The organism is Agrobacterium sp. MA01 (assembly GCF_009650195.1).
In the GTDB taxonomy this organism is placed as follows: Bacteria; Pseudomonadota; Alphaproteobacteria; order Rhizobiales; family Rhizobiaceae; genus Allorhizobium.
In genome coordinates this window covers 1,410,987-1,522,866 of sequence record NZ_CP045854.1, presented here as the reverse complement: position 1 = coordinate 1,522,866, position 111,880 = coordinate 1,410,987, and the positions used below count along the sequence as shown (strand labels likewise).

The window sequence follows — 111,880 nt, the reverse complement described above, 5'->3', positions numbered from 1 at the left end:
CTTGCCACAGCCGGACGGGCCGACCACGGCGGAGAATTCGCCCTTGTCGACGCGCATGGTGAGGCCGGATACGGCAAGCGTTCCGTCGGCGCCGCCATAGCGCATGTCGACATTGTCGATGGAAACGAGGTGGGACATCGGGGCTCCGGTCTAAATGGGATTACCCAACCTCCCCTTGAGGGGGAGGTCGCTGCGAAGCGGCGGGTGGGGTGATCTCGCAAAAGGTCACCCGACCCCGAACCTGAGGCTCGACCCTCCCCCTCAAGGGGAGGGTGAGGTCATCAAGGCAACATCCGCTCTTCCTTGGCCGGCAGGAAGCTTGCGTCGAAGACCTGCTCGGCCGTGACATTGCCCTTCAGGCCCATGGAGACCTTGAGCGTCTCGATCGAGGCGGAAAGGCGCGCCATGTCGACGCTGCCCATGCCGTTTTCGACAACATAGGGCGTCTTGATGTTCATGGCGTTGGCCATTTCGAGACGTTCCTTCTCGATGTCGACATTCAGCGTCTCGTTGCGCTTCAGGACAGCGGCGGCCCCCTCTTCCGGATTGGCAACGGCATCGGCAAAGCCCTTGGCCAGCGCCCTCAGGAAGCCCTTCACAGCCTCAGGGTTTTCGGCGGCGAAGTCGGAGTTCACCAGAACGCTGTTGCCATAGAGGTTCAGGCCGTTATCGGCCATCAGGATGGTCGCGATGTCGTCTGCCGGGATGCCTTGCGCCTTGAGGTTCAGGATGACCGAGAAGGCAAAGCCGAAGACGGCATCGACGTCGCCCTTGGCGAGCATCGGCTCGCGCACGGGAAAGCCGATCGATTCGATGGTGATCTTGCTGTCGTCGATACCGGCGACCTGCTTGAAGGCCGGCCACTGGGCAAACGCGCCATCCGGCGGCGGCGCGCCAAGCTTCTTGCCCTCCAGCGACTTCGGATCTTCCGTCACGCCGAGCGACTTGCGGCCGACGACCGAGAAGACCGGCTTGTCATAGACCATCATCACGGCCTTGACCTTCTGGGACGGATCCTCATCGAGGAACTTGATCACCGAGTTGATGTCGCCGAAGCCCATCTGGTAGGCGCCCGTCGCCACACGCGGGATCGCCTCGACCGAGCCATTGCCCGAATCGATCGTCACATCCAGGCCTTCCGCTGCGAAATATCCCTTGTCCTGCGCCAGCAGGAAGCCGGCGGCCGGGCCCTCGAACTTCCAGTCGAGCGTGAACTTGATGGCCGTCTCGGCATGCGCCTGACCGACCGGCAGCGTCACGCCGGCAAGCAGACCCGCCGCCACAACGGCGGCCGAAAAGAGACGTCTTGATATCATGGATTTGAGCTCCCCTTGTTTTTGGTGGGAGCATCAAAGCAGGAAATAGCGAGGCCGCAAAGCGGAAAATGCTCAAACTTTCGTCAAAAATAGATCTGCACAAATTTGGCGCATTGAGTGCAAAGAGATGTACGACACCAAGAACCTGTCCCGAAGAGAACGGGCCAGCGCTAACAGTCAAAACACAGGAAGTTTGGTGCGGACGGCGGGGATCGAACCCGCATGACCTAAGGCCGAGAGATTTTAAGTCTCTTGCGTCTACCAGTTTCGCCACGTCCGCGTGCGGGCCCTGTTTCGATCAGATCGGCGGACGCGTCAAGGGTAGTGGGCCAATGCTGTGGCCCGCCCCGTGTCATCGATCACTCAGCTTGCGAGCGCATCCAGGAATTCGACGCCGATCTCGCGGGGGCTGCGCCATTTGACGGCGCAGTCATGGGTCGTGCCGTCCTCCAGGCGCAGGCGGAACTGAGGGGGAATGTCGGCGGTCGATTCGAAGCTCATCTTGGCGCCGAGAGGCGACAGATTGCGAATCATGCAGTCGAAGGTGGAATGGCCGCCGGGGAGGATGGCGCGGCCGGCTTTGAGCGCCCGCAGGCGGGGCTGGCGACGACGATCTGGCTGTTCCATGACATGCGTCCTTTCAGGTCTTACAACCCGAAGCATGCGCCAAAGCGCTCAAGAGACCCTTGAAACGATCGATCGCCTTTTACCGATCGGGTGGCCCAGTTGCCCCAAAGACGAAAAAAGGCGGAGCTTGCGCCCCACCTTTTGACGATAGTCAATTCTATGCTCAGGCCAGCTTGGCAGCTAGCTTCGCCACATGGGCACCCTGATAGCGAGCACCTTCGAGTTCGATCTCGGAGGGCTGGCGCGAACCGTCGCCGGCCGTGATCGTGGAGGCGCCGTAGGGCGAGTTACCCATGACTTCGCTCACACCCATCTGGCCCTGGAAGGCGTAAGGCAGGCCTGCATAGAGCATGCCGTGATGCAGGAAGGTCGGGATGAAGCCCATGATGGTGGTTTCCTGGCCGCCATGCTGGGTCGCGGTCGAGGTGAACATCGAGCCGAGCTTGCCGGTCAGCTTGCCCTGCGCCCAGAGGCCGCCGGTCTGATCCCAGAAATTGCGCATCTGCGAGGCGACCGTGCCGTAACGGGTGCCGGCGCCGACGATGATGGCGTCATACTGATCGAGCTCGGTCGGGTCGGCGATCGGCGCCTGCTGGTCCATCTTGTAATAGGAAGCCTTGGCGACATCGTCCGGCACCAGTTCCGGAACGCGCTTGACAGTGACGTCGGCACCGGCCGACTTTGCGCCTTCGGCAACGGCATAGGCCATGGTTTCGATGTGACCGTAAGCGGAATAATAGAGAACCAGTATCTTGGCCATGTCGTATCTCCCTTTGAACATGCGGCCCTGCCGCGCTGTGGATGTGCGAGATGTAGCGCATTCCGCATCGGGAACCAGTCGCGGCTGCGGGAACGCAGTGTTCAATCAATGAGTGCCTTTACTTCTCTTCACGGACATAAAACGGTAACCTCTCGGTCCCCGCCTGCCCCATTCCCATAGGACTTAATCCATGACCTCGACGATCAAGACCGCCGCCATGCTCGCCATCGGCGACGAACTCCTGTCCGGCCGCACCAAGGACAAGAATATCGGCCATCTCGCCGACCTGCTGACGGTTGCCGGCATCGATCTGAAAGAGGTCCGCATCGTCTCGGACGAGGAGGATGCGATCGTCGAGGCGCTGAATGCGCTCAGGTCGAAATACACCTATGTCTTCACCTCGGGCGGCATCGGCCCGACGCATGACGACATCACGGCCGATGCCGTGTCGAAGGCCTTCGGCGTGCCCTGCCTGCACGACCCTGACGCCATGAAGCTGCTCGGCGACATGTATGCCGGCCGAGGACTGGAATTCACCGAGGCCCGCCAGCGCATGGCGCGCATGCCGCAAGGCAGCCGCCATATCCCGAACCCGGTCTCGACCGCCCCCGGCTTCATCATCGGCAATGTGCATGTCATGGCCGGTGTGCCGCAGGTCTTCCAGGCGATGATGGCGCATGTGATCGAAACACTGCCGGCCGGCCAGCGCGTGCTGTCGCGCTCGATCGCCTGCCCGTTCGGTGAAGGGGATATCGGCACGGCGCTTGGCGCGATCCAGAAAGCCCATCCGGAAACCTCGATCGGCTCCTACCCGCATTTCGACGGTCGGCGCTTCTCGACGGAACTCATCGTCCGGGCGCGCAACCAGGCGATCGTCGATGCGGCAGCCGCCGATGTGGAGGCGATGATCGATGCGATCCGGAACGAGAAGGATGCGGCCGCCACGCGCGATCTCGGCACCGGCGAGGTGGCCTGAGCCCGCGCCCCTTCGCGCCTCAAGCCCCTCCTGACTTGACCTCGGTCAAGGCGGAACAACGTAACGGAACCCATAGTTATCTCATGCGGACAATAAATAAGGGCCGCAAGAGGAGACGACCATGGGTTACCGCACACTTCTTGCCATATTGGACACACCGAAAACCACGCAACAGGTGACAGATTTTGCCGTCGCAATTGCCAACCAGTTTCAATCGCATGTGATCGGCGCCCATGCGGAGGCCGTGGCCATGGTGCCGCTGGTCGCGCCGATGGAAATCCCGGACCCCGCCACCGTGCAGGCGCTGCAGGACATGGCGCATCAGGAGACGGAAAGCGTGGAGCGGATCTTCCGTGAGATCGGCAACCGCGAAGGCTTCTCCCATGAATGGCGCAGCTTCGTCACATCCTCGGGCTTCAATTCCGCCGCCCTGATCGACAGCGCCCGCAGCGTCGATCTCGTCATCGCCGCCCAGGGTGAAGCGGGCATGCTGTCGGAGACCCGTTCCGAACTCGAGAGCTTCCTGTTCGAAAGCGGGCGGCCGGTGCTGCTCATCCCGCATATCCTGAAGGCACCGAAGCCGATCCGCCGGGTGCTCGTTGCCTGGAACGGCTCGCGCGAGGCGGCCCGCGCCACCTTCGATGCCCTTCCCTTCCTGATGGCAGCCGAAGAGGTCGAGATCTTCACCGTCGACGCCTCCGACACCTCCACCCAGACCGGCGCAATCGCCGGCGCCGAGATCGCCGCTGCGCTTGCCCGTCACGGGATCAAGGTCACGGTCACGGCGTCGGAAAAGACCGGCCTCGACCCGGCGATCGCCATCGAGAACCGGCTGTCGGACAGCTCCATCGATCTCCTGGTCATGGGCGCCTATGGCAACAAACGCTGGTGGGAAATGCTGTTCGGCGGCGTCACCCGCACGCTGCTCGATTCGATGACGGCACTGACGCTCCTGTCGCGCTGATTGATCGGCTGATCGGGCGGGAACGCGAGGCCTTGCCAGAGGCTTCGGATTCCCGCTAATAGCAACGGCCAAAGACTGGAACCCTTTAAGGGGACGAAGTTCGCGCGGTATCTGCCGCGCGAAACGCGTTTCGGGGCCGCGCAAGGCGGTCCGCCTGAAAGGATCCGGTCGACGGCGCCGCAATCCGGCGCGGACGATATCATCCAGCCAGCGGAGCCCCGTGCATGTCTCTCCCCGATAAAGCCTTTCCCGTTTCCTGGGATCAGTTCCACCGCGATGCGCGGGCGCTCGCCTGGCGCCTCGCCGGCCTCGGCCAGGACTTCCGCGCCATCGTCTGCATCACCCGCGGCGGCCTGGTACCCGCGGCGATCATCTCGCGCGAACTCAACATCCGCCTGATCGAGACGGTCTGCATCGCCTCCTACCATGACTACGTCAACCAGGGCGAAATGAACCTCCTGAAGGGCATTACCGCCGAGCTGATGGTCAATGGCGGCGAAGGCGTGCTCGTGGTCGACGATCTGACAGACACCGGCAAGACCGCACTTGAAGTGCGCGAAATGATGCCGAAGGCGCATTTCGCCTGCGTCTATGCCAAGCCGAAGGGCGTGCCGACCATCGACACCTTCGTTACCGAAGTGTCCCAGGATACCTGGATCTATTTCCCCTGGGACATGGGCTTCACCTATCAGGAGCCGATCGCCAAGGGCTCGAAGGGCTGATCCAAGCCCCGCCGCCAGCATCAAACCCGCCTGTCACCCGCAGGCGGGTTTTTTCTTGGCCGGCAAAAGCCCTCCTACCCTCCAATATCTCGGCCAGACGCCTCGCTTGTTGCGCACGCCTGGTGATGGGACGGAACAATTCGGCCGCTCGGCCGTATGGCTCTCATGTTCCACTCCCAACGGTAGAGAGCAACTGATGGCCACCCTCCACTCGCCGCCGACAGCCTCGAACGCCTATCCGGCTTCGGCGCTATTCGTCCCCTTCCCCTTCGTCTGCTTCACGCTGACGCTGATCACCGACATCCTCTACTGGCGGACGTCACATCTGATGTGGAGCAACTTCTCCGACTGGCTCTTGTTCTTCGGCCTGATCTTCGGCGGCTTGTCCATCCTGGCCGGCCTCGTCGATCTCGCCCGCCCGGCAACTCGTGCCCTGCGCCCGAGCTGGCCTGCAGTGCTGGCCTATCTCGCGGTTCTGGTGCTCGCCTTCATCAACAGCTTCATCCACGCCGGCGACGGCTGGACGGCGATCGTACCTTACGGTCTTGCCGCATCCCTGATCACCGTGATCGCGATGATCGCCTGCGTCTACCTCACCGCCGAACAGCGCAGCGCCGACGCCTGGAGAACACCATGACCCGCACCACCTTCACGCTCCGTCACGCCGCCCTCGCCTCCACCGCCGTCCTGGCGCTGGCGCTTGCCGGCTGCAGCGACGACAACGGCAATTTTGACGTCACCAGCCAGATCGGCCCCGACCCCGTCCTGCCCGAACCGAGCCAGTCGCTTGTGCCCGACCTCAAGGTCGCGGAGGTCATTGGCTGGGGTGCGGACGAGACACCCGACGTCATCGACGGCTTCACGGTCACGGCCTATGCGAAGGATCTCGTCAATCCGCGCACGGTGCACACGCTGCCGAATGGCGATGTGCTTGTCGTGCAGAGCAAGGCACCTCCCGGCAAGCCGGTCGAGCGACCGAAGGACATCATTCGCGGCTTCATCATGTCGATCGCATCGGGTGGCGGTGGCGGCGACAAGCCGACCAACCTCATCACCCTGCTGCGCGACACGGACCGCGACGGCACAGTCGATGAACGGCACGATCTGCTCACCGATCTCAATTCGCCCTTCGGCCTCGCCTTCGCCGACGACACGCTTTATGTCGCGGCCGCCGACGCGGTGCTCGCTTACGACTACCAACTCGGGCAGAACGCGATCACCACGCCACCGCGCGTGCTCAGCCCCTTGCCGGGCGGCCCGATCAATCACCACTGGACCAAGGATCTGGCGCTCAGCCCCGACGGTCGTTTCCTCTACGCCTCGGTCGGCTCGAACTCGAATGCCGGCGAACGCGGTCTGGAGGCCGAGAAAGGCCGCGCCGCGATCTGGCAGATCGACCGGGAAACCGGTGCCTCGCGCGTCTATGCATCAGGCCTGCGCAACCCGAACGGCCTGACGATCAACCCGGAGAGCGGCGCGCTCTGGACCGTCGTCAACGAGCGCGACGAACTCGGCCCCAATCTCGTGCCCGACTACATGACCTCGGTGCAGGACCGCGGCTTTTACGGCTGGCCGTGGAGCTATTATGGTCAGCATGTCGATCCGCGCCTGCATCCGCCACGGCCTGACATGGTCGAGCAGGCGATCAAGCCGGACTATGCGCTCTCGAGCCATGTCGCCGCGCTCGGTCTCGCCTTCTCCATGGGCATGGCCATGCCTGAGGATTTTGCCAACGGCGCCTTTGTCGGCAATCGCGGCAGCTGGAACCGCGACCAGTTCAACGGCTACAAGGTGCTTTACGTGCCCTTCGAGAACGGCGCACCCGCAGGCGAGGCGCGTGATGTCGTGACCGGCTTCCTCAATGGCGAGGAACAGGCACGCGGCCGCCCCGTCGGCCTCGGCTTCGACGGCACCGGCGCTCTGCTTGTCGCCGACGATGCCGGCAATACGGTCTGGCGCGTCGCGGCGCAGAATGCGACGGCGATTTCCGAACCGCTCGGCACGGACGAAATGCCGCCGGGCTCTCCGGTTGCCGCGGAACAGGCTGCCGCGGCTGAAGCCGTCGAAGGCACACCGCCGGCGAACGCACCGGCCGAGGGCACACCAGCCAGCGACACCCCTGCGCCGGACGCCACAACGCCGTCCTCCACGCCGCCGACCTTAGAAGATCCGGCGGTAGCACCAACCCCGGATGCGCCGGCCAATACTGGCGATGGCACGCTCGCACCTCCGACACCGCCCCAGACGGATGTGCCAGCAACGGGACCGGAAGGTGCTGTCCAGGATGCAACGCCAGCGCCTGCTCAGCCCTGACCTTTCGCGGCTTCGAAAGACCAGAAAGCCCTCTGCCGATAAGGCGGAGGGCTTTCGATTTGATTGAGCTCACTTCTGTGGTCAGGCGGGCAAACGCCGATCGTATTCGTCCTTGAGCTTGAGCCAGCCATCCCAGAACGGCTCCGCCCGCGTGCCGTCGAGCTTGGCCTTGAGAATGTCGAGATGCATGTGCCAGCCGGCACCGACCATGAGCAGATTGGCACGATCAGAAATGCGGCGATGGGTGATCGTCAGGAGCACCTCATCTCCGTCCGCCTTCAGATCGAAGGCGACCTCACCACTCTCGCCCCAGGTGAACACGAGCCGTTTCTCCTTCTGCACCTCGAGCACGCGGCTCGTCATCCGCATCTCCTCACCGAACCCTTCCGGCCTATGCCCGGGCGGGTCCGTCAGTTCCTCGTTGCGCCATACAAGTTCAAAGGTCGAGCCCGCCTTTGCTTCCATCGCGCCTGCCGCCAGCCATTTGCGCCGCATCTCGCCATCGGTCAGGTATGACCAGATTCGCGAAGCGGGTCCGGGCAACAGCCGTTCGATCACCAGCGTTGCGGGCTCGGTCAGTCGACCATAGGGATTTACGTCCAGTCTTTCCGTCATCGTCATTCTCCATCAGGTTTCTGTCGGGGAAATGCGGCATCCTCCGCGTGGAGGAGCCGTTCGAGGACATCCAGCCGGCCGGTCCAGAAGTGCTCGTAGGCGCTCAGCCACTGGTGGGCACCGGCGAGCGGTCCCGGATCCAATCGGCAGAGATGGGTGCGGCCCCGGATCTCGCGGCGGATGAGGCCGGCGGCTTCCAGGACCTTGATGTGTTTGGAGGCGGCGGCCAGCGACATGGAAAAAGGCTCGGCCAGTTCGCCGACGCTCCTTTCTCCTTGCGACAGGGCCGCCAGCATGCGCCGACGCGTTTCGTCGCCCAGCGCGTGAAAGATCATGTCCAAGGGGTTTTGCGCAATATCAACCATGTGGTTGAATATCTGCGGACATCACTCGATTGTCAACCTCTTGGTTTAATGACGGATGATCTAGGAGCCCTAGAAGAGTAGCAGCCCAGCGACAAACAGCAGAATGAAGCCGCCGCCAATGACGAGTGACCATGCCGAGAGCGCAAAGCCGGGTTTTGCGCCACTGTCTGACTGCGCGGAGTAATCGGTGGTCCGTCGCACCTCCGTGCCTTTGCCGTTTTCGCTTGGCTCCGTCGCCATCAGTGTCTCCCTTGTCGTTACCTCAGCAGGTAACCCGTCGACTATCCCTTGGTTCCGACGACTGTCCGACGGGCTGACGCAAGAAGGCAAGGAACCCTGCCTGCCCTCCTCCGTTTCTTCCTCACAGCAGGAGAGGATTTCCATGAACACGCGGTCGAAATTTCAACTGATGGCACGGGCCGGGTATGGCGCGCGCGGCATCGTTTTTCTGATGATTGCCGCCATTGCTCTGTTTTCGAGCTTTGCCGGATCGAAGCCGGACACCAATTCGGCGCTGGAGACAATCTTGCAACAGCCGTTCGGACGGATCTGGATCGGCCTCATCGGCGTCGGCCTTGCGGGCTTCGTCGTCTGGCGTCTCGCCCAGTCGCTCGCCAATGCCGACGGGCAGGACAATGACATGAAGGGCTATGCGATCCGCGCCGCCCTTTTCGGCAGCGCGATCACCTATGCGGGTCTTGCGATGACAAGCCTGTTGATGGCACTCCAAATGTCCGGTGGCGGTGGCTCGGGCGGCGAGAAAGGTCTGGCCGCCTGGGTGATGGCCCAGCCTTTCGGTCGCTATCTCGCCGGTATCATCGGCATCGGCTTTGTCATCGGCGGTATCGTCACGGCCTTGAAAGGTATCAGGCGCAAGTTCGGCCGCTATCTCGACCTCGACGCAGAGAAGAACTCGCCGGCCGTGCTGATTTCGATCTACGGGCTCGTCGCGCGCGGCCTGGTCTTCGGCATCATCGGGGTCTTCTTCCTCTATGCCGCTTTCACTGTTGATCCTGACCAGGCCGGCGGCATGGCCGACGCTCTGGCCTGGGTGCAGAGCCTGCCCTTCGGCGGCATCATCTATGCCGTGGTCGCAGTCGGCCTCGCCGCCTTCGGTGTCTACAACTTCGTGGAGGCCCGCTACCGGCACATCAATGCGCCGGAGGCCGGCGACCTGCGCCGTCATCTACCGATCGGTGGCACGAACTGACCTTTGAGAAGGTGTCTTGCGTGCCGTCACAGCAGAGCCTGCGATGGCACGATGGTCACCCCCGATGTCGTCGACACGGCGGCATCGAGCATGGCGCGGGCGATCGCGTGCGGCGGGTTCGGCTTGATGGAGGGCGGCAGGATCGGATCCAGGATCGACAGTACCCTGCCCGCCCACTGCTCCATCGGCCGTGGCTCTTGGCGCGGACCATCGATGAGCCCGGGACGAACCAGCACGGTCCATTCGAAGCCGAGCTGAAGGATATCACGCTCCGTCTCTCCCTTGACCCGACTGTAGAAAAAGAGCGACGTCACATCCGCTCCCTTTGCCGAATTGAGAACGAAGGTTCGCGCGCCATGGGCCTTGGCCAGCCTTGCAATCTCCAGAGGATAGTCGTGGTCGACCTGACGGAAGCGCTCGCGTGATCCGGCCGTCTTCAGCGTTGTGCCGAGAGCACAGATCACCGCATCGACGGCCCAGATCGACGGATCCTGCGGAAGATTGTCGAAATCCACCACCGGCGCCGAAAAGCCAGCTCGTTCCGGCAGCGGCCGGCGGGTCGGGGCGGTTACCGCCGATACGCGTGGGTCGGCGAGCGCCAGGTTGAGGACATGACTGCCGACAAGTCCGGTGGCGCCCAACAGCAACAGATGCATGATCCCGTCTCCTTCATTCCGATGTCTCGCCTCAAGGCCAGTGCCAAGGCGCATTGCAGGCCTCAATGCATGCCAAGACTGCCCGTTCCATCACACAAACGAAAGAAGCGCCGCATTGCTGCGGCGCTTCTGCATTTAACTAGTTAGCGATTTCCCGAAATTTCTCAGGCGGCCGTGCGATAGCCGGCCGAGCCGGCCGATGCGCCACCTTCCAGCTTGAAGCGGGCGAGCTGCGCCTGCAGCTGGCGGGCTTCGCTGGCGAGAACCTGGCTGGCGGCCGTTGTCTCTTCGACCATGGCGGCGTTCTGCTGGGTCATCTGGTCCATGTGGTTGACCGAGGTGTTGATCTCGCCGAGCGCTGCCGACTGCTCTTCGGCAGCACGGGCAATCGTCACGACGTGATCGTTGACGCGGTTGACCAGCGATTCGATTTCCTTCAGCGCCTCGCCGGTGGACAGAACGAGCGACACGCCGCCCTTCACTTCCTCGGCCGAGGTGTTGATCAGGGTCTTGATCTCCTTCGCAGCATTCGCCGAGCGCTGGGCCAGTTCACGCACTTCTTGGGCGACGACGGCGAAACCACGACCGGCTTCACCGGCGCGCGCAGCTTCGACGCCTGCGTTCAGCGCCAAGAGGTTGGTCTGGAAGGCGATCTCGTCGATCACGGAGATGATCTGGCTGATCTTCTGCGAGGACTGCTCGATGCGGCCCATGGCGTCGATCGCGTTGCGAACGATATCGCCCGACTTGCCAGCGCTCGACTTGGTCTCGTCGACCATGTGAGAGGCTTCCTTGGCGCGCTGGGTCGAGGTCTTGACCGTTGTGGTGATTTCCTCAAGCGCTGCGGCGGTCTCTTCCAGCGAAGCAGCCTGCTGCTCGGTGCGGCGGGCGAGCTGGTTGGCGGCCGACGACAGCTCGCCGGAATTGCCGGTGATGGTGCCAGCAGCGCTCAGGATGTTCTGCATGGTCTGGCGCAGAACGGCCATGGTCTGGTTGACGTTGCCCTGCAGTTCGGCAAAGGCGCCCTGGAACTGGCCCTGCATGTCATGCGTGAGGTCAGCATCGGCAAGCGCTGCAATGACGCGGCGCACTTCGGTCACGCCGCGATCGACGCTTTCGACCAGCTCGTTGACCGAGGCTGCAAAGCGCTGCAGGTCCGCATCCTCATAGGTCTTGGAGATGCGCTTTGAGAAGTCGCCGGCAGCGGCAGCGGCGACGATATCGCTGATCGAGGTTTGCAGGTCACGGCTCTGGGCGTGGAGGGCCGCTTCCTGCGCTTCCATGGCACGCATCTGCGCTTCATTGGTTCGGAAGACTTCGAGCGCACGCGCCATCTCGCCGATCTCATCCTTGCGCTCGGTACCGGCAATCGCGTTGCCGAGCTTGCCGGAGGCCATTTCCGTCATGACGGCGGTCAGGCTGCGGATCGGGTTGACGATGCCGCGGCGGGCAAGCAGGAAGCTGATCGCGACGCCTGCGAGAATGCAGACGGCGGCGGTGACGATCTGGACCAGCATGGTGAAGCCAGAGGCGGCCAGCGCGTTTTCACGCGAACCTGTCAGGCTCTCGGCCGACGAGGTCGAATATTCCTTGACGACTGATGTCACTGTCTTCTGCGCCTCGAGCGCCTTGGCGAGCTCGGCCTTCATGACGGCGAGATCCTGACCAGCCGGCGTGGCGGCGACGGCCACCATGGCGCGGATCTGGTTGAAATAGGCATCCAGCGCCTGCTTGGTGCGATCAAGGATCTGGGCTTCGGCCGGGCTTGCGGTGGTCGCGATCTTCGGCAGGCGTGCGAGCATCTCGGCGGCACGCTTGTCGGTTTCGGCCGCGAAATCTGCCGCCTTATCAGGCGCCAGCGCCAGCTGGTAGGTCATGCGCGAAATGGCGATGATGTCGACGCGCAGGTCCATGGCCTCGCGGGCCACCTCCTCACGGGCACCGGTATCCTTGAGGGCCGCGCCCAGCGAGGAGAGACCGCTTGCGCCGACGGCTGCAATAGCGGCAGCCGCCACGCCCATCAGGACGACGACAAGGCTGACCTTCTTCAGAATGGAAAGATTGGCAATACTCATGGAAAATCTCACTCCGTGCGAACCCGCCATCCTGGCAGGCGGCCCTGACCGGCCGGGCATGGAGCTCATTCCATACGTCTGCACCTCTTCTAAGCGTCACATGTTGCAATTTCGTTGCTGCGCAATACAGGAAAGACGCAGATGATTTTTAGGCCCCTCCCCGCGGGGCGCGGACGGGGCGGGCGATGCAGCGTGTCAATGAGCAAATTCTTGGCACGCCTAATCCCCAGGTTTTTGAGCAACAGGTGCAGCCTTTCGCGAAAGCCCCCAAATGCGGGGCGCCGTTTGCCCCGGCGGCTCATTTCGGCACGAATTTTATCCCGTGACATCTGGTTGACGGAGCGACATGCGGGGCCGCTCGCATCACATCGTCCGAGAAAGCCCTTTCATTCCCGTGACTTCGCTCTTTTGCCCGTTATCCACAATCCAACACCACAAGATATAGCGTTAACATTTCCTTCACAGACCACCCCTTGACGGAATCAGTCGGGACGATGTTAATGGACCCTGTTGCGGCGGCGACTGGACCGGGCATTAACGAGGCCGGGTTTCATCAAACATTGTGGCGGCTTTCTTTGAGGTGGAACGGCGTTCTGACGACGCCCTCCGCGGCAGGAAATTTGTGCGATTTTTGACCGCCGGACAGGGGGTCTGGGTCTGGCGGCAATTGTGTGGTAAAACTATATTTAGTATTTGCAGCCACCATCACCACAAGATAGAGGGTGCACTCATCTCCGGATGAATCACCTGACGGACGAACCAGTGAACGGCTGCGCGGCCCACCGTGCGACCGAACGAAATTTCTCGCGCCGATTTCCGGCGCCCTAGATCGAGGGACACAGGCAGATGCGCATTGAACGTCGCTTCACCAAACCGGGACAGTCCGCTTACGCGGAGATCGAGTTCCGCAAGGCCATCAGCGAAATCAAGAACCCCGACGGCTCAATCGTATTTCGTCTTGCCGACATCGACGTCCCCGCCCAGTTCAGCCAGGTGGCGGCGGACATTCTCGCCCAGAAGTATTTCCGCAAGGCCGGCGTGCCGAAGGTGCTGAAGAAGGTTGAGGAGAACGATGTTCCTTCCTTCCTCTGGCGCTCGGTTGCCGATGAAAAGGCACTCGCTGCCCTCCCCGAGAACGAGCGTTATGGCTCGGAAACCGATGCTCGCCAGGTCTTCGATCGCCTGGCCGGCACCTGGGCCTATTGGGGCTGGAAGGGCAAGTATTTCTCCTCCGAAGAAGACGCTGCCGCCTTCAAGGACGAGCTTGCCTATATGCTCGCCACCCAGCGCGTCGCACCGAATTCGCCGCAGTGGTTCAACACCGGCCTGCACTGGGCCTATGGCATCGACGGCCCCGGCCAGGGCCATTTCTATGTCGACCCCTTCACCGGCAAGCTCGTCAAGTCCAAGTCGGCCTATGAGCACCCGCAGCCGCATGCCTGCTTCATCCAGTCCGTCGAGGACGATCTCGTCAACGAAGGCGGCATCATGGACCTCTGGGTCCGCGAAGCCCGCCTCTTCAAGTACGGCTCCGGCACCGGCTCCAACTTCTCCTATCTGCGCGGCGAAGGCGAAAAGCTGTCCGGCGGCGGTCGCTCGTCCGGCCTCATGTCCTTCCTGAAGATCGGCGACCGTGCAGCGGGCGCCATCAAGTCCGGTGGCACCACGCGTCGTGCGGCCAAGATGGTCGTTGTTGACATCGACCATCCGGATATCGAAGCCTATATCGACTGGAAGGTGAAGGAAGAGCAGAAGGTTGCCGCTCTCGTCACCGGTTCCAAGGTCGTCGCCAAGCATCTGAAGGCGATCATGAAGGCCTGCGTCAACTGCGAGGCTGACAACGGCGCCTGCTTCGACCCGAACGAGAACCCTGCCCTCAAGCGCGAAATCAAGGCCGCGAAGAAGGACCAGGTTCCGGAAAACTACATCAAGCGCGTCATCCAGTTCGCCCAGCAGGGCTACAAGGATCTCGACTTCAAGACCTATGACACGGACTGGGATTCGGAAGCCTATCTCACCGTGTCGGGCCAGAACTCCAACAACTCGGTCTCGCTGAAGGACGACTTCCTGCGCGCCGTCGAGAATGATGGCGACTGGAACCTGACCGCCCGCAAGGACGGCAAGGTGATGAAGACGCTGAAGGCCCGCGACCTCTGGGACAAGATCTCCTATGCCGCCTGGGCATCGGCAGATCCTGGCCTGCACTTCAACACGACGATGAATGACTGGCACACCTCGCCGGCAGCCGGCCCGATCCGCGCGTCGAACCCGTGCTCGGAATACATGTTCCTCGACGACACGGCCTGCAACCTGGCTTCGCTGAACCTGCTCCGCTTCAAGGATCAGAAGACCAAGAACATCGACATCGCCGACTACGAACATGCCGTTCGTCTGTGGACCGTCGTGCTCGAAGTCTCGGTCATGATGGCGCAGTTCCCGTCGCGCCAGATCGCCGAACGCTCCTATGAATACCGCACGCTCGGCCTCGGCTACGCCAATATCGGCGGCCTGCTGATGTCCTCGGGCATCCCGTATGATAGCGCCGAAGGCCGTGCCATCGCCGGTGCGCTCACCGCCATCATGACCGGCGTCTCCTATGCGACGTCAGCCGAAATGGCCTCGGAACTCGGCCCCTTCCCGGGATTTGCGCCGAACCGCGACAACATGCTGCGCGTCATCCGCAACCATCGCCGCGCAGCACTCGGCCTGTCGGACGGCTATGAAGGCCTCTCCGTCAACCCGGTCCCGCTGGTCCATGCCGAATGCACGGATCCGGCCCTCATCGCCCATGCCACGGCTGCCTGGGACAAGGCTTTGGCGCTCGGCGAAAAGCATGGCTACCGCAATGCCCAGGTCTCGGTCATCGCGCCAACAGGCACGATCGGTCTAGTCATGGACTGCGACACGACAGGCATCGAGCCCGACTTCGCGCTCGTGAAGTTCAAGAAGCTCGCCGGTGGCGGCTACTTCAAGATCATCAACGCTGCCGTTCCGGAAGCGCTGCGCTCTCTCGGCTATTCGGAAAGCCAGATCGCCGAAATCGACGCCTATGCCGTCGGCCATGGCAACCTGAACCAGGCGCCTGCTATCAACCCCTCGACGCTCAAGGCCAAGGGCTTCACCGACGAGAAGATCGAAGCCGTCAACGGCGCGCTGAAGGCCGCCTTCGACATCAAGTTCGTCTTCAACCAGTGGACGCTCGGCGCCGACTTCCTGAAAGAGACCCTCAAGGTCTCCGACGAGCAGCTCGCCGACATGAGCTTCAACCTGCTCGACCACATGGGCTTCTCGAAGAAGGACATCGAGGCCGCCAACATCCATGTCTGCGGTGCGATGACGCTGGAAGGCGCCCCCTTCCTCAAGAAGGAGCACCTGCCCGTCTTCGATTGCGCCAATCCGTGCGGCAAGATCGGCAAGCGTTATCTCTCGGTCGAATCCCACATCCGCATGATGGCAGCGGCCCAGCCGTTCATCTCGGGCGCGATCTCCAAGACGATCAACATGCCGAACGAAGCCACGGTCGAAGATTGCGGCTCCGCCTACATGCTGTCCTGGAAGCTGGCGCTGAAGGCCAACGCGCTTTACCGCGACGGCTCGAAGCTCTCCCAGCCGCTCAATGCCTCGCTGATCGAGGACGAGGATGACGAGGACGGCGTCGACGAACTGCTGCAGCAGCCGATGGCGGCCCAGGCGGTCACCATCACGGAACGCATCGTCGAGCGTATCGTCGATCGTGTCGTGCGCGAGCAGGAAAAGCTGCCGACCCGCCGCAAGGGTTACACCCAGAAGGCCAAGATCGGTGGTCACACCATCTTCCTGCGCACCGGCGAATATGACGACGGCCGTCTTGGCGAAATCTTCCTTGACATGAACAAGGAAGGCTCGGCTCTCCGCGCCTTCATCAACAACTTCGCCATCTCCGTCTCGCTCGGCCTGCAATATGGCGTGCCGCTCGAGGAATATGTCGACGCCTTCACCTTCACCAAGTTCGAGCCGGCCGGCATGGTCACCGGCAACGACGCGATCAAGAATGCGACGTCGATCCTCGACTACGTCTTCCGCGAACTGGCGATCTCCTATCTCGGTCGCCACGACCTCGCGCATGTCGACACCTCGGACTTCTCGACCACGGCGCTTGGCCGCGGCATGAAGGAAGGCAAGGCGGATGTCGTCTCCAAGGGCCTGACCCGCGGTTACAAGCCGACGCTCGTCTCGAGCCACATGCCGGCTGCGGCAGGGGCTGAACCCAAGGGTGCAGCAACCGCCGCCCCCGCCAAGGCCTCGGCCACCGTCACCGCCTTCTCCTCTTCGGGCGCCACTGCCCGCAAGCTGGAAGTGACGACCGCGATCGCCACCTCTGAGGTCGTTTCCTTCAAGCGCGACTACGAGGAACGTGCCGTGGAACTCGCCGAGGAGATCGCCTCCGAAAGCGTCTTCACCGACGCCGCCGCTGACGAGGCAGCCGCCGCCAAGGCCGACGCCAAGAAGCTCGAGGCATCGCGCCGCATGCGCTCGATTGCCCAGGGCTATACGGGCAACATGTGCTCGGAATGCCAGAACTTCACGATGGTGCGGAACGGCACCTGCGAGAAGTGCGACACGTGTGGCGCTACGAGCGGGTGCAGCTGATTGGCTGCGGCGCTCGATGAGCATCTTTGACACAAGCTCTGTGGAGGCGGGCCATCGAAGGCTCGCCTCTTCGCTTTCACCCCAACTTGAAGTCTTGGCAGCTTCAGAGGAGCTAATACGAAAAGCTCTCCTGTTTCAGGATGTTCCTAGAGGGGATCAGCAGAATCATGCGGACTATCTCGCCGTTTCACAACTCGGTTTCCGCGTTGCTAATGATCTCGGTGCAGCAATGAAACTTCTCGACTGCGGGTACTTCGTCCAAGCCGCAAGCCTACTCCGTGATCTTTGTGAAATCGGCATGTTGGCTCTTCATTTCTCCATCGCTCCGCAAGACATAAGGGTTTGGAGATCATTGAATGGCCAAGATCAGTCAAACAAATTTGGCCCAAAAGCCCTGAGGAAGAGCCTTAGGCCGACGCTGAACGAAAAACTTTCCTATCTAGACCAAAGATTTAGATTGTTTTCCGACTATGGAACCCACCCTTCGGCCACATCGATAATCGCGCATCATGACGGTGAAAGATTTCAGACGGGCCCCCATCTCAACGAAGGTCTCTATCTTACTACCTATCGAGAGCTTGCCCACATTACATGGCATGTAACCGATGCTTGCGGCGACGCCTATTGCGCAATCTTCCAGACATCGGTTGAGGAGATTCTCCCCGCAGAATGTCAGCGGTTCCAGTTGGCGTGGAACGGGATATCCGCGCCTGAACCGCAACGATGATACCTCAAAGGTCAAGAGTCGACTTCAGATCCCTTAAACTAGTCAGAAATGGCTCCTTACCTCCCCCAAAGCGGGGGAGGACGGAAAATCGAAGGCTTAGGCGAGCGCAAGCCGTCTAAACTTCAGATTTTCCTGGAGAGGGGATCGGTGCTGGGGGCACGACATAACCGATCCCCTCACTTGCGATTTCTGATGTTTAGGCGGCTTGCGCTCGCCTAATTCATCGAAATCGCTTTCTCCCCCACCAAGGGGGAGATGGGCGTTGCGCCCGGCGGTTCGCTCCCGCTTCTCCCCAGCGGGGAGAAGATGGTCCAAAGGACCAGATGAGGGGGGCGCGAAGCGCAAGGCAAGATGGTACAGCGGTTGAGGGTTCCTCACTATTCTTGGCCCGCCGGCATTCGGCTGCGCCGCCCCCTCATCCGGCGCTTGCGCGCCACCTTCTCCCCGCTGGGGAGAAGAGGAAAGCCGCCGTCCGCGCCCCATTTCCCGAAAAGAGGGGGATGAATTCCGAAAATCCCCCAACAAAATCAAAACAACAAAGTTTTTTCATCCCCCACCATTTTCCCTGTTTTACCCTAATCCCCGTCCCGCCCTCGGATACACCTGACGATGCGATGTCAGGCGAGGCGGGGCCGGCGCCGGGGTGGAGGGTTGTCGCAGATCCAAATCCCCGGCCCGCTGCAACGGTCTCCCTCTGGACGTGGGGCTGGTAACGAAGGTGACGGGTCGGATGCTCTCGTCACCGGATACCCCGATCGGAAGGACGTGCCTTAGAGGCACACAGACAAGGCGCCCACGTCGTCGCGAACATTACCAGACGGCGGGGCCGACAAAACGGCGGGGATGATGGTGAGGTCGCGAATGGCCGGACGATCATCCCCCGGGCGAGGGTCCCGGTCGGCATGGTGCACCATCCGGCGGGAACCTCCCGGGCTACCGGCCAGGCTCTGGCAGAACACTCTTCGGAGGACTCTGTCTCAGCCGGACCCGCGCCCGGTCGAACGTCGGACTTCGGTCACGACGCCCGTCGCCGCCTTGCCAGAGAGACGCATGCAGCGGGAAAAAACGCCGAACGAGGCGCCGGAAGGAGCCACATAAAACTACTTAGACAGGTTGCTTCTGGCGCCTCGTCCGATCCCTCGGGTCAAGCCCGAGGACAAGTTTCAAACCACCCGGAGGGAGTTGATCCCGACCGGCGGCGAAGCTTGGGGTTTTTGACATCGACAGATCACCCTCACCCTGGGGTGCCCGACACATCAGGGCCTCGAAGGGCGAGGCCGCCGGTACATCAATTCAGAGGAATGCTTCGAGGCCCGCGCTTCACGCGGGCACCTCAGCATGAGGGCGTTCAACCGCCCGCAGTCCCCGTGGGCCCCGTGGGGCGAGAAGCAGGACACCGGAACCAATTGCAATTGAAACTGTTAGCCCCTTGCAACAGCCAAGGAGAGAACATCATGCGCGCACTCAACCTCGTCACCCTGCTGCTCGTCATCGTCGGCGGCGTCAACTGGCTGCTCGTCGGGCTGGCCGATTTCGACCTCGTCGCCACCCTGTTCGGCGGTCAGGATACGGCACTTGCCACGATCGTTTACGTTCTGGTCGGCCTGTCGGCCCTCTGGCAGATCGTCCCCTTCGCCAAGGCCATGCAGGTCGGCGAGACGCGGGCAGAAGCCAATATCGGCGGTCATCGCTGATTGAAGCCATCTTCCGGATTGCAGCCCCATTTCAGGCTGCAACTCACAGGGCCAGCCACGCCGGCCCTGTTTTCGTTCGGATGGCACCTTTCATTCCGATGAACCCCGCGTCCCAAAAAAGTCCGCCCTGCCCCGTCCTTCGGCAGCGCCCGGCCAACGCTTCCTTAACGGCCTTGCGGTACATTATGATAGATTAAAAGACTGGACGGAGACCCGAGCGAAATGTCCAAACCGACCTTCCGCTTCACCCATTACGACCTGAAAGAACAGCGCGCCGGAACGATCATCGAGGTGACGCTGTCGGCCGTGAACAATGTGCGGCTGATGACGCCGACAAATTTCCAGCGGTTCAAGGAAACGCTGGACTTCAAGTTCCTCGGTGGCGTGGCGAAGAAATCGCCGATCAATATCGTTATTCCCGAGAGCGGCCACTGGCACTTGATCGTCGACATGGAGGGCCATCACGGACTGGCCGAATCCAAGGTCAAGATGATCGCGGCCCCGGCCGTGCAGCCGAAGCAGAAGGCCTCGTAAGGCCTCCATCCCCTTCCGCCAAACCTTGACCGTCAGCCCCTGCCGCGCTTGAGAACGGCTAAGGCGGCGCGTTGGCCGCTTTCCAGCGCGCCATGCACCGTGCCGAAATGGTCGCGGCTGGTATGCTCGCCGGCAAGCAGCAGTCGGCCTGAAGCCGGTCCCGCCAGGACATCGTGATCCCCAGGCCTCGCCCCGACGGCAGGATAGGAATAGGTCCCCAGCGCCAGAGGGTCGGTCGACCAGGCGTGGCGGGTGATGGCTTCAGGTGCCGGCACCGCCTGCCCGAACATGTCGCGCAGCACCGCCGTCACATCGGCGCGCAGGGCCGCCTCGTCCATGGCATCCACCTTGTCGGCGTAATCGCCGCTCGCCATCAGCGTGAGCACCGGGGCGTCGTGGATCGGCACCAGGCTGAGCATGTCGGCAAAGCGGCCACGCTCCTTGCCGGCATAACCGAGATAATGCAGGTCCGTCGGCCAGAAGACCCTGTCGAACAGCACGGAGACCTTGGCGAGATTGCCGAAGCCGATGGCGGCAATCGCGGCCTGATGTTCCGGCGGCAGCGGCGGATCGAAGGCGATGGCGCCAGCCTTCAGCACGCCGAGAGGCACCGCAACCACACAGTGATCCGCCTCGAACCGTGCCGTCGCGGTCTCCACGGTCACGGTGTCACCCGCATGGCGGACGTGGCGGACCGCCTCGCCCAGCCTGATGTCGAGACCGTCGGCAAGATGGCGCGGCAGGAGATCATAGCCCTGGAGCAACACGGCGTCCGGACCCGGATAGACCTCGCCGGAATTGAAATGCAGCGCCGAAATCGCCGAGAGCGGCGCACCGAGCTCGTTCTCCCACATGTCGGTGAGGCCCCAGTTGCCGATCGGCTCCTGCAAGAGTGCAGGGTCGAGCAGTTCGATGATGTCGAGGAGCGAGAGTGCGGCATCACCATCGGCTTCCTCGGCCGCCTTTTCCTCGATGCGCTCGATCTCCTCCCAGAGATCATCGATCTCGAAATCCTCGGGCTCCTCGCCGCCCGAAAGCAGGACGGCGGACTGCTCCTCGTCGACAAAGAAGGGCATGCCACCTGCCTTGGAGGCGAGCGCCGCGACGGGATTGCCGTTGAAACCGTGGATGAAATTGGCACCCTGCTCGACCGGCACACCGAGGCTGCGGTCGGTGAAGATTCGGCCACCGATCCGGTCACTGGCCTCGAGAACAACGACTTCGGCACCGGCTGCAACCAGCGTTGCGGCGGCAGAAAGGCCGGCCATGCCCGCGCCGACAACCACGACCTTCAGCCCCTTGCCGGCATCGGATGCCGGCGCCTGTGTGCCACCGATTGAGGGCCGCGCGGCCTCGGCGAGCGCCCGGCGTGCAAGCGGTGCGGAATACAGTGTTGAAGCCGTGAGCAACAGCAACAGGCGGCGTCGACGCAGGTCAGGCCGCATGCACCGCCTCCCCGGGGGGCAGGTCCTCGGCAAAGAAGGCGCGGCCACGACCGCCCTGCTTGGAGGCATAGAGGGCGCGATCGGCGTTCGACATGATGGCACGGGCCGAAGCGCCGTCTTCCGGCGCCGTGGCGATGCCAAGGCTGATGCCGACATCGACCTCCGGTCCGGTCGAGAGCGTGATCGACCGGGAGACCGAGGCGATGATCGACTGGGCGAGCATCGACAAGCGCGCCCTGTCGCGGAACGCATGGACGAGGATGACGAATTCGTCGCCGCCGACCCGGCCGACCAGACCGTTTTCACCAACGGCCTCGCGGAGCCGCTCGGCCACCACGCGGATGACCTCGTCGCCGGCGCCGTGGCCATGGAGATCGTTGACGGCCTTGAAGCGGTCGAGATCACAGGCGATCACCGCAAACGGCGCATGGGCCAGCCGATCCGCGGCCTCGTTCAGCGCCTTGTCGAAGCAGAGGCGATTGGCAAGGCCCGAGAGCGCATCCCGATGGGCGAGCTCGCGATTGCGCCACTCGCTCTCCTCCAGACGCTCCGACAGCCGGCCGATATAGCGGCCGAGCACGAAGCTTGCGGCGAACATGAGGCCGCAGAGCAAGACGACGGCGGGAACGACGATGGTCCAGATATCGGCACCCGGCTTGAACAGCGTGAAGTCGAAACTGCCGAGTGCCTGACCATCGGCGCTTTTCACCGTCAGCAAGCCGTCGCCATTGCGGTTGAACTGCAGGTATTCATATTCGAGTTGCGAGTTGAGGTCCGCCACCAGATCGGCATCGATCGGACGGGCGGAAACCAGGATGACCGGATCGCCTTCCGGCAGCGCCACCTCGCCGTCATCGGGCACGATCGCCATGGCGGTCGCCAGCATGACCTCTCCCTCGACTTCGGCAAAGCCGAAAGCCGCGATGGCATGGACCTGCGATGCCGGCACCGGCCGCTGGCCGAAACCGCCGTCGATCGTGGTGCGATGCGCATGGTGGCGGGTCAGCGCGAGTTCGGCAATTGCCCTCAGGTCATCGCCGGGCTTGAGATCGCGGGCGGTCAGATCCACCTCGTCCTGCCAGGCCGACATCAAGACACGGCCATCAGGGCCGATCAGGAAACTGCGCTCATGGCCAAAATCGTACCAGAGCGAAGAGACGAATTCCTCGATGACGTAGGAGGCGTGGAATTTGAGGGTGATGTATTTGACCGAGCGATCCCAGCGCGCCAGACCCAGCTGGTCGCGCGCCAGCAGGCTCTGGCGATCGCGCAGCACATTCTCCAGCAGTACGATCTGCTTTTTGGCAGCGATATCGTCGGCCTTGCGTGAGGCGATATAGCCGATGAAGAGCAGCGACAGAGCTGAAAGCGTGATGAGCACAATAGAGAACAGCTTGACCATGGCCGGCAGGCCAAAACGCGGCGCGACGGTCGCGCCCTGCATGTGCCATCCATCCATCTCTTTCGCCATGCACTATCCCCTGTTCGACCAGGAGCCTAGAGCACAGCGCTTAAATTCGGCTTAAGCTGAAATGACGATAAGCAAGTCTGTTTCAGCCGCCTCGCTCGCGGCGAAGCTTCGCCCACCAGTCGAGACGCTTCTTGATCTCCCGCTCGAAGCCGCGTTCCGGCGGATCGTAGAAGGTCTTGCGGCCCATTTTCTCGGGGAAATAGTCCTGGCCGGAAAAGGCATCCGGCTGATCATGGTCGTAGAGATAGCCTTCGTTATAGCCTTCCGCCTTCATCAGCTTGGTCGGGGCGTTCAGGATATGCTTGGGCGGCAGAAGCGAGCCGTGCTCCTTGGCGGCGCGCATGGCGGCCTTGTAGGCGACATAGACGCCGTTCGACTTCGGGGCGGTCGCGAGATAGACGCAAGCCTGCGCCAGCGCCAGCTCACCTTCCGGGGAGCCCAGATAGTCATAGGCGTCCTTGGCGGCATTGCAGACGACAAGCGCCTGCGGATCCGCAAGACCGATATCCTCGACGGCCATGCGGACCAGGCGGCGGCCGAGATAAAGCGGGTCTTCCCCGGCATCGAACATCCGGCAGAGATAATAGAGTGCCGCATCCGGATCCGAGCCGCGGACGGCCTTGTGGAGGGCCGAGATCAGATTGTAATGGCCGTCCTGACCCTTGTCGTAGACGGGCGCGCGGCGCTGGACGATGCGGCCGAGGCCCTCGGTGTCGAAGACCTCATCCGGACGGGCGGCGCGCCAGACTTCCTCGGCCAAGGTGAGCGAGGCACGGCCGTCACCATCGGCCATGCGGATGAGGGCCTGGCGGGCCTCGTCATCCAGCGGCAGCGGCTTGGCTTCGGTTTCCTCGGCGCGTTTCAAAAGCGTCTCGATGCTTTCGGCATCATGGCTTTTGAAGGTCAGGACACGGGCGCGCGACAGGAGAGCGGCGTTCAGTTCGAAGCTCGGATTTTCCGTCGTGGCACCGACCAGTATGACGGTGCCATCCTCCATGACGGGTAGGAAACTGTCCTGCTGGGCGCGATTGAAACGGTGGATCTCGTCGACGAAGAGCAGCGTCTGGCGGCCTTCCATGCGGCGCAGGCGGGCACTTTCGAAAACTTTCTTGAGGTCGGCGACGCCGGAAAAGATTGCCGAGATCTGCTCGAAGGCAAGCCCCGCCTCGCCGGACAGGAGCCGGGCGACGGTGGTCTTGCCGGTACCCGGCGGCCCCCAGAAGATCATCGAACCGAGCGAGCCGGAGGCGATCATGCGGGCGAGCACGCCATCCTCGCCGGTCAGGTGCTCCTGGCCCGTGACTTCACTCAGGCTTTTCGGCCGCAGACGATCGGCGAGCGGACGGCGCTCGGCCATTTCCTTCGACATCTGCGGCGCAAAGAGATCACTCATCGGAAGATCTGCCGGATGCGCTGACCGCCACGCTCGATCTCGACGCGCCAGAAACCGGGATCGCTTTCGGCCATGGTTTGCAGGTCATCAACCGAATTGATCGCCTCGCCATTGACCGAGACGACAATATCGCGCGGTGCAAAGCCGAGCCGGGCGGATGGAGAACCGCGCAAGACTTCGGTGACGACAACGCCGGTTACGTCGGAGGGCATCTTCAGCTCAGAGGCAAGACGCGGCGACAGATTGCCGGCACGGATGCCGGCAAAGGGGCTGCGGCCTTCGATCAGCTGGATATCACGCGGGCGGGTTTCAGGCGCGGAGGCAAGTTGAAGCGCCATGGTTTCCTGCGCGCCGTCCTGCTGGATCGTCAGTTCGGCCCGTTTGCCAAGACCGGCTGTGGACAGGCGGTACCCCAGGGCATCGGGATGCTCGACGGGGATGCCATTGACGGCGGTGATGACCTGGCCGGGTTTCAAGCCCGCCTTTTCCGCCGGGCCGCCTTCGACCACGCTCACCACGAGCGCGCCGCGCACGGTCTTCAGCCCGAGTGCTTCGGCAACGTCGGAGGTGACAGGCTCGAAACTTGCGCCGATATAGGGGCGCTCGAAGGAGGCATCGCCGCGGTCGGCTGCATCGAGGAAGACGCGAACGAGATTAGCGGGAATGGCGAAGCCGACGCCGTTGGAGCCGCCGCCGCGCGAGAAGATCGCCGTGTTGATGCCGATCAGTTCGCCATTCATGTTGACCAGCGCGCCACCGGAGTTACCGGGATTGATCGCGGCATCGGTCTGGATGAAGAAACCGAAATCGCCTTCCGTCACCTGGTTTCTGGCGAGCGCCGAAACGATGCCCGAAGTCACCGTCTGGCCGACACCAAAGGGGTTGCCGATGGCCAGCACGAGATCGCCGACCTCGGTCGCATCGGAATTGCCGATCGGCAGCGTCGGCATGGCCTCGTTGGTCTCGAATTTCAAAACCGCGAGATCGAGCCGGTCGTCCTTCAGCACAACCTTGACCGGAAACTCGCGGCCGTCAGCGAGCGCCACCTTGATATCGTCGGCGCCATCAATGACGTGGTTGTTGGTGACGACGACGCCATCCGCCTCGACGATGACGCCGGAGCCGAGCGAAGACTGCTTCTCCGTGCGGTTCGGCATGCGCTGGCCGAAGAACTGTTCGAAGAAGGGGTCGCCGGCAAACAGGCTGGAGCGGGTCTGAACGAGGCGCTCGGCATAGACGTTGACGACGGCGCCCCGCGCCTGCTTGACCAGAGGCGCGAAGGAGAGCTGCATCTCGATCTGGCTTTGCGGCACCGCCTTGTCCTGGGCAAGCGCCGGCGATGCGACAGGCGCGATCAGGGCGATGATGACGGCAACAGGTTTGAGGCAGTCGAAGCGCGGCATTCGAAGATCCTTCATGCGATATGGACGTTCTAGACCCGGTTCGTGCGCCGTCAAATAGGCAGAACCAAGGAAGGTGTATCGCAGATGGGGATAACGCGCGTCGGCCTCAAGTGCTGACGGTTTCGATGATGCGTGTCATGAGGCCGTGAAGCTCGTCCCGGTAGCCGGTGCGTGCCGATGGGGCGCTCTCATTCGATGTCATGGTGACGGTTACACCAAGGCTCGGTGTGATGTAGAGCATCTGGCCGCCATAGCCCCAGGCATAGTTCACCTGCTCGCCGGCCATTTCCTTGAGGAACCAGGCGTAGCCATAGCCATCGCCGTTGAAAACGGAGTTGGTGCGGCGGATCCAGCTTTCGCGGATCCATTCTTCCGAGATCAGCCGTGTACCGTCCTCGGTGACGCCACCGCGTCGATACAGTTCGCCGAAGGCGTGGAGCGACCGCGGCGTCATCGCCATCTGATTGCCGCCGAGATAGTAGCCCTGCGGGTCGCGGTGCCAGGAGCCGATGCGGAAACCTTCAAGCGGCTCCAGCCATTCACGGGCGAGCGCCAGCGTCGGCTTGCCGGAGACCTTGGTGAGGATGACGGAGAGGAGGTGGGTGGACGCGGTCGAATAGAGCATGCCGCCGCCGGGCTCCCCGACGAAATCGGCGGCGAGCGCGAAACGGGTCCAGTTCCGGCTCGCGACCCAGCGGCCATAATTGGGGCCGGACATGCGATCAAGGCCAGCGCGCATCGAGAGCAGGTGGCCGATCGTGATCTGTGACAGGCGGGGATCGGGATCGGCGGGAAACTCCGAGCGCAAGACAGTTTCGATGCGCTGGTCAACGCCTTCCAGAAGCCCCTTGTCGATGGCGATACCGACCAGCGCGGAGACGACGCATTTCGACGCCGACTTGATGTTGGTCGAACCTGTCAGCGAGTTGTTGCCATAGGCGCGCTCGGCGAGCGTCTCCCCATTGCGCGTGACGATCACCGTTTCCAGCGTCTCCAGGCGGCGCGCCTCCTCCAGCAGATTAGCGATTCGTGGTCGCAAAGCATCGAGATCCAAGGGGGCTGCTGTGGCCGGGGCTGCTGTGGCCGGCGTTGTCGCAGGCGACGGCTCAACCGTGGGCCCGGCCTCCGGCGCGGCGGTTTGTGCCAAGGCGTGTCGGCCGGAGATGACGGAGACAGCACCGGAGGCGCCGAGGATGGAAAGGAATGTTCTTCTCTGCATGTGTCCCAAGGTAGTGAGCATCGCGCGTGAGGGAAGCCTGAGCAGCCAAGATCTCACCGGATCGTGACGGATTTGCAAGAGACGTCGCGCGGAACGTTCTCCACGCGGCAACCGTTGCCCTGTTATCAGGAAAGGAGACCGACCATGTCCCGAACCCGCCCAGTTATATCCACCCTTGCCGCCTTCACGCTGGCCAGCGCCCTGTTGATCGCCCTTCCCCAACCGCTCCAGGCCGCCAGTTTCGATTGCCGTACGCCTGGCCTTGCGCCCGACGAGGCGGCGATCTGCCAGAACATCGACCTCAACGACATGGATGTGCGCATGGTGACGACGTTCGAACTGTTGCGCGAAGTCTTGCCGATGGGCAGCCGTGGCGCGTTGGAAGCCTCACAAATCGAATGGCTGGAAAAGCGCCGAGCATGTGAGGCGAACCTCGACTGTCTGGCCGCCGCCTATGCCAGCCGCATGGCAGAGCTGCGCAATGGCGTGGGCGAAGTGCTGAGCCTCATCGAGGGCGTGCCGCCCATCCAGAAAGTCAATTAGCATATTGCCTAAGTGGCGAAATAATACAGCCACAGGACAGCAGCCAGCAGTGCCGCGACGCTGCCAAAGACGAGGCTCCGACGACGATCTTGGCGCGAGGTCGCTCCTCCGGCGTAGTCGAACCGCTCGTAGACCACGTTCTTCATCGGAAGGCCGAGATCAAGCAAGGTGTCGGACACAGCCGTAACCATGCCGCCGGGGCCACACATCATTGCGACACAGCTGCGCGGCTCGATCCCGACAAGGAGATCCTTCAGCCGGGCATGATCGAGCCGACCGACCGCACCCTCGTAGCCGGGCGGCGAATCCTCACTGATCAACACGACTTCCAAGTCGAGCGCAGCACCGGCAGCGGCTATTTCGTCCAGACAGGCGAAATTGCTTGGCGTTCCCACAGCATAGGCGAGCCGGATGGGCCGCTTGTCGCGCCGTGCGGTCAGATCCCTCAGCATGCCGATGATGGGCGCAATCCCGACACCACCGGCGATAAGGAGGACGGCATCGCCTGGATGTGCCTCCATGGCGAATTCGCCATAGGGCCCGTCAATGCCGATGGGGGTGCCGGGTTGCAGATTGCCGATGCGACGGGTGAAATCGCCGACCTCCTTGATGATCAGGCTCAAGCCCGGACGAGTCGGGCTGTCGGCGATCGAAAACGGATGATCAAACAGCGGGAAGCGCCTTCGGCCTTCCGTCATCCAGACGAACTGGCCGGCATGATAATCGAGCGTCGGAGTGTTGTCGGCGGGCTGGATGTCGAGCTCCCACAGACGATCGGCGCGGCGCGTGACAGACCGAAGCCGCCACGGCTTGCGATGCAGATTGAGCCAGCGATAACCATAGAGGATCGCAAGCACAGCAAGAATCGTGGCGGCGATCAGGAACCAGTAGATCTCCAGAGGCCCCCTCGCTGCAAATCGGCCCGTGGAAATGGCATGGAGCAGCCCGCCGGCGGTTGCCACTGTGCCGAGAACGAGATGCGTTCCCCGCCAGACTTCGTAACGCCAGGGCAGACGGTTGCGCAACACTGACGACAGGACCAGGAGGATCAGGGCTGCCCAGGCAACCACGCCAGAGCGATAATGCGGCTGGGTCAGGTATGCGACCAGACGCTCCGTACCGAGGTTGGGATCCTCAAGCCAGGTCGGAGCGACATAGGCCAGAGGATGAAGGACGATGGCCAGAAGGATCCACCAGGCGGCAAGCTTGTGAAAGGCCATGATCTTGTCGATGCCGAGACGGCCGGAGACTACTTCGAAACGGCCGGAGGTCACAAACTGCACGGCCATGGCAGCCAGTCCGACCATGCCGAGGCCGGCGGCCAGTCGCTCCAGCGGATCGTGCGGCGAAACATCCGTCATCAGGGAGAGAGCAAGTGGCAGGGTGCATAGCCCGAGATAAAGGGCTGCCAGAAGGCTGGCCGGCAGACGGGGCAAGCGGCGGGCGGAGCGTTGCGACATGGTGGCGATGTCAGGCGTCACGGTTTCGGTCATGAGGTCCTCCTGAATGCCTTTCTAGCAGAAGAACGCGGTCCGGATTTGATCTCGGTCATGTCGCGACGTCGCTTTGCAGCGCATCATGCTCCCATCGCCACGACGCATACGACCGAGGAGGATCCCATGACGCCGCGACGACCAACCCGCATTTTCACCCTTTTCGCCAGCCTGGCGGCATGGACCGCCGTACTGATCGCCGCACCGTCCGTGCAGGCGAGCGACGACAGTCCGATCAGCAAACTGGTCGAAGCCTGGCTCTCTTCGCCACATGGCAACTACCATTCCCCGTCCTTCACTTACTGGAACAAGGAAGGGGAAGTTCCGAAGAACTGTGCCACCTGCCACTCCGAGACGGGCTTCCTCGATTTTCTCGGCGCAGACGGCAGCGCTGCAGGCAGCATCGAGCAGCCGGGTGTGATCAATTCGCCGATCGGCTGTGCCTCCTGTCATGCCGAGGCGGCGCATGCGCTGGATGCGGTGCGCTTCCCATCCGGCACGCAGGTGAGCGGACTGGGTAGTTCCGCGACCTGCACCGTCTGCCATCAGGGTCGGCAGTCGGGCGCTTCGGTCACCAAGGCGGTCGGCACGCTCGGGGAGGACGAGGTTTCGGCCGATCTCTCCTTCATCAACATCCATTATGCCGTGGCCGCCGCGACCCTGCATGGAGCGGATACGGCAAGCGGCTATCACTATCCCGGCAAGACCTATGCAGGGCGCTTCCAACATGTGCCAAGCGCCAACAGCTGTGTCGCCTGTCATGATCCGCACACCACCAACGTGGCTGAAGACAGCTGCATGACCTGTCACAGGGGCGTCGAGACCATTCGCGACATTCGCATGCGGCATGCCGATTACGATGGTGACGGCAATACCAAGGAAGGCGTGCATGGCGAGATCGGCACGCTGCATGAACGGCTCTACGCCGCGATCCGGGCCTATGGCGACGCCGTGCTCGACACGCCGATTGGCTATCACAAGGGACGTCATCCCTATTTCTTCGGGGATACGAACGGAGACGGGATCATCGGCGACGACGAGGCAGTGCGCGACAATGCCTACAAGGCCTGGACCCCTCGCCTGCTCAAGGCCGCCTACAACTACCAGGTCGCGATGAAGGACCCGGCGGGCTATGTCCACAACCCGGCCTATCTCCTGCAATTGCTGTATGACAGCCTCGAAAGCCTGTCATCGGCGGTGGAGATCGACATGCCCCAAATCTCCCGGCCTTGAGGTAGCGTCAGCGGGTTGAACTCTCCGCCTCCGCCCCAAGCCATGCCACGAAAGCGTTCACGGGAGGCCGCTTTGCCGCTGCCGGCGCGACCGTTGCGAAATAGGCGGTGCCGAGATCGAGGGCGCCATCGGGCCAGGACTTGAGGCTGCCATCGGCAACGAGCTTTTCGGTGATCGAGCGCCAGCCGAGCATCAAGCCACGGCTGTCGAGTGCAGCCTGAACCGCCTGCACGTAGTTGTCGAAGACATGGGACTGGCCGCGCGGCTTAGGCAGGCCGCGTCTTGCGAGATAATCGCTCCAACCTTCCCAGTGTCGCGCCTCCACTGTACGCACATGAATGAGCGGCGCGGCGTCCAGCCCGGCGCCCCTGGCCAAGAGGTCGTCGACCAGAGCCGGATGGCCGACAGGGCAAACGGTTTCGGAAAAAAGGCGCTGGGTCGTGCCATCTGTCCAGGTGCCACGGCCGTAGCGCAGGACGAGATCGGTGCCCGGCCAGATCTGCGGCAGGTCGGTGGGCGGCACCTGCACATTGACGAAGAGACCGGGATGGCGGGCGTAGAAATCGCTGAGGCGCGGCATCAACCAATGGGTGGCGAAACCCATGGTGCAGGCAACGGTCAAGCGCTGGTCTTCGAGGCCGCTGCTGGTGCGGATCTCCTCGATCGTCTCGGCGATCAGGTCGAGGCCATCGCGGGTGGCGCGGGCGAGTTGCTGACCGGGTTCGGTGAGCCTGGCCGGCCGGGTCGAGCGGTCGATCAGGACGGCGCCGACATGGTCTTCCAGCGCCTTCAGCGCCTGGGTGACGGCGGGCTGGGTGACATTCAAGGCGGCGGCTGCCTCGCGCATCGAGCCGAGCCGCGCGACGGCTTCGAATGTGGTCAGCAGACGCAGGGGCGGCAGACGGCTCAACTTAACCTCCAGCTTAACTCAGCATAAGCATAATCGCTCTGTTTTCCCCTGGGAAGTCGGATGATGATCTTCAAATAGGATCCGCTCTCTCGCCAGCCAGACTTAAGGAAAACCGCGATGAACATGCATGTTGCGACCGGGGCCGTCACACTCGCCGAAAAAGGCCTGCACCTGCCGCTCGCTGACGGCAAACAGGCTTACTTCAATTATTACTGGCTGCGCGACAATTGCCCCACTTCGTTCGACAGCAAGACTCGCGAGAGGAGCTTCGACATTTTTCATCTCTCAGCTGCCCCGCGCGCGGAGAGCGCCGAGTTGGAGGGCGATACACTCGTCATCCGCTGGGCGGGCGAGAACCACGTGTCACGTTTTCAGCTCGCGCTGCTTGAGCTCTACAGCGAAGGCAAACAACGGCCGGATCCGGCCGACCTGCCGCGCAAGGCGTGGTTCAGCGACCACTATCCTGACATTCCGCGTTTCTCGCAACCGGAGCTGATGCGCGATCCGGCCAAGGTTGCGGAGTGGATCGAGGCGATGATCGTCGAGGGCCTGACGATCGTGACCGACATGCCGGACAGCCATGAGGGGTTGACGGAAACCGTCAAGCTGATGGGCCATGTACGGCCGACCTTCTTCGGCGAATATTTCGACGTCAAGACGCATATCAACCCGACCAACACCGCCTACACGGCGAAGGCCTTGGAGCTTCATACCGACACCCCGGCAGAGGAACATGCGCCGGGCATCCAGTTCCTGCATTGCCGGGCCAATACCGTCGAGGGCGGCATGAGCATCTATTCCGACGGCGTCGCAGTCGCCAATGCTTTCCGCGAGATCGATCCTGATGGCTTCAAGCTGCTGTCGGAAATCGACATTCCGTTTTTCTGCGAGCATGACACTTATGACATGCGCTCGCGGCAGCGGGTGATCGAGCTCGACAAACATGGCGAGGTCTCTGGCCTGACGATCAGCCAGCATATGGCTGATCTGTTCGACCTGCCGCAGACCGTGCTCGACGACTATTACCCAGCCTTCTGCCGCTTCGGCAAAATGCTGCAGGACGACAAGTTCATGATGCGCTTCCTGATGAAGGCGGGTGACTGCATGGTGTTCGACAACCACCGCATCGTCCATGGACGGATGGCCTATTCGGCGACCAGCGGCGATCGCTATCTGCGCGGCTGTTATGCCGACCGCGAGGAGATGCGTTCGACCTACCGCGCGCTGACGACGGAAGGACGGTTCAAAACATGAATATCGCAGCTTCCGGAAACGATATGCTCGACGATGCGGCGCTGACCACGCTGCGTCAGGATCTCGCCGCTGCCTTCCGGCTCTGCCATCGCTTTGGCTGGAGCGAGTCGGTCGGCAATCATTTCAGCGCGGCGGTCTCGGCGAATGGGCGCAAGTTCCTTCTCAATGCGCGCTGGCAGCATTTTGCGACGATCAAGGCGAGCGATCTGCTGCTGCTCGATGCCGACGATCCCGATGTGATGAACCGACCGAATGCCCCCGACCCTTCAGCCTGGACCGTACATGGCACGCTGCACCGGATGCTGCCGGAGGCACGCGTGATCCTCCATTGCCATTCGCCCTATGCGGTGGCGCTTTCCTGCCTCAAGGACCCGACGCTTCTGCCGCTCGACAACAACACGGCACGTTTTTTCGGTCGGATCGGCTACGACCTCGACTTCGGCGGGATCGCCGATGCGGCGGAAGAAGGCGAGCGGCTTGTCGAGATGATACGCGGCAAGGCGGTGCTGGTCATGGGCAATCACGGCGTGTCGGTTGCCGGCGAGACGGTGGCGGATGCTTTCGAGGACCTCTATTTCTTCGAGAAGGCGGCCCAGACGATGGTGCTGGCGCTTTCGACCGGCAAGCCGCTGGCGGTGCTGTCGGATGAGATCGCGCAGGGCACGTCAGATGGCTGGATTCCCTATCGCGGCATGGCGGAGAAGCACTTCGCCTATCTTAAATCCTGCCTGGATAAGGAAGATTCGTCCTGGCGGGATTAGACTTCACAGATAAACGGGAATGACAAAGACCCGCCGGATCGCTCCGGCGGGTCTTTGATTTTGCAGGTGGCGGGACCGTTGACCTTTATTCCGGCAGCTGGCGCACCGCGCCCTTGTCGGCTGACGAGGCGAAGGCGGCGTAGGCCTTGAGTGCTGTCGTGACGTTGCGCTTGCGCTTTTCTTCGGGGAACCAGCCCTTGGCATCCTGTTCGGCGCGGCGGCGGTCCAGCTCGGCGGGGTCGACGACGAGGTTGATCGTGCGGTTCGGGATGTCGATGTCGATCAGGTCGCCTTCGCGCACCAGGCCGATCGCGCCGCCCTGGGCAGCTTCCGGCGAGGCATGACCGATCGAAAGACCGGAGGTGCCGCCGGAGAAGCGACCGTCGGTGACCAGCGCGCAGGCCTTGCCGAGGCCTTTCGACTTCAGATAGCTCGTCGGATAGAGCATTTCCTGCATGCCGGGGCCGCCCTTCGGGCCTTCGTAGCGGATGACGACGACGTCGCCGGCGACGACCTTGTTCGACAGGATGGCCTTGACGGCGTCATCCTGGCTTTCGAAGACGCGGGCCGGGCCCTTGAACTTCAGGATCGATTCATCGACGCCGGCCGTCTTCACGATGCAGCCGTCGATCGCGATGTTGCCCTTCAGAACGGCGAGACCGCCGTCCTTGGAGAACGGGTGATCGACCGAGCGGATGACCCCCTTTTCGCCGTCGGTGTCGAGATCGTCCCAGCGCGAGGCCTGCGAGAAGGCCTGGGTGGTGCGAACGCCACCGGGGGCGGCCTTGAAGAATTCGCGAACCGTTTCCGAATTGGTGCGGGTGATGTCCCAGCGGTCGATGGCATGGCCGAGGGTTTCGGCATGCACGGTCGGGCAATCGCGGTTGATCAGGCCGCCGCGATCGAGTTCGCCGAGGATGCGCATGATGCCGCCAGCACGGTGGACATCTTCCATGTGCACGTCCTGCTTGGCAGGCGCCACCTTGGACAGGCAGGGCACCTTGCGCGATAGGCGGTCGATATCGTCCATGGTGAAGTCGATACCGCCTTCATGGGCAGCGGCCAGGATGTGCAGAACCGTGTTGGTCGAGCCGCCCATGGCGATGTCGAGAGCCATGGCGTTTTCGAAGGCGGCCTTGGAGGCGACGTTGCGCGGCAGAACGCTTTCGTCGTCCTGCTCGTAGTAGCGGCGGGTGATGTCGACGATCAGGTGGCCGGCCTCGATGAAGAGGCGCTTGCGGTCGGCATGCGTTGCGAGCGTTGAGCCGTTGCCGGGCAGCGAGAGGCCAAGCGCTTCGGTGAGGCAGTTCATCGAATTGGCGGTGAACATGCCGGAGCAAGAGCCGCAGGTCGGACAGGCGGCTTTTTCGATCTCATCTACTTCAGCATCGGAGATGCTGTCGTCGGCAGCGGCAACCATGGCATCGACAAGATCGAGTGCCACCTTGCGGCCCTGCAGGATCGCCTTGCCGGCCTCCATCGGACCGCCGGACACGAAGACGGCGGGGATGTTGAGGCGCATGGCGGCCGACAGCATGCCGGGCGTGATCTTGTCGCAGTTGGAGATGCAGACCATGGCGTCGGCGCAGTGGGCGTTGACCATGTATTCGACCGAGTCGGAGATGATTTCGCGCGACGGCAGCGAATAGAGCATGCCGTCATGGCCCATGGCGATGCCGTCATCGACGGCGATCGTGTTGAATTCCTTGGCAACGCCGCCGGCGGCTTCGATTTCACGGGCAACGAGCTGGCCGAGGTCCTTCAGGTGGACGTGGCCTGGCACGAACTGGGTAAAGGAGTTGACGACCGCGATGATCGGCTTACCGAAATCGCCGTCCTTCATGCCGGTCGCGCGCCAGAGGCCGCGGGCACCGGCCATGTTGCGGCCGTGGGTGGTGGTTCTCGAACGATAGACGGGCATGGGTGTCACCTCGATGGCTTGTTCGCCGCCATGCCTGCACCCTCGGCGCCAAGGCAAGGCGGCCATTTTGGAACTGGTCTAAGCCATGTCCCCTGCCCTGTCACTAGCATCCAAGGGCAAATCGGTACGCCTTGACCTCACGGAGGGTGCGTCTTTGTTCGCATTTTAGTGATCGGCTTAAGCCTGCGGCAAGATGTGTTTACTAGAGTTTACCGCGGAAAGGGGAGTCATGATGACCCGGAAACCTGCCCGCGTGATTCTGCTGAAAGATGCCCGCCAGAAGCTCAATCCCGAGCCTGCGCCGCGCTGGAACCCGTTCAAGGCACTCTACCGGATGCGCCGCATCCTGACGATGGCCTGCCTTGCGGTGCTGGCCGTCATTCATTTCGAAAAGCTTCCCTATTCCTATCTGGTTGTCCCGGCATCGAACAAGCTGATCGACTACGCCATCACCGGCGCGGTCGCGCCCCGTACCGAGCCAATCGAAGGCCGCTTCGTTACCTGTGTCGGGGCGCAGCGGATCAACTGCGTCGTCGACGGCGATACCTTCTGGTATCGGGCGGTGAAATACCGGATCTCTGATATCAATACGCCGGAGATCGGGCGCCCTGCCTGCGAGCGGGAACGCGCGCTCGGGCTCGAGGCGCAGGTTGCGCTGCTTGATGCCCTGAATGGCGGCGATCTCGTGATGGAGCGCCGGGAGCGTCGCGACACCGATCGGTATGGCCGCAAGCTTCGGGTGGTCCTTCACGACGGACGCTCTGTCGGCGATGATATGATCGCACGCGGCATCGCTCATCGGTGGGAAGGGCACAAGCAGAACTGGTGCAGCTGAGGCGTGTCGGCGAACAACGCCGATCCTTACACGCGCCGGCCGGCGCGGACCTACACGAAATTGTTCCTGTCGGACTTCTTTTCCAGACGATGAAACTCTGGTCTCTATGCTCCCGTCTTCTATTTTAGAGTGACAGAGAAAGCCTCAAGAGGTCTGCCATGCCGGTCTACTATCCGCCGAAGATTGCAAGTTCCGAGATCACGCCAAAGTCGCTCTATCTCAAGCGACGTCATTTCATGGGTGTAGCGGCCGGCGGCATCGCCGCGGCCGGGCTCGGCGCTCCGGCTTTGGCGGCGCCACTGGCTGCAAAACCCAGCATCTACAAGCTCGATGAGAAGCTGACCTCGAAAGAGGACGTGACGACCTACAACAACTTCTATGAGTTCGGCACGGGCAAGGAAGATCCGTCCCGCAATGCAGGGTCTCTGACCACACGGCCCTGGACGATCGAAGTGGGCGGACTGGTGGCCAAGCCGCAGGTGATCGACATCGAAACGATCATGAGCGAGATTGAGATGGAAGAGCGCGTCTACCGGATGCGCTGCGTGGAAGCCTGGTCGATGGTAATCCCGTGGATCGGCTTCCCGATCTCGGCTCTGCTCGACCGGGTCGAGCCTCTGGGTTCGGCGAAATATGTGGCGTTCGAAACGCTTGTAAGACCCGAGGAGATGCAGGGACAGGCCGGCATCTTCCAGGCGCTGGAATGGCCCTATCGCGAGGGCCTGCGCCTCGATGAGGCACGCCATCCGCTGGCGATCCTTGCGACCGGCCTTTACGGCGAGACGCTGCCCAACCAGAACGGAGCCCCGATCCGCCTCGTCGTGCCGTGGAAATACGGCTTCAAGGGCATCAAGTCGATCGTCAAGATCACGCTGACGGAAGAGGAGCCGGTGTCGACCTGGAATAAGCTTCAGCCGTCCGAGTATGGCTTCTACGCCAACGTCAATCCTGCTGTCGATCACCCCCGCTGGAGCCAGGCGACCGAGCGGCGGATCGGCGAAGCGGACGGGCTCTTCGGTGGGGCGCGGATCGATACGCTGCCGTTCAACGGTTATGCCGACGAGGTCGCAAGTCTCTATGACGGCATGGACCTGACGAAGTTCTACTGATGGCTGCGCTTGCACTCCCGGCCCTCCCCGCCCGCTACAAGCCGGCGTCGATCTGGGCGCTTTATGCCATCGGGCTGATGCCGGGGCTATATGCCTTCTATCTCGGGATCTTTGGCGGACTGGGCGCTGATCCCGTGCGTGCCTTCGAGCATCTGCTGGGGCTCTGGGCCTTCCGTTTCCTCTGCCTCGGCCTGGCTGTCACCCCATTGCGGGATCTGCTCGGCATCAATCTCATCGCCTATCGGCGCGCGCTCGGTCTGTTGGCATTCTACTACGTGCTGGCGCATTTTGCCGTATATCTGACGTTGGACCGGGGTCTGATCCTGTCCTCGATCGTCGGCGACATCCTGAAGCGTCCCTACATCATGCTCGGCATGGCGGGGCTTTTGATGCTGATTCCGCTGGCGCTGACCTCCAACCAGTGGTCGATCCGGAGGCTCGGTCAACGCTGGAACAAGCTGCACAAGCTGACCTATCCGATCCTGCTCGTGGCAATCCTGCACTACGCGCTGTCGCTGAAGGTGATCGATCCGGAGGCGGCCTTCTATATCACAGTCACGATCCTGTTGCTCGGTTACCGGCTGCTACGGCCGAAGATCATGGAGCGGCGGCGGGCCAAGCGCATGGCGGCGACGCGGGCCTGACAGCTTATTCGACAATCGACAAACAAGGGGTGTAACCGATGAGAAGCCTTCGAAAGACATGGAGTGCGGCGCTTGCCGGTGCCGTGATGCTCGCCACGGCCGGTGTTGCCAATGCCATCGAGATTGCGCCCTTCCAGGCTTCGGCTTTCGAAGCTGCGAAAGCGGAAGGTAAATCGGTGGTCGTCGACGTCACAGCCAGTTGGTGCAGCACCTGCAGGGCCCAGACCAAGATCATCGACACGCTGGCGGCCAAGCCGGAATTCAAGGACGTCCTCGTCCTGAAGCTCGACTACGACAAGCAAAAGGACGAGATGCGCAGTCTTGGGGCACAGAACCGCTCGACGCTGATCGCGTTCAAGGGTGCAGACGAGACGGGCCGCAGTGTCGCCGACACGAACCCAGCCTCGGTCGAACAGCTCTTCGCCTCGACCCTGGGACAATGATGCCATGCTGGGCAGCGCTCTCCTTGCCTTTCTCGCGGGCGTGCTGTCCCTGCTCAATCCCTGCACACTGCCGCTGATCCCGATTGTTCTGGGAACAGCGATCAACCGTCATCGCTACGGACCCGTCGCGCTTGCGGCGGGGCTGACGCTTTCCTTCGTGACGATCGGTCTCTTCGTCGCGCTGGTCGGCTTCTCAGTCGGCCTCGACTTCACCGTCTTCCGGATGGTGGCCGGGATCATCATGATCGTGTTCGGGGCGGTTCTCATCGTGCCGATGGCCCAGCACAGGGTCGCTGCGGCCGCCGGACCGGTCGCGGCCTGGTCGCAGTCACGCTTCGGTCAGGTCGACGACAAGGGTCTCAAGGGGCAGTTTCTCGTCGGTCTGCTTCTTGGCGCCGTCTGGAGCCCCTGTGTTGGCCCTACCCTCGGCGCTGCCTCGCTGATGGCGTCCCGTGGCGAAAACCTGCTGCAGGTGATCACGACCATGGTCGCCTTCGGTTTCGGTGCGGCGCTGCCGCTGCTCCTGATCGGAATGCTGTCACGCGAGGCACTTGCACGGTCGCGTCATCGTCTGTTGACGCTGGGTCAGGCGGGAAAGAGCCTGATGGGCGGGCTGCTGATCATCACAGGCGCACTCGTGGTTTCGGGCTTCGACAAGACCATCGAGATCTGGATGCTGGAAAATTCGCCGGAGTGGCTGATCGACCTGACCACACGCATCTAGAGCCACGCGTCAACCAGGCTGCCTGCTGGCGTGGGCCAAGTGGCGGTTCTCGAGCACGGCAGCGATCACAATGCCGAGGGCATAGGCGACAATGTTCCACCAGGAGAAGATGCGCCCGAGCAGGAGAGCGCCCGCCAATGTCAGACGGAATTCATCGAGCCAGGGTGTGTGATAGAGCCGGCTGAACTCGATGAGGGCCGCCGCGATGATGGACAAGAGCGCAAGGCGACCGAGGGGCTGGCGGGGCAAAAGCGAGGCGAGGAGGAAAAAGACCATGCCGCCCCAGAGCGTCGAACCACCGTATTTCACCAGAAAATACGGCAGTCCGATCTCATAACCGCCGAGCCTCAAAGCCACGCCACACGCGATGATCGCAAGCGCTATCCCCAGCCGGCGCATGCGTTGTGACATCGTTGCCTTGATTTCGTCCATCAGCGCTTAGTACTGAGGTTGCAATGGAATGCAACAGCGGGGCTGGCAAATGACATTGGTGGCAGAGGGGCGCAGGGATCTGCTGAGTGCGCTGGATCGGCGACTGATCGACAATGCCCCGCACCCTCATCTCACCGGCATCAGGCGATTCGTCGTCGAGTTCGTCATGTTCGGCATCAAGGAGGCGCGCGCCTGCCTGTTTGCCGGCCTGTTCTTCATCTCAATATTTGCGGTGCCACGCGCCGGCCTCTTCGGTATTCCGCGCTACGACGTGCTGCTGATCATCGCGCTTGCCATACAGATCTGGATGGTCTGGACCAAGCTCGAGACGATGGACGAATTGAAGGCGATCTGCCTCTTCCACGTGGTCGGTTTCGCGCTTGAAGCCTTCAAGACCGCTGGCGCCAATCCGTCCTGGACCTATCAGGACTTCGCCTATACGAAGCTGCTCGGCGTGCCCCTGTTCTCCGGTTTCATGTATGCTGCGGTCGGCAGCTACATCATCCAGGCCTGGCGATTGCTCGATGTCAGGATCCGCCATCATCCGCCCTACTGGATGGCGATTGGCGTGGCTGTCGCGATCTATCTGAACTTCTTCACCCACCATTATATCGGCGATTATCGCTGGTATCTGGCAGCGCTTGCCATCGGGCTCTATGCGCGCACCACCGTCATCTACCGACCCTTCGACCGCGACCGGCAGATGCCGATGCTGCTTGCCTTCATCCTGATCGGCTTCTTCATCTGGGTGGCGGAGAACATCTCGACCTTCTTTGCAATCTGGCACTATCCGAACCAGCTGGGCGCCTGGTCGACCGTGCATCTGGGCAAATGGAGTTCCTGGACGCTGCTGGTGATGATGACGTTCACGATCGTCGCCTCGCTCAAGCATATCCGCGCGACGATCCACATTCCGAAGTGACAGACATAGACCGCGATAGATTTTTTTCGCATGTCGTGTCGAAATGGGTTTAGCTCATTCGTTGGGGGAGCAGGATCGCAAGGGCGGTCCTGACAACGAGAGGAGTGAAGACATGCGTGTCATGGTGATGGTGAAGGCGACCGAAGATAGTGAAGAAGGGATCATGCCGCCGCCCGAATTGTTCGAGGCCATGGGCAAGTTCAACGAGGAACTGGTGCAGGCCGGGATCATGCTCTCGGGCGACGGCTTGAAACCCTCGAAGATGGGCAAGCGGATCGCCTTCGACGGTCCGGACCGCCGGGTGATCGACGGGCCCTTTGCCGAGACCCGGGAGCTGGTTGCCGGCTACTGGATCTGGGAGGTCAAGGACATGGACGAGGCCGTTGCCTGGGTCAAACGCTGCCCGAATCCGATGATGACACCGAGCGAGATCGAGATCCGGCCGTTCTACGAGATGGAGGATTTCGCCGATGTCGCCTCCCCTGAGGGACAGGCGAGCCATGACCGCGCGGCGGAAGGGCTTGCAGCTCAGCAGAAGTCGAAGGGCTGAACCGTCATGAGCAAGATGATCTTCATCAACCTGCCGGTGACGGATCTTGGTGCCTCGACCCGCTTCTACGAGGCGCTGGGGGCGACGAAGAACCCGCAATTCTCGAACGACAATGCCACCTGCATGATGCTGACCGATACGATCGGCGTGATGATCCTGACGCATGCCTTCTATCGGACCTTCACCAGCCGTCCGATTGCAGACGCCAAGACGACCAGCCAGACGCTTCTGGCGCTGACTGTCGAAGCGCATGCGGATGTCGACCGGCTTGTGGGGGCAGCGAGCGCTGCCGGCGGGCGGGCCGACCCCAACCCGCCGCAGGATCACGGCTTCATGTGGAGCCGTTCGGTGGAGGACCCGGATGGACATGTCTGGGAGATCTTCTGGATGGACCCGGCGGCTGCCGGTGGCGACACGACTGGTGTTGACGCCTGACACGATGACCGCGGTTGACCGGGCTCAAGCCGTGTCCATACTCCGGACCATGACACGAAACGGACAGGCGGGGCCGAACGTTGCAGACAGCCAGGCGCTGGCGCCCCCGGACATCGAGAGGATCTATCGTATGGAGCGGGTCCGGCTGGTCGCCGGGCTCGCAAGACATGTCCGCGATCTGAGCCTCGCCGAGGACCTGGCGCAGGAAGCGCTTGTGGCGGCACTCGCGGCATGGCCGGCTTCCGGCATACCGCCCAATCCCGGCGGCTGGCTGATGACGACGGCGAAGCGCCGGGCCGTCGATCTCTGGCGCCGACGGCGGATGATGGCCCGGCACGAGGCCGCATTGGCGCATGACATCGAGACCGGCAGGGCGGACGAACAGGCTGCCATCGAGGCCGCGCTCGACAACGAGATCGGCGACGAGCGGCTGTCGCTGATCTTTACTGCCTGCCATCCGCTCCTATCCCGCGACCAGCGCACGGCGCTGACGCTGAAGGTCATCGGCGGACTGGCGACGGAGGAGATCGCCCGGGCCTTTCTCACGCAGGAAACGACAGTGGCGCAGCGGATCGTGCGAGCGAAGAAGATCCTGCGCGACGCCCATGTGGCCTATGACGTGCCTGTGGGTGAGGCCCGCGGTGACCGCCTCGCATCGGTGCTGGAAGTCATCTACCTGATCTTCAACGAGGGTTATGCGGCGAGCTCCGGCGAAGACTTGATCCGACCGCAGCTTTGCGAAGAGGCGATGCGGCTCGGACGCATCCTGGTGGGGCTGGCACCGGAGGAACCGGAGGCACATGGCCTGCTGGCACTGATGGAGTTGCAGACCTCGCGCTTCAAGGCGCGGATCGGACCGGATGGCAGCGCTCAGACGCTCGAGACGCAGAACCGGCGGCTTTGGGACAGGTTGCTGATCCAGCGCGGTCTGGAAGGCTTGTTAGCGGTGAAGCGGCTTGGCGGCGAAGACGGGATCTATGCGCTGCAGGCGTCGCTTGCAGCCGTGCATGCTCGGACGGCAAGGTTTGAGGATACGGACTGGGCGCTGAGTGCTGCGCTTTATGACAAGCTGTTGGCACGCTCCCCCTCGCCCGTGGTGGCGCTGAACCGGGCGGTGGCGCATGCGATGGCGTTTGGACCCGAGACGGGTCTGGCGCTGCTGGCGGAGATCGAGGCAGAGCCGCAGCTGGCGGGTTACGCGGCGCTCTTTGCCGCGAAGGGGGATTTTCTGATGCGGCTGGGACGGATGTCGGAGGCGCACGTGGAGTTCCAGCGAGCGGCTGAATTGAGCGGGAACGAGACCGAGCGGTCGTTTCTGATGGGGCGGGTGCGTAGCTGCACCGACGCACCAGACTGAATAAACGACACCCGGCCATTCGACCGGGTGTCGTTGTGCTTCGCAAGTATCAGAACTGCTTCTTGAACAGCAGCCGGTCGAGCGAGAGGTAACCGCCACCAAAGGCGGCGAAAAGGAAGGCGCCACCCGTCCAGAAGAGCGAAGCGAGTTCTGCCTTGCTCTGCACCTGATGCAGGAAGACATGGCCGCCATCAGCAAGCCGTGCCATGGCCTGCGGCGTGAAGAAATCGCTGCCAGCCTTCAGCGCATCGATGCCGGCCTGGGTGAGGAAGGCGTCGCCATACGGGTTTGCCATGTGGAAATAGAGGGTGATTGCCAGCATCACGCCATTGGCCAGCGCTGCGGGCCTCGTGAAGAGGCCGAGCGCGATCAGGAGGCCGCCCAAGACCTGCATGACGGCCAATGTCGGGGACCAGAGCCAGCCCGGATAGAAACCGAGCTTCTCGACGAAACCAACCTGGGCGAAAGGCGCCATGATTTTCGGCAAGCCTTCGATAACCAGCATGCCGCCGACCGCAAGGCGGAAGATCGTCCAGGCCATGGGCTGGGCAACCTTATCATAAAAGGTCGAGAGCGGCGGGATGATGAGCTTGTCTTTGTCATTGCTGAAAATGGATGCAGTAATCATTGGGAACCTCGCTTACATCGATAATTCGATGCAGGGAGATTAGCGCTGTTCGTCAGCTTGACCTTGACGCAGATCAATTAGTTATATTGCACATCTATTAGCATTCAATTTCTAATATAGATACCCCTACCCCATCGGCGGGCTCCCTGCGGCTGGCCTTGCAGACGCCTCACGCCACTCAACACTGAGGAAAGAAGCGCCCATGCCAGAGATACCCCAACGTCAAAAGGCCGGGTGATCGCTCACCCGGCCTTTTGCACATCCTTCCCTTAGGGGAAGTAACTTACGCAGCTTCAGCTTCTGCTTCAGCGGCGACGCGAGCCTTGTCGGCTGCGCCCTTGGCATCAACGTCGCGCTCGACGAACTCGATGACAGCCATAGCGGCATTGTCGCCCTGACGGAAACCGGCCTTCATGATACGCAGGTAGCCGCCGTTGCGGGTGGCGTAGCGCGTCGCGATGGCGTCGAACAGCTTGGCAACGACGGTAACGTCGCGGATCTGCGAGATCGCCTGGCGGCGAGCATGCAGGTCGCCGCGCTTGCCGAGCGTTACGAGCTTTTCGACGATCGGGCGAATTTCCTTCGCCTTCGGCAGGGTGGTGACGATCTGCTCATGCAGGATGAGCGAAGCCGCCATGTTGGCGAACATCGCCTTACGGTGGCTGGCGGTACGGTTCAGCTTGCGGCCGGCTTTCTGGTGGCGCATTGCTATTCTCCTTTAAGTGCAGGCTCTGTCTCAGAGGCTGCCGTTTCCTGACACATACGGGCATTCACCCGCAGTTTGACGGGGAAAGGCAGATTTAGAGGCTGCCTTCACTGTTATTAATACTGGTCTTCGTAACGCTTCGCGAGATCTTCGATGTTCTCGGGCGGCCATGCCGGTACTTCCATACCGAGGTGCAGGCCCATGGAAGCGAGAACTTCCTTGATTTCGTTCAGCGACTTGCGGCCGAAGTTCGGCGTGCGCAGCATCTCTGCCTCGGTCTTCTGGATCAGATCGCCGATGTAAACGATGTTGTCGTTCTTCAGGCAGTTTGCCGAGCGGACCGAAAGCTCCAGCTCGTCGACCTTCTTGAGCAGCGCCGGGTTGAAGGCGAGCTCGGTGACGGCTTCCTCTTCGGCTTCCTTCTGCGGTTCGTCGAAGTTGACGAAAACGCCGAGCTGGTCCTGAAGGATGCGGGCAGCGAAAGCGACAGCGTCCTCACCGGTGACGGAACCATCGGTTTCGATGGTCATCAGCAGCTTGTCATAGTCGAGAACCTGGCCCTCACGGGTGTTTTCGACCTTGTAGGACACCTTCTTGACCGGCGAATAGAGGCTATCGACCGGGATGAGACCGATCGGTGCATCTTCCGCGCGGTTGCGCTCGGCCGGCACGTAACCCTTGCCGTTGTTGACCGTGAACTCCATACGGATTTCGGCTCCCTCGTCGAGGGTGCAGATCACGTGGTTGGGGTTCAGGATCTCAATGTCGCCGACCGTCTGGATGTCACCGGCGGTTACAACGCCCGGACCCTGCTTGCGGACAACCATGCGCTTGGCATCGTCGCCGTCCATCTTGATGGCGATTTCCTTGATGTTCAGGACGATGTCGGTGACATCTTCGCGAACGCCCGGGATAGACGAGAACTCGTGCAGAACGCCGTCGATCTGGACAGCCGTGACGGCTGCACCACGAAGCGACGACAGGAGAACGCGACGCAGAGCGTTGCCGAGCGTCAGGCCGAAGCCACGCTCAAGCGGCTCGGCGACGAGCGTCGCCTTGGTGCGGCCGGAGGAGGAGAATTCCACCTTGTTCGGCTTGATCAGTTCCTGCCAATTCTTCTGAATCATGATTTTACCTTCCGTTCGCCATCACCATTCAATCGTGACGGCCGAATATGAGAAGCACCGGGAAGGCGAATAAGCCTGCCCGGCAAAACGAAGAATGATTAGACGCGACGCTTCTTGCGCGGACGGCAGCCATTGTGCGGGATCGGGGTCACGTCGCGGATGGACGTGATCATGAAGCCGGCAGCCTGGAGGGCGCGCAGAGCGGATTCACGACCGGAGCCCGGACCGCAAACTTCAACTTCCAGCGTCTTCATGCCGTGTTCCTGAGCCTTCTTGGCGCAGTCTTCAGCAGCGATCTGGGCAGCGAACGGGGTCGACTTACGCGAACCCTTGAAGCCCTTGGCACCAGCAGACGACCAGGCAATTGCGTTGCCCTGTGCGTCGGTGATGGTGATCATCGTGTTGTTGAAGGTCGAGTTGACGTGAGCAACGCCCGACGAGATATTTTTACGTTCGCGACGGCGAACGCGTGTGGCTTCCTTGGCCATGGTCTTCCTTTCAGTTGATCTAAGCACCGCCGTAATGCCAGCGGCTACACCAATCGCGGCAACAGGATGAAGGCGGTGGGCATCAGGTCACCCTGACGCCCACCGCCCTTTTCCGAATGCCGCGAAAAATTACTTCTTCTTACCAGCGATCGCCTTCGCCGGACCCTTGCGGGTGCGGGCGTTGGTGTGCGTGCGCTGACCGCGAACCGGCAGACCACGACGGTGGCGCAGGCCACGGTAGCAGCCGAGGTCCATCAAACGCTTGATGTTCATCGCGGTATCGCGACGCAGGTCACCTTCGACCTGGTAGTCGCGGTCGATGGTTTCGCGGATCTGAAGAACTTCAGCGTCGGTCAGCTGGTGAACGCGCTTGTCAGCCGGAAGACCGACCTTCTCCATGATTTCAGATGCGAACTTCGGTCCAATCCCGTGAATGTAGGTCAGCGCGATAACAACGCGCTTCGCAGTCGGGATGTTGACGCCAGCGATACGTGCCACGCCTATTCTCCTTGCTTCCAGTTGCCATCCGGCAAGTGGTGTCTCGTTACACGGCCCAAAGGGACCGCAATTACAATTCGGGTTCTCGACAAACCAAAACGATCGAACCCGGTCTCCCAGCGTTTTGGAAGAACGCGCCGATCGCAGTCATGTCGCGAGTTGGCGCGGTCTTTAGCGGAATCGGTTGCCAAAAGCAACCGGCCCCGCGAAGATTCTTGGACTGCCAGCCTTTAGAGCTTGGCGAGAATGGCCTCGATCTCGCCGGTGACGGCATCGATCTCACCCATGCCGTCGACCGAATGCAGCTTACCCTTGGCGTGGTAATAGCCGATCAGCGGCGAGGTTTCCTTGTAATAGGCCTGCAAGCGGGTGCGGACCGTATCACGGTTATCGTCGGGACGACGCTTGAAATGGGTCGAACCACACTTGTCGCAGACGCCATCCACCTTCGGCTTCAGGTTCTCGTCGTGATAACCGGCGCCACAGTTTGCGCAGGTGTAGCGGCCGGCGATTCGATCCGCGAGGATCTCGTCGTCGACGCGGATCTCGACGACTGCCGACAGATCGAGGTCCTTGCCCTTGAGCATCGCCTCGGTGGCATCCGCCTGGACGAGCGTCCGGGGAAAGCCATCGAGGATGAAGCCATTGGCACAGTCGGGCGCATCGATGCGCTCGGAGACGATGGCGATGACGATATCGTCGGAAACCAACTTGCCAGCATCCATGACGGCCTTGGCGCGCTTGCCGACCTCCGTGCCCGCGGATACCGCGGCACGGAGCATGTCACCGGTGGAGAGCTGCGGAATGCCGTGCTTCTCCACGATCCGCTGGGCCTGGGTTCCCTTCCCCGCGCCCGGCGGTCCTAACAGAATCAGTCTCATCGTCCCCTCTTTCCTCCACGCAACTTCGACTTCTTGATCAGGCCTTCATATTGCTGGGCGATCAGATGTCCCTGAACCTGTGCTACAGTATCAAGGGTCACGCTGACAACAATCAAAAGCGAAGTACCACCAAGGGCTAATGGGATCCCGGTGCGTGCGATGAGGATTTCAGGCAGGACGCAGACGAAAACGAGGTAGGCGGCGCCAACGACCGTAATACGGGTCAGCACGTAGTCGATGTACTCGGCAGTGCGCTCACCCGGGCGGATGCCGGGGATGAAGCCGCCATGCTTCTTCAGGTTGTCAGCCGTATCCTTCGGGTTGAAGACGATAGCCGTGTAGAAGAAGGCGAAGAAGGCGATCAACGCGCCGTAGAGCATCATATAGACCGGATGACCGTGCTGCAGAGCGGCGATCACAGTGGTCGCCCAGCCCGGAAGCTGGCTGTTGCCGGAGAAGCCAGCGGCGGTGGCCGGCAGGAGCAGAAGCGACGACGCAAAGATCGCCGGAATGACGCCTGCAGTGTTCAGCTTCAGCGGCAGGTGCGAGGTGTCGCCCTGGAACATGCGGTTGCCGACCTGGCGCTTCGGATACTGGATCAGAAGACGGCGCTGAGCACGCTCGACGAAGACGATCAGCGCGATGACGGCGATGGCCACGAAGATGACGGTGAGAATCATCAGGGTGGACAGCGCGCCGGTGCGGCCGAGTTCAAGCGTCTGGGCGACAGCGGCCGGCAAACCGGCAGCGATGCCGGCGAAGATGATCAGCGAAATACCATTGCCGATGCCGCGCGAGGTGATCTGCTCACCGAGCCACATCAGGAACATGGTGCCGCCAAGCAGCGTCAGAACGGTCGAAATGCGGAAGAACCAGCCTGGATCGGCAACGATTCCCTGCCCCGATTCGAGACCGACGGCGATACCGTAGGCCTGCAGCGTGCCGAGAAGCACGGTGCCGTAGCGGGTATACTGGTTGATGATCTTGCGGCCCTGCTCGCCCTCTTTCTTGAGCTGCTCGAGGGACGGCACGACCGACGTCATCAGCTGCACGATGATCGACGCGGAGATGTAGGGCATGATGCCCAGCGCGAAGATCGCCATGCGCTCGACGGCGCCACCGGCAAACATGTTGAAAAGACCGAGGATACCACCGGACTGGCCCTGGAAGGCCGCGGCATAAGCCTCCGGGTTGAGGCCGGGCAGCGGAATATGCGTGCCGAGGCGATAAACCAGCAATGCGGCCAGAGTGAACCACAGACGCTTCTTCAGATCTTCCGCCTTGGCGAAAGTCGAGAAGTTGAGGTTCGAGGCCAGTTGTTCCGCTGCAGAAGCCATAGAATTCTCCGCAAACCTAAACCGGCGACGGTAATCCGTCGAAACCGGAGGCTATTCGTTCAAACTGTTTTTAAGAAAACAGGGCGCGGGAGAAGTTGCGAACAACCGCATGCCTCACACTCGTGTTTTCCAGATGACCCGGAAGACGAAACGACGTCCATTCCGTCCTGGGATCGTGAGGCTCACATATGGGAGCAAAATCGCCCGGTGTGAAGCACCCCGGGCGATTGTCTTTCACTTATTCAGCGGCTTCCTTGGCTGCTTCGAGCAGCTTGATGGAACCGCCGGCCTTTTCGATCTTCTCGACGGCTGCCTTGGAGGCGCCGGCGACTTCGATCGTGACCTTGGCCTTCAGTTCGCCATCGGAGAGCACGCGCACGCCGTCCTTGGTGCGACGGATCACGCCGGCTGCCTTGAGCGAAGCGGCATCAACCGTTGCCTTGGCGTCGAGCTTGCCAGCATCGATCGCGGTCTGAATACGGCCGAGCGAAACGGTGACGTATTCCGATGCGAAGATGTTGTTGAAGCCGCGCTTCGGCAGACGACGGTAGATAGGCATCTGACCGCCTTCGAAGCCGTTGATGGCAACGCCAGAACGAGCCTTCTGACCCTTGACGCCGCGACCACCGGTCTTGCCCTTGCCAGAACCGATACCGCGACCTACGCGGATACGTTCCTTGGAAGCGCCTTCGTTGTCTTTGATTTCATTCAGTTTCATGATGACTTCCCCCGTCTCACTTCTCGTCGACGACGCGAACGAGATGCTGGACAGCACGGATCATGCCACGAACGGAAGGTGTATCTTCCAGGGTGCGGACCCGGTGCATCTTGTTGAGGCCCAGACCAACCAGCGTTGCGCGCTGGACAGCCGGACGGCGAATAGGCGAACCGATCTGCTCGACCGTGATCGTCTTTGCTTCAGTCTTCTTCGTAGCCTTGGCCATGGATCAGACTCCTCTTATTCTTCAGCTGCGTTGCCAGAAGCAGCGCGGCGAGCCTGGAGGGTAGCATACTTCAGACCACGCTGAGCAGCGACGTCCTTCGGATGCACCTGGTGCTTCAGGGCGTCGAAGGTAGCGCGAACCATGTTGTACGGGTTCGACGAACCGGTCGACTTGGCGACAACGTCGGACATGCCGAGCGTTTCGAAGACGGCGCGCATCGGACCACCGGCGATGATACCGGTACCGGCCTTGGCGGAGCGCAGCAGAACCTTGCCGGCGCCGTGGCGGCCATTGACGTCGTGATGCAGCGTACGGCCGTCACGCAGGGGAACGAAGATCAAGTCGCGCTTTGCAGCTTCGGTCGCCTTGCGGATGGCTTCCGGCACTTCACGTGCCTTGCCATGACCGAAGCCTACACGGCCCTTCTGGTCGCCGACGACGACGAGGGCTGCGAAGCCGAAACGACGGCCGCCCTTGACGACCTTGGCGACGCGGTTGATGGCGACCAGCTTGTCGACAAACTCGCTATCGCGCTCTTCACGGTTCTGACGGTCATCCCGCGAACCACGCTTTTCTTGTGCCATTGTCCTTTTCCTTTTTCTTTTCCGGGTGCAATCGGCAGATTACGCAAAGTTCCACCCTGCCCTGTCGGATCAAGGTGGAATCCGGTGTGACCGGCATAAAGCCGGAAATCCACCCGGACGCAAGCCCGGGTGGAAATTCAGTCTTAGAAGGTCAGACCACCTTCACGAGCCGCTTCGGCGAGAGCCTTGATGCGGCCGTGATAGATGAAGGCGCCACGGTCGAAGACAACTTCGTTCACGCCAGCCTTGACGGCGCGCTCGGCAACCAGCTTGCCAACGGCAGCAGCTGCTGCGATGTCGGCTCCGGTCTTGAGCTCGGCCTTCAGGCCACCATCGAGGGTCGAGGCAGCCGCAAGGGTCTTGCCAGCGACGTCGTCGATGATCTGAGCGTAGATGTTCTTCGAAGAGCGATGTACCGACAGACGCGGACGGCCATTTGCCACCGCCTTGATCTGACGCCGTACGCGGTTCGCACGGCGAACAAGTGCTTCTTTTCTGCTTGCCATTTCGCGCGATCCTTACTTCTTCTTGCCTTCTTTGCGGACGATCCGCTCTTCGGCATACTTGACGCCCTTGCCCTTGTAGGGCTCCGGACCGCGATATTCGCGGATCTCGGCGGCAACCTGGCCGACCTGCTGCTTGTTGATGCCGGACACGATGATTTCGGTCGGCTTCGGAACAGCAATCGAGATGCCAACCGGCGGCTCATAGACGACATCATGGCTGAAGCCGAGTGCCAGCTGCAGGTTCTTGCCCTGAAGCGACGCACGGTAACCAACGCCGTTGATTTCGAGCTTGCGCTCGTAACCGTCCTTAACACCCTTCAGGATGTTTTCGATCATCGTGCGGGACATGCCCCACTTCGAACGAGCATCCTTGGAGTCGTTGTTCGGCTGAACGACAACAGCGTTGTCTTCAAGCTTCACGGAGATTTCGTCGTTTGCGACGAAGAAAAGTTCACCCTTCGGGCCCTTGACGGAGACCTTCTGGCCTTCGACAGAGGCGGTCACACCAGCCGGAACCGGAACGGGCTTCTTACCGATACGAGACATAGTTTTTATCCTGTCTGTTCGCTATGGAGATCCCCTGCCCGTCTTAGAAGACGGAGCAGAGTACCTCACCACCAACGTTCTGTTCGCGAGCCTGGTGATCGGCCATCACACCCTTCGGAGTCGAAAGGATGGTGATGCCGAGGCCGTTCGCGACCTGCGGGATGGACTTAACCGAGACATAAACTCGGCGGCCCGGCTTGGATACGCGGCCGATTTCGCGAATGACCGAAGAACCTTCGTAGTACTTCAGTTCGATCGTGATCTCGGACTTGCCATTGTCGTAATCGACCTGGCTGTAGCCACGGATGTAGCCTTCGGCCTGCAGAACATCGAGAACGCGGGCACGGAGCTTGGAGGCCGGGGTGGTGACAGAGCTCTTGCGGCGAGCTGCACCATTCCGGATACGGGTGAGCATATCGCCCAACGGATCAGTCATCGTCATATTGGCGTCTCCTTACCAGCTCGACTTTACAACGCCCGGCACCTTGCCGGTGTTGCCAAGCTCACGAAGCGCGATACGCGACATTCCAAGCTTGCGGTAGAATGCACGCGGACGACCAGTGACTTCGCAACGGTTGCGAATACGGGTCTTGGAGCCATCGCGCGGCAGTTCTGCCAGCTTCAGGGTGGCCTTGAACCGCTCTTCAATCGAAAGAGACTGGTTCATGATGATCGCCTTGAGCCCGGCGCGCTTTGCGGCCTGGTTTGCGACGATCTTGCGGCGGCGCTTGTTCTTTTCAACTGCGCTTGTCTTCGCCATATTGAAGTTCCTCTTCTACGCTCGTCGTTACGGTTACTGACGGAACGGGAAGTTGAACTCTTTCAGAAGAGCCCGAGCTTCGTCGTCGTTGGTCGCCGTCGTGCAAACGATGATGTCCATGCCCCACATCTGATCAACCTTATCGTAGTTGATCTCCGGGAACACAATGTGCTCCTTGATGCCCATGGCGAAGTTGCCACGGCCGTCAAAGGACTTCGGGTTCAGGCCGCGGAAGTCGCGAACGCGCGGAAGCGCGATGTTGACCAGGCGGTCCAGGAACTCATACATGCGGGCGCCGCGCAGGGTAACCTTTGCGCCGATCGGCATGTGCTCGCGAACCTTGAAGCCAGCGATCGAGTTGCGGGCCTTGGTGATGACCGGCTTCTGGCCGGCGATCGCAGCAAGGTCAGCAGCAGCAACGGTGGGCTTCTTGGAGTCGGCAGTTGCCTCACCCACGCCCATGTTGATGACGATCTTGTCCAGCTTCGGGATCTGCATCTCGTTGGCGAAGGAGAACTGCTCCTGCATCGCCTTGCGGATGCGGTTTACGTATTCAACCTTGAGCCGCGGCTCGTACTTGGACTCAGCCATCGATCACTTCTCCCGAACGCTTGGCCACACGAACCTTCTTGCCGTCGACGACCTGGAAACCGACGCGGGTCGGCTTGCCGTCCTTGTCGACGATCGCGATGTTCGACAGATGGATCGAAGCTTCCTTGCTGATGATGCCGGCTTCCGCGGTCTGCGTCTGGCGCTGGTGGCGCTTGACAACATTGATGCCACGGACGACCGCACGGTCTTCCTTCGGCATGACCTGGAGGACTTCGCCCGAACGGCCCTTGTCCTTGCCAGCGAGTACGACGACCTTGTCGCCCTTACGAATCTTGTTCATCGCTCGTCGCTCCCTTACAGTACTTCCGGAGCCAGCGAGATGATCTTCATGTGGTTCTTGGCGCGAAGTTCGCGCGGAACCGGTCCGAAGATACGGGTGCCGATGGGCTCTTTCTTGTTGTCGATAAGAACAGCTGCGTTGTTATCGAATCTGATGACGCTGCCGTCGGCGCGACGGATGTCCTTGGCGGTGCGCACGACAACCGCCTTCATCACGTCACCCTTCTTCACGCGGCCGCGCGGAATGGCTTCCTTGATCGAAACGACAATGATGTCGCCGATGGAAGCGTACTTGCGCTTGGAGCCGCCCAGCACCTTGATGCACATGACACGACGTGCGCCGGAATTATCCGCCACGTCGAGGTTAGTCTGCATCTGAATCATGTCAGGTCGCCTTCTTGTTGTAACCCGAACGGTTGGGCCGAGGCCCCCTATTCCGGCTTATGATAAATTTCTGGTGTGCGCGGGAAGACAAATACAGGGTGGTTTCCCATATGGGACCTTCCGTGCGCTCAAAGCAAAAGAACGCCCGATTCCGAGCGTTCTCAGCCAGTGGCCTGCTTCATACAGATTTCTGCGCAAGGTGCAAGCCCTTGCGCAGGAAGTCCGTAAATTAAGCCTGGGCGGTGATAACCGTCCAGCACTTGTCCTTGGAGATCGGAGCGCATTCCTGGATGGAAACGACGTCACCGGTCTTGAACTGATTGTTTTCGTCATGTGCCTTGTACTTCTTGGACCGGCGAACGGTCTTCTGAAGCAGAGGATGGGCGAATCGACGCTCAACGCGAACAACGATGGTCTTGTCGTTCTTATCGCTGACAACTACGCCCTGCAGAATGCGTTTCGGCATATTTCTCGGTCCTTAGGCCTTGGCTTCTGCCGCCTTCTGGCGGGCAATGGTTTTCACGCGTGCGATGTCACGACGGACTTCCTGAATACGGGAAGACTTCTCGAGCTGGCCAGTGGCCTTCTGGAAGCGCAGGTTGAACTGCTCCTTCTTCAGCTTTGCAAGCTCGTCGTTCAGCTGGTCAGCGCTCATGGCGCGTACGTCTACGGCTTTCATCGACTTGATCCTCACTCTGCAATGCGCTGTACGAAGCGCGTCGTGACAGAGAGCTTGGCGGAACCGAGGCGGAGAGCCTCGCGCGCGATCTCTTCCGATACGCCGTCGATCTCGAACATGATACGGCCGGGCTTGACCTTGCATGCCCAGTATTCGACCGAACCCTTACCCTTACCCATACGAACTTCGGTCGGCTTGGCCGTGACCGGAACGTCAGGGAATACGCGGATCCACACGCGACCAGCACGCTTCATATAGCGGGTGATCGCACGACGGGCTGCTTCAATTTCGCGAGCGTTCACGCGGTTCGGTTCCAGAGCCTTCAGGCCGAATTCACCGAATGCCAGATCAAAACCGCCCTTGGCGACGCCCTTGATGCGGCCCTTGAACTGCTTGCGGTACTTTGTACGCTTTGGCTGCAACATTTTCTTACTTCTCCGAGCTTATCTTTCGCCAGCGTTCAATCAAGCGTTCTCGCGGCGACGGTCGCCACGATCACCGCGCTCGCGGCTTGCGGGACCCTGGGCATCGCCCTCCATCGCACGGCGTTCCGATGCCATCGGATCGTGCTCGAGGATTTCGCCCTTGAAGATCCAGACCTTCACGCCGCAGATGCCGTATGCGGTTTCGGCTTCAGCCGTACCGTAATCGATGTCTGCACGCAGGGTGTGGAGCGGAACGCGACCTTCGCGGTACCATTCGGTACGAGCGATTTCGGCACCACCGAGACGGCCGGCGCAGGTGATCTTGATGCCTTCGGCACCGAGACGCATGGCCGACTGAACGGCGCGCTTCATGGCGCGACGGAATGCAATACGACGCTCGAGCTGCTGGGTGATCGACTGAGCAACGAGCGTTGCGTCGACTTCCGGCTTGCGCACTTCAACGATGTTGAGGTGGGTTTCCGAGTTGGTCATCGAGGAGATCTTCTTGCGAAGCTTCTCGATGTCTGCACCCTTCTTGCCGATGATCAGACCCGGGCGAGCCGAGTGGATCGTGACGCGGCACTTCTTGTGCGGACGCTCGATGACAACCTTGGCGATGCCGGCCTGCTTCAGCTCGTCCATCAGATACTTGCGGATCTTCAGGTCTTCGTGCAGCAGCTTGCCGTATTCGGCGTTGTCGGCGAACCAACGGCTATCCCAGGTGCGATTGATCCCGAGGCGGAAGCCAATCGGATTGATTTTCTGACCCATTATGCGGCCTCCCCTTTGGCTTCGACTTCACGCACCACGATGGTGAGGTGCGAGAACGGCTTTTCGATGCGCGATGCGCGGCCGCGGCCACGAGCGTGGAAACGCTTCATGGTGATCGACTTGCCAACATAGGCTTCGGCGACGACCAGCTGGTCGACGTCGAGGTCATGGTTGTTCTCGGCGTTGGCGATCGCAGACTCGAGAGTCTTGCGAACGGTTGCGGCGATACGCTTGCGGGAGAATTCCAGCTCAGCGAGAGCGCGCTCGACCTTCTTGCCGCGGATGAGTGCGGCAACCAGGTTGAGCTTCTGGGGGCTGACGCGGATCGTGCGGGCGACTGCCTGCGCTTCGTTGTCCTTGAGCCGGCGTTCGGTTTTAGCCTTGCCCATCGTTACTTCCTCTTCGCCTTCTTGTCCGCACCGTGACCGTAATAGGTCCGGGTGGGAGCGAATTCACCAAACTTGTGTCCGACCATGTCTTCGTTGACCGAGACGGGCACATGCTTCGAGCCGTTGTAAACGCCGAAGGTGAGACCTACGAACTGCGGCAGGATGGTAGAGCGACGGCTCCACATCTTGATCACTTCACTGCGGCCGGTCTCGCGAACCTTCTCAGCCTTCTTGAGAAGATAGCCGTCGACGAACGGGCCTTTCCATACTGAACGAGCCATTTCTGACTACCTCTCTTACTTCTTCTTCAGGTGGCGCGAACGCATGATGAACTTGTCAGTCGACTTGTTCGAGCGAGTCCGCTTGCCCTTGGTCGGCTTACCCCACGGGGAAACCGGGTGACGACCACCGGATGTGCGGCCTTCACCACCACCGTGCGGGTGGTCGACTGGGTTCATGACGACACCGCGGTTGTGCGGGGTCTTGCCGCGCCAACGGGTACGACCGGCCTTGCCGTCGTTGGTGTTGCCGTGGTCCGGGTTGGAAACGGCGCCGATGGTTGCCAGGCAGGAGCCCGGAACCAGACGCTGCTCACCCGAGTTCAGGCGCAGGATTGCCATGCCGGCATCGCGGCCGACCAGCTGGACGTAGGTGCCAGCCGAACGTGCAATCTGACCGCCCTTGCCAGGCTTCATCTCGACGTTGTGGACGATCGAACCGACCGGGATGTACTGCAGCGGCATGGTGTTGCCGGGCTTTACGTCGACAGCCTTTTCCGATGCGATGACCTTGTCGCCGGCAGCGATGCGCTGCGGAGCAAGGATGTAGGCCTGCTCGCCGTCGGTGTAGGTGACGAGAGCGATAAAGGCCGAACGGTTCGGGTCGTATTCCAGGCGCTCGACGGTGCCTTCGACGTCGAACTTGCGACGCTTGAAGTCAACCAGACGATAGGTGCGCTTATGACCACCACCGATGAAGCGAGCGGTGATGCGACCGTAGTTGTTACGGCCGCCGCTCTTCGAGAGACCTTCCGTCAGCGCCTTGACCGGCTTGCCCTTCCAGAGGCCAGAGCGGTCGACGATGACCAGCTGACGCTGGCTGGGGGTCGTCGGATTGTAGCTTTTCAATGCCATTGTTCTTGTTCCCTACCTCAGACGCCCGTCGACACGTCGATGGACTGACCTTCGGCGAGCGTCACGACGGCTTTCTTGACGTCCTTCTGCTTGCCGGCGAAGCCGCGGAAACGCTTGGTCTTGCCCTTGCGGACGAGCGTATTGACGGCGGTGACCTTGACGCCGAAGAGGGCTTCGACAGCAGCCTTGATTTCCGGCTTGCTTGCACCCTTGGCGACGTTGAAGACGACCTGGTTGAACTCAGACACCATGGTCGACTTTTCCGTGATCGACGGAGATACGATCACATCATAGTGGCGAAGATCCGTCATTTGAACCGCTCCTCCAGAGCTTCCACCGCAGCCTTGGAAAGCACGAGCTTGCCACGGCGCAGGATGTCATAAACGTTGATGCCCTGAACCGGCAGAACATCGATGTTCGGGATGTTCGAAGCGGCGAGCTTGAAGTTGCTGTCGATTTCGGCGCCGCCGATGACGAGAGCGTTGGTGAGGCCGAGCGAGGCGAAGCTACCGACGAGCAGCTTGGTCTTGGCTTCAGCCGCAACCAGGTTGTCGACGATGATCACGTCTTCCGACTTCATCTTGGCAGAGAGAGCGTGGCGCAGAGCGAGCGCACGAACCTTCTTCGGCAGATCATGAGCATGGCTGCGAACAACCGGGCCATGAGCCTTACCACCGCCGCGGAACTGCGGAGCGCGGGCCGAATGGTGACGAGCACGACCGGTGCCCTTCTGCTTGTACATCTTGGAGCCAGTGCGGGAAACTTCCGAACGGCCCTTGGTCTTGTGCGTACCGGCGCGCTTCTTGGCGAGCTGGTAGCGGATCATGCGAGCGATCAGGTCTTCGCGGGGCTCAAGGCCGAAGATTTCGTCCGACAGAGAAAGCTTGCCGGCGTCCTTGCCCTCGAGGGTCTTGACGTTCAATTCCATGTGCTTGGCTCCCTTACTTCGCCGACTTCACGGCGTCGCGGACGATGATCCAGGAACCCTTGGAGCCGGGAACGGCGCCCTTCACAAGGATAAGACCACGATCTTCATCGGTCGAAACGACTTCGAGGTTCTGGGTGGTGACGCGCGTCTGACCCATATGACCAGCCATGCGCTTGCCCTTCCAGACCTTGCCCGGATCCTGGTTCGAACCGGTCGAACCATGCGAGCGGTGCGAAACGGAAACACCGTGGGTCGCACGAAGACCACCGAAGTTGTGACGCTTCATGGCACCGGCGAAACCCTTACCGATCGTCGTGCCCGTGACGTCGACCAGCTGGCCGGCTTCAAAATGGCTCGCGGTCAGCTGTGCGCCGACATCGATGAGGTTGTCTTCGGAAACGCGGAATTCAACGAGCTTGGCCTTGGGCTCAACGCTCGAAGCTGCGAAGTGACCACGAAGGCCCTTCGACGTGTTCTTGACCTTCGACGTACCGGCACCGAGCTGAAGCGCGACATAGCCGTTCTTGTCGGCCGTGCGCTGAGCCACGACCTGTACGTTATCCAGACGCAGAACTGTTACCGGGATATGTTCGCCGGCGTCGTTATAGACGCGGGTCATTCCCACTTTCTGTGCAATCACACCTGAACGCATTGGTTCATTCCTCTTGAGAGTCGCGGCCGGGAAAAGTGATCCAGGCCTTTCCTCTTTGTTTAAGGATTCCACTCAGGCCCTTCCGAACCATCGGGTTTCCCGTTTCGAGAAGTCGTTGGCAGGTCTTGCCACGTACCTTCCTTGTTATTACGGCTCTCGCCGGAATTTCTTCTTAGAGCTTGATCTCGACGTCAACGCCGGCAGCCAGGTCGAGCTTCATCAGCGCGTCCACGGTCTGCGGGGTCGGGTCTACGATGTCGAGCAGGCGCTTATGCGTGCGCATTTCGAACTGTTCGCGGCTCTTCTTGTCGACGTGCGGCGAACGGTTGACGGTAAATTTTTCAATGCGTGTCGGGAGCGGTACCGGGCCGCGAACGCTTGCACCGGTGCGCTTTGCCGTCTGCACGATCTCGCGCGTGGAGGCATCGAGAACCCGGTGATCAAACGCCTTCAGGCGGATGCGGATATTCTGGCCGTTCATTCGACTTGTCCTTGTTTCTTTTCTTGCGTCCCGCATACGCAGAGACAGTGAATTACCATGACTGGCCGGCCCCTAATTTTCAAAAATCACAGCAGCACCGCGGGGTGCCCCTGTCACTCTCTTCATTCATGAGGAGCCCTGCCGAACTCAGCCCGTCACCAGGCCTTGAAATCTGCAGCGCTGAGAACCGCGGTGCAAATCACCGTGCGATTCTGATCGTGGCCGGCGACATACACCGCAATCGGCCTCTCGTCAATCCGCCCGACTGGACGAATTGGCGACATGCGCGCTGTCTGCATGACTGGCTTGCACCAATCAGCAGACGGAAACGAAAAGCGGCCCCGGGCTTGTGGCCCAGGGCCGCCATCTCAATCGATTACTCGATGATCGAAGCGACGATGCCGGCGCCGACGGTACGGCCGCCTTCGCGGATCGCGAAGCGCAGCTTTTCTTCCATCGCGATCGGAACGATCAGCTCGACTTCAACCGTGACGTTGTCGCCCGGCATAACCATTTCCGTGCCTTCCGGAAGCGACACGATGCCGGTCACGTCCGTCGTACGGAAGTAGAACTGCGGACGATAGTTGGTGAAGAACGGCGTATGACGGCCGCCTTCTTCCTTCGTCAGGATGTAGGCTTCTGCCATGAACTTCTTGTGCGGCTTGACAGAGCCGGGCTTGCACAGGATCTGGCCACGCTCAACCGCATCGCGGGTCACGCCACGCAGAAGTGCGCCGATGTTGTCGCCAGCCTGGCCCTGATCGAGCAGCTTGCGGAACATTTCAACGCCCGTGCAGGTCGTCTTCGTCGTCGGACGGATGCCGACGATTTCGATTTCTTCGCCGACCTTGACGATACCGCGCTCAACGCGACCCGTCACAACCGTACCTCGGCCAGAGATCGAGAACACGTCTTCGATCGGCATCAGGAACGGCTGGTCGATCGGACGCTCAGGCGTCGGGATGTAGGCGTCAACCTGAGCCATCAGCTCGCGGATCGCGTCTTCACCGATCGTCTTGTTCGAATCTTCAAGAGCGGCCAGAGCCGAACCCTTGACGACCGGGATGTCGTCGCCCGGGAAGTCGTAGGACGACAGAAGTTCGCGAACTTCAAGTTCAACGAGCTCGAGCAGTTCGGCGTCGTCGACCTGGTCAACCTTGTTGAGGAAGACGACGATCGCGGGAACGCCAACCTGACGGGCGAGCAGGATGTGCTCGCGGGTCTGCGGCATCGGGCCGTCAGCGGCCGAGCAAACCAGGATCGCGCCGTCCATCTGCGCTGCACCGGTGATCATGTTCTTGACGTAGTCGGCGTGGCCGGGGCAGTCGACGTGCGCGTAGTGACGGGCAGGCGTCTCATACTCGACGTGCGCCGTCGAGATGGTGATGCCGCGTGCCTTTTCTTCCGGAGCGGCGTCGATCTGGTCATAGGCCTTGAACTCACCGAAATACTTGGTGATCGCTGCCGTCAGAGACGTCTTGCCGTGGTCGACGTGGCCGATCGTGCCGATGTTGACGTGCGGCTTGTTGCGCTCAAACTTACTCTTTGCCATTTTCGGCTCTCCATTTTCTGGTCCCCGTCAGGGGAAATTCACAAATTCAATTGGATGGGCGGGGTATCCCGGTCACTTCTGACCGGAATACTTTGCCTGGATTTCAGCAGCAACGTTCGACGGGACCGGTGCGTAGTGATCGAAGGTCATCGAGTACTGTGCGCGGCCCTGCGACATGGAGCGCAGGTTGTCGACGTACTTGAACATGTTGGCGAGCGGGACGTGAGCATTGATCACGATCGCGATGCCGCGCTGTTCCTGGCCCTGGATCTGACCGCGACGCGAGTTCAGGTCACCGATTACGTCACCGACGTAATCTTCAGGCGTTACCACTTCGACCTTCATCATCGGCTCGAGCAGCTGTGCGCCGGCCTTCTTGGCTGCTTCACGGAAGCAGGCACGCGATGCGATTTCGAAGGCGAGAACCGAGGAGTCGACGTCGTGGAAGGCGCCGTCGATGAGGGTCGCCTTGACGCCCAGCATCGGGAAGCCCGCGAGCGGACCAGACGACAGAACGCTTTCGATACCCTTCTGAACGCCCGGGATGTATTCCTTCGGAACAGCACCGCCGACGATCTTCGACTCGAACTTGAAGTCTTCGCCTTCCGGGTTCGGTTCGAAGACGAGCTTGACGCGCGCGAACTGACCGGTACCACCGGACTGCTTCTTGTGCGTGTAGTCTTCTTCGTGCGTCTTCGTGATGGTTTCGCGATAAGCAACCTGCGGCGCACCGACGTTGGCTTCAACCTTGAACTCGCGACGCATGCGGTCGACGAGGATGTCGAGGTGAAGTTCGCCCATGCCGGCGATGATCGTCTGGCCGGATTCCTGGTCGGTCTTGACGCGGAAGGACGGGTCTTCGGCAGCGAGGCGATTGAGCGCGAGGCCCATCTTTTCCTGGTCGCCCTTGGACTTCGGCTCGATCGCGATCTGGATGACCGGCTCGGGGAATTCCATGCGCTCGAGGATAACCGGCTTCAGGGGATCGCAGAGCGTATCACCCGTCGTGGTTTCCTTGAGGCCGGCGAGAGCAACGATGTCGCCGGCAAAGGCTTCTTCGATGTCTTCACGGCTGTTGGAATGCATCTGCAGCATGCGGCCGACGCGCTCGCGCTTGTCCTTGACCGTGTTCAGAACCGACACGCCCTTTTCGAGCTTGCCCGAATAGATGCGTGCGAAGGTGAGCGAACCGACGAAGGGGTCGTTCATGATCTTGAACGCGAGCATAGCGAGCGGCTCGGCGTCGTCAGCATGACGCTCGATCTCGGCTTCCGTCTTGAAGTCGATGCCCTTGATCGCCGGGATGTCCAGCGGCGAAGGCAGGTATTCGACGACGGCGTCGAGCAGCGGCTGAACGCCCTTGTTCTTGAAGGCGGTACCGCAGAACATCGGATGGAACTTGACGTCGATGGTGCCGCGGCGAACCAGGGCACGGATCTTGTCGTTGTCCGGCATGATGCCGTTCAGGTAGTCTTCCATCGCCTGTTCGTCGATCTCGACAACGGTCTCGATCAGCTTCTCGCGATATTCTTCGGCCTTGTCCTTCAGGTCGTCCGGGATCTCGACAACGTCCCAGGCAGCGCCGAGGGACTCGTCACGCCAAACGAGAGCGTTCATCTCGATCAGGTCGACAACGCCCTTGAACTCGGACTCAGCTCCGATCGGGAGCTGCATGACAACTGCGGTGGCGCCGAGACGGGTCTTGATCATTTCTACCGAGCGGTAGAAGTCAGCACCGGTCTTGTCCATCTTGTTGCAGAAGATCATCCGCGGGACGTTGTACTTTTCAGCCTGACGCCAGACGGTTTCGGTCTGCGGCTCAACGCCGGCATTGGCGTCGAGAAGGGCTACTGCACCGTCGAGAACGCGCAGCGAACGCTCGACTTCGATGGTGAAGTCAACGTGGCCGGGGGTGTCGATGATGTTGAAGCGGCGCATCTTGCCGTCGCGACCCTTCCAGAAGGTCGTCGTGGCAGCGGAGGTGATCGTGATGCCACGCTCCTGCTCCTGCTCCATCCAGTCCATGGTGGCTGCGCCGTCATGAACTTCGCCGATCTTGTGCGACTTACCGGTGTAGTAAAGGATACGCTCGGTGGTCGTGGTCTTGCCGGCGTCAATGTGCGCCATGATGCCGAAGTTGCGGTAGTCTTCGATTTTATATTCGCGAGCCATAACGGACTGCCTTTCGATATTCGATCGGTTGATTACCAGCGGTAATGCGAGAAGGCGCGGTTTGCATCGGCCATCTTGTGGGTGTCTTCGCGCTTCTTGACGGCGCTACCGCGGTTGTTCGCTGCGTCGAGCAGCTCGCCGGAAAGGCGGTCGACCATAGTGGTCTCGTTGCGCTTGCGGGCAGCAGTGATCAGCCAGCGGATCGCGAGAGCCTGACGGCGCTCCGGACGAACGTCGACCGGGACCTGGTAGGTCGCACCACCAACGCGGCGCGAGCGGACTTCAACATGCGGCGCGACGTTGTCGAGCGCCTGATGGAAGATCGCAATCGGTTCCTGCTTGGACTTGTTCTGAACGACGTCAAAGGCACCGTAGACGATGCTTTCAGCGACCGACTTCTTGCCGTGAAGCATGATGGCGTTCATGAACTTGGTGACGACGAGATCGCCGAACTTCGGGTCCGGATTGATTTCGCGCTTTTCTGCACTGTGGCGACGGGACATACTATTTGTCTCTCAACGGTTAGGGACGCTTCATCACGCGGAGAACCTCGCGCAGCGCCGGTATCTTGTGAATGAAGGACCGAAGCTTACTTCGGACGCTTCGCACCGTACTTCGAACGGCGCTGCTTACGGTTCTTGACGCCCTGGGTGTCGAGAACGCCGCGGATGATGTGGTAACGAACGCCCGGCAAGTCCTTTACGCGGCCGCCACGGATCATGACGACAGAGTGTTCCTGCAGGTTGTGACCTTCACCCGGAATGTAGCCGATGACTTCGAAGCCATTGGTCAGGCGGATCTTGGCAACCTTACGGAGAGCCGAGTTCGGCTTCTTCGGGGTCGTGGTGTAGACGCGGGTGCAAACGCCACGCTTCTGCGGGTTTTCCTGCAGAGCAGGAACCTTATTGCGCTTTACCTGTGCCTGACGAGGCTTGCGGATCAGCTGGTTTACGGTAGGCATATACCCATCCCTTGCAAAATCTAGTCTCAAGCCCTTTCAGGCCCTGGTGGTTTGCCGTTTCCGGCGGCGGCCGCACAGTTTTCTTCATGCGCAAAATGTGGCCCGACCCGTTTTCGCGGATGGACCACAAAAGACAGAGGACGCACTGCAAGAGTGCGTCGTGCGAGCAGCATTTGTGTCGTCAACGTGCGTTTGGAGACCTGTTTGAGATGAACTTCAGGACGAGTCGTCCCGAAAAATGCGATCTCACATGGGCTCCGATGGCCGGGGTACTACTGTTTTCCCCCCTGAACGTCAAGTCACATCTCACAATTAATGGCCTGAGCCCCCTGCCCGGCCGGGAGTCTGGCCGTTTCCGCACGGGAAAACGGAGATGCGAAGACGATTTGGCTTGGCTTGCGCCGCGAAACTTCTAGATAGGTAGAGACAGAGGGTCAACCGCCCTTACCGTCTGGTCGAATCGGCCGAGGCGAAAGAATCGTTCCGCCACAACAGGAAGACCAGGCGCCATGATCACCAGCCCCGACAATGACAACAACCGCGACGAGCCCATGGTGTTCATCGTCATCGCCAAGGCCTATGAGACCGAAGGCGGCCAGCCGATCGATCTGCACGTCATGCTGACCGCCCCCGACGATGACACGGCCGTGCGTCTCACGCTGAACGCGCTCTCGGAAGAAGGCTTCCTGGAAGCCGATCTCGACCAGATCGGCATGATCACGGGTGCGCCGGACGAAGAGCCGCATGCCTCAGCCTATCAGGGCGCGCTCGAAGGCGAAGTCGCGATCATCCGTTTCGCCTGAGATTACGCCCACATAGCCGCAGAGCCAGAGGCCGGTCCATCGACCGGCCTTTTTCGTTGCGTGTTTCAGGACGCATGCTCGTGGCGACGGCAGCCGAAAGCGTGGCTGACGCCCACCCCGCCGCCAAGAGCCGGAATGAAAAGACCGCCCGGAGATGGCTCCGGGCGGTCTTTCTAGGTTCAGAACGGTCCAGCTTCCGATTACTCGGCGGCAGGCGCGCTTTCGCCAGCGAGGTTCTGCAGCATCGGCGTTGCGACATCTGCGCCGGTGCCCTTCTTGCGTTCCTCGAGGATGAGGTCGTCGCGAGACGTGGCGATGCGGCGGATCTGCGTCATGGTACCACCGGTACCGGCCGGGATCAGACGGCCAACGATGACGTTTTCCTTCAGACCCTGCAACGTGTCGGTCTTGCCGGCGATCGCAGCTTCCGTGAGAACCTTGGTGGTTTCCTGGAAGGATGCGGCCGAGATGAACGACGGCGTCTGCAGCGAGGCCTTGGTGATGCCGAGAAGGACCGGATCGCCGTATGCCGGCTTCTTGCCCTCTTCGACCAGGCGGTCGTTGTTGTCGTCCAGCTCGATGCGGTCGACGTTGTCACCCACGATGTAGTGGCTGTCGCCCGCGTCGGTGATCTCGACCTTCTGCAGCATCTGGCGAACGATCACCTCGATGTGCTTGTCGTTGATCACAACGCCCTGCAGACGGTAGACTTCCTGGATTTCGTTGACCAGGTACGAGGCAAGTGCCTCGACGCCCTTGATCGCCAGAATGTCGTGCGGAGCCGGGTTACCGTCGAGGATGTAGTCACCCTTTTCGATGTAGTCGCCTTCCTGAAGGTGGAAGGGCTTGCCCTTCGGGATCAGGTATTCGACAGGCTCGACACCGTCTTCAGCCGGCTCGATGATGACGCGACGCTTGTTCTTGTAGTCGCGGCCGAGGCGGATCGTACCATCGATCTCAGCGATGATGGCATGGTCCTTCGGACGACGGGCTTCGAACAGTTCGGCAACGCGCGGCAGACCACCGGTGATGTCCTTGGTCTTGGCGCTTTCCAACGGCGAACGTGCAAGCACGTCACCCTGAGAAACCTTCTGACCAGGCTCGACCGAAAGGATCGCTTCAACCGACAGCTGGAACCGGGCTTCGCCACCACGGGCAACCTTCAGAACATTGCCGCTGGCATCCTTGATGACGATTGCCGGCTTGAGGTCCGTACCGCGCGGGGTCGAACGCCAGTCGATAACCTGACGCTTGGTTATGCCGGTCGACTCGTCGGTGGCTTCGAGCACCGAGATACCGTCGACGACGTCCTCGAAATGCACGATACCCTCGACTTCCGTCATGATCGGGCGTGTGTACGGATCCCACTCGGCCAGACGCTGGCCGCGCTTCACCTTGTCGCCATCGTCGACGAAGACCTTCGAACCATAGGCCACGCGCTGAGACGAACGCTCAACGCCACGCTCGTCCAGGATCATCACCGCCATGGAGCGACCCATGGCGATCAGGGTGCCATCGGAATTGCGCAGCATGTTGCGGTTCTTGATCTGCACCGTACCTTCGTACGAGGCCTCCAGGAACGACTGGTCGACCACGGTCGCAGTACCGCCCAAGTGGAAGGTACGCATGGTAAGCTGGGTGCCCGGCTCACCGATCGACTGTGCGGCGATAACGCCGACGGCTTCGCCCATGTTGACGGGCGTGCCTCGTGCAAGGTCGCGGCCGTAGCAGATCGAGCAAACGCCGGTCTGAACTTCGCAGGTCAGGGCCGAACGGATGCGGATCGACTGGATACCAGCCTTTTCGATCTCGATGACATCGGGCTCAAGGATCATCTTGCCGGCATCGACGATGCGCTCACCCGTAACAGGATGATCGATATCATCGAGGGCCGTACGACCGAGAACGCGGGCACCGATGGAGGCAACGACCTGACCGGCATCGACGATCGCCGTCATGGTGAGGCCCTTGTCGGTGCCGCAATCCACGAGGTTGACGATGCAATCCTGGGCCACGTCGACGAGACGACGGGTCAGGTAACCGGAGTTCGCGGTCTTCAGAGCGGTGTCTGCGAGGCCCTTACGGGCACCGTGGGTCGAGTTGAAGTACTCGTTAACGGTCAGGCCTTCCTTGAAGTTCGAGATGATCGGTGTCTCGATGATTTCGCCCGACGGCTTGGCCATGAGGCCACGCATGCCGCCCAGCTGACGCATCTGGTTCGGTGAACCACGAGCACCCGAGTGCGACATCATGTAGATGGCGTTCATCGGCTTCTGGCGGTTGGTTTCCGGATCGAACTCGACAGCCTTAATGCGGGCCATCATGTCTTCGGCGACCTTTTCAGTGGCCTTGCCCCAAGCGTCGACGACCTTGTTGTACTTCTCGCCCTGGGTGATCAGGCCGTCGTTGTACTGCTGCTCGTATTCCTTGACCAGCGTTTCGGTGTCGCCAACGATCTTCGCCTTGGTTTCCGGGATGATCATGTCGTCCTTGCCGAACGAAATGCCAGCCTTGCAGGCGTGGGTGAAACCGAGCTGCATGATGCGGTCGCAGAAGATGACCGTGTCCTTCTGGCCGCAATGGCGGTAGACCGTGTCGATCATCTTGGAGATGTTCTTCTTGGTCATTTCCTGGTTGCAGGTCTCGAAGGGCACGTTGACGTTCTTCGGCAGAAGTTCGCCGATGATCATGCGGCCAGGCGTGGTCTCATAGATCTTCGATACCGGGTTGCCCTCGGCGTCGACGGTCTTGAAGCGGCCACGGATCTTGGCGTGCAGCGTGACGACCTTGTTCTCCAGAGCGTGGTGCAGTTCGCCCATGTCGGAGAAGGCCATGCCTTCGCCCGGCTCGTTCTGGTTCTGGATCGACAGATAGTACAGGCCGAGAACCATGTCCTGCGACGGAACGATGATCGGCTGACCGTTGGCCGGGTGCAGGATGTTGTTCGTCGACATCATCAGGACGCGGGCTTCGAGCTGAGCTTCGAGCGACAGCGGCACGTGAACGGCCATCTGGTCACCGTCGAAGTCGGCGTTGAAGGCCGTGCAAACGAGCGGGTGCAGCTGAATGGCCTTGCCTTCGACCAGGATCGGTTCGAAGGCCTGGATGCCCAGGCGGTGCAGCGTCGGTGCGCGGTTCAGCAGGACCGGATGCTCGCGGATGACCTCGTCGAGGATATCCCAGACTTCCGGCTTTTCCTTTTCAACCAGCTTCTTGGCCTGCTTGACGGTCGAGGAGTAACCCTTGGCGTCGAGGCGGGCGTAGATGAACGGCTTGAACAGTTCGAGCGCCATCTTCTTCGGCAGGCCGCACTGGTGCAGCTTCAGTTCCGGACCTGTTACGATGACCGAACGACCGGAATAGTCGACGCGCTTGCCGAGCAGGTTCTGACGGAAGCGGCCCTGCTTGCCCTTGAGCATGTCGGACAGCGACTTCAGCGGACGCTTGTTGGCGCCGGTGATGACGCGGCCACGGCGACCGTTGTCGAAGAGCGCGTCTACAGATTCCTGCAGCATGCGCTTTTCGTTGCGGATGATGATGCCCGGAGCGCGCAGTTCGATCAGGCGCTTCAGACGGTTGTTACGGTTGATGACGCGACGATAGAGATCGTTCAGGTCAGACGTCGCGAAGCGGCCGCCATCGAGCGGGACCAGCGGGCGCAGGTCCGGCGGGATGACCGGAACGACCTTCATGATCATCCATTCCGGACGGTTGCCCGACTCCATGAAGTTCTCGACGATCTTCAGGCGCTTCATCAGCTTCTTCTGCTTGAGATCCGAGGTGGTCTCGGCAAGCTCAGCGCGCAAATCGCCAGCGATCTTCTCGAGGTTCATCGAGGCCAGCATCTCGTAGATGGCTTCAGCGCCGATCATGGCGGTGAACTGGTCTTCGCCGAACTCGTCGACGGCCATCATGTACTCTTCTTCAGAGAGCAGCTGATTTTCCTTGAGCGAGGTCAGGCCCGGCTCGGTCACGATGTAGTTCTCGAAGTAGAGAACGCGCTCGACATCCTTCAGCGTCATGTCCAACAGCGTGGAGATGCGCGACGGCAGCGACTTCAGGAACCAGATATGGGCGACCGGGGCTGCGAGCTCGATGTGGCCCATGCGCTCGCGGCGAACGCGCGACAGCGTAACTTCGACGCCGCACTTTTCGCAGATGATGCCCTTGTACTTCATGCGCTTGTACTTGCCGCACAGGCATTCGTAGTCCTTGATCGGTCCAAAGATACGTGCGCAGAAGAGGCCGTCACGCTCGGGCTTGAACGTGCGGTAGTTGATGGTTTCCGGCTTCTTGATCTCGCCGTAGGACCACGACAGGATCTTTTCCGGGCTCGCGATCGAGATCCGGATGGAATCGAAGTGCTGAGCCGGCACTGTCGGGTTGAAAAGGTTCATGACCTCTTGGTTCATGCCTGTCTCCTTGATGGGGCTAAAAAGCCCTCGATTGGGTCGCGGTGGCGGCGAATTCCCGGGATGCCGCACCAGACCCTGAAATGACAATAACCGCGAAATGCGGCGAAACTCCCCTTCCCGTCCCGATATTGGCCTTCGGGGCGATCAGGGAATGGCGTGCGCGGCCGAAGCCTCGCACGCCTTTGTCAAACCGTTATTCGGCGGCGTCCGGCAGCTGACCGTCTTCCGTCAGGAGCTTCGAGTTCTCGAGTTCGACGGAAAGGCCGAGAGAGCGCATTTCCTTGACGAGAACGTTGAAGCTTTCCGGAATACCAGCCTCGAAGGTGTCGTCGCCACGGACGATCGCCTCATAGACCTTGGTACGGCCGGCCACGTCGTCCGACTTCACCGTCAGCATTTCCTGCAGGGTGTATGCCGCACCGTAGGCTTCGAGCGCCCAGACTTCCATTTCCCCGAAGCGCTGACCGCCGAACTGCGCCTTACCACCGAGCGGCTGCTGGGTGACGAGCGAGTACGGGCCGATCGAGCGAGCGTGGATCTTGTCGTCAACCAGGTGGTTCAGCTTGATCATGTACATGTAGCCGACGGTGACCTGACGGTCGAAGGCTTCACCGGTACGACCATCGTACAAGGTCGACTGACCCGACGGGTTGAGACCTGCACGCGTCAGCATCTCGGAGACGTCGCTTTCATGCGCACCGTCGAAGACCGGCGTGGCGATGGATACGCCGCGCTTGGCTTCTTCAGCGAGCTTGACGAGTGCGTCGTCGTCGAAGTGCTTCACTTCGTCATGCGCTTCCGACTCGTAGATCTCCGTCAGTTCCTTGCGCAGATCGGTGATGTCGAGGTGCTTGCGATAGTCCTCAAGCATCTGACCGATCTTCTTGCCCATGCCGGCGCAAGCCCAGGCAAGGTGGGTTTCAAGGATCTGACCGACGTTCATACGCGAGGGAACGCCGAGCGGGTTCAAGACGATGTCGACATGCGTGCCATCTTCGAGGAACGGCATGTCCTCGACCGGTACGATGCGCGAGACAACACCCTTGTTGCCGTGACGGCCGGCCATCTTGTCGCCTGGCTGGATCTTGCGCTTCACAGCGACAAAGACCTTGACCATCTTCATGACGCCCGGGGGCATTTCGTCGCCGCGCTGGACCTTTTCGACCTTGTCCATGAAGCGCTGTTCAAGGCGCGACTTGGATTCGTCGTACTGGCCGCGGAGCGCTTCGAGTTCGCCCTGCACCTTTTCGTCTTCGACTGCAAACATCCACCACTGCGAGCGGGGATATTCGGAGACGACGGCGTTCGTGAGTTCGACGCCCTTCTTGAAGCCCTTCGGACCCGCGATCGAGACCTGACCACGGAGCATGTCGATCAGACGGCCGTAAACGTTACGGTCGAGGATCGCCTGCTCGTCATCGCGGTCCTTGGCGAGGCGTTCGATTTCCTCGCGCTCGATGGCCATCGCGCGCTCGTCCTTCTCAACGCCGTGGCGATTGAAGACGCGAACTTCGACAACGGTACCAAACGTGCCGGGCGGCATGCGCATGGAGGTGTCGCGAACGTCGGAGGCCTTTTCACCGAAGATGGCGCGCAGAAGCTTTTCTTCCGGCGTCATCGGGCTTTCGCCCTTCGGCGTGATCTTGCCGACCAGGATGTCGCCAGGAGCAACTTCCGCACCGATGTAGACGATACCGGCTTCGTCGAGGTTCTTCAGCGCTTCTTCCGAAACGTTCGGAATGTCGCGCGTGATTTCCTCCGGACCGAGCTTGGTGTCGCGGGCCATGACTTCGAATTCCTCGATGTGGATCGAGGTGAAGACGTCTTCCGAGACAATGCGCTCCGACATGAGGATCGAGTCCTCATAGTTGTAGCCGTTCCAGGGCATGAACGCGACGAGCGCGTTGCGGCCGAGTGCCAGATCGCCGAGGTCGGTCGACGGACCGTCCGCGATGATATCGCCCTTGTTCAGGATGTCACCGACGGTGACCAGCGGACGCTGGTTGACGCAGGTGTTCTGGTTCGAACGCTGGAACTTCTGCAGACGGTAGATATCGACGCCGGACTTGGACGGATCGAGATCTTCCGTGGCGCGGATAACGATACGCGTTGCATCGACCTGGTCGACCACGCCGCCGCGACGGGCACCGATGGCAGCACCGGAGTCACGGGCAACGATCGGCTCCATGCCGGTTCCGACGAACGGGGCTTCGGCACGCAGAAGCGGCACGGCCTGACGCTGCATGTTCGAGCCCATGAGAGCGCGGTTGGCGTCGTCGTTTTCGAGGAACGGAATGAGAGCGGCCGCTACTGACACCAGCTGCTTCGGCGAGACGTCCATCAGGTTGATGGTGTCGCGCGGGGACAGCATAACTTCGCCAGCGTGACGGCAAACGACGAACTCTTCGACGAACTGGCCATCGGCCGTCAGCTCGGAGTTGGCCTGGGCCACGTAGTACTTGGCTTCTTCCATTGCGGAGAGATAGACGACGTCCATCGTCACCTTGCCGTCGATGATCTTGCGGTACGGGCTTTCGATGAAGCCGTACTTGTTGACCCGTGCGAAGGTGGCGAGCGAGTTGATCAGACCGATGTTCGGGCCTTCCGGCGTCTCGATCGGGCAAATACGGCCGTAGTGGGTCGGGTGAACGTCGCGGACTTCGAAGCCAGCACGCTCGCGGGTCAGACCGCCCGGTCCAAGAGCCGAAAGACGACGCTTGTGGGTGATTTCCGAAAGCGGGTTTACCTGGTCCATGAACTGCGACAGCTGCGAAGAGCCGAAGAATTCGCGGACGGCTGCAGCAGCCGGCTTGGCGTTGATCAGGTCCTGCGGCATGACGGTGTCGATTTCGATCGACGACATGCGTTCCTTGATCGCGCGCTCCATGCGGAGCAGGCCAAGACGGTACTGGTTTTCCATCAGTTCGCCAACGGAGCGAACGCGACGGTTGCCGAGGTTGTCGATATCGTCGATCTCGCCCTTGCCGTCGCGCAGTTCGACCAGCATCCGGACTACCGCCAGGATGTCGTCCTTGCGCAGAACGCGGACGGTATCCGGGCAATCGAGGTCGAGACGCATGTTCATCTTGACGCGACCAACGGCCGACAGGTCATAACGCTCGGCGTCGAAGAACAGCGACTGGAACATGGCCTCGGCCGAGTCCATGGTCGGCGGCTCACCCGGACGCATGACGCGGTAGATGTCGAACAGAGCGTCCTGACGGTTCTCGTTCTTGTCGGCTGCAAGCGTGTTGCGGATGTAGGCGCCGACATTGATGTGGTCGATGCCGAGAACCGGGATCTCTTCGAAGCCAGAATCGAGGATCTGCGGGAGCGTCTTCTCGTCGATCTCCGCGCCGGCTTCCATGTAGATTTCACCGGTCGACATGTTGACCAGATCTTCAGCAAGGTAGTTGCCGAACAGGTCTTCGTCCGATGCCTTCAGGAACTTCAGGCCCTTGTCGGTCAACTGACGCAGAAGACGCGGGGTGAGCTTCTTGCCGCCTTCGACGACGACTTCGCCGCTGTCGGCGTCGACGAGGTCGGAAAGCGCCTTCGCACCCTTGAGGGTCTCAGGGTTGAACGGGAAACGCCAGCCCTTGCCATCACGCTCGTAGACCGACTTCGAGTAGAAGGTCGACAGGATTTCTTCGCCGTCCATGCCAAGCGCCATCAGCAGCGAGGTCACAGGGATCTTGCGGCGACGGTCGATACGGGCGTGGACGATGTCCTTGGCATCGAATTCGATGTCGAGCCAGGAACCACGATAGGGGATGACGCGGGCAGCAAACAGAAGCTTGCCCGAGGAGTGGGACTTGCCCTTGTCATGGTCGAAGAAGACGCCCGGCGAACGGTGCATCTGGGAGACGATGACGCGCTCGGTACCGTTGACGATGAAGGTACCGTTGTTGGTCATCAGGGGCATGTCGCCCATGTAGACGGACTGTTCCTTGATGTCCTTGATCGAGCGTGCGCCCGTATCCTCATCAATATCGAACACAATCAGGCGAAGCGTGACCTTCAGCGGTGCAGCATAGGTCAGGTCGCGCTGACGGCATTCGTCGACGTCGAACTTCGGCGGCTCGAATTCGTAGGAGACGAACTCCAGCATCGATGCACCGGAGAAATCGGTGATCGGGAATACGGACTTGAAAACGGCATTCAGCCCCTCGTCGGGACGGCCACCCTTGGGCTCGTCAACCATGAGGAACTGGTCATAAGATGCCTTCTGAACCTCAATGAGGTTCGGCATTTCTGCGACTTCTGGAATTTTTCCGAAAAACTTGCGTACGCGCCTGCGACCGTTAAAGGTAAGGGTCTGAGCCATCGTCGCTCCTTGTCAGTTTGCACCCGGGCCTGCAACAGACGGTGACCGCTGGCCAGGCGGCTCCGTCAAAAAATGGATCGCTCAATCTCGTCTCGAGATCCGGACGGCCGGCCGGTTTGCCGGGCGCGCGGGTCAAGACCATCCTCTTGAGAACCCATTACCCAGGAACCGTTTTCATACGGTTCCTGGGTAATATGTTCGGAGGAAACGGGCGGGAGAAGAAACTTCCCCCGCCGCATTCCGATATTACTTGACGTCGACCTTAGCGCCGGCTTCTTCAAGCTTCTTCTTGAGGTCAGCAGCTTCAGCCTTCGAAACGGCTTCCTTGACAGCCTTCGGAGCGCCTTCGACGAGATCCTTGGCTTCCTTGAGGCCCAGGCCGGTGATGGCGCGGACTTCCTTGATGACGTTGATCTTGTTGGCGCCGGCATCCGTCAGGATGACGTCGAATTCGGTCTTTTCTTCTTCAACGACAGCAGCAGCAGCGCCGCCAGCAGCAGCAACGGCTACCGGTGCAGCAGCAGATACGCCCCACTTTTCTTCGAGCAGCTTGGAAAGCTCAGCAGCTTCCAGAACGGTCAGAGAGGAGAGGTCTTCAACGATCTTTGCGAGATCAGCCATGATACTAGTTCCTTAATAGATGTTCGGTTCGAAGCGAACGGGTTAGGGTATGAACAGCGAAAAACCGCCTTACGCGGCTTCGTCCTTCTTTGCATAGGCCGCAAACACGCGAGCAAGCTGAGCTGCCGGTGCTGCCACAACACCTGCGATGCGGGTAGCCGGGGTCTGAATCATGCCGACCAGCTTTGCACGCAGTTCGTCCAGCGAAGGCAGGGTCGCAAGCGACTTGACTGCATCTGCGGACAAGGTGGTTGTTCCCATGGCGCCGCCCAGTACAACGATCTTGTCGTTGGTCTTGGCGAAATCCATGACGACCTTCGGAGCCACAATCGGATCAGCGCTGAATGCAATCAGCGTCTGGCCCTTGAAGAGATCGGTGATCCCTTCGGCTTCCGTGCCCTGAAGAGCGATCTTGGCCAGGCGGTTCTTCGCGACTTTGACGGTGCCGCCAGCAGCGCGCATCTTCGAACGGAAGTCGTTCATCTGCGCAACCGTGACACCAGCATAGTGGGCCACAACAACCGAACCGGAAGCCTTGAAGACTTCGTTCAGTTCTGTGACGAATTCGCGTTTTTCCGCTCTTTCCACTGTCTGTCTCCAGTTGATGGGACCGCAATCCTGCAGGCCCCACCGGGTTTGCCTTTGCCTCAAGGGATCCATGTATCAGATCCCAAGCGACGCTTGAGGATCCTGTCCCCTCCGGTTGGAAAATGTTTCCAGCCAAAAGGCGAATAAGGCTCGAACCGAACTTCAAGACGTCATCAGACGTTTAAATACCGGATCTCACCCGTCTCATGCAGGCATGTATTAAGGCCCTAAGGCCGCCCACAATCTCGGACAGGAGTGCCTGGTTTTGACACCAGGCATTTCCGGCCCCGAAAGGCCGGAAACTTGGTCAGGCCGGCGCTTTCGCCCCGGCCGAATTGATAATCAGGCCGTAACCGTGGACGGGTCGATCTTGACGCCCGGGCCCATGGTCGAGGAGATGGCTACGCGCTTGACATAGTTGCCCTTGGCGCCAGCCGGCTTTGCCTTGATGACGGCGTCAGCGAAAGCCTTGATGTTTTCTTCAAGCGCCTTGGCGTCGAAGGAAGCCTTGCCGATGCCGGCATGGATGATACCAGCCTTCTCGACGCGGAACTCGACGGCACCGCCCTTGGAAGCCTTGACGGCGCCCGTGACGTCCATGGTCACCGTACCGACCTTCGGGTTCGGCATCATGCCACGCGGGCCGAGAACCTTACCGAGGCGACCGACGAGCGGCATCATGTCCGGGGTCGCGATGCAGCGATCGAAGTCGATCTTGCCGCCCTGAACGATTTCGAGCAGGTCTTCGGCGCCGACGATGTCTGCACCAGCAGCCTTGGCTTCGTCAGCCTTGGCGCCACGTGCGAAAACTGCAACGCGAACGTCACGGCCCGTACCGTTCGGCAGGTTGACCACGCCGCGGACCATCTGGTCTGCGTGGCGCGGGTCGACGCCGAGGTTCATGGCGATTTCGATCGTTTCGTCGAACTTGGCGACGGCACGTTCCTTGACCATCGAGATGGCGTCGGTGAGGGCGACGAGCTTCGTCGGGTCAACACCTTCACGGATCTTCTGAATACGCTTTGCTACCTTGGCCATGATCAACCTACCACTTCCAGGCCCATGGAGCGGGCAGAGCCCTCAACCATCAGCATTGCGCCTTCGATGTCGGCGGCGTTCAGATCCTTCATCTTGCCTTCGGCAATTGCGCGGACCTGCGCCTTGGTGATCGTACCGACCTTCGCACCCTTGCCCGGAGTCTTCGAGCCAGAGGTGATCTTTGCTTCCTTCTTCAGCCAGTAGGTAACCGGCGGCTGCTTCATTGCGAAGGTGAAGGACTTGTCCTGGTAATAGGTGATGACGACCGGGATCGGCATACCCTTTTCCATTTCCTGCGTGGCGGCATTGAACGCCTTGCAGAATTCCATGATGTTAATGCCACGCTGACCAAGTGCCGGGCCGATCGGCGGGGACGGGTTAGCCGATCCTGCCTTGACCTGGAGCTTGAGCTGGCCTGCAACTTTCTTAGCCATTACTCTCTGCCTTTCATTTCAGACCGGTTTCCCGATCCATTATGCCAACTTTAAGTTGGCGGCTGCGGTTGCGTGGTGCGTCTGGACGGTCCGGCTTAAGAGACCGCCATCCTCCCACGCGGGTCGGGGAGTTACCTCCCCTTCTCCGATCAGACCTTTTCGACCTGACCGTATTCGAGTTCGACGGGGGTCGCGCGACCGAAGATCGAGACCTCGACCTTGAGGCGCGAGCGCTCTTCGTCCACGTCCTGGACGATCCCGTTGAAAGAAGCGAAAGGACCGTCGGAGACGCGAACCTGTTCGCCGATTTCGAAGGACACGGAGGACTTCGGACGCTCGACGCCTTCCTGGACCTGGCCCAGGATGCGCTCAGCCTCGAAATCCGGGATCGGAACCGGCTTATTGTCGGAACCGAGGAAGCCCGTGACCTTCGGGGTATTCTTGATCAGGTGATAGGCTTCGTCGGTCAGGTTCGCCCGCACCATGACGTAGCCCGGGAAGAACTTGCGTTCGCTATCCACCTTGCGGCCGCGACGAACCTCGACGACCTTTTCGGTCGGAACAAGGATCTTTTCGAAGAGATGATCAAGGCCCTTCTGCTTGGCCTTGTTCTCGATGTCTTCCGCGACCTTCTTCTCAAAATTAGAATACGCGTGGACGATGTACCAACGTGCCGCCATGTTCGTCTCCGCCCGATTAATTGCCGACGCTCAGCACAAGGCCGAGCAACCAGCTTATCAGCTGGTCCGCGCCGAAGAAAAACAGCGCAGCGAAAAACACCATCGCCAGGACCATGAGCGTCGAAATCGTGGTCTCGCGACGCGAGGGCCACGTCACCTTGGACGTCTCGGAGCGAACCTGCTGCAGAAACGCGAATGGATTACCCTTGGATGCCATTTATTGCCCACGCATTTACGGCGCGTAAAGCCGACCTTCGTCAGCCCCACGCACCGCGTGTCTGTTTGAACCCTACATAGAGACCGATTCCCCTTTTCACAAGAGGAAATCGTCTCCAGCACTCTTTCGGCTTTGCCAGATCCTTATGCTCGTCGCAGCATGATGCGCGCCGTGCGACTTGGCAGGGGCAGCCGGGCTTGAACCGACGACCTGCGGTTTTGGAGACCGCCGCTCTACCAACTGAGCTATACCCCTAAGCCTTACATCGGACCGGAACGTTCCCGTCCGATGCATGGAGCACCCTTTAAGGCGGGCGCGCCGGATTGGCAAGTGTCTTTTTTCTGCTTTTCACAGAGCGGTCAATGGCATCGCTCACCACTTCCGCTCAAACCGCGCATCGAGCCGCGCGGCAGGTTCGTGCGCAATATCGGAAATGACCGCGCGCAGCTTGATGCCGGGCCGCAGGCGCTTCTCGACAACCAGTTCGGCATGAAATGGCGCGGCACTGTCCATCACCACACCGCCGGTCACGATGGTATCTATCCCGCCGAGGAAAAGCCGGAGATTCTGGCGCGCGACAAACACCGCGTCGCCATCATGGCGGCGTCCCGCCTCCAGTGCGCGGTCGAGCGAGAGCGTCGCCGGGCCCTCGTCCACGAGGGCGCGGTGTTGGCGGAGTGCTGCGCGGGCTGCACCGGTCACGAGATCGACCGTGAGACCGACAGAGGCGGGGTTTGCCGCAGTCTTGCGAAGATCAACCTCACCCCAGAGGCGCATGGGCGGATGAGTCGTGCCCGAATCGGTGCGGGTGGCACGACGCAGGTTCGATTCGGTGCCGAGCCGAGGGCGCCCGGGCATATCGAGGGCGACACCGGTGCGGATACCAAGATCGTCGGCAGAGCCGGTGGCATTCCACACAAAGGCGCCTTCCTCGGCCGCAGCCGCCCAAGGCCAGAGGGGCAGCGCAATCAGCAACCAGGTAGCAAGAGGTGAGCGGGCCATCGGCAGTTCGTCCGATATGTGGGGCACAGCCAACGGCAGGCCTGGGCGAATCAGGATGGTTTCAGAAGTAACCGAGCGGGAATCAGACGAGAAGTAGCAAGCGCGCATGGAAGCCATGCAGAGAGGAGGTCACGAGTTTCCAGACGTTACGGGTCCAGGAGTGGCGCCGGGCGCCCGCTTGCCATGTTCTCGGCTTTGGCTGATACTTGGCCTTGAGCCCTCGCGGAGGACAGCCATGATCCGTATCAGCAATGCCGCCCTGCCCGGTTCCGAGTTCGACGATGCCGACCTGTCGGAAGCCCGCTTCAGCGACGTATCGCTCAAGGAAGCGGTGTTCAGCAACGTGGACCTCGGCCGGAGCCTGATCACCGATGCCAATGCCGAGCAGATGGTGATCCGCAATGTGGCGATGAATGCCGCGGTCATGGAAAATGTTGCGATGCATGCAGCAAGCCTCACCCATGTCGACCTGAACGGCAGCACCATCCGATTCGCCAGCCTCGCCGGCACGTCGATTGCCGAATGCGATCTGACGGGACTAACAATCAACGGCTACCTGGTGACGGATCTCCTGCGGCTTGCCGAAGAGCAGCTGCTGCAGCGGGCTTGAGGCCGACACATCACTCCAGGCCAGCTATGTCATAGCCACGTGTGCGATAGCGATCTCGCATTTTCGCGAACATCGGATAGATGGCTGCGCCCCTCCGGAACCATGCGAGATAGGAGGTCGCGTCGGCAAGCCACCAGCCGGGAAACAGCATCTTCCGCGCCTCTTGCTCGTCCCAGAACGTCTGATCGGACATACCGGCATAGGCCCGTGCCGCGAGCCAAGCTATCTCATTCGGATTGTGTGCCGCCGTGTAATTTTCTCTATACCGTGAAAAGTCTGGCGTGCCCTCGGGGTGTACGGCAATGTCGAGCCCCTCGCCGAATTGGTCGGCCGTGCCATCGAGGAGGCAACCATCGGGCATTGAGTTCCACGAGTGCAGGAACACAGGGCGGCCGTCCGGCAATGCATAGACGCCATCGACCCGTCGCCAACCATAGCGATGCTCGATGAAACAGGCGACTTCAAAACAAGCCCCCCAGCACCCCGCCAGTCGCTTCTGGTGGCGATAGGCGCAGACCTCTTCGCGCTGCAAGTCCGTCATGATCATAATGTTGCCCAAACGAAAAAGGCCTCGCTGTTTCCAGCGAGGCCCTTTGATCTGGTCGATCAGATCACCGATTACTCGATGATCGAAGCGACGATGCCGGCGCCGACGGTACGGCCGCCTTCGCGGATAGCGAAGCGCAGCTTTTCTTCCATCGCGATCGGAACGATCAGCTCGACTTCAACCGTGACGTTGTCGCCCGGCATAACCATTTCCGTGCCTTCCGGAAGCGACACGATGCCGGTCACGTCCGTCGTACGGAAGTAGAACTGCGGACGATAGTTGGTGAAGAACGGCGTATGACGGCCGCCTTCTTCCTTCGTCAGGATGTAGGCTTCTGCCATGAACTTCTTGTGCGGCTTGACAGAGCCGGGCTTGCACAGGATCTGGCCACGCTCAACCGCATCGCGGGTCACGCCACGCAGAAGTGCGCCGATGTTGTCGCCAGCCTGGCCCTGATCGAGCAGCTTGCGGAACATTTCAACGCCCGTGCAGGTCGTCTTCGTCGTCGGACGGATGCCGACGATTTCGATTTCTTCGCCGACCTTGACGATACCGCGCTCAACGCGACCCGTCACAACCGTACCACGGCCAGAGATCGAGAACACGTCTTCGATCGGCATCAGGAACGGCTGGTCGATCGGACGCTCAGGCGTCGGGATGTAGGCGTCAACCTGAGCCATCAGCTCGCGGATCGCGTCTTCACCGATCGTCTTGTTCGAGTCTTCCAGAGCGGCCAGAGCCGAACCCTTGACGACCGGGATGTCGTCGCCCGGGAAGTCGTAGGACGACAGAAGTTCGCGAACTTCAAGTTCAACGAGCTCGAGCAGTTCGGCGTCGTCGACCTGGTCAACCTTGTTGAGGAAGACGACGATCGCGGGAACGCCAACCTGACGGGCGAGCAGGATGTGCTCGCGGGTCTGCGGCATCGGGCCGTCAGCGGCCGAGCAAACCAGGATCGCGCCGTCCATCTGCGCTGCACCGGTGATCATGTTCTTGACGTAGTCGGCGTGGCCGGGGCAGTCGACGTGCGCGTAGTGACGGGCAGGCGTCTCATACTCGACGTGCGCCGTCGAGATGGTGATGCCGCGTGCCTTTTCTTCCGGAGCGGCGTCGATCTGGTCATAGGCCTTGAACTCACCGAAATACTTGGTGATCGCTGCCGTCAGAGACGTCTTGCCGTGGTCGACGTGGCCGATCGTGCCGATGTTGACGTGCGGCTTGTTGCGCTCAAACTTACTCTTTGCCATTTGAATGCTTCCTGTGAACGAAACGGGGTTGCCCCGGCGAACCGGTTTGGTCCCGCCGTTTAAGGCTTTCATGCGCAATGCGCAAGCGTTAAATAACAAGCCTTCCGGAGGCCGAAACGCACGGTTTCCACAGCCGAATCCTGCAGCTGCGCAAAGCACTTCACGCAAGGCGAAGCAGCGCTGGAAAACCGTTTGAAATTCGGACGTTAGGATCGGAAGGTGTCTGGAGCGGGTAACGGGAATCGAACCCGTGTATTCAGCTTGGAAGGCTGCTGCTCTACCATTGAGCTATACCCGCATTTTCAGATCCGAGGACGAATGGTGGAGAGAGTTGGATTTGAACCAACGTAGGCTGAGCCAACGGATTTACAGTCCGTCCCCTTTAACCACTCGGGCATCTCTCCATTCTTTCGTCCGGATCTGGCGACCAAGCTTTCTAGTCCAGACCAGAGTGCGTCGCCCCCTGATCTGCGGCGGGTATATGACGGCCCAACCGGCTCATGTCAACACGAAGTTTGACGAAAAATTCCGAAAAGTTTCATAGGCCAGACACATGCCCGGACGCACAGGGGATTTTCTGCCTGGGTCTATGCCCGTCCCCTGCCCGCCGCTATAAGGGCGCATGGCCAAAGATCCGAAAACCGAAAAAACCGCCCGTGACACCCATTATGCAACGCTGCGCCGACAGGTGCGCGATGCCAAGCGCGAGCGGGGCGAAATCCCGACGCCGGGGCCGCAGAAGCCACGCAAGAGCAATGCAGACTGGACGCCGCCGAAGCTCGCGCCAGAGCAGGTCCTGCTCTACGGACTGCATACTGTGCGCGCCGCCCTCGACAATCCCGAGCGCAAGCTGATCAAGCTTTCGGCGACACAGAATGCGCTCGTAAGGCTCGAGATCTCGTCTGTGGAAAACCTCGGCATCCCCTTCGAGACGGTGACGCCGCAGGACCTCGACAAGATCCTTGGTCCCGAAGCGATCCACCAGGGCGTGATGCTGGAAACCCGTCCACTTCCCCCGAGACGACTGGAAGCGCTGAAGGACAGTCCGCTGATCCTCGTGCTCGACCAGGTGACCGACCCGCATAATGTCGGCGCGATCATGCGCTCCGCGGTCGCCTTCGATGCGGGTGCCGTCATCACCACCCAGCGGCACAGCCCGACGGAATCAGGCGTGCTGGCGAAGTCGGCTTCCGGCGCGCTGGAACTCATCCCCTATATCCAGGTCACCAACCTTTCGGATGCACTGGGCGAGTTGCACAAGCTCGGCTTCTTCTCGGTTGGACTCGATTCGGAAGGACCGGCCCCGATGGAAGGCACGCTCACCGGCGACCGCATTGCGCTGGTGCTCGGGTCCGAAGGCAAGGGCTTGCGACAGAAGACGCGTGAAACCGTATCGGCACTCGCACGCCTCGACATGCCCGGCGCCATCAAGTCGCTCAACGTCTCCAATGCGGCGGCGATTGCACTCTACGCCTCACGCCAGCATCTGGCGGCCAAGGGCTGATGAAGCTCGTCTTCACCGATCTCGACGGAACGCTGCTCGATCACGACAGCTATTCCTTCGAGGCGGCGCGGCCGGCGCTCGATCTACTGGCGTTACGCGGCATTCCCGTCATTCTCGCCAGCAGCAAGACAGAAGCAGAGATGCGACCGATCGCGGAAGCGATCGGCATTACCCATCCGATGATCGTCGAAAACGGCGCGGGCGTCGTTGGACTTGATACGGAAACAGCCTTCTCCAAGGGGCATTTGCAGAGTCCTTACAGCGCCATACGTTCTTTTCTTAGGGAATTACCTAAGGAGCTCGGCGCCTGCTTCGAAGGCTTTGGTGACTGGGACACGGCGCGGGTCGCCTCTGAGACCGGGCTGCCATTCACCGCAGCCGAACTTGCTCGCCAACGGCACTTTTCCGAGCCGGGGCGCTTTACCGGCACCGAGGTGCAGAGGCAGGCATTTATCGCGCTGCTTGACGCGCAAGGTTTCAGCGCCGTGCAGGGCGGACGCTTCTTCACCTTGATGCCCAAGACCTCCAAGGCCGAGCGCATGGCCGAGGTCGTCGCACATTACCAGCGCCTCAACGGCGGCGAGATAATCCGCACAGTCGCGCTCGGCGATGCGCCGAACGATCTTGCGATGCTGGAAGCCGCCGATTGCGGCATCATCATCGCCAATCCCGCACACAAGGCCCTGCCCGTCACAGAGCGGGAAGAGCGGGGCTTTATCCTGCGCTCGGAACAAATCGGCCCGGAGGGCTGGAACATCATGATCCACCAACTCGTTGCCACGGGGTTTCTCTGAGTCGGCAGCAACCGGCTTCATCACGAAAGGAATTAGACATGGCGGATTTTCACCAGAACGGCGTGGTTGCCACCCTGCACAATCTCAGGGAGCGATCGCTGGAACGGATGGAGAAAGAGCTCACCGTCTTTTCCGCCTCGCGACCGATCACGCTGATCCTGCCATCGCTCTATTCCGAACTTGAGGCCCCTGCCCTCGAACACATCGTATCCGAGCTGTCGCAGGCACCCTACATATCCGAGATCGTCATTGGCCTCGACCAGGCCGACCAACAGCAGTTCCGCCATGCGAAGCAATACTTCTCGCGGCTGCCGCAGAAGCATACGATTCTCTGGCATGACGGGCCCCGGCTGCGTGCCGTCGACGAGAAACTGAAGGCCGAGGCCCTTTCGCCCGACCAGCCCGGCAAGGGACGCAATGTCTGGTTCTGCATGGGGTATGTGTTGGCCGCCCGGCAGGCCGGCGTGGTTGCCCTGCATGACTGCGATATCACCACCTATTCGCGCGACATGCTGGCACGGCTCGTCTATCCCGTCGCCAATCCGCGTTTTCCTTACGTTTTCTCCAAGGGCTATTATCCGCGCATCGCCGACCGATCGCTCAATGGTCGCGTGACAAGGCTGCTGGTCACGCCGCTGCTGCTCAGCCTGGAGAAGGTCATCGGACACCACCCCTATATCGACTTCCTCAAGGCATTCCGCTATCCGCTCGCCGGCGAGTTTGCCATGCAGACCCAAATCCTCTCCGATATCCGGATTCCTTCCGACTGGGGGCTGGAGATCGGCGTCCTCTCGGAAATGTGGCGCAACTACTCGACCCAGTCGATCTGCCAGGTCGACATTGCCGATTCATATGACCACAAACACCAGCCGCTCTCGCCCGAGGATGCGGCCAAGGGCCTGTCGCGCATGTCTGTAGACATCACCAAGGCGCTCTACCGCAAGCTCGCGACCGACGGGGTCGTGTTCGGCAATGACGCCTTCCGGACGCTCAAGGCCACCTATTACAGGACGGCACTCGATCTGGTGGAAACCTATTACCACGATGCCCGGATGAACGGACTCACCACCGACCGGCATCGCGAGGAACAGGCTGTCGAGCTGTTTGCGGCGAACCTGATCGAGGCGGGCCAGGTCTATCTCGACAATCCGAATACCACGCCCTTCATGCCGAGCTGGAACCGCGTGCAGGCCGCCCTGCCCGACCTGTTGCGCGACATACAGGATGCCGCGCGACTCGATGCCGAAGACTGAACGGGAATCTTCTGCCGGCCTTCACCTTCACATGGAAGGACGGCAGACGAGGTCGCCATCCACGGCAACGAAGGACGTACCGGATGCCGAAAGCTTGCGCTCGACCGGATAGTCGATGACGCTTGGCCAGGCTTCGATCGCCTTGGCAGCGTCCGGATCGGCATCGATTGCCGGCTGATAGGCGGGGCGGCAATCGGGCATAGGACGATCGGCAGCGAGACCAAGCTCCTGGCGGATGGTCGCAGCACAGGTCTCCGGAGCCGCCAGCAAGGAACAGGAAGCGGCATAGGTGCGGCGATAGCGCAGGGTAAGCTCCTCTCCGACCAGGGAGAGAGCGGCAAAATCGCCGGCAATCAGATCCTCAATCAGTCGTGCACCAGTGCGGGCGTCATAGACGACGAATGGCAGGCCGCCATTCCAGCCATCGGCACCGCGGAAGAAGGCATAGGGACCGACCGCACCCCAGAGATAGCCGGCCGTGTCGTCCTCTATCTTGCGGTCGAGCGTCGGATTAAGCTGGCAGGGGCCCTCGGACGACGCGATGTAGATCCCTGCTGCGCCCTTTTCGCCGAGATCGAGTTCTTTCAAGGCGAAGTTCGGATAGCGCAGGCAGGTGAGCTGGCCCTTCATGTCAGAGCCTGTGTCCTTTTCGGCGAGTTCGACCTCGGCGCGCGTGGCGCGATCGAACTGACCCGCCGCCTCGCCGGCATTGCGGCAGGTGACCGGCGCCATGCGGCCGATGGCAAACTGTATTTCCTCGCCCTTGCCGCGCATCTCGTAGCGGCCATTCGAATACCAGAAGCCGCTCGCCGCCTCCTGCTGCGGCAGCCCGATCTTCGTGCCGTCGGGGATCGTCACCTCGGCTTGCGCGTCGCTGAACGCAACGGTGAGCGAGGTGCCGTCTTCACATGCATATTTGATGTCGGCAGCCCGGCTCTCGGCCGGCAGCAGAAACAAGGCAGTCGCGGCCAAAGCCAGACCGGCATGAAATGTCTTGCGCATCGGATCTCCATCGGCTGTCGGCCGAGACCATGCCAAACAAGTGCCTGTTAGGACAATGGGAAAAACGAAAATGTGTGGCGAGAAGTGGTGCCCCCGGCAGGGTTCGAACCCGCGACCCCCTGATTACAAATCAGGTGCTCTACCAACTGAGCTACAAGGGCAGTGCGGGGTGTTTAGGCGGAAATCGGTTTGCGGTAAAGCAAAAAATCGGGCCAGGGTTAGCGGAAATGGTGAATAAGTGACCGCAGGCCAAATGCTTCGCCCGCCGGCGCGCCGAACCGATTCCGGGGCAAAACGGCTTGTGGTTACAGGTAGATGTCATGTACCACTTGGCGACATTTCATCAGGGCTCGCCATGTCTCGCACGTTCCGGTCGCTCGCCTTCATCGCCTCCAATACGGACGAAGCCCAGGCTTCGCGCAATGAGCTGATTCGTCGCTACGGCCATACCGAGCCGGCCGAGGCCGACGTCATTGTGGCCCTCGGCGGCGATGGCTTCATGCTGCAGACGCTGCATGACACGATGAACACCGGCAAGCTGATCTACGGCATGAATCGCGGCTCCGTCGGCTTCCTGATGAACGACTATTCGACCGACAATCTTCCCGAGCGGATCTCGGCGTCGGTCGAGAACGAATTTCATCCGCTGAAGATGACCACGAGTAATTCGGACGGGTCGATCTCCTTCGCATTGGCGATCAACGAGGTCTCGGTGCTCCGGCAGTCCTACCAGGCAGCCAAGCTCCGGGTGATTGTCGACGGACAGGTACGGCTCGAGGAACTGATCTGTGACGGTCTGATGGTGGCGACGCCGGTGGGTTCGACCGCCTACAATCTTTCCGCCCATGGGCCGATCCTGCCGCTCGAGGCACCGCTTCTGGCGCTGACACCCGTCAGTGCGTTCCGGCCACGACGCTGGCGTGGAGCGCTGCTGCCCGACAAGGTGACCGTGGTGCTCGAGGTGCTGGAGCCGGAGAAGCGGCCGGTCAATGCGGTGGCCGACCATACCGAGGTCAAATCGGTTCTTCGGGTAGAGATAGCGCAATCGGAAGACACGACGGCGCGTATCCTGTCGGATCCCGATCGCTCCTGGTCGGACCGGATCATAGCCGAACAGTTTTCCGATTGAGGTTCCCCATGAAGGTTCTCGCCCTCTCTGCCCTGCTGGTCCCTTTGTTCCTGTCCGCTCCGGTCATCGCAGACGAGATCAGTGCGCTGCCGGTGACGGCAACCTTTGTGATCAGCGGCGGCTATTGGGAATCAGGGGCGGAAGGTGCGGCTGATGTCGAGACGCCGGTTGAAGCCGGCGAACGCGGCTATTACAAGCTGGTCGCGATCCGCCAGCAGGACCGAACCGCCCGTATCCATCTGCAGATGATCGCCTCTGGCGAAGGCGGGCTCAGGCTTGTGGAGAGCGTCGAGCTCGAAGAATTCACGGCCATCAAGCCCTATGTCACCGGCATTCGTCCCGAAAGCATGACCGGAGTTGCGGCAACGCCCGGATTCTTTGCCACCGTCTATCTCAAGACTTCGCCGGAAACCGATCGTGTCGAGGAATGGACGGTGCTGATCGACGAACTCGGCGACATCAAGGTGGAACGCGCGAGCAACTGATGCTGCGTTAACCAAGCATTAAGCATCAGATTTACAAGCACAACACGAATTGCCTATGGGTTTCCTTCTCTGCCAGCGTCAGGAACCCTTCATGCTCAACATTTCCCCGACTTCTTCGGGCAATCGGTTCCGTCGCAGACGCATCGAACAACTGGGACGAATGATCGACGATGTCGTTCGGATGAAGGGCACCTGCCGCATCATCGATCTTGGAGGGACTGCCGAGTTCTGGCAGACATGGCAATACCAGCTCGATCTGGCGCGCACTTCGGTCGAATGCATCAACGTTGCGGACCAGTCCGAGAACCAGGGCGGCCATCTGCCAGGCGTGAAAACCACGGTCGGCGATGCCTGCTCGCTTCCGATGTTCGAAGACAATGCCTTCGATATCGTCTTCTCCAACTCGGTGATCGAGCATGTGGGATCCTGGGCCAGGAAGCGGGCCTTCGCCGCTGAAGTCAGACGGCTTGCGCCATCCTACGCGATCCAGACACCGAGCTTTTCTTTCCCGATCGAGCCGCATGCGAGGCTGCCCTTCATCCACTGGCTACCCAACCCGATGCGGTATCGGACACATCTGATGATGCGCACGGGATTTTATCCGAAGGCCGCCAACCTCGACGAGGCCATGGGCGCGTTGGAGGATGCGAGCCTGCTGGATCGGCGTCAGATGCAGCATCTGTTCCCGGACGCCTCGATCTGCACGGAGACCTTCCTCGGATTTGCGAAGTCCTTCACAGCGATACGCCACACCGTGGCGGGTGCTCAGGCCGGGGATACGCCTGGGGTGGCGAGCAAGGTATCGGCATGAAAAAAGGCGGAGCACCCGGTGCCCCGCCTTTTTAATGTCCATTGACCGATCTGATCAGTCGATGTCGGAAACCTCAGATGCCTTGCCGCTGATGCGGTGGGCGAGAGCGGCTTCCATGAACTCGTTAAGCTCACCGTTCAGGACGCTATCCGGATCGGTGCTTTCGACGCCTGTGCGCAGGTCCTTGACCAGCTGGTAGGGTTGCAGAACGTAGGAGCGGATCTGGTGACCCCAGCCGATATCCGTCTTGGAGGCGGCTTCGGCATTGGCCAATTCTTCGCGCTTCTTCAGCTCGACCTCGTAAAGGCGGGCGCGCAGCATGTCCCAGGCCTTGGCCTTGTTCTTGTGCTGCGACCGTTCCTGCTGGCAGGCAACCGCGATGCCGGTCGGAATATGCGTGATGCGCACGGCCGAGTCGGTCGTGTTGACGTGCTGGCCGCCGGCACCCGACGAGCGGAAGGTATCGATGCGGCAATCGCTCTCGTTGATGTCGATCTGGATCGAATCGTCGACCACGGGATAAACCCAGATGGACGAAAACGAGGTGTGGCGACGGGCGTTCGAATCATAGGGCGAGATGCGGACCAGACGGTGCACGCCCGATTCGGTTTTCATCCAGCCATAGGCATTGTGGCCCTTGACCAGGATGGTCGCGGACTTGATGCCGGCCTCTTCGCCGTCATGCACTTCCAGCACTTCAACCTTGAAGCCCGAGCGCTCTGCCCAGCGGGTATACATGCGCAGAAGCATGTTCGCCCAGTCCTGGCTTTCCGTGCCTCCGGCGCCGGAATGGACTTCGATATAGGTGTCGTTGCCGTCGGCTTCTCCAGACAGCATGGCCTCGACCTGACGCCGTGCGGCTTCCGTCTTCAGGGCCTTCAGCTGGTCTTCGGCGTCCTTGACGACGCTTTCATCGCCCTCTTCCTCGCCCATCTCGATCAGCTCGATGTTGTCATTCATCGCCTGTTCGAGGCGCTTCACGCCAGCAATGCTGTCATCCAGCTGCTGGCGCTCGCGCATCAGCTTCTGCGCTTCCTGGGCATCGTTCCAGAGGTTCGGATCCTCGGCCTTGTTGTTCAACCAGTCCAGTCGTCTTATCGCCTGGTCCCAGTCAAAGATGCCTCCTCAGCAGGCTTATGGCCTGCTTGATTTCGTCGACGACATTCTCGATTTCATTACGCATGCGTTCGGTTCTCAACCTCTGAAACTGGTGAAAATCTGGTCTTCCGCATAGTTGCGCCCGGCCCTGATGTAAAGGGCCGGGTCGCGACTGATGGTCATATGAGGGTTAGAACAGGCCGCCGGAACCCGAGGTGACGGCCTGGTTGGCCTGCGGCGAGTCGCGCAGAATTTCTTCTGGCGGCGCGTAGCCGTCCATGCCGATGATCGACAGCGTGTCGGCCGGACCCGTGCCGGGCTTGAAGGCCTCGATGATCGTGTCCGGCTCGCCCTCATAGGCGAACATGCCAGTTGTCCTGTTGACCGGAATGAAGCTCATGCCGGCGGGCACGAAGAACTGGCCGGGTGGGGTGTCGGCCGTCGCCATCTGCATGAAGTCGTTGAAGACGGGGGCTGCGAGCGAACCACCGGTCGAGCCACGCCCCATGGGCGCCGGCTGATCGAAACCGATATAAACGCCGGCGACCAGATCGGGCGTATACCCGACGAACCAGGCATCTTTTTCGTCATTCGACGTACCGGTCTTGCCAGCAACGGGGCGGTCGAGCTTGATCTTGCCGCCTGCCGTACCGCGGGTCACAACACCTTCCATCATAGAGGTGATCTGGTACGCGGTCATCGGATCGAGAACCTGTTCGCGGTTGTCGACGACGACAGGCTCTTCCTGACCGGTGAAGCGCTCGGCGTTGCAGGCCTCGCAGATGCGGTCTTCATGACGGAAGATGGTCTTGCCGTGACGGTCCTGGATACGGTCGATCAGTGTCGGCTTGATCTGCTTGCCGCCATTGGCAAACACGGCGTAGGCGGAGACCATGCGCATGACGGTGGTTTCACCCGAGCCGAGCGACATGGCGAGCACCGGGTTCATCTTGTTGTAGATACCAAAGCGTTCGGCATATTCAGCGACGAGGTTCATGCCCATGTCGTTGGCGAGGCGCACCGTCATCAGGTTACGCGACTTCTCGATGCCGAGGCGCAGGGTCTGTGGGCCGGCCGATCCGCCGCCATAGTTCTGCGGACGCCAGACCTGGCCGCCGGAGACGAATTCGACGGGCGCATCCATGATGACCGACGCCGGGGTGTAACCGGTGTCGAGAGCGGCCGCGTAGACAAAGGGCTTGAAGGACGAACCCGGCTGACGCATCGCCTGTGTCGCGCGGTTGAATTCGGACTGGGCGTATGAGAAGCCACCGGCAAGTGCCAGCACGCGGCCCGTATGCGGATCCATGGCGACGAGACCGCCCTGCACCTTCGGCAACTGGCGGAGACGGTAGGCACTTGAACCCTCTTCCTTGGCCTCGACATAGACCACATCACCCGGATTGAGGACACCGACGGGCGACTTGGTCGACTTCCGATCGGCGCTCGCGGAGCGGAAGGCCCATTCCATGTCATCGGGTGCAATGCGGCCACGAACCCGCTCGGCGACGACCTGACCACCGCCTTCCTTGGCCGGCTGCAGGCCGATATCGACGCCATCGGCGGCGACGTCGAGCACGACGGCGACCTTCCATTCCGGCACGTCGGCAAGCCCGGAGATTTCGGCGAGCGGAACGCCCCAGTCGCCGTCCAGCGAAATGGTCTTAATCGGCTCACGGAAGCCGCGACGCTGATCGTAGGTCAAGAGGGCCGATTGCAAGGCCTTGCGGGCTGCGATCTGCATTTTCGGGTCGAGCGAGGTGCGGACCGAAAGGCCACCTTCGTAAAGTGCCTTGTCACCATATTTCTCGATGATCTGGCGGCGGACTTCCTCGGCGTAATAGTCGGACGCGAAGAGCGAGGAGCCGGTGCGACGCAGATTGACGCCGAGCGGTTCCTTCTTCGCCTCTTCGCCCTCTTCCCGGACAACGAAGCCATTTTCGACCATGCGGTCGATGACCCAGTTGCGGCGCTCAATCGCCGCCTCGGTGCGGCGGAAGGGATGGTAGTTGTTCGGCCCCTTCGGCAGGGCTGCGAGATAGGCGGTCTCGGCGATGGTGAGTTCAGTCACCGACTTGTCGAAATAGGTGAGCGCTGCGCCGGCGATGCCATAGGCGTTCAGGCCGAAGAAGATCTCGTTCAGATAGAGTTCGAGGATCTTGTCCTTCGAATAGGCCTGCTCGATGCGGAAGGAAAGGATCGCTTCCTTGATCTTGCGGTCCATGGTCTGGTCGGATGACAGAAGGAAGTTCTTTGCCACCTGCTGGGTGATCGTCGAAGCGCCCACCGGGCGACGGCCAGACCCGAGGTTCTGGACGTTCACCAGGATCGCGCGGCCGAGGCCGGTGATGTCGACGCCAGGATGGTTGTAGAAGTTCTTGTCTTCAGCGGAAAGGAACGCCGCCTTGACGCGGTCCGGGATCGCCTGGATCGGCAGGAACAGCCGGCGCTCGCGGGCATATTCGGCCACAAGCGCGCCGTTGCCGGCATGAATGCGGGTCGTTACCGGCGGCGAATAGCTGGCGAGAACCTCGTAGTCCGGCAGGTCCTTGGTCACACCTATCAGATAGACGGCAACGACCGCCGCGACGCCGAGCGCAAGCACGGACGCCAATCCGAAGAGATATCCAATCAGTCTGATCATGTTTCCGCTACCGGCTCTGCTTCAGGTTCGCGCGCCCCTTTTTAGAGCTTCGCATACCCTGTGGCGTTTTGCACGTCATGCGGTGGATGGCAAGACATGCGGACTTCACGCGTAAGGCCCCGCGATTCGAGATCGCTCACCTTTGCGTAACCTACATCGGAGTAACGGAGACAATGTGAGGAAAATAGGGCCGTTAGCGGCAGAAATCCGCCTCGACCACAGGTTCCCTCGGCGGATGTTGCCTAACCGCCATTGGCGAACTGCGGCTCGCGATAGCGCTTGATCGCCTCGACCAGAAGATCGGCCACCCTGTCGCGCCAGACCGGGTCGAGCAGGAGCTTTTCGTCTTCCTTGTTCGACAGGAATCCGAGCTCGAGAAGAATGGAGGGCACATCAGGCGCCTGCAGCACGCGGAAGCCAGCGTGGCGGTGGGGATTGTTGATCAGCGAGATCTGTCCCTCGAAGGATCCGACCACGGCCTGGGCCATGGCGATCGAGAAAGCCTGCGTCTCCCGGCGGGTCAGGTCAAGCAGGATATCCCCCACCTCCGCCTCGGTTTCCGTCGGCAGCTGCACCCCGCCGATGGTGTCGGAAAAGTTCTCGCGTTCCGCCAGCTGGGCCGCCATGTGGTCGGAGGCCTTGTCCGAAATTGTATAGACGGTGGCTCCCCGGATGTCCGCCTGGCGCAGCGTGTCGGCGTGCAGCGAGATCAGGAGATCCGCACCCTTCTGCCGCGCAATCAGCACGCGCTCGGAGAGCGACAGGAATTTGTCGGCGTCACGCGTCATCACGGCGCGGATGCCGGGCTGCCCCTTCAGCTTTTCATTCAAGATCTTGGCAAAGGCGAGCGTGATGTCCTTCTCTGCCGCCTTGGTGGACGCCCCTGTGGCGCCGGCATCGATCCCGCCATGGCCAGCGTCGATCGCAATGACGAATTCGTCGGTCGCGGCTGCCGCAACCGGCAGCGCGCTCGTGGACGAAGCTGCTTCTTGCGGTTCGCTCCAGGCCTGGCCCGACACAAGGGCTGCGAAGTCCTGGGCAGGAACCAGTTCGGCATCAAGCACCAGCCGATAGCCGCCTTCGGCCTCGTTCGGCATCACGGTGGCGGTTGCAAGCCGCGCGGGACGTGCCGCCGTCAGAACCAGACGGGCGGAGGCGGCATCCATCGAGCCATAGCGAATGTCACTGAACAGTCCGGTCGCCTTCAAGTCGTCTTCCGCGAAGGCAAAGGCCGTGGCCGGAAGGTCGACGACGATCCGGTCGGGGTTGGCGATGTAGCGGGTGGCGATCGTCGGTGCGCGATCGAAATCGAGAACGATGCGCGTCCGCGCCTCGTCACCAGCGATGCGCGCGCCATAGGCTACGAGACGCTCGACAGGCGCCTCAGCGGTTACGGCCTGGACCGTGCCGACAACAGGCGCAATCGGCGCCAGCCAGACGAGCGCCGCCAGACCGATTCGGGCCCAAAGCGCAGGTTTTCGCCCCGCCGGTACCGCCAATGCTCTTGTCAAATCCTGCCCCCGTCGCGGCAACGTCACAACTGTGATACAAATCACAAGCCGCACGCTTCGCCATTTTCTGCAATTGTCCGCCGCATGCCTCGTCCTGTCGGCCCGATGAGCGTCGAAATTGCGGTTCGCAACCGCTTTCACCCTCGGAATCACGCGCACAGAGGCAGTGTCTCTAATTCACTGCCATTATGGCATAAATCCGTTTGCTCTTGCTATTGTGACGTAGAAAACATACAAGGCACACGAGGGATAAAAGTGCAAACGGGATAGAATTCCGCCCACGGCTGCCAACCTCAGATAATGGAATTGGCGCCTGTTCAACCGGACATTCATCTGCCGTCGCCGCATTTTTTCCTGAAACTGGTTCAACACGCCGACAAGGTCGGCACATCATCGGTGGCTCTCCACCATCAGCTCTTCACCGAGCATTCATCGGGCCCCGTGGGGTTCATATCATTGTCGTTGACGTACGGTTTTTGATGTCTTTGCAACAGGTTTACATAACCAGGAACGGATCGGGATCAGAAAGTGTCCCGCTGTCCGTCCGTATGTTGCAAACCCGGTCCTCCGTGCGTCCACATCTATATCCGGCGCACAGTCCGCTAGGTTCCAGCCGCTTTAAAGTTCAGCGCGCGGGTGGACCACCGACCGAGGGCGCCGAGGAGCACAGCTTAAATGGCAGACAAAATGCTAATCGACGCGTCTCACGAAGAAGAGACGCGCGTTGTCGTCGTTCGCGGTAACCGTATTGAAGAATTCGACTTCGAATCCCAACACAAGAAGCAGATACGCGGCAACATCTATCTGGCGAAGGTAACGAGGGTCGAGCCCTCGCTGCAGGCCGCTTTCGTCGATTACGGCGGCAACCGTCACGGCTTCCTGGCTTTCGCCGAAATTCACCCCGACTACTATCAGATCCCCCTCGCCGACCGTCAGGCACTGCTTCGTGCGGAAGCCGAAGAGCACCGCAAGGAAAACGACGTCGAAGGCGATGAGGTCTTCAACGACCCCGCCCAGCAAGATCAGCCCGACATCGGCATCAACACCACCAACTCCGTCACCTCGGCGATCGTCGATGACGTGGCAGCCGAACTGGCGGCTGAGGCCGATGCAGATGTAGCCGCGACAGCCGTCGTCGAAGGCGAGAGCGAAGCCGCAGCCGAAGAGCCTGTGGCCAAGGCCAAGCCGAAGCGTGTCCGCAAGCCGCGTGCCAAGAAGGTCGCCGCAGAGGAGACCGCAGCCGAAGAAGGCAGCGAAAGTTCTGATGACGTCGAAGGCGGCACGATCGCTGCCATAGTCGACATGGACGAGATTTCCGAAGAAGCCGGCGGACGCCGTGGTGGCCGTCGCGACGATGATGACGGCGACGATGATGACGACGATCACATCGAGGAAAAGGAAGAAATCGAATCCGTTGGCGCTGAAGACGCCATGGAAGAGGTTCCGGATCGCGTCGTGCGCAAGCCGCGCAAGCAGTACCGCATCCAGGAAGTGATCAAGCGCCGGCAGATCCTGCTGGTGCAGGTTGCCAAGGAAGAACGCGGCAACAAGGGTGCAGCGCTCACGACCTATCTGTCGCTCGCCGGCCGTTACTCGGTCCTGATGCCGAACACGGCGCGCGGCGGCGGGATTTCCCGCAAGATCACCCAGCCGACCGACCGCAAGCGTCTGAAGGAAATCGCCCGCGGCCTCGAAGTGCCGCAGGGCATGGGCGTGATCCTGCGTACCGCAGGTGCCAACCGCACCAAGGTCGAGATCAAGCGCGACTTCGAATATCTGATGCGCCTGTGGGAGAACGTCCGCACGCTGACGCTCGCCTCGACCGCGCCATGCCTCGTCTATGAAGAAGGTTCGTTGATCAAGCGCTCGATCCGCGACCTCTACAACAAGGACATTTCCGAGATCATCGTCTCGGGCGAAGAAGGCTATCGTGAAGCGAAAGACTTCATGAAGATGCTGATGCCGAGCCATGCCAAGGTGGTTCAGCCGTATCGCGACCTGCATCCGATCTTTGCGCGCTCGGGTATCGAAGCCCAGCTCGACAAGATGCTGCAGCCGCAGGTGACGCTGAAGTCGGGCGGCTACATCATCATCAACCAGACGGAAGCGCTCGTCTCGATCGACGTCAACTCCGGTCGCTCTACTCGCGAATACTCGATTGAGGACACCGCCCTCCAGACGAACCTCGAAGCGGCTGAAGAAGTCGCCCGCCAGCTGCGTCTGCGCGACCTGGCCGGCCTGATCGTCATCGACTTCATCGACATGGAAGAAAAGCGCAACAACCGCGCTGTCGAGAAGAAGCTCAAGGACTGCCTGAAGAACGACCGCGCCCGCATTCAGGTCGGCCGCATCTCGCATTTCGGCCTTCTGGAAATGTCGCGCCAGCGTATCCGCGCTTCGGTTCTGGAATCGACCACGCAGGTCTGCCCGCATTGTGCCGGTACCGGCCTCATCCGCTCGCAGTCGTCCGTTGCCCTGCATGTTCTGCGCGGCATCGAGGAGTTTCTGCTGAAGGCGACGACGCACGACATCATCGTGCACACGACGCCGGAGACGGCACTGTACCTCCTCAACCAGAAGCGCGACACGATTGTCGACTATGAAGGCCGCTTCGGCGTTTCGATCGTTATCGACGGAGGCATGCCCGCCCAGCATGGCGGCTCGCAGCACTTCACCATCGAGCGCGGCGAAGCCGTCGAGAACCCGGTGAAGATCGAGAGCCTGTTGTCGCTCCTGCCCGAGATCGAGGAAGAGGACGACTACGTTCCGGAACCCGAGGACGAAGACGAGGAAGAAATCGTCGTCGCTGCCGCCAAGGTCGAGAGCGCACCGCAGCAGGCGCGCGCCGACAGCGAAGAAGGCAATCGCAAGCGCAAGCGTCGTCGTCGTCGCCGCGGCAAGAATGGCCAGAACGGCAACGGCACGCATGCGGACGGCCAGAATGGCGACAACGGCACCGACCTCGATGACGAGGATGGCGACGAGGGCGAGGACGATGCCGGCGAGAGCAATGGCGAAATCCGCGCAATCGAAGCCGAAGGTGACGGCAATGGTGACGACGCCCAGAAGCGCAAGCGCCGCCGTCGCGGCAAGCGCGGTGGCCGTCGCAATCGTCCGGGCGAAGAAGGCTCGATGGAAGCATCCGACGAGAACGACGACAATGGTGACGGCGATGACGCGGACGATGCGCCCGTCGAGGCCGCAGCCATCGAGACCGTAGAGGTCGTTGCGCCGGAGACTGCAGAGGTCGTCGAGGAGGCTGTTGCGGCCACAAAGCCGAAGCCGCGCCGCACGCGCAAGGCCAAGGTGAGCGCCGAACCCGAAGCTGTGGCTGAGGTGGCACCTGCCGCCGTTGTCGCCGCGCCGGTGGCACCTGTCGCCGAGACCGTCGTCCAAGAAGCACCGGTTGCCGCACCGGCTCCGGTCACTGCGCCGGCCCCTGCCCCGGCTTCCGAAGAGGCAAAGGCCGCCCGCGCCAATCGCGAATCCAACGTGGCGTCGTCCGAACCAGTCGTGACTTCGGTCAAGGCCACGGAAGACAGCACCGATGCCAAGCCCAAGAAGGGCGGCTGGTGGCAGAAGCGCGGTGGTTTCTTCTAAGACCTGCGCGGTTGTGATCGAATGCAAGAAGGGCCCTTCAAGGGGCCCTTTTTTTTATCTCCAGGATCTCGCCGGTCAGGCGCTGGGACGTGCGCGTTTCATCACTGATGTCAGACCACCGGCGAAGGAAGTGTCATAGGCGTGGGCATAGCCGCATTTCTCTGCCACGCGGATCGATGCAGCGTGTTCTGGCGCCAGGATACAGACGGTCTGGCCATGGGTACCATGAGCATCGATCCACGCATGGGCGGCCTGCATGGCTTCGGTTGCGAGACCGCGCCCGTGGCTTGCCGAGACGATCGCCCAGCCGGCTTCCGGCGCGGAGCCGAGCGGTGGATCCATGTCGCGGTGAAAATCGGCGAAGCCCGCTTCTCCGAGGTAAAGCCCCGTCTCACGGTCCTCGATTACCCAATAGCCGAAGCCGAGGGCATGCCAGTGGCCGATATAGCGCAGGAGCCGGGACCAGGTTTCGCTTGACGTCGAGGGGCGACCGGTGATGTGGCGGACGATGGCGTCGTCCTGCCACATGGCGAGCATCGCCTCGAAATCCCCGAGCCGGTGGGCGCGCAACCGCGTCCGGTCGGTGAGAATGTCAGGCGCGCTGACCAGCTGGCTGATCCGTTGCGATATCATGACCCCACCTCCCCATGCCTTTGATCCGGCGACTTCAGAAACTGATTCAGCTTGCTTTCAAACCGAGTCAGCAAAATTCCCGAAGCCCTTGATTGCGAATCTATTTCGCTCAATGCCTAAGCGCTTTTCGGCAGCCACTTCTCCAACCGAACGGTCGCCTCGACCATGTCGGCCATGGTGCCGGCATAGGACAGTCGCAGTGCCAAATGGCCATCGATCGGATCGAAATCACGGCCGGGTGTGACGGCCACATCGGTCTCGGCGAGAATGCGCTTCGCAAAGCCCATGCTGTCATTCGTAAAGCTGCTTGCATCGACATAGGCGTAGAAGGCGCCGTCCATCGGCGACAGCAGCGGCAGGCCAAGCGCCGGCAGTCGGGCCATCAGGAAGTCGCGGTTGGCCTGACAGGCGGCCTTGTAGTGCTCCAGCTCGTCGGTCGCGCTCAGGGCGGCAAGCGCTGCGATCTGCGAGAGTTCCGGGGCGGAGATGTAGAGGCTCTGGGCGACACATTCGACGGGACGCACCAGTTCCTCTGGCAGCACCATCCAGCCGATCCGCCAGCCGGTCATGCAATAGTATTTGGAGAAGGAATTGATGATGACGGCATCGTCGCCGATCTCCAGCGCGGTCGCCTCTTCTGCGCCATAGGTCAGGCCGTGATAGATCTCGTCGGAGATCAGCGTGATGCCCTCACCCTGGCAGTAGTCATAGACGGCCTTCAGCTGCGCCTTGGTCGTGACCGTGCCGGTCGGGTTGGCGGGGCTTGCGAGCAGCACGCCCTTGAGGCGAACGCCCGCTTCGGCCTGCGCAAGTTCCAGACTTTCCGGCGTCAGCGTGAAGCCGGTATCCGGACCAACGGCGACCTCGACCACTTTCAGGCCAAGCGCTGCCAGGATGCTGCGATAGGCGGGATAGCCGGGCCTGGCGATTGCCACGGCATCGCCGACATCGAAGAGCGAGAGGAAGGCAAGGTTGAAGCCCGCCGACGAGCCCGTGGTGACGACAATGCGGTTCCAGTCGACGGAGACATTGTGGCGACGCCGGTATTCCTCGGCGAGCGCCTGGCGAAGGCCGATCAGCCCAAGCGCATCGGTATAGCCGATACGGCCGCCTTCCAGCGCTTGGCGGGCGGCATGAAGCGCCGCCTGCGGTGCAGGATGGCCGGGTTGACCAACGGCCATGGAGATAACCGGGCGGCCCTCCTGGCGTCTGCGGGTAGCCTCAGCCAGGATGTCCATGGCGTGGAAGGGTTCGACGGCACTGCGCTTGGAAATGGAAATCAACGGATCGCTCCTCGGTCTGACGCCCGACATTTGCCGCAAAGCGCGTGGCATCACAATGGAGAGGCTGGACAAGGCAGTGCAAAAAAGCCATTCCGCTTGAAAGCATGAGCCTTTAGGCTCGATATCAGCCGGTGGCGACGAGCCGATATCGGCACGCCTGACGAATGAAGACGGCAAGGACGAGGAACAACATGGCCCTGAACTTCAAGATGATCGCCAGCGCAAGCGTGGCACTCCTTCCCGCCCTGATGCCGCTTCCGGCCGTGGCTCTCGACGAGGCACAGAAGAAGGAATTCGGCGAATTCATCCGCGAATACCTGATCGCGAACCCCGAGATCATGCTCGAAGTGCAGGATGCCCTGCAGAAGAAGCAGGAAGAGATCCGCTCGCAGCGCTCGGCCGAGGCCCTTTCGACCAATCAGGATGCGATCTTCAACTCGGCCTATGATCTGGCCATCGGCAATCCGCAAGGCGATGTCACCGTGGTCGAGTTCTTCGACTACAATTGTGGCTATTGCCGCCGCGCCCATGCCGACATGGAAGCCGTCATCGCCGAGGACAAGAATGTCCGCTACGTCCTGAAGGAATTCCCGATCCTTGGACCGGACTCGGAAGCCGCGCACAAGGTCTCGGATGCCGTGCGCAAGCTGTCGCCCGACAATTACGGTGCCTTCTTCCGCGCCATGATGACCCAGGACGGCCGGGCCTCGGAAGAGAGCGCCATTGCCATTGCCGGCGAACTCGGCATCGCCGAGGATGCCATCCGCGCCAAGATGGCCGAAAGCCCGAATTCCGCACAAGTGCAGGAAGCCTATAAGCTGGCGACCAGCCTTGGCATCACCGGCACGCCTTCTTACGTGATCGGCAATGAAACCGTTCCCGGCGCCGTTGGCAAGGAAGCGATCGTCGCCAAGGTCGGCAATGTCCGCGCCTGCGGGAAGGCCACCTGCTAAGGGGCGACCTGCTGAAGGCAAAACCACTCTTTTCCCCTCCCCGCGCCTGCCCAATACCCGGTTTTCCGGGGACGGTTTGGCGCGATCACGGCAAAGGGCTTTCCCTACAGGGGCTCTCGGTCTATAGGAGGCGGTTGAAAGTCGACGGAAGCGTAGATGAGCAAAACCATTTTCGTGCTGAACGGCCCCAATCTCAACATGCTGGGAAAGCGGGAACCGGGGATCTATGGCGGCAAGACGCTCGCCGATATCGAGGCAGACTGCAAGGCCGCCGGCGCCGAACTCGGGCTGACCATCGACTTCCGCCAGTCCAATCATGAGGGTGACCTCGTGAGCTGGTTGCACGAGGCAGGCGAGAAGTCGGTCGGCGTCGCAATCAATGCCGGAGCCTATACGCACACGTCGATTGCCCTGCATGACGCGATCAAGGCCGTATCCCCGCTTCCGGTGATCGAGGTGCATATTTCCAACGTGCATGCGCGCGAGGAATTCCGCCATAAATCGGTGATAGCGCCCGCGTGCAAGGGCGTGATCTGCGGCTTCGGACCTCATAGCTACATCCTGGCGCTTCAGGCGCTGAAAACCATCACGCAATAACAAGAATTACAGGACATCCACCCATGGCTGAAAAGAAATCGGGCATCGATCAGAAGCTGATCCGCGATCTCGCGAACATCCTCAACGACACCGATCTCACCGAGATCGAAGTGGAGCAGGACGACCTGCGCATCCGCGTTTCGCGCAACGGCACCCCTGTGATGATGCCGCAGCAGATGCAGGGCTATGCCTACCAGGCACCGGCCGCACCGGCTGCTGCTCCTGCCGCTGTCGCTGCACCCGCTGCCCCTGCCGCCCGTGACCTTTCCAACGCTGTCACCGCACCGATGGTCGGAACCGTTTACCTGTCGCCGGCCCCGGGCGCGCGCGCCTTCGTTGAAGTCGGCCAGATGGTCAAGGAAGGCCAGACGCTTCTCATCATCGAAGCCATGAAGACCATGAACCAGATCCCCTCGCCCAAGTCCGGCAAGGTCGTCGAGATCGTTATCGATGATGCAAGCCCGGTCGAATACGGCGAGCCTCTCGTGATCATCGAGTAAGCCGATGACAGCCATCTCGAAGATCCTCATCGCCAACCGCGGCGAAATTGCGTTGCGCGTTCTGCGCGCCTGCAAGGAGCTCGGCATTCAGACGGTGGCGGTTCACTCCACCGCCGACGCTGACGCCATGCATGTGCGGCTTGCCGACGAAAGCGTGTGCATCGGCCCGCCGCCGTCGCGCGACAGCTATCTCAACATCCACCAGATCGTGGCTGCCTGCGAGATCACCGGCGCTGACGCAGTGCATCCGGGCTACGGCTTCCTGTCTGAGAACGCCAAGTTCGCCGACATCCTCGACGCCCATGGCATCACCTTCATCGGACCGACGGCTGAACATATCCGCCTGATGGGCGACAAGATCACGGCAAAGAAGACCGCGGTCGAACTCGGCATTCCCGTCGTTCCCGGCTCGGACGGCGAAGTAAAGCCGGAAAACGCGCTGGAAATCGCCCGCGAAATCGGCTTCCCCGTGCTGATCAAGGCGACGGCCGGTGGCGGTGGTCGCGGCATGAAGGTGGCAAAGACCGAGGAAGAGCTGGAAGAGGCTGTTTCGACGGCGCGCTCCGAAGCGCTCGCGGCCTTCGGCAACGACGCCGTCTACATGGAAAAATACCTCGGCAAGCCGCGCCATATCGAGGTGCAGGTCGTCGGTGACGGTGCCGGCAACGCCATCCACCTCGGTGAACGCGACTGCTCTTTGCAGCGCCGCCACCAGAAGGTCTGGGAAGAAGCCAATTCTCCGGCCCTCAACGTCGAGCAGCGGATGAAGATCGGTTCGATCTGCGCCGAAGCCATGAAGAAGATGAAGTACCGGGGCGCCGGCACGATCGAATTCCTCTACGAAAACGGCGAGTTCTATTTCATCGAAATGAACACCCGCCTGCAGGTGGAGCATCCGATCACCGAAGCCATCACCGGCATCGACCTCGTGCATGAGCAGATCCGTGTCGCTTCCGGCGCCGGCCTCTCGGTCACGCAGGACCAGGTGGTGTTTTCGGGCCATGCCATCGAATGCCGCATCAATGCCGAGGATCCGCGCACCTTCGTGCCCTCGCCCGGCACGATCACGCATTTCCATGCACCAGGTGGCCTCGGCGTTCGCGTCGATTCCGGCGTCTATGCCGGCTACAAGATCCCGCCCTACTATGACAGCCTGATCGGCAAGCTGATCGTGCATGGACGCACCCGCGTCGAATGCATGATGCGTCTGCGCCGCGTGCTCGACGAGTTCGTCGTCGACGGCATCAAGACGACGCTGCCGCTGTTCCAGGATCTCGTGGCCAATCAGGACATCGCCAACGGCGACTACGACATCCACTGGCTGGAAAAATATCTGGCCGAAACTTCGGCCAAGTAAAAAATGGCTGGGCGACGCAGCAGGGACCGAAGCATCACTCCGGAGCTCCTGCTGCGCGCCTATTCCATCGGCATGTTCCCGATGTCGGAATCGGCCGATGACCCCGAACTCTTCTGGGTCGAGCCAGACATCCGCGGGATTATCCCGCTCGACGACTTCCACGTCTCGAAAAGCCTGCAAAAGGCGATCCGCAAAGCCCCCTTCGACATCCGCTTCGACACCGCCTTCGACCAGGTGGTGGCCAAATGCGCGGAAGCGGCAGACGACCGGCCGAGCACCTGGATCAACCAGACCATCCGCGACCTCTACAGCGCGCTGCACCGCCTCGGCCACGCCCATAGCGTCGAAGCCTGGGAGGGCGGCGAACTCGTCGGCGGCCTCTACGGCGTCACGCTCGGCTCCGCCTATTTCGGCGAGAGCATGTTCTCACGACGCACCAATGCCTCGAAGATCTGCCTCGTGCATCTGGTGGAGCGGTTAAGGGAGCGCGGGTTTACGCTGCTCGACACGCAGTTCACCACGGAGCATCTGAAGACGTTCGGGGCGGTGGATATTCCGAAGGCGGAGTATGGGGTGTTGCTGGACCGGGCGATGGAGAGCGAGACGGTTAGGTTTTAGAGGGTGGGGTTCTTGTCGAGGCGACATATCTCAGCGATTACTAGTAGCCCTTCTTGCCTAACTATTAATTGCATTCCGGATTTACGCGCTACGCTGTGTTACGAAAAACGTCTCCTTTGTAAAAACTGCGGTTACAGTCGTCGCCGAGGCACAACGAAAGAGTGGTTAGGGCATGCTTCCAAACGATCCGCTCGGACGAAGATGGCTTGACTTGTCTGGTGCCAATCCAAGCCTCGTCAGTCAATTTCGACCGGTAATGGTCTCCTTTTTGGGGTTCGATCTCAACAAAAACCCAAAACTCATGGGAACAGGCTTCATAATTGCCGGCAATGAAGCATTCTATGTGGTGGTCACGGCGAGACACGTCATCGATGGGCTTCAGTTGTTCCAGAGGCCGCTAAGACACGCTCCATCCGCTGTGCCCGGGCTTTTCATTCAGCCCAAAGTATCTCTCGATCCACGTCATCTAAAAGTCCTGCGCACTGATCAAGGCAGCGCGCGGCTCATGAACGTCGCATACGTGACCTATGCTGAAAACCTAGATGTTGCTCTATGCTTGATCACCCCCCAAGAAAGTGAAGAAGGCTTAGTACCTTATGCAGTTCCACTTGACTGCGGCACACCGTCGGTGGGTGATATAGTTCATCTTGTCTCATGCGGCGGCATGGATGTCTCGGAAACATCGCCACCTCTTGAACCAGATGGAAAAGGTCAGGCTCTGCGCATCGAAAGATCAGTCTGTATCAGGATGGGAACTGTAACTGCAGTTCACAAACACGGATACAATCAATATCGGTTCCCATGCTTCTCTACGTCCATTCCAGCCGAACACGGAATGAGCGGAGGCTTTGTTTACAAGCCTAGAGACGGAAAAATGGTTGCAGCGTGTGGCATAGTCTCGGCAGATTTGGACCTTACACACAGACCTAGGGTAGATTTCAGCAGCAAAGAAGAGTCAGTCATCTCATGCGCTTGGCCTCTGCTCGGCTTCAACCTTCCCGTCAGCATCTTGCCAGACGGGACCACGTCGAACGCGTTAATATTGGATCTAGTTAAGGCTGGAGACATGCCTACTTACGAAGATAGCGCTGATTTTTTCGAAATCGCGGATGCTGAAGATCATGGACTCCGGCTGCGGTGCAAGAGCTGAATCGAACTTCCTCCACTATCTGGCTCAACCCTCCGGCTGTATGCGAACGATCTCTGTTTAAGTGCGAAAAACTGCAATCAATAAGAGTTTTTTGCCTTCATCTCCCCCTTGAACCGGACCCAAGGTCATAGCCTAGAACCGTCTCAATCGACGGTGGAGGTGACATGGCTGACGACAGAACAAAGGACTCTTGGCTAACTGCGGCGCAGTGCGCCAAGCGCACTGGGCTGACCGTGCGGGCGCTCAGGATCTATGAGGCGGCGGGGCTTCTGGCTCCGCGGCGGACGGAGAAGAACTGGCGGCTCTACGGGGCGCAAGATCTGGCGCGGCTTACTGAAATCCTGACGCTGAAGCGGCTCGGGCTGACGCTGGAGCAGATCAGTCGGCTGCTGGCCGGGCAGGCGACTGATCTTGAGCGTGTCCTGTTCGTCCAGGCGAGTGCGCTCAGGGAACAGATGGTGCGCGTCCAGCAGAGCCTCACCCTCATCGATACCATGCAAACAAAGATGGCAACCGGGGAGATCCTCTCCATGGACGACCTGCTCGCACTCGCAAGGAATCATTCGATGACCGAAACAACCTCCGACACCATCGCCTGGCGGCGTTATGACCAGATGCGGCCTCGCACGGAGCGTGCGATCGACAGCAGGCTCTATGCCGACTACGCGGGGCATTATCGGCTCGACACGGTCGTCTTGACCATTCGCCACGAGGATCAGAGGCTTTTTGCCCGTGTCACCGGGCAGGTCGAACTTGAGCTCTTTTCCGAAGAGGTCGACCGGTTCTTCTACAAGGCTGTGCCGGCGCAGATCAGCTTCATCCGGAATGCGGAGGGGATGGTCACTGCCCTGACCCTGCATCAGAACGGACACGCAGAGACCGCCGAGCGGGTGGAGACTGGCGCCGCCGCAACGTTAGAGGCGACACTGGCCGAGAGGATCAGGGAGAAGCGTCCCGTTGAGAACAGTCGGCTTCTTTTACAAGAGCTCGTGCACCAGCACCAGAAGGGGGAACCCGATTATGCCAAGATGACGCCACCGCTTGCCGCGATCGCGCGCGAACAGGCCGAGATCATCCGGGGCAAGTTGCAGCGGCTTGGAGCCTTGAAAGACATCACGTTCAAGGGTGTGACGGATGACGGCTGGGACGTCTACGATGTGAGCTTCGAGAAGGGATGCCAGGAATGGAGTTTTTCGCTGGCGTCAGACGGGCGATTCGACGGGATGATAATGCGGCGGACAATGTGAGGCCTGTCTAACTCCACCTCAGCTCGTCCGCCCCCTCGGCCGCTTCAACATCCCTCTAAACAGCCCCCGCTTCTCGATCGGCTCGAACACTGCGTCCGAACCCTCCGGGTCGAGGATCTCGTGGTCGGCGAGCCATTCTTCGAGGTCTGATATCGCCGGCGTCTTATAGGGCTTGAGTGTTTCACCCCCTGCGGCCTTGTTTTTTGCCCTCAGCTGCTCGATGGCTGCAATCAGCGAGCCACATTGAGCGATGGCCCGGTCGATCGTCTCGGGCGTCACCCCCAGATGCTCGGCCAGCAGGTCGTTGCGGAAGCTTGTGATCTTCGCCGAGAGGTCTTCCGAACCGCCCGCCTCAAGCGCCACGTCGCATTCCTGGTCGAAGCGCATCGAGCGGTTGTTGATGTTGGAGGAGCCAACGCGGAGATACTGGTCGTCGACGATCATCAGCTTGGCGTGGACGTAGATCGGCTGGCCCTTGGCAGTGACCGGGTGGTAGATCTTGAAGCGTCCGTAGTCGTCGTGTCGGCGCATGGATTCGGCAAGCCGGGCGCGGGCCGTGTCCATGGCGATCGTGCCGAGCCAGTTGTCCGAGATGACAGGATTGATCAGCACGAATTCCGGCCCGTCCGGTTCGGCGAGCCTGCGGGCGATGGCCTGTGCGATGGCGCGCGAGGCGAAATACTGGCTTTCGGCATAGACGGTGTGCCGGGCCGCGTTGATCATGTCGAGATAGAGCTGCTCGATCTCGGTGACGGCGCTCTCGTTCTGATAGGCCGGGCTCGTGCGGGCGATCGCGAGGTTGACGCTGCCGAAGGAGAAGTTCGGCGCAACCTCCGCCTGAGCCGGCTCTGACGTCACCGGGGCCACGTCCTTTCCGCCGGCACGCGTCCAGCGATGACGGCAGAGTTCGCCGAGCGCCTGCGCGGCAGGACCGGTGAAACGGCTCGAGATGTCGTGCCAGGGGCCGTAGGGCTTGCCATTGGGGCGGCGCCTGTCGGGGTTTTCGTCGAGATGCTCGCGCGTGTCCCAGCGATCGAGCGTCACGTCGATGCCGCCGCAATAGGCAACCGCGTCATCGATCACCAGCATCTTCTGATGGTGCGAACTCCCCAGGGGATGCTTGCCGTCGAGGCGGACGGTAATCTGCCTGTTCCATTTCCAGCGCAAGAGATAGGGCAGGTTCGAAGGCCTCGCCCAGCTGGCCAGTGGAGCCGGGCTCCACAGCAGGATCCTGATTTCGAGGCCCGGCGTTCGACGGGCCAGCCAGAGCAGGAAGTCGCCAACCCGGCGGGGGGCTCCATCATCGATCTTGGGATGACCAAGGGTGATCGTAGCATCGAAGTCCCAGCCGACAAAGAAGATCACCCGCTTTGCCGCCATCATCGAGGCACGGATCGAGGCGAAATAGTCATTGGCATCGATCAGGATCGAAAAGTCGTTGGCTTTCTCGACGCGCCAGCAGTTCCGGGAAGGCGAAAAAAAGGGGGAAGGCGCCATCTCATACTCCAGACACTGGGTCGCCATATCCGGCTATCGCAATGGTGGCGTGAGGTCCAGTCTTTAGGGTCGTGGCTACGCTCCGGCTTGCTGACCGCCGGGGATGAGAATGCCCGGCGCACACCGTATTCCAAGAGCGGACGCCTCACCCGGTATGTGTCGACGCGCAAGCTGTTGTTCCCCGCCCCGCGCAACCAATCGCGCCTCCAGTCGTTCTCCCTTCGAAACACTTTGGAAGGGAGCGGATAATGGCGAAGGATGATGCGACGGTGACGTATGACGGGCCGGCAGGCGGCTGGGGTTCGCTTCGGGGCATTGCCCGGATCGCCGGCGACGAAGGCATCAGCGCCGGGGCGATCGCGACACTTCTGGAACAGAACAAGCCGGGTGGTTTCGCCTGTGTCTCCTGCGCCTGGACGAAGCCCGCCGATCACCATCCCGTCGAATTCTGCGAAAACGGTGCCAAGGCAACGCTCTGGGAGCTGACCAGCCGAACGGCCACTCCGGATGTCTTTGCCCGGCACAGCGTGACCGAGCTCAAGACCTTCAGCGATTACGATCTGGAGCAGCTGGGACGGCTGACCCATCCGATGCGTTATGACCGGGCGAGCGACCATTACGTGCCCTGCTCCTGGGACGAGGCATTCGCCGAGATCGGGCGCGAGTTGAAGGCCATGGATCCGAAGAAGACCGTCTTCTACACCTCCGGCCGCGCCAGCCTTGAGACGTCCTATTGCTGGGCGCTGTTTGCCCGGGCCTATGGGCACAACAACCTGCCCGACAGTTCCAACATGTGCCACGAGACGACGTCGGTGACGCTGAAACAGGTGATCGGCTCGCCGGTCGGCACTGTCGTGCTCGACGATTTCAAACATTGCGACGCGATCTTCTTCTTTGGCCAGAATACCGGCTCGAACAGCCCGCGCTTCCTGCATGTGCTGCAGGCGGCGGTCAGGCGCGGCTGTCGGATCGTGACCTTCAACCCCGTTCGCGAGCGGGGGCTGGAAAGCATGATCAATCCGCAGGAACCGACGGCGATGGTGACGGGCAGCGAAACGGCGCTCTCCTGCCAGTATCACCAGGTGAAACCGGGCGGTGACATCGCCGTGCTCCTTGGGCTCTGCAAACATGTTCTGGCCGCTGACGATGCGGCGCAAGCCGATAACCGTCAGGTCATCGACCGGGCCTTCATCGCCGAGCATACCGTCGGCTTCGAAGACTTCGAGGCGCGGCTGCGGGCGCTCGACTGGGCCGAGATCGAGGACGTCTCCGGGCTCACGCGTGCGGCGATCGAGGCGGCGGGGACCGTCTATGTGGAAGCCGAGAACACCATCGGCATCTATGGCATGGGCCTCACCCAGCATGTGCATGGCTTCGAGAACATTTCGACCTACACCAACCTGCTGCTGATGAAGGGCAATATCGGCCGACAGGGCGCCGGGATTTCACCCGTGCGCGGTCATTCCAATGTCCAGGGTCAGCGCACCGTCGGCATTGCGGAAAAGCCGGAACTCGTGCCGCTCGATCGGCTCGCGGAAATGTTCGCTTTCTCGCCGCCGCGCGAGAAGGGCATGAACACGGTCGAGGCCTGCGAGGCCATTCTCAAGGGCGAGGTCTCGGCTTTTGTCGCGCTCGGCGGCAATTTTCTGCGCGCGATCCCCGAACAGAAAGCGATGGAGGAGGCCTGGTCGCGGCAGCGGCTCACGGTCCAGATCGCCACCAAGCTCAATCGCGGTCACCTGTTCAACGGCGACATCGCCTATCTCCTGCCCTGTCTCGGGCGCAGCGAAATGGATCCATTGACCGGCCATCCGCAAGTCGTGTCGATGGAGGACAGCCTGAGCTGCGTTCACGGGTCTGTCGGCAAACGCACGCCGGCGAGCGAACACCTGAAATCCGAGATCGAGATCGTCAGCCGGCTCGCTGAGGCGACCCTGCCGCAAAACCCGAAAATGCTGTGGAGCCACTGGGCGCGCGACACGGCGTCCGTCCGCGATCTGATGGAGAAGACCTATCCGGAGGAATTCCGCGATTTCAATGCCCGGATCTTTACGCCCGGTGGCTTCTATCGCGGCAACTCCGCCCGCGAGCGCGAGTGGAAGACGGAGAGCGGCAAAGCCGAGTTCGTCACGCCCGAGATGCTCTCGGCCACCGGGTTTCAGCCAACACCGGGCCGAATGAGCCTGGTGACCCTGCGCAGTAACGACCAGTTCAACACGACGGTCTATGGCTATAGCGACCGTCTGCGAGGCATCGAGGGCAAGCGCGACGTGCTGCTGATCAGCCCCGCCGAGATCGAGCGGCATGGGCTCACCGTCGGCGAGCGCGTGACGCTGGTGAGCGATGCCGAGGATGGGGTCGACCGTCGCGTCGGCGGGCTTGAGGTCCTGCCCTTCGACCTGCCGGACGGCTGCGTCGGCGGCTATTACCCGGAGCTCAATCCGCTGGTGCCGCTTGCGCATCACGACCGCGCGTCAAAAACCCCGGCCTACAAGTCGGTGCCGGTCCGGATCGAGCGAGGCGGCTGAGGTCGTTCCATCCGGCTTCTCCGATCTCCCGAGCCGATGGAACAATTTGCATGGAACAATGTGGCGTCACGCGTGTTGCCCTCGCAGGGCAGCGGCCGAACGGAGGGTGCGCGTGCGCGGGGCAATGACCGACTTTGACGGCAATTCGGGACTGACATCATGAACCTCGATATCTATTGCGGCCCGGCGCCGACACCGGAGATGCTCTGGCGTGACTGGAATTTCGATCCGCCCCTGCTTGCGGCGATCGGTGCGATTTTCGTGCTTCTGATGACCACGGCCAGCAATCCGCGGCAGCGGATGGCGGCCGGTGCTGCCCTTGTGGTGATGCTAATCGCCTTCGTCTCACCGCTCTGTGCGCTGGCGTCTGCGCTGTTTTCGGCCCGGGTCCTGCACCACATCCTGCTCGTCACGTTTCTGGCGCCGTTCATCATTCTTGCAATCCCGCCCAAGGCGCGCGAGCGTCAACCCCTGCCGGCGCAGCTCTCCTTTCTCGTGCACACGATCCTGATGTGGACCTGGCACGCCCCGGAGCCCTATCTCTTCGCCCTCTCATCGCCTGCCGCCTACTGGCTGATGGAACTGACGCTGATCGGGTCGGCGGTCTGGCTCTGGTACGACATTCTTTCGCCACGGCGCACGGTCGGGCCTTCGGTGGCACTTCTGCTAGGCACGACGATCCAGATGGGCATGCTGGGGGCTTTGCTGACATTTTCGCGCGAGCCGCTGTTTGCCGCGCATATGGACACAACGCATCCCTTCGGCCTCTCCCCGCTCGCCGACCAGCAGCTTTCAGGGCTTCTGATGTGGGTGCCGGCGGCCCTGCCCTATCTCTTCGCCGCTCTTCTCAAGCTGCGCAGTCTGTTTGCGGGACGAAGCTTCGACAGCGAGGCGCCACGCTGATGATCGCCCTCCTGAAATTCGTCCATATCGCAGCCATTGCCATCTGGACCGCCGGGCTTATCAGCCTGCCGAGCCTCTACGTCCAGCGGGCACATGTCGAAAACGACGATGCGCTCTACCGCATGCAGCGGATGACACGCTTTGCCTTTGTCGTGCTGATCTCGCCGGCGGCCTTCCTGGCGGTCGCAAGCGGGATTGCGCTCAGTTTCATGAGAGAGGTGTTTGCACCCTGGTTTTCATGGAAACTCGCCTTTGTCGGGCTGCTGGCCATCTTCCACGTCTTTTCCGGACTGGTGGTCATCCGGCTTTTCAGAAAGGGGGAAGTCTATCCGGCCTGGCGCTTTGTCGTGGCGACCGTGAGCTGCGGCGTCGTGGTGCTGGCGATCCTCATTCTCGTGCTGGCCAAGGAGGCGCCCCAGTTCACCCTGCCTCCGGTCATGTCCGAGCCGGGCGGGCTGAAGCGCCTTCTCGAACCACTCAATCCTTGGGCGACACCATGAGGCCGATTCCGTGATCGAAGATCAGCTTACCACCGTGCCAGCCAGCAACACCGGTCAGGACGGCCGCCAGAACCGAGAGCAGCATGCCATGCGGCAGAACCACATTGGGATCGATGAGCCGCAAGCCCCAGTTGGCGCCGGCAACCGAGATCAGGGTAATGGCCGCAATCGCATGGGCCCAGCTTGCGGCACGCGCGCGAATGCCGGGCACGAGCAAGAGCTCGGCCGTTCCGACCAGGCCCGCGGCGACACCGGCCCCAAACGCCGTGCCGGAGGACCAGAGGCCGACGCGCAGCCAGAAGGGGTCCGCCGTGAACCAGTAGAAGACATCGACGGCGAGCGTGCCGAAGACCAAGGCAATCGGGAAATGCACGCTCATGGCATGCAAGGGGTGACCGGCAACCGCGACGGCGGAGGTCTTGTCCTTTTCTTCCAGCTGTTCAATGACGGGATTGGCAGCGTCGGTTTGAGATGTTTCGGCCATGGGGGTTCTCCGTTTGCGGGGAAAAGGCCTGTGATCGGCGGAATGTTCCATCGCCTTGCGCCGCTCTCTCTGGGGGCGCTGTTTCTCACTTCCTGTTCCGGCGATCTCTCAGCGCTTGATCCCGCAGGGCCTTATGCAGGCGCGATCGCCGACCTCTGGTGGATCATGCTTTTCGGGGCCGGATTGATCCTTTCGCTCGTGCTCGTGCTTCTCGGCCTCGTTTTCTTCAGGCCCGGCTTCGGACGCAGCCTTTCACCCAAGGGCTGGATGATCGCCGGCGGGCTGTTCCTGCCTGTTCCCGTGCTGATCGCGCTGATGACCTATGGCATGGCGCAGGGGGAATATCTGATTGGCGCCTGGCAGAACGAGCCGGTGGTCGCCCGTGTCGAGGCGCATGGCGCCATGTGGCAATGGGGCTTCCGTTACCCGGATCTCGGGGATGGTGTCACTACCGTCGGGACCTTGCATATTCCGGCCGGCGGCGTGGTGGAGGTGCGGGTCACCAGTGCCGATGTCGTGCACAGTTTCTGGATACCGAGGCTCGCCGGCAAGATCGACGCCGTGCCTGGGCATGAGACGGTCGTGCGCATCCGGGCCGATGTGCCGGGCCGCTATGGCGGCATCTGCGCCGAATATTGCGGCAACGGCCATGCCGGCATGCGCTTCACCGTCGAAGCCCATCCGCCCGAAACCTATCGCCAACGTCTCACAGCACTGTCCGCAGGAGTGTCCGCACCATGAACGATGCCAGACCCGAGACGGGCTATCAGACACCGGAAACGGCGATCCGGCTGCACCATGAGCTCGACGCCGTCTGGGGCTCGGGCCATGGCCTCGAGAGGCTGTCGGCGGTGAACCACACCGTTGTCGGCAAGCGCTTCATGGTGACGGCACTCGTGTTCTTCGCGATCGGCGGCGTGCTTGCCATGCTGATCCGGGCACAGCTCGCCTCGACCAACAGCGCCTTCCTCGATGCCGCCCAATATGCCCAGGTCTTCACGATGCATGGCGTCATCATGATGTTCCTGTTCGCCATCCCCTTCTTCGAGGGCCTGGCGATCTATCTCCTGCCGAAGATGCTCGGTGCCCGCGATCTCGCCTTCCCGCGCATGTCTGCCTATGGCTACTGGTGCTACCTGTTTGGCGGCACCTTCCTGGTCGCAGCCCTCCTCTTCGGCATTGCCCCAGATGGCGGCTGGTTCATGTATACGCCGCTCTCCTCGCGGCCCTATTCCCCCGGCATCAATGCCGATGTCTGGCTGCTCGGCATCACCTTCGTCGAGATCTCGGCGCTGTCAGCGGCGATCGAGATCATGGTGACGATCCTCAAGCTCCGGTCACCGGGCATGTCGCTCACGCGGATGCCGATCTTCGCCTGGTACATGTTGGTGGTCGCGGCGATGATGATCATCGGCTTCCCGCCGCTGATCCTCGGCTCCATTCTGCTGGAGGTGGAGCGGGCCTTCGACCTGCCCTTCTTCGACCCTACACGCGGCGGCGATCCGCTGCTCTGGCAGCACCTGTTCTGGCTGTTCGGCCATCCGGAGGTCTACATCATCTTCCTGCCCGCGGCCGGCGCGCTATCGACCATCATTCCGGTTCTGTGTCGCACCCGGCTAGAGGGCTACGGTCTGATAGTTGCGGCGATCGTCGCCATGGCTTTCCTGTCCTTCGGGCTCTGGGTGCACCACATGTATACGGTGGGCATTCCGCATGTAGCGCTCTCTTTCTTCTCGGCGGCCAGTGCGCTGGTTGCCATCCCCACCGGCATCCAGATCTTCGCCTGGCTTGCCACCATGGCGCATGGCAGGCCCCGCTATTCCATCCCCATGCTGCATGTCTTCGGCTTCTTCTTCGTCTTCGTGGCGGGAGGTCTGACCGGCGTCATGCTGGCCATGGTGCCCTTCGACTGGCAGGCGCATGACACACACTTCGTCGCGGCGCATCTGCATTACGTGCTGGTCGGCGGCTTCGTCTTTCCGATGATGGCGGCCGCCTATTACTGGCTGCCGCACATCACCGGGCGCCAGCCCGTGCAGCATCTGTCGAAGCCAGCCTTCTGGCTGATCTTCATCGGCTTCAACGTCACCTTCTTCATCATGCATCTGACGGGCCTGCGCGGCATGCCGCGCCGGGTCTTCGAATACCCACAGGCCGCCGGCTGGGA

At 61.2% G+C, this 111,880-nt stretch carries 113 protein-coding genes and 5 tRNA genes (2 of these 118 only partly in view); 44 read left to right on the top strand and 74 right to left on the bottom strand.

From position 1 onward, the window contains the following. The 5 genes from GH983_RS07445 to wrbA all read right to left on the bottom strand — a co-directional run. A protein-coding gene (locus GH983_RS07445; RefSeq protein ID WP_069041548.1) for an ABC transporter ATP-binding protein crosses the window boundary here: on the bottom strand, positions 1–138 show its start. Its footprint begins 651 nt before the window's first position; the window shows 138 of its 789 coding nt (coding positions 1–138); it begins with the start codon at positions 136–138; the stop codon falls past the left edge of the window. Between the two features lie 143 nt (positions 139–281). After that, complete coding sequence (locus tag GH983_RS07440; RefSeq protein WP_153762049.1) at positions 282–1,316, bottom strand: ABC transporter substrate-binding protein; 1,035 nt, start codon at positions 1,314–1,316, stop codon at positions 282–284. 194 nt (positions 1,317–1,510) lie between these two features. Next, positions 1,511–1,596: transfer RNA gene (locus tag GH983_RS07435), tRNA-Leu, on the bottom strand. An 83-nt stretch (positions 1,597–1,679) separates the two neighbouring features. Beyond that, positions 1,680–1,943, bottom strand: a complete 264-nt coding sequence (locus GH983_RS07430) for a PilZ domain-containing protein (RefSeq protein WP_054150102.1) — start codon at positions 1,941–1,943, stop codon at positions 1,680–1,682. Positions 1,944–2,106: 163 nt separating this feature from the next. Next, positions 2,107–2,703 carry an NAD(P)H:quinone oxidoreductase gene (gene wrbA / locus GH983_RS07425; protein WP_069041549.1) on the bottom strand — a complete coding sequence of 199 codons (597 nt, stop codon included), beginning with the start codon at positions 2,701–2,703 and terminating at the stop codon, positions 2,107–2,109. Positions 2,704–2,893: 190 nt separating this feature from the next. Here wrbA and GH983_RS07420 point away from each other — a divergent pair, with 190 nt between their 5' ends. The 5 genes from GH983_RS07420 to GH983_RS07400 all read left to right on the top strand — a co-directional run bounded on the left by GH983_RS07420 (position 2,894) and on the right by GH983_RS07400 (position 7,678). Next, the gene (locus GH983_RS07420) at positions 2,894–3,679 is read left to right on the top strand and encodes a competence/damage-inducible protein A (protein ID WP_153762048.1); all 786 of its coding nucleotides are present in this window, start codon (positions 2,894–2,896) and stop codon (positions 3,677–3,679) included. Between the two features lie 121 nt (positions 3,680–3,800). Next, entirely contained in the window at positions 3,801–4,643 is an 843-nt protein-coding gene (locus GH983_RS07415; RefSeq protein ID WP_153762047.1) for a universal stress protein, read from the top strand. A 224-nt stretch (positions 4,644–4,867) separates the two neighbouring features. Further along, complete coding sequence (gpt, locus tag GH983_RS07410) at positions 4,868–5,365, top strand: xanthine phosphoribosyltransferase (protein ID WP_054150099.1); 498 nt, start codon at positions 4,868–4,870, stop codon at positions 5,363–5,365. Between the two features lie 196 nt (positions 5,366–5,561). Further along, positions 5,562–6,002: a DUF2231 domain-containing protein gene (locus GH983_RS07405; protein WP_054150098.1), complete on the top strand. Its 441-nt coding sequence runs from the start codon at positions 5,562–5,564 to the stop codon at positions 6,000–6,002. After that, entirely contained in the window at positions 5,999–7,678 is a 1,680-nt protein-coding gene (locus GH983_RS07400) for a sorbosone dehydrogenase family protein (protein WP_153762046.1), read from the top strand. Before GH983_RS07405 ends, GH983_RS07400 begins: the two co-directional genes overlap by 4 nt. An 81-nt stretch (positions 7,679–7,759) precedes the next feature. On the opposite strand, the gene GH983_RS07395 is transcribed toward GH983_RS07400, so the two are convergent. The 3 genes from GH983_RS07395 to GH983_RS07385 all read right to left on the bottom strand — a co-directional run bounded on the left by GH983_RS07395 (position 7,760) and on the right by GH983_RS07385 (position 8,898). Further along, positions 7,760–8,299 carry an SRPBCC family protein gene (locus GH983_RS07395; protein WP_371418443.1) on the bottom strand — a complete coding sequence of 180 codons (540 nt, stop codon included), beginning with the start codon at positions 8,297–8,299 and terminating at the stop codon, positions 7,760–7,762. Beyond that, a complete protein-coding gene (locus tag GH983_RS07390) occupies positions 8,296–8,658 on the bottom strand; it encodes a helix-turn-helix transcriptional regulator (RefSeq protein WP_069041555.1) in 363 nt (120 codons plus the stop codon). The genes GH983_RS07395 and GH983_RS07390 overlap by 4 nt, the downstream gene beginning before the upstream one ends. 69 nt (positions 8,659–8,727) lie before the next feature. After that, on the bottom strand, positions 8,728–8,898 hold the full coding sequence (locus GH983_RS07385) for a hypothetical protein (protein ID WP_153762044.1): 171 nt from the start codon (positions 8,896–8,898) through the stop codon (positions 8,728–8,730). 142 nt (positions 8,899–9,040) lie between these two features. On the opposite strand from GH983_RS07385, the gene GH983_RS07380 reads away from it, so the two are divergent. Next, complete coding sequence (locus GH983_RS07380) at positions 9,041–9,868, top strand: DUF1206 domain-containing protein (RefSeq protein WP_153762043.1); 828 nt, start codon at positions 9,041–9,043, stop codon at positions 9,866–9,868. A 26-nt stretch (positions 9,869–9,894) separates the two neighbouring features. Here GH983_RS07380 and GH983_RS07375 read toward each other — a convergent pair whose 3' ends face one another. Together GH983_RS07375 and GH983_RS07370 are read right to left on the bottom strand one after the other, a co-directional pair. Further along, positions 9,895–10,524, bottom strand: coding sequence for an NAD(P)H-binding protein (locus GH983_RS07375; RefSeq protein WP_153762042.1), 630 nt, complete (start codon positions 10,522–10,524; stop codon positions 9,895–9,897). A gap of 164 nt (positions 10,525–10,688) precedes the next feature. Then, positions 10,689–12,599 (bottom strand): methyl-accepting chemotaxis protein, encoded by a 1,911-nt coding sequence (locus GH983_RS07370; protein ID WP_153762041.1) that lies wholly within the window; start codon positions 12,597–12,599, stop codon positions 10,689–10,691. 846 nt (positions 12,600–13,445) lie between these two features. Here GH983_RS07370 and GH983_RS07365 point away from each other — a divergent pair. The 4 genes from GH983_RS07365 (at position 13,446) to GH983_RS07350 (ending at position 20,183) form a co-directional block, all read left to right on the top strand. Then, entirely contained in the window at positions 13,446–17,228 is a 3,783-nt protein-coding gene (locus GH983_RS07365) for a vitamin B12-dependent ribonucleotide reductase (RefSeq protein WP_153762040.1), read from the top strand. 16 nt (positions 17,229–17,244) lie between these two features. Beyond that, positions 17,245–17,955 (top strand): hypothetical protein, encoded by a 711-nt coding sequence (locus GH983_RS07360; RefSeq protein WP_153762039.1) that lies wholly within the window; start codon positions 17,245–17,247, stop codon positions 17,953–17,955. A 1,454-nt stretch (positions 17,956–19,409) separates the two neighbouring features. After that, entirely contained in the window at positions 19,410–19,649 is a 240-nt protein-coding gene (locus GH983_RS07355; RefSeq protein WP_054150998.1) for a DUF378 domain-containing protein, read from the top strand. 222 nt (positions 19,650–19,871) lie between these two features. Next, complete coding sequence (locus tag GH983_RS07350; RefSeq protein WP_054150997.1) at positions 19,872–20,183, top strand: DUF1883 domain-containing protein; 312 nt, start codon at positions 19,872–19,874, stop codon at positions 20,181–20,183. Between the two features lie 32 nt (positions 20,184–20,215). On the opposite strand, the gene GH983_RS07345 is transcribed toward GH983_RS07350, so the two are convergent. The 5 genes from GH983_RS07345 to GH983_RS07325 all read right to left on the bottom strand — a co-directional run bounded on the left by GH983_RS07345 (position 20,216) and on the right by GH983_RS07325 (position 27,114). Continuing rightward, positions 20,216–21,628: an FAD-dependent oxidoreductase gene (locus GH983_RS07345; RefSeq protein WP_194842796.1), complete on the bottom strand. Its 1,413-nt coding sequence runs from the start codon at positions 21,626–21,628 to the stop codon at positions 20,216–20,218. After that, a complete protein-coding gene (locus tag GH983_RS07340) occupies positions 21,618–23,099 on the bottom strand; it encodes a diguanylate cyclase domain-containing protein (RefSeq protein ID WP_153762037.1) in 1,482 nt (493 codons plus the stop codon). The genes GH983_RS07345 and GH983_RS07340 overlap by 11 nt, the downstream gene beginning before the upstream one ends. Before the next feature lie 82 nt (positions 23,100–23,181). Then, the gene (locus GH983_RS07335; protein WP_153762036.1) at positions 23,182–24,492 is read right to left on the bottom strand and encodes a replication-associated recombination protein A; all 1,311 of its coding nucleotides are present in this window, start codon (positions 24,490–24,492) and stop codon (positions 23,182–23,184) included. Then, positions 24,489–25,895 carry a DegQ family serine endoprotease gene (locus GH983_RS07330; RefSeq protein WP_069041563.1) on the bottom strand — a complete coding sequence of 469 codons (1,407 nt, stop codon included), beginning with the start codon at positions 25,893–25,895 and terminating at the stop codon, positions 24,489–24,491. The genes GH983_RS07335 and GH983_RS07330 overlap by 4 nt, the downstream gene beginning before the upstream one ends. 106 nt (positions 25,896–26,001) lie before the next feature. Next, positions 26,002–27,114 carry a serine hydrolase gene (locus GH983_RS07325; RefSeq protein WP_150127401.1) on the bottom strand — a complete coding sequence of 371 codons (1,113 nt, stop codon included), beginning with the start codon at positions 27,112–27,114 and terminating at the stop codon, positions 26,002–26,004. 144 nt (positions 27,115–27,258) lie between these two features. Between GH983_RS07325 and GH983_RS07320 the strand changes: the two genes are divergently transcribed. Continuing rightward, positions 27,259–27,657: a lysozyme inhibitor LprI family protein gene (locus tag GH983_RS07320; RefSeq protein ID WP_246727522.1), complete on the top strand. Its 399-nt coding sequence runs from the start codon at positions 27,259–27,261 to the stop codon at positions 27,655–27,657. An 8-nt stretch (positions 27,658–27,665) separates the two neighbouring features. On the opposite strand, the gene GH983_RS07315 is transcribed toward GH983_RS07320, so the two are convergent. Continuing rightward, positions 27,666–29,150, bottom strand: a complete 1,485-nt coding sequence (locus tag GH983_RS07315) for a ferric reductase-like transmembrane domain-containing protein (protein WP_069041564.1) — start codon at positions 29,148–29,150, stop codon at positions 27,666–27,668. 126 nt (positions 29,151–29,276) lie between these two features. On the opposite strand from GH983_RS07315, the gene GH983_RS07310 reads away from it, so the two are divergent. After that, on the top strand, positions 29,277–30,383 hold the full coding sequence (locus GH983_RS07310) for a polyheme membrane-associated cytochrome C (RefSeq protein WP_236759312.1): 1,107 nt from the start codon (positions 29,277–29,279) through the stop codon (positions 30,381–30,383). A 7-nt stretch (positions 30,384–30,390) separates the two neighbouring features. Here GH983_RS07310 and GH983_RS07305 read toward each other — a convergent pair whose 3' ends face one another. After that, positions 30,391–31,293: a LysR substrate-binding domain-containing protein gene (locus GH983_RS07305; protein WP_153762035.1), complete on the bottom strand. Its 903-nt coding sequence runs from the start codon at positions 31,291–31,293 to the stop codon at positions 30,391–30,393. Between the two features lie 117 nt (positions 31,294–31,410). Here GH983_RS07305 and GH983_RS07300 point away from each other — a divergent pair, with 117 nt between their 5' ends. Both GH983_RS07300 and GH983_RS07295 read left to right on the top strand, forming a co-directional pair. Next, positions 31,411–32,547: a TauD/TfdA family dioxygenase gene (locus tag GH983_RS07300; protein ID WP_153762034.1), complete on the top strand. Its 1,137-nt coding sequence runs from the start codon at positions 31,411–31,413 to the stop codon at positions 32,545–32,547. Continuing rightward, positions 32,544–33,308, top strand: a complete 765-nt coding sequence (locus GH983_RS07295) for a class II aldolase/adducin family protein (RefSeq protein ID WP_153762033.1) — start codon at positions 32,544–32,546, stop codon at positions 33,306–33,308. The genes GH983_RS07300 and GH983_RS07295 overlap by 4 nt, the downstream gene beginning before the upstream one ends. 85 nt (positions 33,309–33,393) lie before the next feature. Here the strand turns inward: GH983_RS07295 and ilvD are convergent, their stop codons facing one another. Next, on the bottom strand, positions 33,394–35,229 hold the full coding sequence (ilvD, locus tag GH983_RS07290; RefSeq protein WP_153762032.1) for a dihydroxy-acid dehydratase: 1,836 nt from the start codon (positions 35,227–35,229) through the stop codon (positions 33,394–33,396). 229 nt (positions 35,230–35,458) lie between these two features. Here ilvD and GH983_RS07285 point away from each other — a divergent pair, with 229 nt between their 5' ends. From GH983_RS07285 to GH983_RS07265, 5 genes are all read left to right on the top strand, one after another. After that, the gene (locus GH983_RS07285; RefSeq protein ID WP_210251771.1) at positions 35,459–36,064 is read left to right on the top strand and encodes a thermonuclease family protein; all 606 of its coding nucleotides are present in this window, start codon (positions 35,459–35,461) and stop codon (positions 36,062–36,064) included. 158 nt (positions 36,065–36,222) lie between these two features. Continuing rightward, positions 36,223–37,173 carry a protein-methionine-sulfoxide reductase catalytic subunit MsrP gene (gene msrP / locus GH983_RS07280; protein ID WP_153762030.1) on the top strand — a complete coding sequence of 317 codons (951 nt, stop codon included), beginning with the start codon at positions 36,223–36,225 and terminating at the stop codon, positions 37,171–37,173. Then, the gene (gene msrQ / locus GH983_RS07275; RefSeq protein ID WP_194842831.1) at positions 37,170–37,817 is read left to right on the top strand and encodes a protein-methionine-sulfoxide reductase heme-binding subunit MsrQ; all 648 of its coding nucleotides are present in this window, start codon (positions 37,170–37,172) and stop codon (positions 37,815–37,817) included. Before msrP ends, msrQ begins: the two co-directional genes overlap by 4 nt. A 38-nt stretch (positions 37,818–37,855) precedes the next feature. Further along, positions 37,856–38,260 carry a thioredoxin family protein gene (locus GH983_RS07270; protein ID WP_054150986.1) on the top strand — a complete coding sequence of 135 codons (405 nt, stop codon included), beginning with the start codon at positions 37,856–37,858 and terminating at the stop codon, positions 38,258–38,260. Between the two features lie 4 nt (positions 38,261–38,264). After that, positions 38,265–38,984, top strand: coding sequence for a cytochrome c biogenesis CcdA family protein (locus tag GH983_RS07265; protein WP_153762028.1), 720 nt, complete (start codon positions 38,265–38,267; stop codon positions 38,982–38,984). A 9-nt stretch (positions 38,985–38,993) separates the two neighbouring features. Here the strand turns inward: GH983_RS07265 and GH983_RS07260 are convergent, their stop codons facing one another. Beyond that, positions 38,994–39,416, bottom strand: a complete 423-nt coding sequence (locus tag GH983_RS07260) for a DUF2809 domain-containing protein (protein ID WP_153762027.1) — start codon at positions 39,414–39,416, stop codon at positions 38,994–38,996. A 49-nt stretch (positions 39,417–39,465) separates the two neighbouring features. On the opposite strand from GH983_RS07260, the gene GH983_RS07255 reads away from it, so the two are divergent. The 4 genes from GH983_RS07255 to GH983_RS07240 all read left to right on the top strand — a co-directional run bounded on the left by GH983_RS07255 (position 39,466) and on the right by GH983_RS07240 (position 42,680). Next, positions 39,466–40,338 carry a DUF817 domain-containing protein gene (locus GH983_RS07255; RefSeq protein WP_069041573.1) on the top strand — a complete coding sequence of 291 codons (873 nt, stop codon included), beginning with the start codon at positions 39,466–39,468 and terminating at the stop codon, positions 40,336–40,338. A 112-nt stretch (positions 40,339–40,450) separates the two neighbouring features. Further along, on the top strand, positions 40,451–40,888 hold the full coding sequence (locus GH983_RS07250) for a YciI family protein (RefSeq protein ID WP_153762026.1): 438 nt from the start codon (positions 40,451–40,453) through the stop codon (positions 40,886–40,888). A 6-nt stretch (positions 40,889–40,894) separates the two neighbouring features. After that, a complete protein-coding gene (locus tag GH983_RS07245; RefSeq protein WP_153762025.1) occupies positions 40,895–41,323 on the top strand; it encodes a VOC family protein in 429 nt (142 codons plus the stop codon). A 31-nt stretch (positions 41,324–41,354) separates the two neighbouring features. After that, positions 41,355–42,680 (top strand): RNA polymerase sigma factor, encoded by a 1,326-nt coding sequence (locus tag GH983_RS07240; protein ID WP_246727519.1) that lies wholly within the window; start codon positions 41,355–41,357, stop codon positions 42,678–42,680. 49 nt (positions 42,681–42,729) lie between these two features. On the opposite strand, the gene GH983_RS07235 is transcribed toward GH983_RS07240, so the two are convergent. The 32 genes from GH983_RS07235 to rpsL all read right to left on the bottom strand — a co-directional run bounded on the left by GH983_RS07235 (position 42,730) and on the right by rpsL (position 63,103). Next, complete coding sequence (locus GH983_RS07235) at positions 42,730–43,308, bottom strand: DoxX family protein (protein ID WP_069041577.1); 579 nt, start codon at positions 43,306–43,308, stop codon at positions 42,730–42,732. A 283-nt stretch (positions 43,309–43,591) separates the two neighbouring features. Continuing rightward, positions 43,592–44,014, bottom strand: a complete 423-nt coding sequence (rplQ, locus tag GH983_RS07230) for a 50S ribosomal protein L17 (protein ID WP_054150978.1) — start codon at positions 44,012–44,014, stop codon at positions 43,592–43,594. Between the two features lie 116 nt (positions 44,015–44,130). Then, positions 44,131–45,141, bottom strand: a complete 1,011-nt coding sequence (locus GH983_RS07225; RefSeq protein ID WP_006728661.1) for a DNA-directed RNA polymerase subunit alpha — start codon at positions 45,139–45,141, stop codon at positions 44,131–44,133. Positions 45,142–45,239: 98 nt separating this feature from the next. Beyond that, positions 45,240–45,629, bottom strand: a complete 390-nt coding sequence (rpsK, locus tag GH983_RS07220) for a 30S ribosomal protein S11 (protein WP_006728663.1) — start codon at positions 45,627–45,629, stop codon at positions 45,240–45,242. Between the two features lie 129 nt (positions 45,630–45,758). Beyond that, on the bottom strand, positions 45,759–46,127 hold the full coding sequence (rpsM, locus tag GH983_RS07215; protein WP_054150977.1) for a 30S ribosomal protein S13: 369 nt from the start codon (positions 46,125–46,127) through the stop codon (positions 45,759–45,761). Between the two features lie 230 nt (positions 46,128–46,357). Further along, positions 46,358–47,008, bottom strand: a complete 651-nt coding sequence (locus GH983_RS07210) for an adenylate kinase (protein ID WP_054150976.1) — start codon at positions 47,006–47,008, stop codon at positions 46,358–46,360. Continuing rightward, entirely contained in the window at positions 47,005–48,345 is a 1,341-nt protein-coding gene (gene secY / locus GH983_RS07205) for a preprotein translocase subunit SecY (RefSeq protein WP_054150975.1), read from the bottom strand. Before secY ends, GH983_RS07210 begins: the two co-directional genes overlap by 4 nt. 238 nt (positions 48,346–48,583) lie before the next feature. After that, on the bottom strand, positions 48,584–49,063 hold the full coding sequence (gene rplO, locus GH983_RS07200; RefSeq protein WP_069041579.1) for a 50S ribosomal protein L15: 480 nt from the start codon (positions 49,061–49,063) through the stop codon (positions 48,584–48,586). 16 nt (positions 49,064–49,079) lie between these two features. Continuing rightward, positions 49,080–49,289 (bottom strand): 50S ribosomal protein L30, encoded by a 210-nt coding sequence (gene rpmD / locus GH983_RS07195; RefSeq protein WP_006728669.1) that lies wholly within the window; start codon positions 49,287–49,289, stop codon positions 49,080–49,082. 14 nt (positions 49,290–49,303) lie between these two features. Continuing rightward, positions 49,304–49,873, bottom strand: a complete 570-nt coding sequence (rpsE, locus tag GH983_RS07190; protein ID WP_054150973.1) for a 30S ribosomal protein S5 — start codon at positions 49,871–49,873, stop codon at positions 49,304–49,306. A gap of 143 nt (positions 49,874–50,016) precedes the next feature. After that, positions 50,017–50,379, bottom strand: coding sequence for a 50S ribosomal protein L18 (gene rplR / locus GH983_RS07185; RefSeq protein ID WP_054150972.1), 363 nt, complete (start codon positions 50,377–50,379; stop codon positions 50,017–50,019). A 12-nt stretch (positions 50,380–50,391) separates the two neighbouring features. Continuing rightward, on the bottom strand, positions 50,392–50,925 hold the full coding sequence (rplF, locus tag GH983_RS07180) for a 50S ribosomal protein L6 (protein ID WP_006728672.1): 534 nt from the start codon (positions 50,923–50,925) through the stop codon (positions 50,392–50,394). Between the two features lie 43 nt (positions 50,926–50,968). After that, complete coding sequence (gene rpsH / locus GH983_RS07175; RefSeq protein ID WP_006728673.1) at positions 50,969–51,367, bottom strand: 30S ribosomal protein S8; 399 nt, start codon at positions 51,365–51,367, stop codon at positions 50,969–50,971. Positions 51,368–51,379: 12 nt separating this feature from the next. Then, positions 51,380–51,685, bottom strand: coding sequence for a 30S ribosomal protein S14 (gene rpsN / locus GH983_RS07170; protein WP_054150971.1), 306 nt, complete (start codon positions 51,683–51,685; stop codon positions 51,380–51,382). A gap of 33 nt (positions 51,686–51,718) precedes the next feature. Further along, positions 51,719–52,276, bottom strand: coding sequence for a 50S ribosomal protein L5 (gene rplE / locus GH983_RS07165; protein ID WP_054150970.1), 558 nt, complete (start codon positions 52,274–52,276; stop codon positions 51,719–51,721). Continuing rightward, on the bottom strand, positions 52,269–52,577 hold the full coding sequence (gene rplX / locus GH983_RS07160) for a 50S ribosomal protein L24 (protein WP_054150969.1): 309 nt from the start codon (positions 52,575–52,577) through the stop codon (positions 52,269–52,271). The genes rplE and rplX overlap by 8 nt, the downstream gene beginning before the upstream one ends. Before the next feature lie 14 nt (positions 52,578–52,591). Next, entirely contained in the window at positions 52,592–52,960 is a 369-nt protein-coding gene (rplN, locus tag GH983_RS07155) for a 50S ribosomal protein L14 (protein ID WP_006728677.1), read from the bottom strand. Between the two features lie 229 nt (positions 52,961–53,189). After that, positions 53,190–53,426 (bottom strand): 30S ribosomal protein S17, encoded by a 237-nt coding sequence (gene rpsQ, locus GH983_RS07150; RefSeq protein ID WP_054150968.1) that lies wholly within the window; start codon positions 53,424–53,426, stop codon positions 53,190–53,192. Positions 53,427–53,438: 12 nt separating this feature from the next. Next, positions 53,439–53,639, bottom strand: coding sequence for a 50S ribosomal protein L29 (gene rpmC, locus GH983_RS07145; RefSeq protein WP_006728679.1), 201 nt, complete (start codon positions 53,637–53,639; stop codon positions 53,439–53,441). A gap of 11 nt (positions 53,640–53,650) precedes the next feature. Next, entirely contained in the window at positions 53,651–54,064 is a 414-nt protein-coding gene (gene rplP, locus GH983_RS07140; protein ID WP_006728680.1) for a 50S ribosomal protein L16, read from the bottom strand. A gap of 39 nt (positions 54,065–54,103) precedes the next feature. Continuing rightward, positions 54,104–54,835 carry a 30S ribosomal protein S3 gene (rpsC, locus tag GH983_RS07135; protein ID WP_054150967.1) on the bottom strand — a complete coding sequence of 244 codons (732 nt, stop codon included), beginning with the start codon at positions 54,833–54,835 and terminating at the stop codon, positions 54,104–54,106. Further along, positions 54,835–55,224 (bottom strand): 50S ribosomal protein L22, encoded by a 390-nt coding sequence (rplV, locus tag GH983_RS07130; protein WP_054150966.1) that lies wholly within the window; start codon positions 55,222–55,224, stop codon positions 54,835–54,837. Before rplV ends, rpsC begins: the two co-directional genes overlap by 1 nt. 2 nt (positions 55,225–55,226) lie before the next feature. Continuing rightward, positions 55,227–55,505 carry a 30S ribosomal protein S19 gene (rpsS, locus tag GH983_RS07125; protein WP_006728683.1) on the bottom strand — a complete coding sequence of 93 codons (279 nt, stop codon included), beginning with the start codon at positions 55,503–55,505 and terminating at the stop codon, positions 55,227–55,229. Between the two features lie 15 nt (positions 55,506–55,520). After that, positions 55,521–56,357: a 50S ribosomal protein L2 gene (rplB, locus tag GH983_RS07120; protein WP_006728684.1), complete on the bottom strand. Its 837-nt coding sequence runs from the start codon at positions 56,355–56,357 to the stop codon at positions 55,521–55,523. Between the two features lie 17 nt (positions 56,358–56,374). After that, on the bottom strand, positions 56,375–56,668 hold the full coding sequence (locus GH983_RS07115) for a 50S ribosomal protein L23 (RefSeq protein WP_006728685.1): 294 nt from the start codon (positions 56,666–56,668) through the stop codon (positions 56,375–56,377). Beyond that, complete coding sequence (gene rplD / locus GH983_RS07110; protein ID WP_054150965.1) at positions 56,665–57,285, bottom strand: 50S ribosomal protein L4; 621 nt, start codon at positions 57,283–57,285, stop codon at positions 56,665–56,667. Before rplD ends, GH983_RS07115 begins: the two co-directional genes overlap by 4 nt. Before the next feature lie 13 nt (positions 57,286–57,298). Then, positions 57,299–57,937, bottom strand: coding sequence for a 50S ribosomal protein L3 (gene rplC / locus GH983_RS07105; RefSeq protein ID WP_153762023.1), 639 nt, complete (start codon positions 57,935–57,937; stop codon positions 57,299–57,301). 172 nt (positions 57,938–58,109) lie between these two features. Continuing rightward, the gene (gene rpsJ, locus GH983_RS07100; protein ID WP_009109911.1) at positions 58,110–58,418 is read right to left on the bottom strand and encodes a 30S ribosomal protein S10; all 309 of its coding nucleotides are present in this window, start codon (positions 58,416–58,418) and stop codon (positions 58,110–58,112) included. Positions 58,419–58,794: 376 nt separating this feature from the next. Further along, positions 58,795–59,970 (bottom strand): elongation factor Tu, encoded by a 1,176-nt coding sequence (gene tuf, locus GH983_RS07095; RefSeq protein ID WP_069041580.1) that lies wholly within the window; start codon positions 59,968–59,970, stop codon positions 58,795–58,797. A 72-nt stretch (positions 59,971–60,042) separates the two neighbouring features. Further along, positions 60,043–62,142, bottom strand: coding sequence for an elongation factor G (gene fusA / locus GH983_RS07090; RefSeq protein WP_054149590.1), 2,100 nt, complete (start codon positions 62,140–62,142; stop codon positions 60,043–60,045). A 32-nt stretch (positions 62,143–62,174) separates the two neighbouring features. After that, positions 62,175–62,645, bottom strand: a complete 471-nt coding sequence (gene rpsG, locus GH983_RS07085) for a 30S ribosomal protein S7 (RefSeq protein ID WP_006728778.1) — start codon at positions 62,643–62,645, stop codon at positions 62,175–62,177. Between the two features lie 86 nt (positions 62,646–62,731). After that, positions 62,732–63,103 (bottom strand): 30S ribosomal protein S12, encoded by a 372-nt coding sequence (gene rpsL, locus GH983_RS07080; protein ID WP_003507760.1) that lies wholly within the window; start codon positions 63,101–63,103, stop codon positions 62,732–62,734. Between the two features lie 509 nt (positions 63,104–63,612). Here rpsL and GH983_RS07075 point away from each other — a divergent pair. Next, the gene (locus tag GH983_RS07075; protein WP_054149591.1) at positions 63,613–63,906 is read left to right on the top strand and encodes a hypothetical protein; all 294 of its coding nucleotides are present in this window, start codon (positions 63,613–63,615) and stop codon (positions 63,904–63,906) included. A gap of 200 nt (positions 63,907–64,106) precedes the next feature. Here GH983_RS07075 and rpoC read toward each other — a convergent pair whose 3' ends face one another. The 10 genes from rpoC to GH983_RS07025 all read right to left on the bottom strand — a co-directional run bounded on the left by rpoC (position 64,107) and on the right by GH983_RS07025 (position 77,228). Further along, positions 64,107–68,318, bottom strand: coding sequence for a DNA-directed RNA polymerase subunit beta' (gene rpoC / locus GH983_RS07070; RefSeq protein WP_153762022.1), 4,212 nt, complete (start codon positions 68,316–68,318; stop codon positions 64,107–64,109). 196 nt (positions 68,319–68,514) lie between these two features. Continuing rightward, positions 68,515–72,648 carry a DNA-directed RNA polymerase subunit beta gene (rpoB, locus tag GH983_RS07065; protein ID WP_054149593.1) on the bottom strand — a complete coding sequence of 1,378 codons (4,134 nt, stop codon included), beginning with the start codon at positions 72,646–72,648 and terminating at the stop codon, positions 68,515–68,517. Positions 72,649–72,894: 246 nt separating this feature from the next. Next, the gene (gene rplL, locus GH983_RS07060) at positions 72,895–73,269 is read right to left on the bottom strand and encodes a 50S ribosomal protein L7/L12 (protein WP_054149594.1); all 375 of its coding nucleotides are present in this window, start codon (positions 73,267–73,269) and stop codon (positions 72,895–72,897) included. Between the two features lie 69 nt (positions 73,270–73,338). Further along, the gene (gene rplJ / locus GH983_RS07055) at positions 73,339–73,857 is read right to left on the bottom strand and encodes a 50S ribosomal protein L10 (RefSeq protein WP_054149595.1); all 519 of its coding nucleotides are present in this window, start codon (positions 73,855–73,857) and stop codon (positions 73,339–73,341) included. Between the two features lie 342 nt (positions 73,858–74,199). Beyond that, positions 74,200–74,895 carry a 50S ribosomal protein L1 gene (gene rplA / locus GH983_RS07050; protein ID WP_054149596.1) on the bottom strand — a complete coding sequence of 232 codons (696 nt, stop codon included), beginning with the start codon at positions 74,893–74,895 and terminating at the stop codon, positions 74,200–74,202. A gap of 2 nt (positions 74,896–74,897) precedes the next feature. Continuing rightward, on the bottom strand, positions 74,898–75,329 hold the full coding sequence (gene rplK / locus GH983_RS07045) for a 50S ribosomal protein L11 (protein WP_006728786.1): 432 nt from the start codon (positions 75,327–75,329) through the stop codon (positions 74,898–74,900). Positions 75,330–75,478: 149 nt separating this feature from the next. Next, positions 75,479–76,009 carry a transcription termination/antitermination protein NusG gene (nusG, locus tag GH983_RS07040; protein WP_054149597.1) on the bottom strand — a complete coding sequence of 177 codons (531 nt, stop codon included), beginning with the start codon at positions 76,007–76,009 and terminating at the stop codon, positions 75,479–75,481. Positions 76,010–76,025: 16 nt separating this feature from the next. Further along, positions 76,026–76,226, bottom strand: a complete 201-nt coding sequence (gene secE / locus GH983_RS07035; protein WP_054149598.1) for a preprotein translocase subunit SecE — start codon at positions 76,224–76,226, stop codon at positions 76,026–76,028. 179 nt (positions 76,227–76,405) lie between these two features. After that, a tRNA-Trp gene (locus GH983_RS07030) sits at positions 76,406–76,481 on the bottom strand. 117 nt (positions 76,482–76,598) lie between these two features. Next, a complete protein-coding gene (locus tag GH983_RS07025; protein ID WP_153762021.1) occupies positions 76,599–77,228 on the bottom strand; it encodes a hypothetical protein in 630 nt (209 codons plus the stop codon). A gap of 235 nt (positions 77,229–77,463) precedes the next feature. On the opposite strand from GH983_RS07025, the gene GH983_RS07020 reads away from it, so the two are divergent. Further along, positions 77,464–77,838 carry a pentapeptide repeat-containing protein gene (locus GH983_RS07020; protein ID WP_153762020.1) on the top strand — a complete coding sequence of 125 codons (375 nt, stop codon included), beginning with the start codon at positions 77,464–77,466 and terminating at the stop codon, positions 77,836–77,838. Between the two features lie 10 nt (positions 77,839–77,848). Here the strand turns inward: GH983_RS07020 and GH983_RS07015 are convergent, their stop codons facing one another. The 4 genes from GH983_RS07015 to GH983_RS07000 all read right to left on the bottom strand — a co-directional run bounded on the left by GH983_RS07015 (position 77,849) and on the right by GH983_RS07000 (position 80,036). Continuing rightward, complete coding sequence (locus GH983_RS07015; RefSeq protein WP_153762019.1) at positions 77,849–78,385, bottom strand: hypothetical protein; 537 nt, start codon at positions 78,383–78,385, stop codon at positions 77,849–77,851. A gap of 71 nt (positions 78,386–78,456) precedes the next feature. Further along, on the bottom strand, positions 78,457–79,632 hold the full coding sequence (gene tuf / locus GH983_RS07010; RefSeq protein WP_069041580.1) for an elongation factor Tu: 1,176 nt from the start codon (positions 79,630–79,632) through the stop codon (positions 78,457–78,459). 224 nt (positions 79,633–79,856) lie between these two features. Beyond that, positions 79,857–79,930: transfer RNA gene (locus GH983_RS07005), tRNA-Gly, on the bottom strand. Between the two features lie 21 nt (positions 79,931–79,951). Next, positions 79,952–80,036 (bottom strand) — tRNA-Tyr (locus tag GH983_RS07000). 218 nt (positions 80,037–80,254) lie between these two features. Between GH983_RS07000 and rlmB the strand changes: the two genes are divergently transcribed. From rlmB to GH983_RS06985, 3 genes are read left to right on the top strand one after another with little or no spacing between them, the layout of a single operon-like run. Beyond that, on the top strand, positions 80,255–81,136 hold the full coding sequence (gene rlmB / locus GH983_RS06995; protein ID WP_069041584.1) for a 23S rRNA (guanosine(2251)-2'-O)-methyltransferase RlmB: 882 nt from the start codon (positions 80,255–80,257) through the stop codon (positions 81,134–81,136). Next, positions 81,136–81,930, top strand: coding sequence for a mannosyl-3-phosphoglycerate phosphatase (locus tag GH983_RS06990; RefSeq protein ID WP_153762018.1), 795 nt, complete (start codon positions 81,136–81,138; stop codon positions 81,928–81,930). The genes rlmB and GH983_RS06990 overlap by 1 nt, the downstream gene beginning before the upstream one ends. 38 nt (positions 81,931–81,968) lie before the next feature. Continuing rightward, positions 81,969–83,183, top strand: a complete 1,215-nt coding sequence (locus tag GH983_RS06985; RefSeq protein ID WP_069041586.1) for a glycosyl transferase — start codon at positions 81,969–81,971, stop codon at positions 83,181–83,183. Positions 83,184–83,210: 27 nt separating this feature from the next. Here the strand turns inward: GH983_RS06985 and GH983_RS06980 are convergent, their stop codons facing one another. After that, the gene (locus GH983_RS06980) at positions 83,211–84,185 is read right to left on the bottom strand and encodes an MliC family protein (protein WP_153762017.1); all 975 of its coding nucleotides are present in this window, start codon (positions 84,183–84,185) and stop codon (positions 83,211–83,213) included. 85 nt (positions 84,186–84,270) lie between these two features. After that, positions 84,271–84,346: transfer RNA gene (locus tag GH983_RS06975), tRNA-Thr, on the bottom strand. 194 nt (positions 84,347–84,540) lie between these two features. Here GH983_RS06975 and GH983_RS06970 point away from each other — a divergent pair. From GH983_RS06970 to GH983_RS06960, 3 genes are all read left to right on the top strand, one after another. Then, entirely contained in the window at positions 84,541–85,314 is a 774-nt protein-coding gene (locus GH983_RS06970; protein WP_153762016.1) for an NAD kinase, read from the top strand. A gap of 8 nt (positions 85,315–85,322) precedes the next feature. Next, positions 85,323–85,799, top strand: coding sequence for a hypothetical protein (locus tag GH983_RS06965; RefSeq protein WP_153762015.1), 477 nt, complete (start codon positions 85,323–85,325; stop codon positions 85,797–85,799). Between the two features lie 91 nt (positions 85,800–85,890). After that, on the top strand, positions 85,891–86,610 hold the full coding sequence (locus GH983_RS06960; protein WP_246727517.1) for a class I SAM-dependent methyltransferase: 720 nt from the start codon (positions 85,891–85,893) through the stop codon (positions 86,608–86,610). Between the two features lie 54 nt (positions 86,611–86,664). On the opposite strand, the gene prfB is transcribed toward GH983_RS06960, so the two are convergent. From prfB to GH983_RS06945, 3 genes are all read right to left on the bottom strand, one after another. Next, a protein-coding gene (gene prfB, locus GH983_RS06955; protein ID WP_171901550.1) for a peptide chain release factor 2 occupies positions 86,665–87,793 on the bottom strand; the annotation gives its coding sequence in 2 pieces (ribosomal slippage) (positions 86,665–87,723 and positions 87,725–87,793; 1,128 coding nt in all). 105 nt (positions 87,794–87,898) lie between these two features. Beyond that, complete coding sequence (locus GH983_RS06950) at positions 87,899–90,352, bottom strand: penicillin-binding protein 1A (RefSeq protein ID WP_054150695.1); 2,454 nt, start codon at positions 90,350–90,352, stop codon at positions 87,899–87,901. A 242-nt stretch (positions 90,353–90,594) separates the two neighbouring features. Then, positions 90,595–91,863, bottom strand: a complete 1,269-nt coding sequence (locus GH983_RS06945; protein WP_246727515.1) for an N-acetylmuramoyl-L-alanine amidase — start codon at positions 91,861–91,863, stop codon at positions 90,595–90,597. Between the two features lie 675 nt (positions 91,864–92,538). On the opposite strand from GH983_RS06945, the gene GH983_RS06940 reads away from it, so the two are divergent. Continuing rightward, entirely contained in the window at positions 92,539–95,463 is a 2,925-nt protein-coding gene (locus tag GH983_RS06940; protein WP_153762014.1) for a ribonuclease E/G, read from the top strand. Between the two features lie 75 nt (positions 95,464–95,538). Here GH983_RS06940 and GH983_RS06935 read toward each other — a convergent pair whose 3' ends face one another. Both GH983_RS06935 and GH983_RS06930 read right to left on the bottom strand, forming a co-directional pair. Further along, complete coding sequence (locus tag GH983_RS06935; protein ID WP_153762013.1) at positions 95,539–96,096, bottom strand: GNAT family N-acetyltransferase; 558 nt, start codon at positions 96,094–96,096, stop codon at positions 95,539–95,541. Between the two features lie 116 nt (positions 96,097–96,212). Continuing rightward, entirely contained in the window at positions 96,213–97,379 is a 1,167-nt protein-coding gene (locus GH983_RS06930) for a pyridoxal phosphate-dependent aminotransferase (protein WP_153762012.1), read from the bottom strand. Between the two features lie 191 nt (positions 97,380–97,570). Here GH983_RS06930 and GH983_RS06925 point away from each other — a divergent pair, with 191 nt between their 5' ends. The 7 genes from GH983_RS06925 (at position 97,571) to GH983_RS06895 (ending at position 103,801) form a co-directional block, all read left to right on the top strand. Then, the gene (locus GH983_RS06925) at positions 97,571–98,332 is read left to right on the top strand and encodes a DsbA family protein (RefSeq protein WP_153762011.1); all 762 of its coding nucleotides are present in this window, start codon (positions 97,571–97,573) and stop codon (positions 98,330–98,332) included. A 156-nt stretch (positions 98,333–98,488) separates the two neighbouring features. Next, on the top strand, positions 98,489–98,929 hold the full coding sequence (gene aroQ, locus GH983_RS06920) for a type II 3-dehydroquinate dehydratase (protein ID WP_054150689.1): 441 nt from the start codon (positions 98,489–98,491) through the stop codon (positions 98,927–98,929). A gap of 23 nt (positions 98,930–98,952) precedes the next feature. Then, on the top strand, positions 98,953–99,429 hold the full coding sequence (gene accB / locus GH983_RS06915; protein ID WP_054150688.1) for an acetyl-CoA carboxylase biotin carboxyl carrier protein: 477 nt from the start codon (positions 98,953–98,955) through the stop codon (positions 99,427–99,429). A gap of 4 nt (positions 99,430–99,433) precedes the next feature. Then, complete coding sequence (accC, locus tag GH983_RS06910; RefSeq protein WP_054150687.1) at positions 99,434–100,786, top strand: acetyl-CoA carboxylase biotin carboxylase subunit; 1,353 nt, start codon at positions 99,434–99,436, stop codon at positions 100,784–100,786. A gap of 3 nt (positions 100,787–100,789) precedes the next feature. Then, entirely contained in the window at positions 100,790–101,404 is a 615-nt protein-coding gene (gene aat, locus GH983_RS06905) for a leucyl/phenylalanyl-tRNA--protein transferase (RefSeq protein ID WP_153762010.1), read from the top strand. A gap of 172 nt (positions 101,405–101,576) precedes the next feature. Beyond that, positions 101,577–102,554 (top strand): trypsin-like peptidase domain-containing protein, encoded by a 978-nt coding sequence (locus tag GH983_RS06900; protein WP_153762009.1) that lies wholly within the window; start codon positions 101,577–101,579, stop codon positions 102,552–102,554. A gap of 164 nt (positions 102,555–102,718) precedes the next feature. Beyond that, positions 102,719–103,801, top strand: a complete 1,083-nt coding sequence (locus GH983_RS06895) for a MerR family transcriptional regulator (protein ID WP_153762008.1) — start codon at positions 102,719–102,721, stop codon at positions 103,799–103,801. 18 nt (positions 103,802–103,819) lie between these two features. On the opposite strand, the gene GH983_RS06890 is transcribed toward GH983_RS06895, so the two are convergent. Next, entirely contained in the window at positions 103,820–105,298 is a 1,479-nt protein-coding gene (locus tag GH983_RS06890; RefSeq protein WP_153762007.1) for a phospholipase D-like domain-containing protein, read from the bottom strand. Positions 105,299–105,546: 248 nt separating this feature from the next. Here GH983_RS06890 and GH983_RS06885 point away from each other — a divergent pair, with 248 nt between their 5' ends. From GH983_RS06885 to GH983_RS06875, 3 genes are all read left to right on the top strand, one after another. Next, positions 105,547–107,826, top strand: a complete 2,280-nt coding sequence (locus GH983_RS06885; RefSeq protein WP_153762006.1) for an FdhF/YdeP family oxidoreductase — start codon at positions 105,547–105,549, stop codon at positions 107,824–107,826. A 159-nt stretch (positions 107,827–107,985) separates the two neighbouring features. Next, a complete protein-coding gene (locus tag GH983_RS06880; RefSeq protein ID WP_069041596.1) occupies positions 107,986–108,729 on the top strand; it encodes a cytochrome c oxidase assembly protein in 744 nt (247 codons plus the stop codon). Beyond that, on the top strand, positions 108,729–109,229 hold the full coding sequence (locus GH983_RS06875; RefSeq protein WP_054150680.1) for a CopD family protein: 501 nt from the start codon (positions 108,729–108,731) through the stop codon (positions 109,227–109,229). The genes GH983_RS06880 and GH983_RS06875 overlap by 1 nt, the downstream gene beginning before the upstream one ends. On the opposite strand, the gene GH983_RS06870 is transcribed toward GH983_RS06875, so the two are convergent. Next, the gene (locus tag GH983_RS06870; RefSeq protein ID WP_054150679.1) at positions 109,207–109,713 is read right to left on the bottom strand and encodes a DUF2231 domain-containing protein; all 507 of its coding nucleotides are present in this window, start codon (positions 109,711–109,713) and stop codon (positions 109,207–109,209) included. The genes GH983_RS06875 and GH983_RS06870 overlap by 23 nt on opposite strands. A 42-nt stretch (positions 109,714–109,755) precedes the next feature. Here GH983_RS06870 and coxB point away from each other — a divergent pair, with 42 nt between their 5' ends. Continuing rightward, positions 109,756–110,454 (top strand): cytochrome c oxidase subunit II, encoded by a 699-nt coding sequence (gene coxB / locus GH983_RS06865; protein ID WP_153762005.1) that lies wholly within the window; start codon positions 109,756–109,758, stop codon positions 110,452–110,454. Further along, positions 110,451–111,880: the 5' portion of a cytochrome c oxidase subunit I gene (ctaD, locus tag GH983_RS06860; protein ID WP_153762004.1), read on the top strand. Its footprint extends 1,096 nt past the window's final position; only the first 1,430 of its 2,526 coding nucleotides appear in the window; the start codon lies at positions 110,451–110,453; the stop codon falls past the right edge of the window. The genes coxB and ctaD overlap by 4 nt, the downstream gene beginning before the upstream one ends.

Bases quoted from the DNA above. Each gene is read 5' to 3' on its own strand.
- GH983_RS07440 (WP_153762049.1), bottom strand. From the start codon at position 1,316: ATGATATCAAGACGTCTCTTTTCGGCCGCCGTTGTGGCGGCGGGTCTG.
- GH983_RS07430 (WP_054150102.1), bottom strand. From the start codon at position 1,943: ATGGAACAGCCAGATCGTCGTCGCCAGCCCCGCCTGCGGGCGCTCAAA.
- wrbA (WP_069041549.1), bottom strand. From the start codon at position 2,703: ATGGCCAAGATACTGGTTCTCTATTATTCCGCTTACGGTCACATCGAA.
- GH983_RS07420 (WP_153762048.1), top strand. From the start codon at position 2,894: ATGACCTCGACGATCAAGACCGCCGCCATGCTCGCCATCGGCGACGAA.
- GH983_RS07415 (WP_153762047.1), top strand. From the start codon at position 3,801: ATGGGTTACCGCACACTTCTTGCCATATTGGACACACCGAAAACCACG.
- gpt (WP_054150099.1), top strand. From the start codon at position 4,868: ATGTCTCTCCCCGATAAAGCCTTTCCCGTTTCCTGGGATCAGTTCCAC.
- GH983_RS07405 (WP_054150098.1), top strand. From the start codon at position 5,562: ATGGCCACCCTCCACTCGCCGCCGACAGCCTCGAACGCCTATCCGGCT.
- GH983_RS07400 (WP_153762046.1), top strand. From the start codon at position 5,999: ATGACCCGCACCACCTTCACGCTCCGTCACGCCGCCCTCGCCTCCACC.
- GH983_RS07395 (WP_371418443.1), bottom strand. From the start codon at position 8,299: ATGACGATGACGGAAAGACTGGACGTAAATCCCTATGGTCGACTGACC.
- GH983_RS07390 (WP_069041555.1), bottom strand. From the start codon at position 8,658: ATGGTTGATATTGCGCAAAACCCCTTGGACATGATCTTTCACGCGCTG.
- GH983_RS07385 (WP_153762044.1), bottom strand. From the start codon at position 8,898: ATGGCGACGGAGCCAAGCGAAAACGGCAAAGGCACGGAGGTGCGACGG.
- GH983_RS07380 (WP_153762043.1), top strand. From the start codon at position 9,041: ATGAACACGCGGTCGAAATTTCAACTGATGGCACGGGCCGGGTATGGC.
- GH983_RS07375 (WP_153762042.1), bottom strand. From the start codon at position 10,524: ATGCATCTGTTGCTGTTGGGCGCCACCGGACTTGTCGGCAGTCATGTC.
- GH983_RS07370 (WP_153762041.1), bottom strand. From the start codon at position 12,599: ATGAGTATTGCCAATCTTTCCATTCTGAAGAAGGTCAGCCTTGTCGTC.
- GH983_RS07365 (WP_153762040.1), top strand. From the start codon at position 13,446: ATGCGCATTGAACGTCGCTTCACCAAACCGGGACAGTCCGCTTACGCG.
- GH983_RS07360 (WP_153762039.1), top strand. From the start codon at position 17,245: ATGAGCATCTTTGACACAAGCTCTGTGGAGGCGGGCCATCGAAGGCTC.
- GH983_RS07355 (WP_054150998.1), top strand. From the start codon at position 19,410: ATGCGCGCACTCAACCTCGTCACCCTGCTGCTCGTCATCGTCGGCGGC.
- GH983_RS07350 (WP_054150997.1), top strand. From the start codon at position 19,872: ATGTCCAAACCGACCTTCCGCTTCACCCATTACGACCTGAAAGAACAG.
- GH983_RS07345 (WP_194842796.1), bottom strand. From the start codon at position 21,628: ATGCGGCCTGACCTGCGTCGACGCCGCCTGTTGCTGTTGCTCACGGCT.
- GH983_RS07340 (WP_153762037.1), bottom strand. From the start codon at position 23,099: ATGGCGAAAGAGATGGATGGATGGCACATGCAGGGCGCGACCGTCGCG.
- GH983_RS07335 (WP_153762036.1), bottom strand. From the start codon at position 24,492: ATGAGTGATCTCTTTGCGCCGCAGATGTCGAAGGAAATGGCCGAGCGC.
- GH983_RS07330 (WP_069041563.1), bottom strand. From the start codon at position 25,895: ATGCCGCGCTTCGACTGCCTCAAACCTGTTGCCGTCATCATCGCCCTG.
- GH983_RS07325 (WP_150127401.1), bottom strand. From the start codon at position 27,114: ATGCAGAGAAGAACATTCCTTTCCATCCTCGGCGCCTCCGGTGCTGTC.
- GH983_RS07320 (WP_246727522.1), top strand. From the start codon at position 27,259: ATGTCCCGAACCCGCCCAGTTATATCCACCCTTGCCGCCTTCACGCTG.
- GH983_RS07315 (WP_069041564.1), bottom strand. From the start codon at position 29,150: ATGACCGAAACCGTGACGCCTGACATCGCCACCATGTCGCAACGCTCC.
- GH983_RS07310 (WP_236759312.1), top strand. From the start codon at position 29,277: ATGACGCCGCGACGACCAACCCGCATTTTCACCCTTTTCGCCAGCCTG.
- GH983_RS07300 (WP_153762034.1), top strand. From the start codon at position 31,411: ATGAACATGCATGTTGCGACCGGGGCCGTCACACTCGCCGAAAAAGGC.
- GH983_RS07295 (WP_153762033.1), top strand. From the start codon at position 32,544: ATGAATATCGCAGCTTCCGGAAACGATATGCTCGACGATGCGGCGCTG.
- ilvD (WP_153762032.1), bottom strand. From the start codon at position 35,229: ATGCCCGTCTATCGTTCGAGAACCACCACCCACGGCCGCAACATGGCC.
- GH983_RS07285 (WP_210251771.1), top strand. From the start codon at position 35,459: ATGATGACCCGGAAACCTGCCCGCGTGATTCTGCTGAAAGATGCCCGC.
- msrP (WP_153762030.1), top strand. From the start codon at position 36,223: ATGCCGGTCTACTATCCGCCGAAGATTGCAAGTTCCGAGATCACGCCA.
- GH983_RS07270 (WP_054150986.1), top strand. From the start codon at position 37,856: ATGAGAAGCCTTCGAAAGACATGGAGTGCGGCGCTTGCCGGTGCCGTG.
- GH983_RS07265 (WP_153762028.1), top strand. From the start codon at position 38,265: ATGCTGGGCAGCGCTCTCCTTGCCTTTCTCGCGGGCGTGCTGTCCCTG.
- GH983_RS07260 (WP_153762027.1), bottom strand. From the start codon at position 39,416: ATGGACGAAATCAAGGCAACGATGTCACAACGCATGCGCCGGCTGGGG.
- GH983_RS07255 (WP_069041573.1), top strand. From the start codon at position 39,466: ATGACATTGGTGGCAGAGGGGCGCAGGGATCTGCTGAGTGCGCTGGAT.
- GH983_RS07250 (WP_153762026.1), top strand. From the start codon at position 40,451: ATGCGTGTCATGGTGATGGTGAAGGCGACCGAAGATAGTGAAGAAGGG.
- GH983_RS07245 (WP_153762025.1), top strand. From the start codon at position 40,895: ATGAGCAAGATGATCTTCATCAACCTGCCGGTGACGGATCTTGGTGCC.
- GH983_RS07235 (WP_069041577.1), bottom strand. From the start codon at position 43,308: ATGATTACTGCATCCATTTTCAGCAATGACAAAGACAAGCTCATCATC.
- rplQ (WP_054150978.1), bottom strand. From the start codon at position 44,014: ATGCGCCACCAGAAAGCCGGCCGCAAGCTGAACCGTACCGCCAGCCAC.
- GH983_RS07225 (WP_006728661.1), bottom strand. From the start codon at position 45,141: ATGATTCAGAAGAATTGGCAGGAACTGATCAAGCCGAACAAGGTGGAA.
- rpsK (WP_006728663.1), bottom strand. From the start codon at position 45,629: ATGGCCAAGGAAGCCACACGCGTTCGCCGTCGCGAACGTAAAAATATC.
- GH983_RS07210 (WP_054150976.1), bottom strand. From the start codon at position 47,008: ATGAGACTGATTCTGTTAGGACCGCCGGGCGCGGGGAAGGGAACCCAG.
- secY (WP_054150975.1), bottom strand. From the start codon at position 48,345: ATGGCTTCTGCAGCGGAACAACTGGCCTCGAACCTCAACTTCTCGACT.
- rplO (WP_069041579.1), bottom strand. From the start codon at position 49,063: ATGAAACTGAATGAAATCAAAGACAACGAAGGCGCTTCCAAGGAACGT.
- rpmD (WP_006728669.1), bottom strand. From the start codon at position 49,289: ATGGCCAAGGCTACGAAGAAGACTGAAGCAAAGACGATCACGGTCGAG.
- rpsE (WP_054150973.1), bottom strand. From the start codon at position 49,873: ATGGCACAAGAAAAGCGTGGTTCGCGGGATGACCGTCAGAACCGTGAA.
- rplR (WP_054150972.1), bottom strand. From the start codon at position 50,379: ATGGCAAGCAGAAAAGAAGCACTTGTTCGCCGTGCGAACCGCGTACGG.
- rplF (WP_006728672.1), bottom strand. From the start codon at position 50,925: ATGTCTCGTATCGGTAAGAAGCCCGTTCCGGTTCCGGCTGGTGTGACC.
- rpsH (WP_006728673.1), bottom strand. From the start codon at position 51,367: ATGACGATGACTGATCCGTTGGGCGATATGCTCACCCGTATCCGGAAT.
- rpsN (WP_054150971.1), bottom strand. From the start codon at position 51,685: ATGGCGAAGACAAGCGCAGTTGAAAAGAACAAGCGCCGCCGCAAGATC.
- rplE (WP_054150970.1), bottom strand. From the start codon at position 52,276: ATGGCTGAGTCCAAGTACGAGCCGCGGCTCAAGGTTGAATACGTAAAC.
- rplX (WP_054150969.1), bottom strand. From the start codon at position 52,577: ATGAACAAGATTCGTAAGGGCGACAAGGTCGTCGTACTCGCTGGCAAG.
- rplN (WP_006728677.1), bottom strand. From the start codon at position 52,960: ATGATTCAGATGCAGACTAACCTCGACGTGGCGGATAATTCCGGCGCA.
- rpsQ (WP_054150968.1), bottom strand. From the start codon at position 53,426: ATGCCGAAACGCATTCTGCAGGGCGTAGTTGTCAGCGATAAGAACGAC.
- rpmC (WP_006728679.1), bottom strand. From the start codon at position 53,639: ATGAAAGCCGTAGACGTACGCGCCATGAGCGCTGACCAGCTGAACGAC.
- rplP (WP_006728680.1), bottom strand. From the start codon at position 54,064: ATGTTGCAGCCAAAGCGTACAAAGTACCGCAAGCAGTTCAAGGGCCGC.
- rpsC (WP_054150967.1), bottom strand. From the start codon at position 54,835: ATGGGTCAGAAAATCAATCCGATTGGCTTCCGCCTCGGGATCAATCGC.
- rplV (WP_054150966.1), bottom strand. From the start codon at position 55,224: ATGGGCAAGGCTAAAACCGAACGCCGGCTCAAGGACAACGAAGCGCAG.
- rpsS (WP_006728683.1), bottom strand. From the start codon at position 55,505: ATGGCTCGTTCAGTATGGAAAGGCCCGTTCGTCGACGGCTATCTTCTC.
- rplB (WP_006728684.1), bottom strand. From the start codon at position 56,357: ATGGCATTGAAAAGCTACAATCCGACGACCCCCAGCCAGCGTCAGCTG.
- GH983_RS07115 (WP_006728685.1), bottom strand. From the start codon at position 56,668: ATGACGGATCTTCGCCACTATGATGTGATCGTATCTCCGTCGATCACG.
- rplD (WP_054150965.1), bottom strand. From the start codon at position 57,285: ATGGAATTGAACGTCAAGACCCTCGAGGGCAAGGACGCCGGCAAGCTT.
- rplC (WP_153762023.1), bottom strand. From the start codon at position 57,937: ATGCGTTCAGGTGTGATTGCACAGAAAGTGGGAATGACCCGCGTCTAT.
- rpsJ (WP_009109911.1), bottom strand. From the start codon at position 58,418: ATGAACGGCCAGAATATCCGCATCCGCCTGAAGGCGTTTGATCACCGG.
- tuf (WP_069041580.1), bottom strand. From the start codon at position 59,970: ATGGCAAAGAGTAAGTTTGAGCGCAACAAGCCGCACGTCAACATCGGC.
- fusA (WP_054149590.1), bottom strand. From the start codon at position 62,142: ATGGCTCGCGAATATAAAATCGAAGACTACCGCAACTTCGGCATCATG.
- rpsG (WP_006728778.1), bottom strand. From the start codon at position 62,645: ATGTCCCGTCGCCACAGTGCAGAAAAGCGCGAAATCAATCCGGACCCG.
- rpsL (WP_003507760.1), bottom strand. From the start codon at position 63,103: ATGCCTACCGTAAACCAGCTGATCCGCAAGCCTCGTCAGGCACAGGTA.
- GH983_RS07075 (WP_054149591.1), top strand. From the start codon at position 63,613: ATGATCACCAGCCCCGACAATGACAACAACCGCGACGAGCCCATGGTG.
- rpoC (WP_153762022.1), bottom strand. From the start codon at position 68,318: ATGAACCAAGAGGTCATGAACCTTTTCAACCCGACAGTGCCGGCTCAG.
- rpoB (WP_054149593.1), bottom strand. From the start codon at position 72,648: ATGGCTCAGACCCTTACCTTTAACGGTCGCAGGCGCGTACGCAAGTTT.
- rplL (WP_054149594.1), bottom strand. From the start codon at position 73,269: ATGGCTGATCTCGCAAAGATCGTTGAAGACCTCTCCTCTCTGACCGTT.
- rplA (WP_054149596.1), bottom strand. From the start codon at position 74,895: ATGGCCAAGGTAGCAAAGCGTATTCAGAAGATCCGTGAAGGTGTTGAC.
- rplK (WP_006728786.1), bottom strand. From the start codon at position 75,329: ATGGCTAAGAAAGTTGCAGGCCAGCTCAAGCTCCAGGTCAAGGCAGGA.
- nusG (WP_054149597.1), bottom strand. From the start codon at position 76,009: ATGGCGGCACGTTGGTACATCGTCCACGCGTATTCTAATTTTGAGAAG.
- secE (WP_054149598.1), bottom strand. From the start codon at position 76,226: ATGGCATCCAAGGGTAATCCATTCGCGTTTCTGCAGCAGGTTCGCTCC.
- GH983_RS07025 (WP_153762021.1), bottom strand. From the start codon at position 77,228: ATGGCCCGCTCACCTCTTGCTACCTGGTTGCTGATTGCGCTGCCCCTC.
- GH983_RS07020 (WP_153762020.1), top strand. From the start codon at position 77,464: ATGATCCGTATCAGCAATGCCGCCCTGCCCGGTTCCGAGTTCGACGAT.
- GH983_RS07015 (WP_153762019.1), bottom strand. From the start codon at position 78,385: ATGATCATGACGGACTTGCAGCGCGAAGAGGTCTGCGCCTATCGCCAC.
- tuf (WP_069041580.1), bottom strand. From the start codon at position 79,632: ATGGCAAAGAGTAAGTTTGAGCGCAACAAGCCGCACGTCAACATCGGC.
- rlmB (WP_069041584.1), top strand. From the start codon at position 80,255: ATGGCCAAAGATCCGAAAACCGAAAAAACCGCCCGTGACACCCATTAT.
- GH983_RS06990 (WP_153762018.1), top strand. From the start codon at position 81,136: ATGAAGCTCGTCTTCACCGATCTCGACGGAACGCTGCTCGATCACGAC.
- GH983_RS06985 (WP_069041586.1), top strand. From the start codon at position 81,969: ATGGCGGATTTTCACCAGAACGGCGTGGTTGCCACCCTGCACAATCTC.
- GH983_RS06980 (WP_153762017.1), bottom strand. From the start codon at position 84,185: ATGCGCAAGACATTTCATGCCGGTCTGGCTTTGGCCGCGACTGCCTTG.
- GH983_RS06970 (WP_153762016.1), top strand. From the start codon at position 84,541: ATGTCTCGCACGTTCCGGTCGCTCGCCTTCATCGCCTCCAATACGGAC.
- GH983_RS06965 (WP_153762015.1), top strand. From the start codon at position 85,323: ATGAAGGTTCTCGCCCTCTCTGCCCTGCTGGTCCCTTTGTTCCTGTCC.
- GH983_RS06960 (WP_246727517.1), top strand. From the start codon at position 85,891: ATGCTCAACATTTCCCCGACTTCTTCGGGCAATCGGTTCCGTCGCAGA.
- GH983_RS06950 (WP_054150695.1), bottom strand. From the start codon at position 90,352: ATGATCAGACTGATTGGATATCTCTTCGGATTGGCGTCCGTGCTTGCG.
- GH983_RS06940 (WP_153762014.1), top strand. From the start codon at position 92,539: ATGGCAGACAAAATGCTAATCGACGCGTCTCACGAAGAAGAGACGCGC.
- GH983_RS06935 (WP_153762013.1), bottom strand. From the start codon at position 96,096: ATGATATCGCAACGGATCAGCCAGCTGGTCAGCGCGCCTGACATTCTC.
- GH983_RS06925 (WP_153762011.1), top strand. From the start codon at position 97,571: ATGGCCCTGAACTTCAAGATGATCGCCAGCGCAAGCGTGGCACTCCTT.
- aroQ (WP_054150689.1), top strand. From the start codon at position 98,489: ATGAGCAAAACCATTTTCGTGCTGAACGGCCCCAATCTCAACATGCTG.
- accB (WP_054150688.1), top strand. From the start codon at position 98,953: ATGGCTGAAAAGAAATCGGGCATCGATCAGAAGCTGATCCGCGATCTC.
- accC (WP_054150687.1), top strand. From the start codon at position 99,434: ATGACAGCCATCTCGAAGATCCTCATCGCCAACCGCGGCGAAATTGCG.
- aat (WP_153762010.1), top strand. From the start codon at position 100,790: ATGGCTGGGCGACGCAGCAGGGACCGAAGCATCACTCCGGAGCTCCTG.
- GH983_RS06900 (WP_153762009.1), top strand. From the start codon at position 101,577: ATGCTTCCAAACGATCCGCTCGGACGAAGATGGCTTGACTTGTCTGGT.
- GH983_RS06895 (WP_153762008.1), top strand. From the start codon at position 102,719: ATGGCTGACGACAGAACAAAGGACTCTTGGCTAACTGCGGCGCAGTGC.
- GH983_RS06890 (WP_153762007.1), bottom strand. From the start codon at position 105,298: ATGGCGCCTTCCCCCTTTTTTTCGCCTTCCCGGAACTGCTGGCGCGTC.
- GH983_RS06885 (WP_153762006.1), top strand. From the start codon at position 105,547: ATGGCGAAGGATGATGCGACGGTGACGTATGACGGGCCGGCAGGCGGC.
- GH983_RS06880 (WP_069041596.1), top strand. From the start codon at position 107,986: ATGAACCTCGATATCTATTGCGGCCCGGCGCCGACACCGGAGATGCTC.
- GH983_RS06875 (WP_054150680.1), top strand. From the start codon at position 108,729: ATGATCGCCCTCCTGAAATTCGTCCATATCGCAGCCATTGCCATCTGG.
- GH983_RS06870 (WP_054150679.1), bottom strand. From the start codon at position 109,713: ATGGCCGAAACATCTCAAACCGACGCTGCCAATCCCGTCATTGAACAG.
- coxB (WP_153762005.1), top strand. From the start codon at position 109,756: ATGTTCCATCGCCTTGCGCCGCTCTCTCTGGGGGCGCTGTTTCTCACT.